General features: G+C 39.2%; 118 protein-coding genes, 1 other RNA gene, 1 pseudogene and 3 other annotated features (2 of these 123 running past the window's edge). Of the genes and pseudogenes, 103 read left to right on the top strand and 17 right to left on the bottom strand.

Features of this window, described 5'->3' with window-relative positions; translation table 11 throughout:
- On the top strand, positions 1 to 1,148 hold the final stretch of the coding sequence (gene lon / locus J2S10_RS01195) for an endopeptidase La (protein ID WP_370876137.1). It extends 1,198 nt beyond the left edge of the window; only the last 1,148 of its 2,346 coding nucleotides appear in the window; the start codon falls outside the window, past its left edge; its stop codon occupies positions 1,146 to 1,148.
- On the top strand, positions 1,145 to 1,726 hold the full coding sequence (yihA, locus tag J2S10_RS01200; RefSeq protein WP_307403827.1) for a ribosome biogenesis GTP-binding protein YihA/YsxC: 582 nt from the start codon (positions 1,145 to 1,147) through the stop codon (positions 1,724 to 1,726). Before lon ends, yihA begins: the two co-directional genes overlap by 4 nt.
- A gap of 32 nt (positions 1,727 to 1,758) precedes the next feature.
- Here the strand turns inward: yihA and J2S10_RS01205 are convergent, their stop codons facing one another.
- Positions 1,759 to 2,247, bottom strand: a complete 489-nt coding sequence (locus tag J2S10_RS01205) for a LiaI-LiaF-like domain-containing protein (RefSeq protein WP_307403828.1) — start codon at positions 2,245 to 2,247, stop codon at positions 1,759 to 1,761.
- A gap of 224 nt (positions 2,248 to 2,471) precedes the next feature.
- Between J2S10_RS01205 and hemA the strand changes: the two genes are divergently transcribed.
- The 9 genes from hemA (at position 2,472) to ysxE (ending at position 12,549) form a co-directional block, all read left to right on the top strand.
- Positions 2,472 to 3,815 (top strand): glutamyl-tRNA reductase, encoded by a 1,344-nt coding sequence (gene hemA / locus J2S10_RS01210; protein WP_307403829.1) that lies wholly within the window; start codon positions 2,472 to 2,474, stop codon positions 3,813 to 3,815.
- A gap of 12 nt (positions 3,816 to 3,827) precedes the next feature.
- Entirely contained in the window at positions 3,828 to 4,661 is an 834-nt protein-coding gene (locus J2S10_RS01215; protein ID WP_307403831.1) for a cytochrome c biogenesis protein, read from the top strand.
- Positions 4,662 to 4,676: 15 nt separating this feature from the next.
- Positions 4,677 to 5,612, top strand: a complete 936-nt coding sequence (gene hemC, locus J2S10_RS01220; RefSeq protein WP_307403832.1) for a hydroxymethylbilane synthase — start codon at positions 4,677 to 4,679, stop codon at positions 5,610 to 5,612.
- Positions 5,609 to 6,391, top strand: coding sequence for a uroporphyrinogen-III synthase (locus tag J2S10_RS01225; RefSeq protein ID WP_307403834.1), 783 nt, complete (start codon positions 5,609 to 5,611; stop codon positions 6,389 to 6,391). Before hemC ends, J2S10_RS01225 begins: the two co-directional genes overlap by 4 nt.
- Complete coding sequence (hemB, locus tag J2S10_RS01230) at positions 6,392 to 7,372, top strand: porphobilinogen synthase (protein ID WP_307403836.1); 981 nt, start codon at positions 6,392 to 6,394, stop codon at positions 7,370 to 7,372.
- Between the two features lie 24 nt (positions 7,373 to 7,396).
- Complete coding sequence (hemL, locus tag J2S10_RS01235; protein WP_307403839.1) at positions 7,397 to 8,683, top strand: glutamate-1-semialdehyde 2,1-aminomutase; 1,287 nt, start codon at positions 7,397 to 7,399, stop codon at positions 8,681 to 8,683.
- Positions 8,684 to 8,870: 187 nt separating this feature from the next.
- On the top strand, positions 8,871 to 10,043 hold the full coding sequence (locus J2S10_RS01240; protein WP_307403841.1) for a serine hydrolase domain-containing protein: 1,173 nt from the start codon (positions 8,871 to 8,873) through the stop codon (positions 10,041 to 10,043).
- Positions 10,044 to 10,192: 149 nt separating this feature from the next.
- Entirely contained in the window at positions 10,193 to 11,263 is a 1,071-nt protein-coding gene (gene spoVID, locus J2S10_RS01245; RefSeq protein ID WP_307403843.1) for a stage VI sporulation protein D, read from the top strand.
- Between the two features lie 242 nt (positions 11,264 to 11,505).
- Positions 11,506 to 12,549, top strand: a complete 1,044-nt coding sequence (ysxE, locus tag J2S10_RS01250) for a spore coat protein YsxE (RefSeq protein WP_307403845.1) — start codon at positions 11,506 to 11,508, stop codon at positions 12,547 to 12,549.
- Between the two features lie 9 nt (positions 12,550 to 12,558).
- Here the strand turns inward: ysxE and J2S10_RS01255 are convergent, their stop codons facing one another.
- Entirely contained in the window at positions 12,559 to 12,750 is a 192-nt protein-coding gene (locus J2S10_RS01255; RefSeq protein WP_307403847.1) for a hypothetical protein, read from the bottom strand.
- 172 nt (positions 12,751 to 12,922) lie between these two features.
- Positions 12,923 to 13,159: a binding site (T-box leader), on the top strand.
- 63 nt (positions 13,160 to 13,222) lie between these two features.
- On the opposite strand from J2S10_RS01255, the gene J2S10_RS01260 reads away from it, so the two are divergent.
- From J2S10_RS01260 to pheA, 22 genes are all read left to right on the top strand, one after another.
- The gene (locus J2S10_RS01260) at positions 13,223 to 15,868 is read left to right on the top strand and encodes a valine--tRNA ligase (RefSeq protein ID WP_307403849.1); all 2,646 of its coding nucleotides are present in this window, start codon (positions 13,223 to 13,225) and stop codon (positions 15,866 to 15,868) included.
- Between the two features lie 67 nt (positions 15,869 to 15,935).
- Positions 15,936 to 17,276 carry a bifunctional folylpolyglutamate synthase/dihydrofolate synthase gene (locus J2S10_RS01265; RefSeq protein WP_307403852.1) on the top strand — a complete coding sequence of 447 codons (1,341 nt, stop codon included), beginning with the start codon at positions 15,936 to 15,938 and terminating at the stop codon, positions 17,274 to 17,276.
- Positions 17,277 to 17,324: 48 nt separating this feature from the next.
- Entirely contained in the window at positions 17,325 to 17,609 is a 285-nt protein-coding gene (locus tag J2S10_RS01270; RefSeq protein WP_307403855.1) for a hypothetical protein, read from the top strand.
- 879 nt (positions 17,610 to 18,488) lie between these two features.
- The gene (locus tag J2S10_RS01275; protein ID WP_307403857.1) at positions 18,489 to 19,244 is read left to right on the top strand and encodes a prepilin peptidase; all 756 of its coding nucleotides are present in this window, start codon (positions 18,489 to 18,491) and stop codon (positions 19,242 to 19,244) included.
- A 574-nt stretch (positions 19,245 to 19,818) separates the two neighbouring features.
- A complete protein-coding gene (locus J2S10_RS01280; protein WP_307403859.1) occupies positions 19,819 to 20,910 on the top strand; it encodes a hypothetical protein in 1,092 nt (363 codons plus the stop codon).
- A 247-nt stretch (positions 20,911 to 21,157) separates the two neighbouring features.
- Complete coding sequence (locus tag J2S10_RS01285) at positions 21,158 to 21,730, top strand: Maf family protein (protein WP_307403862.1); 573 nt, start codon at positions 21,158 to 21,160, stop codon at positions 21,728 to 21,730.
- A gap of 45 nt (positions 21,731 to 21,775) precedes the next feature.
- A complete protein-coding gene (gene radC / locus J2S10_RS01290) occupies positions 21,776 to 22,465 on the top strand; it encodes a RadC family protein (RefSeq protein WP_307403864.1) in 690 nt (229 codons plus the stop codon).
- 159 nt (positions 22,466 to 22,624) lie between these two features.
- Positions 22,625 to 23,650, top strand: coding sequence for a rod shape-determining protein (locus J2S10_RS01295; RefSeq protein ID WP_307403866.1), 1,026 nt, complete (start codon positions 22,625 to 22,627; stop codon positions 23,648 to 23,650).
- Positions 23,651 to 23,737: 87 nt separating this feature from the next.
- Positions 23,738 to 24,619, top strand: coding sequence for a rod shape-determining protein MreC (gene mreC / locus J2S10_RS01300; protein WP_307403868.1), 882 nt, complete (start codon positions 23,738 to 23,740; stop codon positions 24,617 to 24,619).
- On the top strand, positions 24,616 to 25,128 hold the full coding sequence (mreD, locus tag J2S10_RS01305) for a rod shape-determining protein MreD (RefSeq protein WP_307403870.1): 513 nt from the start codon (positions 24,616 to 24,618) through the stop codon (positions 25,126 to 25,128). Before mreC ends, mreD begins: the two co-directional genes overlap by 4 nt.
- Positions 25,129 to 25,332: 204 nt before the next feature.
- Positions 25,333 to 26,013, top strand: coding sequence for a septum site-determining protein MinC (gene minC / locus J2S10_RS01310; protein WP_307403872.1), 681 nt, complete (start codon positions 25,333 to 25,335; stop codon positions 26,011 to 26,013).
- 1 nt (position 26,014) lies between these two features.
- Complete coding sequence (gene minD / locus J2S10_RS01315) at positions 26,015 to 26,818, top strand: septum site-determining protein MinD (RefSeq protein ID WP_307403874.1); 804 nt, start codon at positions 26,015 to 26,017, stop codon at positions 26,816 to 26,818.
- A gap of 145 nt (positions 26,819 to 26,963) precedes the next feature.
- Entirely contained in the window at positions 26,964 to 27,746 is a 783-nt protein-coding gene (locus J2S10_RS01320; RefSeq protein ID WP_370876138.1) for a peptidoglycan DD-metalloendopeptidase family protein, read from the top strand.
- A complete protein-coding gene (locus J2S10_RS01325) occupies positions 27,739 to 28,605 on the top strand; it encodes a M50 family metallopeptidase (RefSeq protein ID WP_307403876.1) in 867 nt (288 codons plus the stop codon). The genes J2S10_RS01320 and J2S10_RS01325 overlap by 8 nt, the downstream gene beginning before the upstream one ends.
- A gap of 44 nt (positions 28,606 to 28,649) precedes the next feature.
- The gene (locus J2S10_RS01330) at positions 28,650 to 30,137 is read left to right on the top strand and encodes an Rne/Rng family ribonuclease (RefSeq protein WP_307403878.1); all 1,488 of its coding nucleotides are present in this window, start codon (positions 28,650 to 28,652) and stop codon (positions 30,135 to 30,137) included.
- A 47-nt stretch (positions 30,138 to 30,184) separates the two neighbouring features.
- Positions 30,185 to 30,266 (top strand) — a sequence feature (ribosomal protein L21 leader region).
- Positions 30,267 to 30,279: 13 nt separating this feature from the next.
- On the top strand, positions 30,280 to 30,588 hold the full coding sequence (gene rplU / locus J2S10_RS01335; protein ID WP_307403881.1) for a 50S ribosomal protein L21: 309 nt from the start codon (positions 30,280 to 30,282) through the stop codon (positions 30,586 to 30,588).
- Positions 30,589 to 30,603: 15 nt separating this feature from the next.
- Complete coding sequence (locus J2S10_RS01340) at positions 30,604 to 30,948, top strand: ribosomal-processing cysteine protease Prp (RefSeq protein WP_307403883.1); 345 nt, start codon at positions 30,604 to 30,606, stop codon at positions 30,946 to 30,948.
- Positions 30,949 to 31,242, top strand: coding sequence for a 50S ribosomal protein L27 (rpmA, locus tag J2S10_RS01345; protein WP_307403885.1), 294 nt, complete (start codon positions 30,949 to 30,951; stop codon positions 31,240 to 31,242).
- 281 nt (positions 31,243 to 31,523) lie between these two features.
- Positions 31,524 to 32,063, top strand: coding sequence for a sporulation initiation phosphotransferase B (locus J2S10_RS01350; RefSeq protein WP_307403887.1), 540 nt, complete (start codon positions 31,524 to 31,526; stop codon positions 32,061 to 32,063).
- 65 nt (positions 32,064 to 32,128) lie between these two features.
- Positions 32,129 to 33,418 (top strand): GTPase ObgE, encoded by a 1,290-nt coding sequence (obgE, locus tag J2S10_RS01355; RefSeq protein ID WP_307403889.1) that lies wholly within the window; start codon positions 32,129 to 32,131, stop codon positions 33,416 to 33,418.
- A gap of 31 nt (positions 33,419 to 33,449) precedes the next feature.
- Positions 33,450 to 33,905 carry an ACT domain-containing protein gene (locus J2S10_RS01360; protein ID WP_307403891.1) on the top strand — a complete coding sequence of 152 codons (456 nt, stop codon included), beginning with the start codon at positions 33,450 to 33,452 and terminating at the stop codon, positions 33,903 to 33,905.
- Positions 33,906 to 33,986: 81 nt separating this feature from the next.
- A complete protein-coding gene (pheA, locus tag J2S10_RS01365) occupies positions 33,987 to 34,838 on the top strand; it encodes a prephenate dehydratase (protein WP_307405111.1) in 852 nt (283 codons plus the stop codon).
- A 31-nt stretch (positions 34,839 to 34,869) separates the two neighbouring features.
- Here the strand turns inward: pheA and J2S10_RS01370 are convergent, their stop codons facing one another.
- Positions 34,870 to 35,409 carry a transcription repressor NadR gene (locus tag J2S10_RS01370; RefSeq protein WP_307403893.1) on the bottom strand — a complete coding sequence of 180 codons (540 nt, stop codon included), beginning with the start codon at positions 35,407 to 35,409 and terminating at the stop codon, positions 34,870 to 34,872.
- 55 nt (positions 35,410 to 35,464) lie between these two features.
- Positions 35,465 to 36,613 carry an IscS subfamily cysteine desulfurase gene (locus J2S10_RS01375; protein WP_307403895.1) on the bottom strand — a complete coding sequence of 383 codons (1,149 nt, stop codon included), beginning with the start codon at positions 36,611 to 36,613 and terminating at the stop codon, positions 35,465 to 35,467.
- Positions 36,614 to 36,725: 112 nt separating this feature from the next.
- Here J2S10_RS01375 and nadB point away from each other — a divergent pair, with 112 nt between their 5' ends.
- The 13 genes from nadB to yajC all read left to right on the top strand — a co-directional run bounded on the left by nadB (position 36,726) and on the right by yajC (position 49,172).
- On the top strand, positions 36,726 to 38,306 hold the full coding sequence (nadB, locus tag J2S10_RS01380) for an L-aspartate oxidase (protein WP_307403897.1): 1,581 nt from the start codon (positions 36,726 to 36,728) through the stop codon (positions 38,304 to 38,306).
- Positions 38,275 to 39,123: a carboxylating nicotinate-nucleotide diphosphorylase gene (gene nadC / locus J2S10_RS01385; protein ID WP_307403900.1), complete on the top strand. Its 849-nt coding sequence runs from the start codon at positions 38,275 to 38,277 to the stop codon at positions 39,121 to 39,123. The genes nadB and nadC overlap by 32 nt, the downstream gene beginning before the upstream one ends.
- Position 39,124: 1 nt before the next feature.
- Complete coding sequence (gene nadA / locus J2S10_RS01390; protein WP_307403901.1) at positions 39,125 to 40,228, top strand: quinolinate synthase NadA; 1,104 nt, start codon at positions 39,125 to 39,127, stop codon at positions 40,226 to 40,228.
- A 195-nt stretch (positions 40,229 to 40,423) separates the two neighbouring features.
- Entirely contained in the window at positions 40,424 to 42,049 is a 1,626-nt protein-coding gene (safA, locus tag J2S10_RS01395) for a SafA/ExsA family spore coat assembly protein (RefSeq protein ID WP_307403903.1), read from the top strand.
- Between the two features lie 103 nt (positions 42,050 to 42,152).
- On the top strand, positions 42,153 to 43,013 hold the full coding sequence (locus J2S10_RS01400; protein WP_307403905.1) for a phosphotransferase: 861 nt from the start codon (positions 42,153 to 42,155) through the stop codon (positions 43,011 to 43,013).
- A 102-nt stretch (positions 43,014 to 43,115) separates the two neighbouring features.
- Complete coding sequence (locus J2S10_RS01405) at positions 43,116 to 43,799, top strand: YhcN/YlaJ family sporulation lipoprotein (protein WP_307403907.1); 684 nt, start codon at positions 43,116 to 43,118, stop codon at positions 43,797 to 43,799.
- A 330-nt stretch (positions 43,800 to 44,129) separates the two neighbouring features.
- A complete protein-coding gene (locus J2S10_RS01410; protein WP_307403909.1) occupies positions 44,130 to 44,606 on the top strand; it encodes an intercompartmental signaling factor BofC in 477 nt (158 codons plus the stop codon).
- A 195-nt stretch (positions 44,607 to 44,801) separates the two neighbouring features.
- Entirely contained in the window at positions 44,802 to 45,416 is a 615-nt protein-coding gene (ruvA, locus tag J2S10_RS01415) for a Holliday junction branch migration protein RuvA (RefSeq protein ID WP_307403911.1), read from the top strand.
- Positions 45,417 to 45,427: 11 nt separating this feature from the next.
- Positions 45,428 to 46,429 carry a Holliday junction branch migration DNA helicase RuvB gene (ruvB, locus tag J2S10_RS01420; protein ID WP_307403913.1) on the top strand — a complete coding sequence of 334 codons (1,002 nt, stop codon included), beginning with the start codon at positions 45,428 to 45,430 and terminating at the stop codon, positions 46,427 to 46,429.
- Entirely contained in the window at positions 46,426 to 46,632 is a 207-nt protein-coding gene (locus J2S10_RS01425) for a DUF2905 domain-containing protein (RefSeq protein WP_307403915.1), read from the top strand. Before ruvB ends, J2S10_RS01425 begins: the two co-directional genes overlap by 4 nt.
- A gap of 18 nt (positions 46,633 to 46,650) precedes the next feature.
- Positions 46,651 to 47,679 carry a tRNA preQ1(34) S-adenosylmethionine ribosyltransferase-isomerase QueA gene (gene queA, locus J2S10_RS01430; RefSeq protein ID WP_307403917.1) on the top strand — a complete coding sequence of 343 codons (1,029 nt, stop codon included), beginning with the start codon at positions 46,651 to 46,653 and terminating at the stop codon, positions 47,677 to 47,679.
- Positions 47,680 to 47,706: 27 nt separating this feature from the next.
- The gene (gene tgt / locus J2S10_RS01435) at positions 47,707 to 48,846 is read left to right on the top strand and encodes a tRNA guanosine(34) transglycosylase Tgt (RefSeq protein WP_307403918.1); all 1,140 of its coding nucleotides are present in this window, start codon (positions 47,707 to 47,709) and stop codon (positions 48,844 to 48,846) included.
- A 29-nt stretch (positions 48,847 to 48,875) separates the two neighbouring features.
- Positions 48,876 to 49,172, top strand: a complete 297-nt coding sequence (gene yajC, locus J2S10_RS01440; protein ID WP_307403919.1) for a preprotein translocase subunit YajC — start codon at positions 48,876 to 48,878, stop codon at positions 49,170 to 49,172.
- Between the two features lie 48 nt (positions 49,173 to 49,220).
- On the opposite strand, the gene J2S10_RS01445 is transcribed toward yajC, so the two are convergent.
- Positions 49,221 to 49,580, bottom strand: coding sequence for a TIGR04086 family membrane protein (locus J2S10_RS01445; protein ID WP_307403921.1), 360 nt, complete (start codon positions 49,578 to 49,580; stop codon positions 49,221 to 49,223).
- Positions 49,581 to 49,832: 252 nt separating this feature from the next.
- On the opposite strand from J2S10_RS01445, the gene J2S10_RS01450 reads away from it, so the two are divergent.
- Positions 49,833 to 50,492, top strand: a complete 660-nt coding sequence (locus tag J2S10_RS01450; RefSeq protein ID WP_307403923.1) for a DUF421 domain-containing protein — start codon at positions 49,833 to 49,835, stop codon at positions 50,490 to 50,492.
- Between the two features lie 34 nt (positions 50,493 to 50,526).
- On the opposite strand, the gene spoVB is transcribed toward J2S10_RS01450, so the two are convergent.
- The gene (gene spoVB / locus J2S10_RS01455) at positions 50,527 to 52,080 is read right to left on the bottom strand and encodes a stage V sporulation protein B (RefSeq protein WP_307403925.1); all 1,554 of its coding nucleotides are present in this window, start codon (positions 52,078 to 52,080) and stop codon (positions 50,527 to 50,529) included.
- Positions 52,081 to 52,221: 141 nt separating this feature from the next.
- Here spoVB and J2S10_RS01460 point away from each other — a divergent pair, with 141 nt between their 5' ends.
- From J2S10_RS01460 to dtd, 6 genes are all read left to right on the top strand, one after another.
- On the top strand, positions 52,222 to 52,518 hold the full coding sequence (locus J2S10_RS01460; protein WP_307403927.1) for a post-transcriptional regulator: 297 nt from the start codon (positions 52,222 to 52,224) through the stop codon (positions 52,516 to 52,518).
- Positions 52,519 to 52,669: 151 nt separating this feature from the next.
- A complete protein-coding gene (gene secDF / locus J2S10_RS01465) occupies positions 52,670 to 54,934 on the top strand; it encodes a protein translocase subunit SecDF (RefSeq protein ID WP_307403929.1) in 2,265 nt (754 codons plus the stop codon).
- Between the two features lie 95 nt (positions 54,935 to 55,029).
- Positions 55,030 to 57,393, top strand: coding sequence for a single-stranded-DNA-specific exonuclease RecJ (gene recJ, locus J2S10_RS01470; RefSeq protein WP_307403931.1), 2,364 nt, complete (start codon positions 55,030 to 55,032; stop codon positions 57,391 to 57,393).
- Positions 57,384 to 57,896, top strand: a complete 513-nt coding sequence (locus J2S10_RS01475; protein ID WP_307403933.1) for an adenine phosphoribosyltransferase — start codon at positions 57,384 to 57,386, stop codon at positions 57,894 to 57,896. The genes recJ and J2S10_RS01475 overlap by 10 nt, the downstream gene beginning before the upstream one ends.
- Before the next feature lie 242 nt (positions 57,897 to 58,138).
- On the top strand, positions 58,139 to 60,334 hold the full coding sequence (locus tag J2S10_RS01480) for a RelA/SpoT family protein (protein WP_307403935.1): 2,196 nt from the start codon (positions 58,139 to 58,141) through the stop codon (positions 60,332 to 60,334).
- 10 nt (positions 60,335 to 60,344) lie between these two features.
- The gene (gene dtd / locus J2S10_RS01485) at positions 60,345 to 60,788 is read left to right on the top strand and encodes a D-aminoacyl-tRNA deacylase (protein WP_307403937.1); all 444 of its coding nucleotides are present in this window, start codon (positions 60,345 to 60,347) and stop codon (positions 60,786 to 60,788) included.
- A gap of 39 nt (positions 60,789 to 60,827) precedes the next feature.
- Here dtd and J2S10_RS01490 read toward each other — a convergent pair whose 3' ends face one another.
- Positions 60,828 to 62,333: an SH3 domain-containing protein gene (locus tag J2S10_RS01490; protein ID WP_307403939.1), complete on the bottom strand. Its 1,506-nt coding sequence runs from the start codon at positions 62,331 to 62,333 to the stop codon at positions 60,828 to 60,830.
- A gap of 167 nt (positions 62,334 to 62,500) precedes the next feature.
- Between J2S10_RS01490 and J2S10_RS01495 the strand changes: the two genes are divergently transcribed.
- The 7 genes from J2S10_RS01495 (at position 62,501) to J2S10_RS01525 (ending at position 69,403) form a co-directional block, all read left to right on the top strand.
- Positions 62,501 to 62,677 (top strand): hypothetical protein, encoded by a 177-nt coding sequence (locus J2S10_RS01495; RefSeq protein ID WP_307403941.1) that lies wholly within the window; start codon positions 62,501 to 62,503, stop codon positions 62,675 to 62,677.
- 65 nt (positions 62,678 to 62,742) lie between these two features.
- Positions 62,743 to 62,984: a binding site (T-box leader), on the top strand.
- Between the two features lie 77 nt (positions 62,985 to 63,061).
- Complete coding sequence (gene hisS / locus J2S10_RS01500) at positions 63,062 to 64,327, top strand: histidine--tRNA ligase (RefSeq protein ID WP_307403943.1); 1,266 nt, start codon at positions 63,062 to 63,064, stop codon at positions 64,325 to 64,327.
- Positions 64,328 to 64,345: 18 nt separating this feature from the next.
- The gene (gene aspS / locus J2S10_RS01505; RefSeq protein WP_307403945.1) at positions 64,346 to 66,133 is read left to right on the top strand and encodes an aspartate--tRNA ligase; all 1,788 of its coding nucleotides are present in this window, start codon (positions 64,346 to 64,348) and stop codon (positions 66,131 to 66,133) included.
- A gap of 48 nt (positions 66,134 to 66,181) precedes the next feature.
- A non-coding RNA gene (gene ssrS, locus J2S10_RS01510) (6S RNA) lies at positions 66,182 to 66,379 on the top strand.
- Between the two features lie 157 nt (positions 66,380 to 66,536).
- Positions 66,537 to 67,304: a tRNA threonylcarbamoyladenosine dehydratase gene (locus tag J2S10_RS01515; RefSeq protein ID WP_307403947.1), complete on the top strand. Its 768-nt coding sequence runs from the start codon at positions 66,537 to 66,539 to the stop codon at positions 67,302 to 67,304.
- A gap of 229 nt (positions 67,305 to 67,533) precedes the next feature.
- Positions 67,534 to 68,460 carry an ABC transporter ATP-binding protein gene (locus J2S10_RS01520; RefSeq protein WP_307403949.1) on the top strand — a complete coding sequence of 309 codons (927 nt, stop codon included), beginning with the start codon at positions 67,534 to 67,536 and terminating at the stop codon, positions 68,458 to 68,460.
- Positions 68,453 to 69,403 carry an ABC transporter permease gene (locus J2S10_RS01525; protein ID WP_307403950.1) on the top strand — a complete coding sequence of 317 codons (951 nt, stop codon included), beginning with the start codon at positions 68,453 to 68,455 and terminating at the stop codon, positions 69,401 to 69,403. Before J2S10_RS01520 ends, J2S10_RS01525 begins: the two co-directional genes overlap by 8 nt.
- A gap of 33 nt (positions 69,404 to 69,436) precedes the next feature.
- On the opposite strand, the gene J2S10_RS01530 is transcribed toward J2S10_RS01525, so the two are convergent.
- The 3 genes from J2S10_RS01530 to J2S10_RS01540 form a co-directional block, all read right to left on the bottom strand.
- Positions 69,437 to 69,910, bottom strand: a complete 474-nt coding sequence (locus J2S10_RS01530) for a divergent PAP2 family protein (protein WP_307403952.1) — start codon at positions 69,908 to 69,910, stop codon at positions 69,437 to 69,439.
- Positions 69,911 to 69,978: 68 nt separating this feature from the next.
- Positions 69,979 to 71,436, bottom strand: coding sequence for an ArnT family glycosyltransferase (locus J2S10_RS01535; protein ID WP_307403954.1), 1,458 nt, complete (start codon positions 71,434 to 71,436; stop codon positions 69,979 to 69,981).
- A gap of 151 nt (positions 71,437 to 71,587) precedes the next feature.
- Entirely contained in the window at positions 71,588 to 72,865 is a 1,278-nt protein-coding gene (locus J2S10_RS01540; RefSeq protein ID WP_307403956.1) for a replication-associated recombination protein A, read from the bottom strand.
- Positions 72,866 to 73,033: 168 nt separating this feature from the next.
- On the opposite strand from J2S10_RS01540, the gene cymR reads away from it, so the two are divergent.
- The 21 genes from cymR (at position 73,034) to J2S10_RS01645 (ending at position 93,768) form a co-directional block, all read left to right on the top strand.
- Positions 73,034 to 73,453, top strand: coding sequence for a cysteine metabolism transcriptional regulator CymR (gene cymR / locus J2S10_RS01545; protein ID WP_307403958.1), 420 nt, complete (start codon positions 73,034 to 73,036; stop codon positions 73,451 to 73,453).
- A 140-nt stretch (positions 73,454 to 73,593) separates the two neighbouring features.
- Positions 73,594 to 74,736, top strand: coding sequence for a cysteine desulfurase family protein (locus J2S10_RS01550; RefSeq protein ID WP_307403959.1), 1,143 nt, complete (start codon positions 73,594 to 73,596; stop codon positions 74,734 to 74,736).
- Between the two features lie 39 nt (positions 74,737 to 74,775).
- Positions 74,776 to 75,894, top strand: a complete 1,119-nt coding sequence (gene mnmA / locus J2S10_RS01555; RefSeq protein WP_307403960.1) for a tRNA 2-thiouridine(34) synthase MnmA — start codon at positions 74,776 to 74,778, stop codon at positions 75,892 to 75,894.
- 289 nt (positions 75,895 to 76,183) lie between these two features.
- Positions 76,184 to 76,837 carry a tetratricopeptide repeat protein gene (locus tag J2S10_RS01560; RefSeq protein ID WP_307403961.1) on the top strand — a complete coding sequence of 218 codons (654 nt, stop codon included), beginning with the start codon at positions 76,184 to 76,186 and terminating at the stop codon, positions 76,835 to 76,837.
- Between the two features lie 33 nt (positions 76,838 to 76,870).
- Positions 76,871 to 79,282, top strand: coding sequence for an SF1B family DNA helicase RecD2 (gene recD2, locus J2S10_RS01565; protein ID WP_307403962.1), 2,412 nt, complete (start codon positions 76,871 to 76,873; stop codon positions 79,280 to 79,282).
- Between the two features lie 33 nt (positions 79,283 to 79,315).
- A complete protein-coding gene (locus J2S10_RS01570; protein ID WP_307403963.1) occupies positions 79,316 to 79,825 on the top strand; it encodes a PRC-barrel domain-containing protein in 510 nt (169 codons plus the stop codon).
- A 76-nt stretch (positions 79,826 to 79,901) separates the two neighbouring features.
- The gene (locus tag J2S10_RS01575; RefSeq protein ID WP_307403964.1) at positions 79,902 to 80,093 is read left to right on the top strand and encodes a hypothetical protein; all 192 of its coding nucleotides are present in this window, start codon (positions 79,902 to 79,904) and stop codon (positions 80,091 to 80,093) included.
- A 22-nt stretch (positions 80,094 to 80,115) separates the two neighbouring features.
- Positions 80,116 to 80,250, top strand: a complete 135-nt coding sequence (locus J2S10_RS01580) for a YrzQ family protein (protein WP_307403965.1) — start codon at positions 80,116 to 80,118, stop codon at positions 80,248 to 80,250.
- Positions 80,251 to 80,346: 96 nt separating this feature from the next.
- On the top strand, positions 80,347 to 81,426 hold the full coding sequence (locus J2S10_RS01585; protein ID WP_307403966.1) for an AI-2E family transporter: 1,080 nt from the start codon (positions 80,347 to 80,349) through the stop codon (positions 81,424 to 81,426).
- Between the two features lie 337 nt (positions 81,427 to 81,763).
- Complete coding sequence (alaS, locus tag J2S10_RS01590; protein WP_307403967.1) at positions 81,764 to 84,397, top strand: alanine--tRNA ligase; 2,634 nt, start codon at positions 81,764 to 81,766, stop codon at positions 84,395 to 84,397.
- Positions 84,398 to 84,471: 74 nt separating this feature from the next.
- Positions 84,472 to 84,738, top strand: coding sequence for an IreB family regulatory phosphoprotein (locus J2S10_RS01595; protein WP_307403968.1), 267 nt, complete (start codon positions 84,472 to 84,474; stop codon positions 84,736 to 84,738).
- Positions 84,739 to 84,741: 3 nt separating this feature from the next.
- On the top strand, positions 84,742 to 85,158 hold the full coding sequence (gene ruvX / locus J2S10_RS01600) for a Holliday junction resolvase RuvX (RefSeq protein WP_307403969.1): 417 nt from the start codon (positions 84,742 to 84,744) through the stop codon (positions 85,156 to 85,158).
- Positions 85,159 to 85,170: 12 nt separating this feature from the next.
- Complete coding sequence (locus tag J2S10_RS01605) at positions 85,171 to 85,461, top strand: DUF1292 domain-containing protein (RefSeq protein ID WP_307403970.1); 291 nt, start codon at positions 85,171 to 85,173, stop codon at positions 85,459 to 85,461.
- A 218-nt stretch (positions 85,462 to 85,679) separates the two neighbouring features.
- On the top strand, positions 85,680 to 86,816 hold the full coding sequence (gene mltG / locus J2S10_RS01610; RefSeq protein ID WP_307403971.1) for an endolytic transglycosylase MltG: 1,137 nt from the start codon (positions 85,680 to 85,682) through the stop codon (positions 86,814 to 86,816).
- A 223-nt stretch (positions 86,817 to 87,039) separates the two neighbouring features.
- Entirely contained in the window at positions 87,040 to 87,690 is a 651-nt protein-coding gene (locus J2S10_RS01615; RefSeq protein ID WP_307403972.1) for an O-methyltransferase, read from the top strand.
- Positions 87,687 to 88,616, top strand: coding sequence for a peptidase U32 family protein (locus J2S10_RS01620; protein ID WP_307403973.1), 930 nt, complete (start codon positions 87,687 to 87,689; stop codon positions 88,614 to 88,616). Before J2S10_RS01615 ends, J2S10_RS01620 begins: the two co-directional genes overlap by 4 nt.
- 30 nt (positions 88,617 to 88,646) lie before the next feature.
- A complete protein-coding gene (locus tag J2S10_RS01625) occupies positions 88,647 to 89,918 on the top strand; it encodes a peptidase U32 family protein (RefSeq protein WP_307403974.1) in 1,272 nt (423 codons plus the stop codon).
- A gap of 1 nt (position 89,919) precedes the next feature.
- Complete coding sequence (gene udk, locus J2S10_RS01630; RefSeq protein ID WP_307403975.1) at positions 89,920 to 90,555, top strand: uridine kinase; 636 nt, start codon at positions 89,920 to 89,922, stop codon at positions 90,553 to 90,555.
- A gap of 169 nt (positions 90,556 to 90,724) precedes the next feature.
- Positions 90,725 to 91,201, top strand: coding sequence for a transcription elongation factor GreA (greA, locus tag J2S10_RS01635; RefSeq protein WP_307403976.1), 477 nt, complete (start codon positions 90,725 to 90,727; stop codon positions 91,199 to 91,201).
- Between the two features lie 63 nt (positions 91,202 to 91,264).
- Positions 91,265 to 93,019 (top strand): peptidoglycan D,D-transpeptidase FtsI family protein, encoded by a 1,755-nt coding sequence (locus J2S10_RS01640; protein WP_307403977.1) that lies wholly within the window; start codon positions 91,265 to 91,267, stop codon positions 93,017 to 93,019.
- Between the two features lie 80 nt (positions 93,020 to 93,099).
- Positions 93,100 to 93,768, top strand: coding sequence for a DUF1510 family protein (locus tag J2S10_RS01645; RefSeq protein WP_307403978.1), 669 nt, complete (start codon positions 93,100 to 93,102; stop codon positions 93,766 to 93,768).
- Between the two features lie 30 nt (positions 93,769 to 93,798).
- Here J2S10_RS01645 and J2S10_RS01650 read toward each other — a convergent pair whose 3' ends face one another.
- On the bottom strand, positions 93,799 to 94,002 hold the full coding sequence (locus tag J2S10_RS01650) for a DUF2536 family protein (protein WP_307403979.1): 204 nt from the start codon (positions 94,000 to 94,002) through the stop codon (positions 93,799 to 93,801).
- Positions 94,003 to 94,182: 180 nt separating this feature from the next.
- Between J2S10_RS01650 and J2S10_RS01655 the strand changes: the two genes are divergently transcribed.
- The 8 genes from J2S10_RS01655 to sigK all read left to right on the top strand — a co-directional run bounded on the left by J2S10_RS01655 (position 94,183) and on the right by sigK (position 99,581).
- Positions 94,183 to 94,398 (top strand): hypothetical protein, encoded by a 216-nt coding sequence (locus J2S10_RS01655; protein ID WP_307403980.1) that lies wholly within the window; start codon positions 94,183 to 94,185, stop codon positions 94,396 to 94,398.
- A gap of 15 nt (positions 94,399 to 94,413) precedes the next feature.
- A complete protein-coding gene (mtnN, locus tag J2S10_RS01660; RefSeq protein ID WP_307403981.1) occupies positions 94,414 to 95,109 on the top strand; it encodes a 5'-methylthioadenosine/S-adenosylhomocysteine nucleosidase in 696 nt (231 codons plus the stop codon).
- A gap of 20 nt (positions 95,110 to 95,129) precedes the next feature.
- Positions 95,130 to 96,053 carry a PLP-dependent cysteine synthase family protein gene (locus J2S10_RS01665; protein ID WP_307403982.1) on the top strand — a complete coding sequence of 308 codons (924 nt, stop codon included), beginning with the start codon at positions 95,130 to 95,132 and terminating at the stop codon, positions 96,051 to 96,053.
- A 1-nt stretch (position 96,054) separates the two neighbouring features.
- Complete coding sequence (locus J2S10_RS01670) at positions 96,055 to 97,191, top strand: bifunctional cystathionine gamma-lyase/homocysteine desulfhydrase (RefSeq protein ID WP_307403983.1); 1,137 nt, start codon at positions 96,055 to 96,057, stop codon at positions 97,189 to 97,191.
- A gap of 122 nt (positions 97,192 to 97,313) precedes the next feature.
- The gene (locus J2S10_RS01675; protein ID WP_307403984.1) at positions 97,314 to 97,580 is read left to right on the top strand and encodes a YrhC family protein; all 267 of its coding nucleotides are present in this window, start codon (positions 97,314 to 97,316) and stop codon (positions 97,578 to 97,580) included.
- Between the two features lie 402 nt (positions 97,581 to 97,982).
- Complete coding sequence (locus tag J2S10_RS01680) at positions 97,983 to 98,123, top strand: YrzI family small protein (protein ID WP_307403985.1); 141 nt, start codon at positions 97,983 to 97,985, stop codon at positions 98,121 to 98,123.
- 37 nt (positions 98,124 to 98,160) lie between these two features.
- The gene (locus J2S10_RS01685; protein ID WP_307403986.1) at positions 98,161 to 98,301 is read left to right on the top strand and encodes a YrzI family small protein; all 141 of its coding nucleotides are present in this window, start codon (positions 98,161 to 98,163) and stop codon (positions 98,299 to 98,301) included.
- Positions 98,302 to 98,864: 563 nt separating this feature from the next.
- The gene (gene sigK / locus J2S10_RS01690) at positions 98,865 to 99,581 is read left to right on the top strand and encodes an RNA polymerase sporulation sigma factor SigK (RefSeq protein ID WP_307403987.1); all 717 of its coding nucleotides are present in this window, start codon (positions 98,865 to 98,867) and stop codon (positions 99,579 to 99,581) included.
- 31 nt (positions 99,582 to 99,612) lie between these two features.
- On the opposite strand, the gene J2S10_RS01695 is transcribed toward sigK, so the two are convergent.
- Complete coding sequence (locus tag J2S10_RS01695; protein ID WP_307403988.1) at positions 99,613 to 100,584, bottom strand: F510_1955 family glycosylhydrolase; 972 nt, start codon at positions 100,582 to 100,584, stop codon at positions 99,613 to 99,615.
- A 46-nt stretch (positions 100,585 to 100,630) separates the two neighbouring features.
- The gene (locus tag J2S10_RS01700; protein WP_307403989.1) at positions 100,631 to 101,311 is read right to left on the bottom strand and encodes a response regulator transcription factor; all 681 of its coding nucleotides are present in this window, start codon (positions 101,309 to 101,311) and stop codon (positions 100,631 to 100,633) included.
- 179 nt (positions 101,312 to 101,490) lie between these two features.
- Between J2S10_RS01700 and J2S10_RS01705 the strand changes: the two genes are divergently transcribed.
- On the top strand, positions 101,491 to 101,652 hold the full coding sequence (locus J2S10_RS01705) for a hypothetical protein (protein ID WP_307403990.1): 162 nt from the start codon (positions 101,491 to 101,493) through the stop codon (positions 101,650 to 101,652).
- 347 nt (positions 101,653 to 101,999) lie between these two features.
- On the opposite strand, the gene pssA is transcribed toward J2S10_RS01705, so the two are convergent.
- Positions 102,000 to 102,539, bottom strand: coding sequence for a CDP-diacylglycerol--serine O-phosphatidyltransferase (gene pssA, locus J2S10_RS01710; RefSeq protein ID WP_307403991.1), 540 nt, complete (start codon positions 102,537 to 102,539; stop codon positions 102,000 to 102,002).
- A gap of 130 nt (positions 102,540 to 102,669) precedes the next feature.
- On the opposite strand from pssA, the gene J2S10_RS01715 reads away from it, so the two are divergent.
- The gene (locus tag J2S10_RS01715) at positions 102,670 to 103,452 is read left to right on the top strand and encodes a phosphatidylserine decarboxylase (protein WP_307403992.1); all 783 of its coding nucleotides are present in this window, start codon (positions 102,670 to 102,672) and stop codon (positions 103,450 to 103,452) included.
- Between the two features lie 126 nt (positions 103,453 to 103,578).
- Here J2S10_RS01715 and J2S10_RS01720 read toward each other — a convergent pair whose 3' ends face one another.
- Positions 103,579 to 103,719, bottom strand: a complete 141-nt coding sequence (locus J2S10_RS01720) for a sporulation histidine kinase inhibitor Sda (RefSeq protein ID WP_307403993.1) — start codon at positions 103,717 to 103,719, stop codon at positions 103,579 to 103,581.
- A 526-nt stretch (positions 103,720 to 104,245) separates the two neighbouring features.
- On the opposite strand from J2S10_RS01720, the gene J2S10_RS01725 reads away from it, so the two are divergent.
- From J2S10_RS01725 to J2S10_RS01760, 8 genes are read left to right on the top strand one after another with little or no spacing between them, the layout of a single operon-like run.
- A complete protein-coding gene (locus tag J2S10_RS01725) occupies positions 104,246 to 104,761 on the top strand; it encodes a YqeG family HAD IIIA-type phosphatase (RefSeq protein WP_307403994.1) in 516 nt (171 codons plus the stop codon).
- A gap of 27 nt (positions 104,762 to 104,788) precedes the next feature.
- Positions 104,789 to 105,871 carry a ribosome biogenesis GTPase YqeH gene (gene yqeH / locus J2S10_RS01730; RefSeq protein ID WP_370876150.1) on the top strand — a complete coding sequence of 361 codons (1,083 nt, stop codon included), beginning with the start codon at positions 104,789 to 104,791 and terminating at the stop codon, positions 105,869 to 105,871.
- A gap of 51 nt (positions 105,872 to 105,922) precedes the next feature.
- Complete coding sequence (aroE, locus tag J2S10_RS01735) at positions 105,923 to 106,762, top strand: shikimate dehydrogenase (protein WP_307403996.1); 840 nt, start codon at positions 105,923 to 105,925, stop codon at positions 106,760 to 106,762.
- Entirely contained in the window at positions 106,756 to 107,046 is a 291-nt protein-coding gene (gene yhbY, locus J2S10_RS01740) for a ribosome assembly RNA-binding protein YhbY (RefSeq protein WP_307403997.1), read from the top strand. Before aroE ends, yhbY begins: the two co-directional genes overlap by 7 nt.
- A 27-nt stretch (positions 107,047 to 107,073) precedes the next feature.
- The gene (locus J2S10_RS01745) at positions 107,074 to 107,643 is read left to right on the top strand and encodes a nicotinate-nucleotide adenylyltransferase (RefSeq protein WP_307403998.1); all 570 of its coding nucleotides are present in this window, start codon (positions 107,074 to 107,076) and stop codon (positions 107,641 to 107,643) included.
- Positions 107,633 to 108,199, top strand: coding sequence for a bis(5'-nucleosyl)-tetraphosphatase (symmetrical) YqeK (gene yqeK, locus J2S10_RS01750; RefSeq protein WP_307403999.1), 567 nt, complete (start codon positions 107,633 to 107,635; stop codon positions 108,197 to 108,199). The genes J2S10_RS01745 and yqeK overlap by 11 nt, the downstream gene beginning before the upstream one ends.
- 3 nt (positions 108,200 to 108,202) lie before the next feature.
- On the top strand, positions 108,203 to 108,559 hold the full coding sequence (gene rsfS / locus J2S10_RS01755) for a ribosome silencing factor (protein ID WP_307404000.1): 357 nt from the start codon (positions 108,203 to 108,205) through the stop codon (positions 108,557 to 108,559).
- A complete protein-coding gene (locus J2S10_RS01760) occupies positions 108,556 to 109,305 on the top strand; it encodes a class I SAM-dependent DNA methyltransferase (RefSeq protein WP_307404001.1) in 750 nt (249 codons plus the stop codon). Before rsfS ends, J2S10_RS01760 begins: the two co-directional genes overlap by 4 nt.
- 74 nt (positions 109,306 to 109,379) lie before the next feature.
- Here J2S10_RS01760 and comER read toward each other — a convergent pair whose 3' ends face one another.
- Positions 109,380 to 110,204 (bottom strand): late competence protein ComER, encoded by an 825-nt coding sequence (comER, locus tag J2S10_RS01765; protein ID WP_307404002.1) that lies wholly within the window; start codon positions 110,202 to 110,204, stop codon positions 109,380 to 109,382.
- A gap of 86 nt (positions 110,205 to 110,290) precedes the next feature.
- Between comER and J2S10_RS01770 the strand changes: the two genes are divergently transcribed.
- The 3 genes and pseudogenes from J2S10_RS01770 to J2S10_RS01780 all read left to right on the top strand — a co-directional run bounded on the left by J2S10_RS01770 (position 110,291) and on the right by J2S10_RS01780 (position 113,919).
- Positions 110,291 to 110,959: a helix-hairpin-helix domain-containing protein gene (locus J2S10_RS01770; protein WP_307404003.1), complete on the top strand. Its 669-nt coding sequence runs from the start codon at positions 110,291 to 110,293 to the stop codon at positions 110,957 to 110,959.
- 82 nt (positions 110,960 to 111,041) lie between these two features.
- Positions 111,042 to 111,488: pseudogene (locus J2S10_RS01775) on the top strand (ComE operon protein 2); the annotation flags it as partial.
- A gap of 103 nt (positions 111,489 to 111,591) precedes the next feature.
- Positions 111,592 to 113,919: a DNA internalization-related competence protein ComEC/Rec2 gene (locus J2S10_RS01780; RefSeq protein WP_307404005.1), complete on the top strand. Its 2,328-nt coding sequence runs from the start codon at positions 111,592 to 111,594 to the stop codon at positions 113,917 to 113,919.
- A 59-nt stretch (positions 113,920 to 113,978) separates the two neighbouring features.
- On the opposite strand, the gene J2S10_RS01785 is transcribed toward J2S10_RS01780, so the two are convergent.
- Positions 113,979 to 114,113, bottom strand: a complete 135-nt coding sequence (locus tag J2S10_RS01785; RefSeq protein ID WP_307404006.1) for a YqzM family protein — start codon at positions 114,111 to 114,113, stop codon at positions 113,979 to 113,981.
- A 310-nt stretch (positions 114,114 to 114,423) separates the two neighbouring features.
- On the opposite strand from J2S10_RS01785, the gene holA reads away from it, so the two are divergent.
- Positions 114,424 to 115,343: the 5' portion of a DNA polymerase III subunit delta gene (holA, locus tag J2S10_RS01790; RefSeq protein ID WP_307404007.1), read on the top strand. 97 nt of this gene lie beyond the right edge of the window; only the first 920 of its 1,017 coding nucleotides appear in the window; it begins with the start codon at positions 114,424 to 114,426; its stop codon lies off the right edge, out of view.

Below are 115,343 nucleotides of genomic sequence, written 5' to 3' on the forward strand. Positions count from 1 at the left end.
GAACGTATGTTGGAGCGATGCCCGGGCGGATCATTCAGGGAATGAAAAAAGCGGGAACGGTAAATCCTGTATTTTTATTAGATGAAATTGATAAAATGTCAAGCGATTTCAGAGGAGATCCTTCCGCGGCAATGCTGGAAGTATTAGACCCCGAACAAAATCATAATTTTAGTGACCATTATATTGAAGAGCCGTACAATTTATCAAAAGTTATGTTCATTGCAACGGCTAATAACCTGTCAACCATTCCGGGACCTCTGTTAGATAGAATGGAAATTATAACCATCGCAGGTTATACAGAGTTGGAAAAAGTTCATATTACCAGAGACCATTTGCTTCCAAAACAAATTAAAGAAAATGGGCTGACAAAAGGAATTCTCCAGGTTCGAGAAGATGCGATTCTGAAAGTTGTCCGCTATTACACCCGTGAAGCAGGGGTCCGAAGTTTAGAGCGGCAGATGGCGACGCTTTGCCGTAAAACGGCTAAGATTGTTGTTTCCGGAGAAAAGAAGCGGGTTGTCATCACAGAAAAGAACGTTGAGGAATTTTTAGGAAAGCCAAAATTCCGCTATGGTCAGGCTGAAACCGAGAACCAAATTGGAGTAGCGACAGGTTTAGCATATACCACTGTCGGAGGGGACACGTTGCAAATCGAAGTCTCGTTATCAGCCGGCAAAGGTAAGCTTGTGTTAACAGGGAAGCTTGGAGATGTAATGAAGGAATCAGCTCAAGCCGCATTCAGTTATGTCCGTTCCAAAGCAGCGGAGCTCGGCATTGATGAGAACTTCCATGAAAAATATGATATTCATATTCATGTTCCAGAAGGTGCAGTGCCAAAGGATGGGCCTTCAGCCGGTATTACGATTGCGACTGCGCTTGTATCGGCACTATCCGGAAAACCTATTCGCCGTGAAGTTGGAATGACAGGTGAAATCACGTTACGTGGCCGTGTTCTTCCTATTGGCGGATTAAAGGAAAAAACACTCAGTGCTCACCGAGCAGGATTAACAAAAGTGATTCTTCCAAAGGATAATGAAATGGATATTGATGATATACCCGATAGCGTAAGAAATGAAATGGAGTTTGTACTTGTATCCCATGTGGATGAAGTATTAAAACATGCCCTTTTAGAAGGTGGCGTGAAATGAAGGTAACAAGTTCAGAAATTGTCATAAGTGCAGTAAAGCCGGAACAGTACCCGGAAACGGATCTTCCAGAATTTGCATTAGCCGGCCGCTCGAATGTGGGCAAATCCTCTTTTATCAATAAAATGCTCAATCGAAAGGGGTTAGCCCGTATATCATCAAAACCCGGGAAAACACAAACGCTTAATTTTTATGTTATTAATGAAGTACTTCATTTTGTTGATGTACCCGGGTATGGATATGCGAAGGTGTCAAAAAGTGAGCGCGCAGCTTGGGGGAAAATGATTGAGACGTATTTAACAACGCGTGAGCAATTAAGGGCCGTTGTGCAAATTGTTGATTTACGTCATCCGCCATCAGAGGACGATGTCATGATGTATGATTTTCTTAAGCATTACGAAATCCCGTGTATCATTGTCGCGACTAAAGCAGATAAAATCCCTAAAGGGAAATGGCAGAAGCATTTGAAGATTACCCGTGAAAAACTTAATTTCGATCAAAATGATCATATGATCTTGTTCTCATCAGAGACCGGTTTAGGAAAGGATCAAGCATGGTCCATTCTTGAAAGCTATATGTAAAAAAATAAACGCCGCGGCTTAGCCTCGAGCGTTTATTTTTTCTTTTTTAACAAAAAATAAATACCAATAATAATAATGAGAGCGGGCCAAAATTTCAATACCTGTGACATACCGTTTTGAACAATGCCAAGATATCCTGCAATTTTATCATAAAATAACAGCAATAAAGCCCAGACTAAAAAGAGGAACGCTTGAAATAAGCCTGTTCCGGTTTTTTGGAAACGCAGGAAAAAACCAAGAGATAGGATTAATATAAAGGGTCCAATACTATTATCAGGCCAAAATGTTAAACGGCCGGCAATATGGAAATGAAGACCAAACCCAAGTAAAATGACACCGGGCAGGATGGATTCGTAATCCTTTGCCGCATAGCCTTGAGCTAAGAAAGCAATTCCCACAATAATGATTAAGGTCGGCCAAGTATAAAAATTCTGAAATAAGGTTATGCCTGATTGCTGCAAAAAAAAGTAAGCCCCAAAGCCAATTAGAATTATACCGGGAAACATCCGCTGATTTTTCATCTATTTCACCACTTCCAGTAAGGTTCACTTGAATCTATTCTCTTTTTTTGATACTGTACATAAGGAAGCATTTGTCGATAATTATAACAAATATCATTTTATTTTCTAATATTACCATATTAGTTTCATTTTCTGTTCACAATTCTTAAGCAAAAATTAAAAATACCCGTGATATAATCAGACTAGTTATTTCTGCAATTTTTTATTTGGGGGTGTCCTTTTCAATGCATATATTAGTGATCGGTCTAAACTATAAAACTGCCCCTGTTGAAATCCGTGAGCGGTTAACTTTTAATGAATCCGATCTTGTGGATGCTATAAAAAAATTAAACGTGAAAAAAAGCATCCTGGAGAATATTATCTTATCTACATGTAATCGTACGGAAATTTATGCGGTCGTAGACCAGTTACATACGGGCCGCTACTATATTAAAGAATTTCTGTCAGAATGGTTTGGACTTGAACAACCTGAGTTTTCTCCTTATTTATTTGTTTATGAAGAAGATGGTGCCGTCGAACACCTTTTCAACGTGACCTGCGGACTCCATTCAATGGTATTAGGCGAAACACAAATTTTAGGTCAGGTCCGTTCGAGCTTTATGTTAGCTCAAGAACAAAATACCACCGGAACCGTGTTTAACCACTTGTTTAAGCAGGCCGTTACCGTTGCAAAACGAGGCCATTCCGAAACAGATATTGGTGCAAATGCTGTTTCTGTCAGTTATGCAGCAGTAGAGTTAGCGAAGAAAATTTTCGGCTCACTTGCTGGTAAACATGTGTTAATCTTTGGAGCGGGAAAAATGGGCGAGCTAGCGGCCCAAAACCTGCATGGCAACGGTGTAAAAAAAGTTACCGTTATTAACCGTACCTATGATAAAGCAAAAGAACTTGCGAACCGTTTCGGCGGTGAAGCAAAAACAACAGATGAGCTGCAAAAATCTTTAGTGGATGCCGATATCCTCATAAGCTCGACGGGTGCGAAGGATTTTGTTATTTCAAAAGAGATGATGGTTAAAGTAGAAAAAATGCGAAAGGGCAAACCATTATTTATGGTTGATATTGCCGTACCACGCGACTTGGATCCGAAAATTGCAGAGCTTGAAAACGTATTTTTATACGATATCGATGATTTAGAGGGGATTGTTGAGGCTAATCTTCAAGAACGTAAGAAGGCTGCTGAAAAGATCAGTATCATGATTGAAAAAGAAATTGTCGAATTCAAGCAGTGGCTTGGAATGCTCGGAGTTGTCCCTGTGATTTCGTCTCTTAGGGAAAAAGCCCTGGCAATCCAGTCAGAAACCATGGTCAGCCTTGAGCGCAAGCTCTCCCATTTATCCGACCGGGATCTAAAAGTATTAAACAAGCACACAAAGAGCATTATAAATCAACTTTTAAAGGACCCTATTTTACAGGCAAAAGAATTGGCTGCAAGACCTGATGCCGATCAGGCTTTGAACTTATTTATGAAGATATTTAATATTGAAGAACTTGTCCAAAATCAAGATTCGAAAGCAGCCGAAACCGATAAAATTATGGTTCATGCACCGCAGGCTTCCTTTCAGCCGTAAGGGGTTGTGTCTATGTTTAGTATTCACATGACACGGCTGCATGAACTAACAGTTGTTCTATATGCCTTTAGCGTGTTGTTATATTTTTTTGATTTTCTCAATCATAACCGGAAGGCAAACCGAATTGCCTTCTGGTTACTTGCGTTTGTATGGGTTTTACAAACTGTGTTTTTATTTTTATATATGGTGAAAACAGGGAGGTTCCCTGTTTTGACGATTTTTGAGGGTCTTTATTTTTACGCATGGGTATTGATCACTTTATCTCTAGGGATTAATCGGTTGCTAAGAATTGACTTTATTGTCTTTTTTACCAATATACTCGGATTTATTGTCATGGTCATTCATACTTTTGTTCCCGAACAATATGGTTCCCATGTTGTCGGCAAGCAGCTTGTGTCTGAACTGTTGTTAATCCATATCACAATGGCGATTGTTTCATATGGAGCATTTTCTCTCTCCTTTGTCTTTTCTCTTTTATATCTTCTCCAATACGACTTATTGAAAAGGAAGAAATGGGGAAAAAGACTATTAAGGCTTGCCGATTTACATAAGCTCGAGCGATCATCCTACATATTGGCTGTAATTGGTGTTCCAATGCTGATGCTAAGTCTGATTTTAGGCTTACAGTGGGCTTTTCTCAAAGTCCCCGGGATGCCCTGGTACGATATGAAAATCATTGGTTCTTTCCTGTTATTAACGGCCTATAGCATTTACTTGTATTTGCATATTGTCAAAGGGCTTGCAGGAAAATCATTAGCTTTATGGAATGTAGCTTCATTTTTAATCGTGTTAATTAACTTCTTCTTATTTGGTAAATTATCGTCTTTTCATTTCTGGTACGGGTAAACTTAGGAGGCTGTCATGAGGAAAATTATTGTAGGTTCAAGACGAAGCAAGCTTGCTTTAACACAAACAAATTGGGTTATCGAACAGCTTAAAAAGCTAGGGTCACATTTTGAGTTTGAAGTAAAAGAAATTGTGACAAAAGGGGACAAAATCCAAGATGTAACCCTTTCAAAAGTAGGCGGTAAAGGCTTATTTGTTAAAGAAATCGAACAGGCTATGCTAAATAAAGAGATTGATATGGCCGTTCATAGTATGAAAGACATGCCGGCAGAGTTGCCGGAGGGGTTAACAATCGGTTGTATTCCTTTCCGTGAGGACCACAGGGATGCTTTAATATCACGAGGACATATGAAGTTAAAGGATTTAAAAAAGGGTGCAATTATCGGCACGAGCAGTCTTCGCCGCAGCGCCCAGCTTTTAGTACAGCGTCCGGATTTAGAGATTAAATGGATTCGCGGTAATGTTGATACACGATTAGCTAAATTAGAAGAAGAAGAATACGATGCCATCATTTTAGCTGCAGCTGGACTTTCCCGCCTTGGTTGGGCACGTGAAGTAGTGACTGAATTTTTAGATACGGATATTTGCATACCTGCTGTTGGTCAGGGAGCATTATCACTCGAATGCCGTGAGGACGACCGCGAGCTTTTAGAACTTTTTGAAAAATTCACCTGCAAGAAAACGGAAAGAGCCGTCAAAGCAGAGCGTGCTTTCCTGCAAAAAATGGAAGGCGGCTGCCAAGTGCCAATTGCCGGTTTCGCCCGTGTTGATGCTAATGATGAAATTGTTTTAAATGTTTTAGTCGCTTCCCCGGAAGGACAGGAGATTTACAAAGAAGAACTTAGAGGACAAAACCCGGAGGAGCTGGGTGTCCGGGCTGCTGATCTTTTAATTCAAAAAGGAGCCAAAGACCTGATTGAAAAGGTGAAACGGGAGCTTGAAGGGCTATGATAAATTCATTTCCCTTGCTTGAAAAAAAAGTTCTTGTTCCAAGGGGAGAAAATCAAGCGAAATCTTTTTCACAGCTCATTGAAAAATATGGAGGGATTCCGATTGAAATCCCTCTTATTGCCTTTCGACCGGTTGAGATTAATCAACGTCTTCAAACCATTTTGAAAGCCCTAAATACATATGACTGGATTATTTTTACGAGCAATGTAACAGTGGAAACCTTCTTTTCTTTTTGTTTGAATTCAGATTTGGAGATTTTTCCAAAAATCGCTGTGATTGGAAAAAAAACAGAAGAGGGACTGTTGCAAAGAGGATTAAGGCCTGAGTTTATACCGTCTGCATATGTTGCCGAATCATTTGTTGCCGAGTTTTTGCCGTATATCCATAAAGGTTCGAAAATATTACTTCCAAAAGGGAATTTGGCGAGAGAATATATCGCTGATTCTTTAACAGAAAGCGGAGCACTTGTTAATGAAGTGGTCATATATGAAACGGTTATGCCAGACGAAAGCCGCGAGAAATTGGCAAAAGTGATGGTCGAAAAACAGCTTGATATTTTACTGTTTACGAGCCCGTCAACGGTAGATCATTTTATGGAAACGGTGACTCGGTATAAGCTTGAGCACCATTTAAAAAAATATATTTTCGGCTGTATTGGACCATCTACAGAGAAAAAATTACGTGCATATGGATTACCCGTTCATGTTGCACCTAAAGAATATACGGTAAAAGAAATGGTTAATAGTACAATTGCTTACTTAGAAATGGAGGAATCATAAATGGAATTGCAATTTAAGCGTCATCGTCGTTTACGTTCAAGTGCAAGCATGCGCGCACTTGTCAGAGAAAATAACCTGAAAGCGGAAGACTTCATTTATCCGCTGTTTATTTATGAAGGTGAAAACATTCGCAAGGAAGTATCATCTATGCCCGGTGTATTCCAAGTATCCATGGACCATCTCCAAAAAGAAATGGAAGATATTGTAGCACATGGAATAAAGTCTGTGTTATTATTTGGGATTCCGGCGGCCAAAGATGAGTGCGGTCAGCAAGCATACCACGATCATGGCATTGTCCAAGTTGCGACCCGTTTTATAAAAGAGAACTTCCCGGAAATAATTGTTGTTGCTGATACATGCCTTTGTGAATATACAAGCCATGGACACTGCGGAGTGGTCGAAGGCGAGAAAATCCTAAATGATCAGTCGCTTGACTTGCTCGTGAAAACTGCGGTTGCCCAAGCTAAAGCAGGCGCAGATATTATTGCTCCTTCTAACATGATGGATGGCTTTGTTGCAGCAATTCGTGCTGGTTTAGATGAAGCCGGTTTTACTGAAGTGCCGATTATGTCATATGCAGTTAAATATGCCTCTGCTTTTTACGGTCCATTCCGTGAGGCAGCGGAGGGCGCGCCGCAATTTGGCGATCGGAAGACCTATCAAATGGACCCGGCTAACCGGATGGAAGCATTTAGAGAAGCCGAATCCGATGTTGCGGAAGGCGCTGACTTTTTAATCGTGAAACCTGGTATGCCTTACCTGGATATTGTTCGTGATGTAAAAAATACTTTTAATCTGCCTGTTGTCGTTTATAACGTGAGCGGTGAATATTCAATGATTAAAGCTGCTGCTCAGAACGGCTGGATTGACGAAAAAAACACTGTGCTGGAAATGTTAATCGGCATGAAGCGTGCCGGTGCTGATCTCATTATTACTTATGCTGCAAAAGACGCCATTCGCTGGTTAAAAGAAGAAGAATAACAATAATGGAAAAGAGGGAAAAGGATGCGTTCGTATACGAAATCGATTGAAGCATTTAAAGAAGCCCAAACCCTTATGCCGGGTGGAGTTAATAGCCCGGTTCGTGCCTTTAAATCAGTGAATATGGATCCGATTTTTATGGAAAGAGGGAAAGGTTCTAAAATTTATGATATTGATGGAAATGAATATATTGATTATGTATTGTCATGGGGACCGCTAATCCTCGGCCATACAAATGACCGCGTTGTTGAGGCAATTAAAAAAGTTGCAGAACTTGGTACCAGCTACGGTGCACCGACATTGATGGAAAATGAACTGGCAAAACTAGTCATTGAACGCGTTCCGTCGATTGAAATTGTCAGGATGGTATCTTCAGGAACGGAAGCAACGATGAGTACTCTGCGTTTAGCAAGAGGATATACGGGACGCAACTTAATTTTGAAATTTGAAGGCTGCTACCATGGTCATGGTGATTCATTGTTAATCAAAGCAGGCTCCGGCGTAGCCACACTTGGATTGCCTGACAGCCCGGGTGTACCTGAAGGAATAGCAAAAAATACCATCACCGTGCAGTATAATGACTTTGAAGGTGTGAAATATGCCTTCGAGCAATTCGGGGAGGATATTGCGGCTATTATTGTTGAACCGGTTGCAGGTAACATGGGTGTTGTTCCGCCGCTGCCGGGATTTTTAGAAGGTCTTCGTGAAATTACCACAAAATACGGTGCCTTGCTTATTTTTGATGAAGTCATGACAGGCTTCCGAGTGGGTTATAATTGCGCACAAGGCTATTTTAATGTGACTCCTGACCTAACTTGTCTTGGTAAAGTAATTGGCGGGGGACTTCCTGTCGGTGCCTACGGCGGAAAAGCAGAAATCATGGAAAGAATTGCACCTAGCGGTCCGATTTATCAAGCGGGTACACTTTCAGGGAACCCACTTGCGATGACCGCTGGATATGAGACATTAAACCAATTAACTCCTGATCATTACAGCGATTTTATCCGTAAAGGGGATTTGCTGGAAAAAGGATTAAAATCTGCCGCTGAAAAAAATGACATTCCAATTACTGTTAACCGTGCGGGATCGATGATTGGCTTCTTCTTTACAAATGAAAATGTCATTAATTATGAAACAGCAAAAACTTCAAATCTTGAATATTTTGCCGGTTATTATCGGGAAATGGCTGAACAGGGAATATTTTTACCTCCTTCACAATTTGAAGGTCTTTTCCTTTCTACTGTTCATTCCGATGAAGATATTGAAAAAACCATTTCTTCTGCGGAGCTTGCCTTTTCTAAATTAAAATAATTGAAGATTGCACATTCATCATATCAAACGGTGAGTGTGCTTTTTTATGTTCATTATAAAAAACGAAGGGAAATTTTGTATTTAATCTATTCTAAATTGTACTTATTTTTGTCACATCTGTATGCTATAATAATTCGGACAAATCAAGTAGTTCTTGAGGACGATGAGCAAAGGTTGTGTGGCGGAGATGAAATACAATAAATTGGGATTATTCTTATTAGTAGCTGCCCTTGGTACCAATTTACTCGGTTGTGAAAATCAGTTTTTCCATAGTGGTCAGAGTACAAATAAAGAAACCGCAAAAGTTAAAGAAATCATAGCTAACAAAGAAAATTTGCAACGAATAGATAAGCAAAAGAAACTAGAAAGGCTTCGGAAAAATGAAGCTTTACTGCAAAAAAAAATTGAAGATTATTTAGTCTCGAATAACAATAGCGGCAGTGTTTTTGTGGAACAAAACAACCAAATTCTTTTTAATGAAGGCGTTGGCTATGCCAATGTAGAGAAAAAGATATTAAACGAACCCGCCACTACCTATCCAATCGCTTCGATTACGAAAATATTTGTGGCCACAAGTATTATGAAACTGCAGGAACAACAGAAATTAACGATTCAGGATCCAATTTCAAAGTATATTCCTAATTTTCCAAATGGGGATAAAATTAAGTTATATAACTTCTTAACCCACACATCCGGGATTCAAAGGCCGCACTGGCATAAAGGGGATACAACACCAATAAGTCTAGTACGGGAAATTGAAAAGATGCCATTAAAATTCCAACCTGGAGAAAAATGGGACTATTTAGATGCGAACTATATGGTTCTTGGTTATGTCATAGAAAAAATTACGGGTGGGTCGCTCCATGATTTTATCAAAAAAAATATCATTGATAAGGTTCCGCTAAATGAAACAGGATTTATTACGTCTGAACATCCCGTTCCATATACATCGGTTGGCTATTTAACAAAGAATAATAAAATCGAACCTACCAAGTACCTTAATACCTATGCTCTTTTTGGCTGTGGGGATATTTACGCAACCGCATCTGATTTATCACAATTTGATCAAGCGTTAATGAATGGAAAATTGGTTTCGAAAGAAAGTCTAAATCAAATGCTTACGCCATCTACTAAGTCAACATATGGTTTGGGTCTTTATAACAGAGGGAATTTTGTTTTCAGTGTAGGTGTTTTAGGCGGGTGGTATACAATGCATGCCTATTATAATGATAAAACTTCGATTGTTATTTTGTTGAATGACCGAAGCAAAGGCACACACAATATTGAAAATATTACGGCTGACATTTATCACATGGTTAAGGATACCATGAATCCTGTTGAACCATCCCCAAATTCCTAAATGATACAAATGATTACACACGCATCCATAGGGTGCGTGTGTTTTTCTTGTGCCTCAAAAAGCTTTTTTATCATAAAAATTTCAGCTTCCTCATAGAGTGTAAGTGACATAGTGATTTTACGTGAAAGGAAACGAAAGGAGGAGTCGCTTTGTCTCAGGAAAATCAATCGTGCCTACGATTTTCCTTGGAGGAATCCTTATGGTTTAGAAAAGGACAGGAAGTCGAAGAGCTTGTCTCCATTTCTCTAGACCCGGATATTACCATCCAGGAAAACGATCAGTACGTAACCATACGAGGTTCGCTGGAATTAACAGGCGAATATAAAAGTTACGAAGCTAGCGATGAAGGTGAAGAAGATAACGGTTCTGCTCAGAAGTTTGTAGAAAGGGTAGAGGAGCAAGAAACTGGAAGTTGTGAATTTTCCCATTGTTTTCCAGTCGATATTACGATTCCTAATAATCGGATTCAAAGTATTTATGATATTGATGTTCTTGTAGAATCATTTGATTACTCCTTACTGGAGCGAAGTTGTTTGAAATTATCAGCAGAGCTGACTATTAGCGGCTTATATGGCGGCCCGCAGCAGGATGAACCGTCAGAGCCTGAATTTGAGCTGGAGGTATTGCATCGTTCTGAGTCCGAAGATATATTGACTGACTTTGAACAAAACCAATTCGACGATTCATTTTTGTTCGAGGCTGAGGCAAGAAAACAGCAGGAAGAGGAAAAGGTAGAAGTATTTCCGAAGTTCCCAACATTTAACTATCAAGCCCAAGATGACCATGAGGATGAACAAGAGCCTTCTTGGCTTTTTCAGGAGGCAAGAAGTGAAGGAAACAAGCCGGTCGGAATTGTCAGCGAGCAGGAAGAATCTGCCCAGGAAGTGCCGGGCGATCACGTCCATTTTGAGGAGGATGTAACCGCAGTCGAAGAAAGCTCCTCCTCATCGGAAGCAGCAGTACCGAAGCCGGAAAAGAAGAAGAAACCGGCAAAAAAGAAGAGCATGACACTAACAGAGTTTTTTGCCCGTAAGGAGGAAAATGCAGAACAGGCTAAATTAAAGGTATGTATCGTACAAAAAGGAGATACCATTGACAGTCTTGCAGAACGGTACGATGTAACCATCCAAAATCTCCTTCGTGTAAACCATCTGGAAATTAATCAAGATGTTTATGAAGGCCAAGTATTATATATTCCGGTGATATTCGCAAAAAAGTAACAGATCAAAATAGAAGATGAGCGGGTTTTCATACCTGCTCACCTTTCTTACATTCCTGAACTTAGAGTAATGTCTAGCTCCAGCGCCTAGTGTACTTCCCTCTTTTCCCTACGATAAGTTAACACGAAAAAGCAAAAGCGCAATTCGAGTTGACTTTATCTCAGTCGAAGCGCTCCAGTCCTGTCGTGCGCTAAACGGGAGCAAACGCTTTTCCTTTCTTTGAAAGAGAGTTGAGTTTTATTATGAGTAACTCGAATCGCTTGGAAGAGGTAACACCGATTTTACAAAATTATCAAGTTGAACCCCATTTTGTTGAAAATTATGGCAGCATACAAAAAATCTACTCCAACAAGGGTACCTTTGCATTGAAAAAAATCGTTCCTACGTCTGGTACGGATTTTATTCGCCATGTTCATCACCTATACCAAAAGGGATTTAATCGCATCGTACCTATTTATCCAACGATGGATGGCAGGTATGCGGTCCTTAATAATAAAGATCTATATTATTTAATGCCGTGGATGCCAAATGAAGTTAAAGAAGACCGCCAGCATAAAAATCAGCAGTTAATCCGGGAATTAGCGAGACTTCATACCCTTTCCGCCAAAGAAATCCCGATAAATAAAGAAGAACGTACCGAGCATTATGAAAAAACTATTCAACAATTGGAAAAACATCAGGAATTTCTCGATGGCTTCGTCGATGAATGTGAAAAAAAGACCTATATGTCGCCTTTTGAATTACTATATTGCATTTATTATAATGAAATAAGCCAGGCACTGCGCTTTTCAAAAACAAAATTAGAAGAATGGTATGAAAACACGAAAGAGAATGAAAAGGCACGAATGGTCATCACGCACGGGAAATTATCATCTGAACATTTTCTTTATGACGAAAGAGGGTACGGTTATTTTATCAATTTTGAAAATGCCCGATATGGGTCACCTATTCATGACCTTTTGCCATTTTTATCGCGTGCGTTAAATACGAATCCGAAGAGAAATGATGAAGCTGTTGATTGGATTTATCATTATCATAAATACTTCCCATTCAAGCAGGATGAAAAGTTGTTGTTTTATAGCTATTTAGCTTATCCAATTCCCATCATCCAAGTAGCAGAAAATTATTATCGCAAACAACAGCCCAAAAATGAATTAAAATTTGTACGTCAGCTGCAGCGGAAATACTGGCATTTAAAAAACAATGAATATGTAGTTATGAGAATGGTTGAAATGGACGCCCAGCAACAGCAAGCAAAAGAAGGAGCCCAGCAGCAATCCAGCTGAATGGGCTCTTTAAATTATTTCAAAGAAAAGAGAAATGGCGATGATAAAGAAAAATGTTAATAAAAGTACATCAAAGAAGGTTGGTAAAAGAATGGTTCGAATCAATTGAAAAATTAAAAACGGAATGATGAATTGCCCGCATACCCTCCTGCAGGTTCTATACCAGGGATGGTAGGCGTATTTTTTAAACTTCCCCTTCATCTAAACCTCTCCCTTTCCAAAATAACATTTCTTTAATATATATTCGCTACTTCCTTAGTATTCCCCTAAAATATGAACCATTTTTTCAGGAAGCGTATAAAATATAAAAAAATTGGTTATCATTATTGACGACAATCCCCTTTATTGGGTAGTATAACTATATAATTTAATGAATAAAGCAAAGACAGGGAAGAGTACGTTGTCAAGGCTGCTTCAAGAGAGGGAAATCGCTGGCTGGAAGATTTCCTAAGCAGAACAACGGAAGGTCACCCTTGAGCTTCTTCTGCGAAAGGATCTAAGATCCTATTAGTTGAAGACGGGCCCGAATCCGTTATCCGATAGAGAGCCAATCATGTACTATGGTTGGAAAAAAGGTGGTACCGCGAAGCAAACTCCATTCGTCCTTTTATGGCGAACGGGGTTTTTTTATTTGTACTTTGAATTAAAAGAGAGATAAAGGAGGAACACTTAGATGGACACGAAAGAACTAACAATGCCTACTAAATACGACCCGCAAGCGATTGAACAAGGCCGTTATGATTGGTGGTTGAAAGGAAAGTTTTTTGAAGCAAAAGATGATGAGGCGAAGCAGCCCTACACAATCGTTATTCCACCGCCAAACGTAACAGGTAAACTGCATTTAGGGCATGCATGGGATACTACCCTGCAGGATATCCTTACCAGGATGAAACGGATGCAGGGCTTTGATGTACTCTGGCTACCCGGCATGGACCATGCCGGAATCGCAACGCAGGCAAAAGTAGAAGAAAAACTTCGCAGCGTAGGAAAAAGCCGTTACGATTTAGGCAGAGAAAAATTCGTTGAGGAAACATGGAAATGGAAGGAAGAGTATGCTTCCCATATTCGTCAGCAATGGGCAAAACTGGGGCTAGGGCTTGATTATAGCCGTGAGCGCTTCACCCTTGATGAAGGTTTATCCGACGCTGTACGTGAAGTATTTATTACACTTTATAAAAAAGGTCTCATTTACCGCGGTGAGTATATTATCAACTGGGATCCGTCCACTAAAACTGCATTATCCGATATTGAAGTTATTTATAAGGATGTTCAAGGTGCATTTTATCATATGAATTATCCGCTAGCCGATGGTTCCGGTCAAATTGAGGTAGCGACCACCCGCCCGGAAACGATGCTTGGTGATACAGCTGTTGCTGTACATCCGGAGGATGAGCGTTATAAGCATTTAATAGGCAAAACGGTCATTCTGCCAATCGTTGGCCGCGAGATTCCGATTGTGGGTGATGATTATGTTGATATGGAATTTGGTTCAGGTGTCGTAAAAATTACACCGGCGCATGACCCGAATGATTTTGAAGTGGGTAACCGCCACAATCTTGAGCGGATTCTGGTTATGAATGAAGACGGGTCAATGAATGATAAGGCTGGAAAATATAAAGGCCTCGACCGCTTCGAATGCCGCAAGCAAATTGTTAAAGACCTGCAGGAGCAAGGGATTCTATTCAAAATTGAAGAGCATCTGCATTCAGTGGGCCATTCAGAAAGAAGCGGTGCTGTTGTCGAACCATATCTCTCAACTCAATGGTTTGTTAAAATGCAGCCGCTCGCCGATGAAGCCATTGCACTGCAAAACAATGAGGACAAGGTGAATTTCGTTCCTGACCGCTTTGAAAAAACATACTTGCATTGGATGGAAAACATCCGCGACTGGTGTATCTCAAGACAGCTATGGTGGGGTCACCGCATTCCGGCTTGGTACCACAAGGAAACAGGTGAAGTTTATGTCGATCATGCGCCGCCATCAGACCTTGAGAATTGGGAACAGGATACGGATGTTTTAGATACTTGGTTTAGCTCTGCGCTTTGGCCGTTCTCGACGATGGGCTGGCCAAATAAAGAAGCAGTTGATTTCAAACGTTACTTCCCGACTGATGCACTTGTAACCGGCTATGATATTATCTTCTTCTGGGTATCTAGAATGATCTTCCAAAGCCTTGAATTTACCGGAAAACGTCCGTTTAAAGATGTTCTCATCCATGGCCTCGTTCGTGATGCACAGGGGCGTAAGATGAGTAAATCATTAGGTAACGGTGTCGATCCAATGGATGTCATCGATCAGTACGGGGCAGATTCACTGCGCTATTTCCTATCCACCGGAAGCTCACCGGGGCAGGATTTACGTTACAGTACCGAAAAAGTGGAAGCAACCTGGAATTTTGCGAATAAAATTTGGAATGCTTCCCGTTTCGCATTAATGAATATGGACGGAATGACATATGAAGAAATTGATTTCAGCGGTGAAAAATCGGTTGCTGATAAATGGATTCTAACAAGATTAAATGAAACGATTGAAAACGTAACAAGACTTTCAGACCGTTATGAGTTTGGCGAGGTTGGCCGTACGCTGTACAACTTTATCTGGGATGATTTCTGTGATTGGTATATTGAAATGGCGAAGCTTCCTTTATACGGGGATGATGAGGCTGCAAAGAAAACGACTCGCTCCATTTTAGCCTATGTGTTAGATCAAACCATGCGCTTATTACATCCATTTATGCCGTTTATTACAGAAGAAATATGGCAAAACCTTCCACATAAAGGTGAATCGATTACGACATCGAACTGGCCTGAAGTAAAACCGGAGCTTTCAGATGAGAAAGCGGCACAGGAAATGAAATTGCTTATGGAAATGATTCGCTCTGTACGGAATATTCGTGCAGAAGTAAACACGCCAATGAGCAAAAAAATCAAAATGATCGTTAAAGCCAAGGATGAAACAGTTCTAAAAGCAGTTGAAAAGAACCGTGCATTTATCGAAAAATTCTGTAATCCGGAAGAATTACAGATAGGAACGGATATTGATGCTCCGGAAAAAGCAATGACAGCTGTCATTACGGGTTTAGAAATCATTCTTCCACTCGAAGGCTTGATTAATATCGAAGAAGAGATTGCCCGCCTTGAAAAAGAATTCGATAAATTAAATAAAGAAGTAGAAAGAGTTCAGAAGAAATTGAGCAATGAAGGCTTCATGAAAAAAGCACCTGAAAGTGTTGTTGCTGAAGAACGCGCTAAAGAAAATGATTACCGTGAAAAGCGAGCAGTTGTGGAAGCAAGAATTAAAGAATTAAAAGGGATATAATATTGTGAGGAGGCAGGTTGTCTGCCTCTTCCGTGTGTTTTGTAGACAAAAAAGTGGGGTGGTTTGAATGTTTACAACTTATAAAGAAGCTCTTGAATGGATCCATGCCAGGTTAAGGCTTGGTATCAAACCTGGTTTAAAGCGGATGGAATGGATGATGGAGAGGCTCTGCAACCCGGAAATGAAAATAAAAGCTGTCCATATTGGCGGAACCAACGGCAAAGGCTCAACTGTAGCATTTCTTCGTTCCATTTTGCAAGAAGGTGGGTACAAAGTAGGGACTTTTACTTCTCCCTATATCGAACAATTTAACGAGCGGATTAGTGTTAATGGGAAATCAATAACTGATGAAGAAGTACTCCGGCTTTCCAATATCATTCGCCCGCTTGCCGATGAATTAGAGGAAACCGAGCTTGGAGGGCCAACCGAATTTGAAGTGATCACTGCGATGAGTTTCTATTATTTTGCCGAGGTCAACAAGGTTGATATCGTTCTATTTGAAGTTGGGCTGGGTGGAAGATTTGATTCAACCAATATTATTCAACCAATAGCTTCTATTATTACAAATATCGGGCTTGACCACACGAATATTTTAGGTAATTCCTATGAAGAAATTGCCTTCGAAAAGGCAGGAATTATAAAAGGCGTGACACCAATTTTCACAGCTGTCAAACACCAGGGAGCACTAAAAGTCATTGAGGAACAGGCAGAAAAAAGACAAGCACCCCTTTCAAAGCTGAATCAGGAATTTTCGATTACCTCCCACAGGTCGCTTGAAAAAGGTGAAATGTTTACACTAAAAACGAAGCCTCAAACAATGGATCAATTAGAAATTAGCATGATTGGTCAGCACCAAACAGAAAATGCCTCTCTTGCTGTAATTGCTGCACAATATTTAAATCAGCAAGGTTTTGTTGTTACCGAACAAGCAATACGGTCAGGTTTAAAAAATGCCTATTGGCCTGGCAGGTTTGAAATCCTATCGGAAAATCCACTCATTGTGATTGACGGGGCCCACAATGATGAAGGAATTGCAGCACTTGTACATGAATTATCAACCCGTTATGCCGAGTGCTACATTCATATTGTATTTGCAGCTTTAAAAGATAAAAAACTTGATCAGATGATTTCTAAGCTGGACGAAGTGGCAAATCAAATCTCATTTGTTTCGTTTGATTTTCCGCGTGCGGCTGATGCGTTGGATTTGTTTTCGTTGAGTTGTTCGCAAAATAAAATCGCAGTAGAAGACGGTTGGAAAGATTACTTGATTGAAGCAATTAAAACCTTGGAACCGAACGGTATTCTTGTCATTACCGGTTCGCTTTATTTTATTTCCGAAGTAAAACCGTATTTTTCGAATTTTCGAAAAATACCACATATAGCTTGTGACAAGCCCATTTATATTTGATAAAATTGTTTTATTATAATAATAGCTAATGACGTGGAGGGGAGTTCGATGAGTGTTAAACCGCAGGTGAAAATAGCTATTTTTCTTGTCTGGATTATTATGGTGCCTGCAGGAATGTGGTTAACCTATAACGCTTTTCCTCCTCAAAACTCAAGTCATTGGATGGACATGCTGGCATTTTTGGTGTTAACCTCCTTGGTTGCCTCTATGCCAATGGTCATCAATAATATGCCTATTTTTCTCATACAATGGGTTTCGCTTGCTACATTTTTAAGCTTTGGTTTATTTGTAGAGATGGCTTTTGCCCAGATAGCCGTTGTTGTTTTCTGTTAAAGTTACGCGTTCAAAAAGAACAATATTTCCGCTTTCCGCTAAATTTTACTATGTTTTTCGTTGTCTCTATTGTGAGCGGTGTCATTTACTATTCACTTGGCGGCCATACCGGCAACAAGGGGCAAAACGTGCCGGACGGAATCGGGTAGCGGAGTATTCATCGTGTTAAAAAAATAAAAAAGCTGACTAAAAGCACATTAAAAAACGGACCTTTAAAGTCAGCTTTTTTTATAATTTTAATTAATTATCATATTTCACTACTGGAGCATGTTTTTCATCCCAATCCAAAAATTGATCAGACACATCGATTGTTTTATCCCCATCTATTATCCCTTATTCATTACTTGATCAAAAGTAACTCCATTATCAAATTCTAAATTAGAATTTGAAATTGACGATGGTCTTGTAACAGAAACTCTCACACTGAATTGACAATTTTTTGTGAATTCTATTTGACCATTATTATTTTTTATTTGCATCCCTAATGCCGAACTTGAGCAAATTGGAAGACCTGTTGGTTTTGTGATTATTGTCGAATAGTCATAATTTGTGTTGAGATGGATTTTACTACGTTTGATAATGCTGTACCCCTATCTCAGCTACATCTTTCTTCGGACGATAGTGACTTCAATTATGGTTCCAATGATCGATATGTTTAACCAATTTCAGCAACATAATAAATAATTGACAAATAATTCAAAAAGATGAAGAAAAATGGCAAAAAATACAAAAATTTTCTTTTCTTCCACTTGGCATTTACCATATAATACAGAGGTATATATACATAGGTTAATAGAACTATTAATAATAGTGGAAATATGCTCGAAAAAGTTTTCCATAATATAATAGTAGTATAATGCACACGAGGAGGGGAATCCAATGATAATAATGTTACTATTTTTATATGGTCTTCTCCTTGGTTCTTTCTTTAACGTAGTTGGCTTTCGTGTTCCGTTGAAACAGTCAATTATTTTCCCACGGTCAGCTTGTCCAACCTGCGGGCATCAGTTAAAAGCGCATGAACTCATCCCGGTGGTTTCATACCTAATCCAGGGTGGAAAATGCCGCGGTTGTAAGTCGCGGATTTCTCCTATTTATCCGATAATGGAATTGATTACTGGTATCCTTTTCATGACAACTCCATTGGTAGTTGGATGGTCTGGAGAACTAGTGGTTGCCTTGTCCCTCATTTCAATGTTTATGATTATTGTTGTTTCAGATATCCACTATATGATAATCCCTGATAAAATATTAATCTGGTTTGCTGGGATTTTTTTATTGGAACGAAACATATGGCCGTTAACACCTTGGTGGGGTAGCATTTTAGGAGCGGCAGTCGGATTTTTTCTCCTCTTTGTCATTGCTTTTGTTAGCAAAGGCGGGATGGGTGGCGGTGATGTAAAGCTGTACGCGCTGCTGGGACTAGTGTTAGGTTTTAAATTGGTCTTACTTTCATTCTTTCTGTCGATATTATACGGTGCTGTTATTGGTGGATTAGCTCTTCTGTTTAAACTAGTTAAAAGACGCCAGCCCATACCGTTTGGGCCGTTTATTGCTGCAGGAACACTTACAGCATATTACTGGGGATCTGAAATAATTGATTTATATTTACGTTTTCTTAATCACAGCTTTTAGTTAAGGGGTTTTTATATAGATTTTTCCCTATTACACCCAAGGATCGAAGGATAAATCTGGTGCTTAATGACCAATCGATTCGTTTTGTCGAATTGAAGCAAGCGAATCCCCCAACGGCATTCAGATGGAACAAGCGCTTTCTTCCACCTGGAATTATAAAAGCTGGTTCAACTGCTCAACCTTGAAAAAGTATCTCAATCTCCAAATTGGCTGTCAAGGAAAGCACTTGACAGCCAATTTGGAGATTGAGGAGCAGTGAGTAAGCTGAGAAGGAGATCCCCTAGCCTTGAAAAAGGCTGAACCCAAACTAATAAGCAAAGAAGCCGAAAAACGCTTCTCTTCTTAGAGGTGCCCAAAAACCGAAACCAAGATCAATTTGTGTAGGGAGCATTGACAGTTTCGTTCATATCAGTACATTTGACGACACTACAAAACAAAACTAGGAATCTGCCGAAGGAACAATTAATTTGGCGAAATCATTCGATAACAAGACGACAAAAGTCTTGTTATTTTTTTTTTTCGTTATGTTAGGATAAAACCAATTAGCCGTCGGAAGAGAAAGGAGTACGTAAATTTGGACAAGCCTAAAAACGGCAATACGATCACAATTAAATTAAATGGTGAAAAACAGTCTGTCTTAGAAGAGTCTAAGGAAAAGGACCCGGGAACGGCCGGCATTCCATATCCAACTGTGATAATAGATTCCGACTCTTTAGAACAGGAAGGATTTTTAGAATCAGCAGCTGCAAAGGAATCTGTTGATGAAAGCTTTGACTGGATCATACCCGAATCATCCGAAAATGATATAGAGGAATTTAAAATTGTTAGCAGCGAAAGCCAGAAATCTTCTAAGAAGAGTAAAGTTAACATAACTTCTTTTTCTACGAAATCATTAAAGAACAATGGTAGTGCATTTAAATCAAGTGTTTTTTCGGTGATTTTTGCTATTATACTCGGAATTGGGTTTGGCTTTCTGATGCTAAAGCTTGTCATTAATGGTCACAGCACAAAAACAGCTACAACCACCGTTCCTAATGTGGCAGTACAAGCGAATACAGAAAATAATAATACAGTTAATACGGAGACCAACTCCGGCGCTAAAACCATAAAACCGATGACCTTCTTTGTCGTGCAGGGAGGAGTTTTTTCTTCAAAGGATGCCGCAAAAGGAACCTCAGATCAAATGACCGGACAAGGTATCCCTGCTGAAACCATAGGCATGGCCGGCAAGCAATACTTGTTTTTAGGTGTTGCTGAGACCATTGATGCTGCTAAACAACTGGTTAGTTATTATAAAGATAAAGGATTGGTCGATGACCCATTTGCAAAAACATTAACATCGAAAGAGAAAACAGTATCCAATCTTACTGATGCGGAGAAAAGCTTTTTAGAAGCATCCCTTGATGTTTATCAAGATCTTTCAAAAGTAACAGCCGGTGCAATCCTATCGAAAAAGATAGCCGGAGATTCTCTCAAAAGTGCCGAGGATCAGCTTGGTAAAATCGATAGCAAGAAAATTAAGAATACCAATGTAAAAAGCATTAAAAACGATTTGACATCTGCCTTGGATAAGGTAAAAGAATATCAAAAATCGAAGAGTACTAAAAACCTGGAAGAAGCACAGCAGAAACTATTAAACTTCCTTTCCTCCTATTATTCATTATAAAAGTTTGCGACAAAAAGAAACATCATTCGATATTTTCTGGGAAATACAAAACTAATCAGGCCTGCCCGAAAAATTGGGAGGCTTTTTATTTATGATCGTAAATTAATTTCTTGTAATAAAACAGAACTTTAGAATAATTTGTCCTATTTAATCAAACTTTAATTATATAAAAATTGTTTGAATCGACAATTTCTGATACGATTATCATGTATCTCCCTAATGAATAGCAAAAAGGTAAGGTGATTAAATGCAGAACCTCATTTTAGCCTCTTCTTCTCCGCGGCGAAAAGAACTTCTAGAAAACCTCCGTCTAACATTCGAGATTTCAAGCAGTGAAGTAGATGAAAGCTTTGACCTGGGTCTTTCACCTGAGGAAGTTGTTATGGAGCTTGCAAATCGCAAAGCTCAGGTTGTATTTCAGAAAAATCCGCAAGCATTTGTGATTGGAGCTGACACCATTGTTGTTGCGAATGGTCAAATCTTAGGAAAGCCAACGAATGAGGCAGACGCCATTGGCATGCTAAAAATGCTGTCAGGAACAAAGCATGATGTTTATACCGGTGTTTCTATTTTGTCGGAAACGGGTTCTACCTGTTTTTACGAAAAGACTGAAGTTTGGTTTTGGGAGTTAACGGACCAAGACATAAGAGCCTATGTGAAAAGCGGTGAATCTCTTGATAAGGCAGGTTCATATGGAATTCAACAGCTCGGAAGCATGCTTGTCAAGAAAATAAATGGAGATTATTTTGCAGTTGTCGGTCTGCCCGTTGCAAGGACGGTGCGGGAATTAAAAAAGGCAGGTTACCAATTGCCGTATTAGGCTCTTTCGCTGTTCATTAACTCCCGATTTAAGGGAGGAAAGAGAATGTCCGCAAATACATTAATGATCCGTGATTTTCCTCAAGACGAACGCCCTAGAGAGCGATTTATTCAACATGGTCCCCAGAGCTTATCGAATCATGAACTTATTGCAATCCTGCTTCGTACAGGGACAAAAGAAGAATCTGTGCTTCAATTATCTAATCGCTTACTGACTCATTTTGAAGGACTACGTCTTTTAAAAGCGGCTACTTTAGAAGAAATTACTACCATTAAAGGGATAGGTTCAGCTAAAGCAATCCAAATCCTGGCAGCTGTTGAAATAGGGAGAAGGATTGCCAATTTAAATTATAATGATCGGTATGTGATCCGTTCCCCGGAAGACGGAGCCAAATATGTAATGAACGATATGAGATTTTTGTCTCAAGAGCATTTTGTTTGCTTGTATTTAAACACCAAAAATCAAGTGATCCACAAACAAACTGTTTTTATTGGCAGTTTAAATGCTTCCATCGTACATCCGCGTGAGGTCTATCGCGAAGCATTAAAAAGATCTGCTGCATCTATCATCGCTATCCATAACCACCCCAGCGGCGATCCGGCGCCATCCCGCGAGGATATCGAAGTAACTAAGAGGCTGGTGGAATGCGGGAAAATAATTGGGATTGATCTACTCGATCATTTGATTATTGGTGAAAATAAATTTGTTAGTTTGAAGGAAAAAGGATATTTATAGCACTATGTTTTTATTTGACGTTAGGATATAATATTGGTTATGATTTTTTAGGATTGCTATCGAATTTACTAGTTAAAATAGCATAAAAATTTCACATTAAAAGGTAATGACCTTACCTTAAGGAAGAATGCAATTCGTATCAGAAAGGGAGATACACGTATGTTTGGAATTGGTGCTAGAGACCTTGGGATTGACTTAGGAACAGCGAATACGCTTGTTTTTGTGAAAGGAAAAGGAATTGTTTTAAGAGAGCCATCGGTTGTAGCAATGCAAACTGATACAAAAAGTATTGTAGCGGTTGGGAATGATGCAAAAAATATGATTGGTCGTACACCGGGGAACGTTGTTGCCCTTAGGCCAATGAAGGATGGCGTTATAGCAGATTTTGAAACGACTGCTGCGATGATGAAATATCATATCCGCCAGGCAACGAAAAACAACAAAGGTCTTTTCTCTGGAAAACCGTATGTAATGGTGTGTGTTCCTTCCGGAATAACGGCAGTAGAGGAAAGAGCCGTAATCGATGCTACTCGCCAGGCCGGGGCAAAAGACGCGTATACAATCGAAGAACCTTTTGCAGCAGCAATCGGTGCAAACCTACCTGTTTGGGAGCCAACCGGAAGTATGGTTGTTGATATTGGCGGTGGAACTACTGAAGTGGCGATTATTTCTTTAGGCGGGATTGTTACGAGCCAATCAATTCGCGTTGCCGGAGATGAAATGGATGAATCCATTATCTCGTATATCCGAAAAACTTATAATTTAATGATTGGTGAGCGCACATCAGAAACGATAAAAGTAGAAATCGGTTCAGCTGGCGATTCTGAAGGTATCGAAAATATGGAAATTCGCGGCCGTGACTTATTGACCGGTTTGCCAAAAACAATTGAAATCACCGCAAAAGAAATTGCCTCGGCATTACATGACACTGTTTATGCCATTGTTGAAGCTGTGAAAAATACACTTGAAAAAACACCGCCTGAATTAGCGGCTGATATTATGGACCGCGGGATCGTTTTAACAGGCGGGGGCGCGCTCTTGCGAAATTTGGACAAGGTTATTAGTGAAGAAACCAAAATGCCGGTCCTTATAGCAGAAAACCCGCTTGACTGTGTAGCAATCGGTACCGGTAAAGCATTAGAACATATTCATTTATTTAAAAATAAAGCGAAAGATTCCCGATAAATTTTATTGTGGAATTGCCTTAACTGGACAGTAATCGAAGTTCAACCATTATCATTCTTATCAAAGAAAAAATAGAGGTGTATAATCATGCCACAGTTCTTATTGAATAAACGACTGATTATCTTGCTTGTCAGCATTATTGTTCTCGTGGCATTGATTGGGTTTTCTTTAAGGGAGAGAAGTAAACTATCCTGGCCGGAGCAGTTTGTAAAAGACACAACCGGCTGGGTTCAATCCCTGGTATCAAAGCCTGCCCATTTAGTTGCAGGTTTTTTTGGAAGTCTCCAGGATATACAAAATACATATCAAGAGAATAAAGAATTAAAATCACGTATCGAAAATCTTGTCAGCCTTGAGGCTCAGGTTCAATCGCTAAAAAAAGATAATAAAGATCTTCGTGATATTCTTGGTGAAAAAAAGACACTGGCAGACTCTAAACCATTACCGGCTACTGTTATTGGCAGAAACCCTGATCGTTGGCATGAAATGATTATTATCGACAAAGGTAAAATAAATGGCATTAAACAAAATATGGCTGTTGTAACGGCAAATGGCCTTATTGGTAAAGTAAAAAGTGTGAATCAATTCAGTTCGACAGTTCAATTATTGAGTTCAATGGATCCGAAAAATCGAATTTCTGCAGTTATTCAAGGCGATACCAATGTATACGGCCTAATAGAGGGCTATAATAGTGATAAAAATGAGCTACAAATAAAGGCTATACCATCCAGTGCTAAAATTCAAAAAGGACAAACGGTAATTACCTCGGGATTAGGAGGTTTCTTCCCCAGCGGTCTCTTGATTGGAAAAGTAGTCGATGTGAAGCCCGACCAATACGGTTTAAATCAGACAGCACTCGTTAAACCGGGAGCAGACTTTTATGATATTCAAAATGTTATGGTGATCCAAAGAAATATGATGCAGCCGAATACGAGTGCTCTTAGTGATAGTCAGGGGGCAGGAATGTGAAAAAGTTCCTTCTTCCTCTTTTATTTTTGATACTTTTTCTTATGGAAAGTCTCTTTGCTCAGTATTTACCCGGTGAAATATTTGGAAGAACGTGTGTCCCGCATTTTCTTTTTATTGGCCTCCTCTTTTTAACAATATACGTTGGGAAGAAACAAGGAATTATCTATGGGTTTATCTTTGGAATTTTATTTGACATAGTTAATACAGAAATTCTCGGTATCTACATGTTTTTGTTCCCTTTCGTTGCCTATCTTGTTTCAAAATTCATGAATGTAATGCATGCAAATATCATCACTGTCTTTCTTTCTTCGCTAATTGGCATTGCATTGTTAGAAGTCGGCGTTTATGAAATGAATGTTTTAATCCATGTGACTGACATGGATTATATGACCTTTTTCAAAATGCGTTTCTATCCTACTCTGATATTTAATGCGGTATTTATCATCCTCGCAGGTTACCCTTTAAAAAGACAATTTGAAAAAATTGCTGCAGCATTAAGAGATGATTAATCTAGTTGTTTTTCTTTTAAAAAGAGGAGAATGAACGGAACGTGTCGAATTCTTTTAAGAAGGTGTCTAATTTTTTTCGGGATAAGTATGAGGACATAGGGTTTATTTACTATCGTTGTGAAATTTGATGTGCAATTTTACCCATGGAATCATACTTGCGCCGAAAGTGATTCCGCTTTTCTTATTTTAGAGGTGAATATCTCCATGAAAAAACGGCAAAATGTTACAATAAAGGGAACAAAGGATGGAATTGTCCTTCAACTTGATGATAGCTGTTCCTTTCAGGAATTAAAAAAAGAACTAGATGAAAAACTATCCGCAAACTCAAGTACACAGGACGAGCGACATTTAACCCCTGTTAAAGTTGAAATAGGTAATCGGTTTTTGAATGAGGAACAGAAAGAAGAATTAAAAGAACTGATTCGGCAAAAAAAGAATTTATTAGTTGATGATATTGAATCAAATGTGATGACGATAAAAGAGGCAGAACGGCTAAAAGCAGAAGCTGAAGTTGTGACTGTCACCAGAATCATTCGTTCCGGACAAGTATTGGAAGTGCCCGGCGATTTGTTATTAATAGGAGATGTAAATCCTGGTGGAACTGTAATGGCCGGTGGGAATATTTTTATTATGGGTACACTAAAAGGATTGGCTCATGCAGGATGCTACGGAAATGATGAAGCGGTTATCGCTGCATCAAGCATGAAACCGTCACAGCTAAGAATCAGTGACTGTTTAAATCGGGCACCTGACACTGTTCCAAATAATGAAAAACGCGAAATGGAATGCGCATACATAGACGAAAATCGTCAAATTATTGTCGATAGATTGCAAGTTTTAATTCATTTAAGGCCTAATTTAACGAGATTAGAAGGGGGACATTAATGTGGGAGAAGCAATTGTAATAACATCCGGTAAGGGCGGCGTCGGCAAAACCACGACTTCCGCTAATATTGGTACAGCGTTGGCCCTTCAAGGAAAAAAAGTCTGCTTAGTGGATACAGATATTGGCCTTAGAAACCTGGATGTTGTCATGGGGCTTGAAAATAGAATTATCTATGATCTTGTTGATGTAGTTGAAAAAAGGTGTAAAGTCCATCAGGCATTGGTAAAGGATAAGCGGTTCGAGGATTTGTTGTACTTGCTCCCGGCTGCACAGACTGTGGATAAGTCTGCCGTTAAACCTGAGCAAATGAAGGAACTAATTGAAGATTTAAAACAAGACTATGATTATATTATAATAGATTGTCCTGCAGGAATTGAGCAGGGCTATAAAAACGCAGTGGCAGGAGCTGATAAAGCCATTGTCGTCACCACTCCTGAAGTTTCCGCCGTTCGTGATGCAGATCGTATTATAGGTTTACTTGAAAAAGAAAAAAATATGGAACCGCCGAGATTAATCATTAACCGAATCCGAAACCACATGATGAAAAACGGCGATATGCTGGAAATTGAAGAAATTACTCACCATTTATCCATCGAGTTGGTTGGAATTGTTGCTGACGACGAAGAAGTAATTCGGGCCTCTAATCACGGTGAACCTATTGCTTTGAATCCAAATAGCAAAGCGTCAATTGCTTATCGGAATATTGCAAGAAGAATTCTCGGTGAATCAATTCCGCTTCAACCGCTTGAAGAAGCAAACCAAGGTGTTTTTACAAAAATTAAAAAGTTTTTTGGCGTTAAGTAATATCGGGTCTGTCCTCTATACCAGGGGATAGGCCTTTTATTTTTCCAAAGATCACGGGGAGAAGAACCAACTTTTAAATGTAAAGTCATACTCTATAAGTTTTGCTCATAAACTTGTACAAAAAGCGGGAAAAGGGTTGATGGGTATGGCGCGGTCTACACCGGAAGAAATACGGCGACGAATCGCCAAAAGAAAAGGAACGCCGGAGAAAAGTCCAAGTAATAAAATGATATTGCCCGGTGATGAGGAAAAATACGGTTATAATCCAATATCATCTTTTGATAGCGGACATAGCGATGATGGACACCCTTTATTTAAAAAAGAAGTAGTTTTATTTAAAATCTTGGCTTCTGTCTGCCTTTTCTTAATGATTGCTATTTTATTTCGTAATCATTCTTCAGTATTTGACCCTGCAAGAACATGGGTTTTGAAATCAATGGATACAGATTTTAAATTTGCGACTGTTTCAAAGTGGTACGAAGATAAATTCGGAAAACCCTTGGCCCTCCTTCCTTTTACAGAAAAAGATAAAACAGGAACGGGGACAGTAACTAAAACACAGCAAGGCTTTGCTGTGCCGGCTTCAGGAAAAATTCTCGAAAACTTTGAAAAAACCGGACAGGGGATCATGATTGAAACAGGAAAAGGAGCATCTGTTGAAGCGATGAATGGTGGAATTGTTCAGTTTGCAGGCGTTAAAGATGGATTGGGGAAAACGGTCATTATTCAGCATGCCGATCAAACAGAATCCTGGTATGGAAATCTTGAGGAAATTAAGGTTAACCTATATGAATATGTCGATAAAAGTAAAGTGGTCGGTACTGTTTCGACCTCCACGGGTGAGGATAAAACAAAGGGAAAATATTATTTTGCCATAAAAAAAGGCGATTCTTTCATCGACCCGAACCAGGTGATACGCTTTGACTAGAGCGAAATATTTACTACAACATATTCATATCCATCCGCTGTTATGGATTGTTATCGCACTATCGATTGCTACAGCACATTTCCTTGAAGTCTGTTTCCTTTTAACCATTATTTTTATACATGAGATGGGGCATGCAGCAGCAGCTTCATTTTTTTCATGGAGGATTAAAAAAATCACCCTCCTACCCTTTGGCGGTGTTGCCGAAATGGATGAGCACGGCAATCGCCCGTTAAAGGAAGAAGCCATTGTTGTTATTGCGGGACCGCTACAGCATATTTGGATGATGGGTATGGCGTACGGATTATATTCCTTGAACTTGATACCGGAGACTCTATTTACTTTATTTATTAATTACAACCTCATGATCTTAGTATTTAATCTCTTTCCTGTTTGGCCACTTGATGGAGGTAAATTGATTTTTTTGCTGCTTTCATTGCAAAAATCATTTCCGGAAGCACATCGGCTTACCTTAATCATTTCATTTTTTAGTCTAAGTGTCTTTTCCCTTTTGATTTTACTAACAGCACCTGCACACTTAAACGTCTGGGTTGTTATAGCATTTTTGTATTTTTCACTTTATCACGAATGGAAGCAACGCCGCTTTATTTTTATGCGGTTTTTATTAGAACGATATTATGGAAAAAAGGCCGACCTGGGTCAGCTAAAACCGATTCAGGCGAATGAACAGGATCTTCTCATCCATGTTTTAGAAAAATTCCAAAGAGGCTGTAAACATCCTATTATTATTGAAAGTAATGGCAAAGAAAAAGGAATGTTAGATGAAAATGAATTACTGCACGCCTATTTTTCCGAAAAACGCTTAACCGATAAAATCAGTGACCTTCTCTTTTCATATTGAAAGGGTATAATATAATCAAATCAATTAAAGTGAGGACGCTGGTTTTGGAATCATTGATAATTAATTATACTTCAAGAGAAAAGAGATTTGCCTATCTCAGAGACCACAAGGTAGAAAAAATCCATTTTGACCGACCGGAGCATCATTCTCTGGTCGGTAATATTTATTATGGCACCGTAACGAAGATTTTACCAGGGATGAATGCCGTGTTCATCGACATCGGCGAAGAGAAGAATGCCTACTTGCATCGGGATGTGCTCTCCACTTTTGTTTTATCAACTGAAAAAATACAGGAAAAAGAGAAAAAGAATATCACAAACTTTGTTCATCAGGGGGAAAAATTGCTTGTACAGGTGGACAAGGATGCTACAGGTACAAAAGGTCCGCGCCTAACAGGGATTATTGAGGTCCAAGGAACTCACCTCATTTACATGCCGAATGGGCGCTATGTAGCAGTTTCGAAAAAAATAGCCGATGAAAACCAAAAAGCAGCCCTCCGCAGCCTTGGAAATCGCTTGAGGGAAGAGGAGGAAGGAATCATTTTTCGAACCTCCAGCCTTTCATGCACTGATACGGAAATTCATGAGGAACTTATAGAACTGCGCAAGCATTGTGAAGCAATTCGCCGAAAGGCTGCTTCACTTAAAAAGCCCGGTTTACTTATTCAAAAAGATACCTTTCTTGATACAATTCTCGAAATAATTGCCAGCATGCCTACAGGAGAAGTAATCGTTGATGATAGAGCTTTAAAAAAATGGATCGAACAAAGTAAAGTCATGAATGAAGAAGTCAGCCTAACCTTTTATGGCGGTAAGGAGAATATCTTTTCTGCCAACAGAGTGGAGCATGAGATTGAAAAAGCGCTGAAAAGAATAGTATGGCTTGATAATGGGGCTTATCTTATTTTTGATGAGACGGAAGCGTTAACGATCATTGATGTGAATACCGGTAAGTTCTCCGGAAAAAATGACTATCAGGATACGGTCTTAAAGACAAATAAGCTTGCTGCCAAGGAAATTGTCCGTCAACTTCGGCTCCGGGATATTGGCGGTATCGTTTTGATCGATTTTATCGATATGAAACGGGAGAAAGACAGGCTATTTATTTTGGACACAATGGAAACGGACTTAAAGATGGATGATAAAAGAACGAAAATCATTGGCTTTACACGACTTGGTATTCTCCAGTTAACGAGGAAAAAAACGAAGGTTACTTTGTCAGAGGTTTTACAGGAGAAATGTCCTGTTTGCCATGGGACGGGGAAAATAATGAGTGCTGAAACGATTGGCTTTAGGCTCGAACGTGAGTTATTAGAGCATCGGCATTCTGAATATGAGGCAGTCCTAATCGAAACAACAGAAGAAGTAATAGAGACATTTGCAGGTCCAAATCAAAGCCATAAGGAAACATTCGAAGAATTGCTTCATTTAAAAATATATTTTTCAGTCAGCCCTTCAGCCGAGCCTTATTATATTTTGAAACAATTCGGAAATGAAAGGGAGATATCCCAAAAAGCCGGCGAATCCTATTGACACTATGAGTGATATTATGGTAGGATTTTAATGTTATGTTTGTAGCACCCGTGCTACAACCGCACAGACCAGGTAGTAAGTTTTGTGCAATAGCATAAACGCCTGTCACTGGCGAGTCTGAGTTTATAAGGAGGTGCAGTTCATGTACGCAATTATCGAAACTGGCGGTAAACAACTTAAAGTCGAAGAAGGCCAAGCTATCTACATTGAAAAGTTAAATGCAGAAGCAGGTGAAACAGTTACTTTTGACAAAGTTCTTTTCGTTGGCGGTGAAAATGTAAAAGTAGGAAGCCCTGTTGTTTCAGGCGCTACTGTTACAGCTAAAGTTGAAAAGCAAGGCCGTCAAAAGAAAATCATCGTTTTCAAGTATAAAGCGAAGAAAAACAACCGTAAGAAGCAAGGTCATCGTCAACCTTACACTAAAGTAATCATCGAAAAAATCAACGCTTAAGGTGTTGGATTATAGATGATTGACATTACGATTACCCGTACTGACTCCGATTCTATTCATTCATTTGAAATTAGCGGTCATGCTTTTTTTGCCAATCGGGGACAGGATATTGTCTGTGCAGGCGTATCCGCAGTATCCGTTGGCACGATCAATGCAGTGCATGCCCTAACAGGTGTCACTCCTCTGATTAAGCATCGTGACGATGGTTTTCTCCGCTGCGGGCTTCCGAATGATCTTTCGGAAGACGTTTATGAGAAAATCCAGCTTCTTCTCGAAGGTATGGTCGTTTCATTGCGAACGATTGAAGAAGAATACGGAAAGCACATAAAAATTACCTTCAAAAAGCAGGAGGTGGAATAAATGTTATTAAAATTAGATCTTCAGTTGTTTGCATCTAAAAAGGGAGTAGGTTCTACAAAGAACGGACGTGACTCTATCGCAAAGCGCCTTGGTGCTAAGCGTGCAGACGGACAATTTGTAACCGGTGGTTCAATCCTTTACCGTCAACGCGGTACAAAGATTTACCCGGGTGAAAACGTTGGCCGCGGCGGTGACGACACTCTTTTTGCTAAAATCGACGGCGTTGTGAAATTCGAACGTTTTGGTCGTGATCGTAAAAAAGTGAGCGTTTATCCAGCAGCTCAAGAAGCTTAATAGGCAATCGGAAACTCTAACCTGACCGGTTAGAGTTTCTTTTTGCTAAAGAAAAGGAAATTTTTCCAAATAGGTCGGGGACCCTGAGGTTTTTTGTTTATTTGTTGAATTTACGCATAAAACAAGGAGTTATGCGCTTTGCTCCTGAGGTTATTCTCTCCAAAAAGCCTCATAATTTACCTCTTTAATAACAACATTCTCATAAAAAAGCTTACTCATGACGGCTTTTTTGATATACTATCAGCAAACAGTTTTTAAGGCACTTGGGTAGGAGTGTAGGTATGGTGAAAGAATGGGATATCGTGGAAGTGCTCAGGCACTCACGGCATGATTGGTTAAATAGATTACAATTAATAAAAGGAAACTTGGATTTAAATAGATTTGACCGGGCAAAAGCAGTGATTGATGAAATTGTGATTGAGGCTCAGCATGAGTCGAAGCTTTCCAATTTAAACTGTCCATTGTTCGCCTCAATACTTTTAAAAGCAAATTGGGAGGGTCATTCCTTTCTGCTTGAATATGAGGTCCTTCAAGAGTCAGAAATCTTAACAATTAACGATGTCGTCCTAACAAGTTGGACAAACTCATTTTTTGTATGTTTGAATTCGGCGATAGAGGCATTTCAAGAGAACCATTTGTCGATCACAATTGATTTGCAAAAAGATGGAATTCGTTTCTTTTTTGATTTTAACGGGATAATAATAAAAAATGAACTGATTGAACAATTCCTTAACGACCCAAATTCAAATGAGATGAATATTACGGTCAAGGAATTCTTTGAAAACGAACTCGCATTAGAAGTTTTTATGCCTTTTATATAGAGAAAAGGGTAAAGCTGCGATTCTCGTCATGAAATCGGTTCAAAAATGCAGCTGGGAGGAATTAAATGTTTGTCGATCAAGTTAAGATATATGTAAAAGGTGGAGACGGCGGCAATGGAATGGTCGCGTTTCGCCGTGAAAAATATGTTCCGAATGGTGGGCCCGCAGGCGGCGACGGCGGGAAGGGTGCCAATGTGGTTTTCGAAGTAAACGAGGGTTTACGTACTTTGATGGATTTCCGTTATCAACGGCATTTTAAAGCACCTCGTGGTGAACATGGAATGTCCAAAGGCATGCATGGAAAAAATTCAAAGGATATGATTGTCAAAGTGCCGCCTGGAACGGTTGTCATTGATGCAAATACACAGGAAGTCATTGCCGACTTAGTTGAAAATGGCCAGCGTGCAGTCATTGCAAAAGGCGGCCGTGGTGGGAGAGGAAATACTCGATTTGCCACTCCGTCTAATCCTGCTCCAGAGATTGCGGAGAATGGGGAGCCTGGGCAAGAACGTGATGTCGTTCTTGAATTAAAGCTTCTAGCAGACGTTGGTCTTGTTGGATTTCCGAGCGTTGGCAAATCCACCTTATTATCCGTCGTTTCATCAGCAAAGCCGAAAATTGCTGAATACCATTTTACTACGATTGTTCCGAACCTCGGGATGGTTGAAACCGAGGATGGCAGGAGCTTCGTTATGGCGGATCTTCCCGGGCTGATTGAAGGGGCTCACGAGGGCGTCGGTCTTGGACATCAATTTTTACGGCATATCGAGCGGACAAGAGTCATTGTCCATGTAATTGATATGGCGGCAACGGAAGGCAGAGACCCATTTGAGGATTACTTGACAATTAATAAAGAATTAAAAGAGTATAACCTGCGTTTGACAGATCGTCCGCAGATTATTGTCGCAAATAAAATGGACATGCCAGATGCAGAAGAAAATTTGCTGAAATTTAAAGAGCAGCTTCAAGAGGATTATCCGATTTTTCCAATCTCGGCAGTTACACGAAAAGGACTGCGTGAGCTATTGTTTGCAGTAGCGGATAAATTGGAGGAAACTCCTGAATTCCCGCTTGAACATGAGGAAGAGGAAACAGGCGTACATCGGGTTCTTTATAAGCATGAGGCTGATCCTGAAGCATTTACGATTACCAGAGACCCGGACGGTTCATATGTAATCACAGGTGAAAAACTTGAGAAATTATTTAAGATGACAGACTTCTCAAGAGAAGAATCGGTAAGACGGTTTTCACGGCAGCTCCGCGGGCTTGGTGTTGACGACGCTTTAAGGCAAAGAGGTGCAAAAGACGGGGATATCGTTAAATTATTAGACTTTGAATTTGAATTTATTGAGTAGCCTTCACTGGATCCGGAGGTAGTGTATAGAGATGAAAATGGATAGAACAGATAGAAAATTTTACTTGGTCCGTGAGGATGTATTACCGGAAGCGATGAAAAAAACGCTTGAAGTAAAAGAAATGCTTGAAAGAGGTAAGGTCGAATCCGTTTGGGAAGCCGTACGGCAGGCTGATTTAAGCAGAAGTGCCTTTTATAAATACCGGGATACAGTTTTTCCGTTCTCGACGATTCAAAAGGAACGATTGGTCTCTCTTTTCTTTCATCTGGAAGACCGCTCAGGGACACTGTCAAAATTGCTGGGTGTTGTTGCTTCGTCTGGATGTAATGTACTGACCATTCACCAAACGATTCCTTTACAAGGAAGAGCGAACGTCACACTTTCGTTAAATACATCCGATATCCATATGGAAATTGATGATTTACTTATCGAATTAAGAAAACTGGAATTTGTCGAAAAAGTGGAGGTGCTGGGAACAGGTGCATAAAGAACAGAAATGTTCAAAATGCTGGGCTGGTCTCAGCTTTTCTTTTTAAGTAATTATAGAGGATAGAGAGTGGGGAGAGCAATGAAAGTCGGTTATTTAGGGCCAAAGGCTACATTCACAGAATTAGCGGTGAAAAGGGTTTTTCCGGAATTAGAGTTCGAACCGTATCGAACGATACCGGAATGCATAGATGCTGTCGTGGAAAAACAGGTAGAATTGGCGGTTGTTCCCGTAGAAAATGCTCTAGAGGGTTCCGTCAATATAACGCTTGATTATTTAACACATGAGGTTGAAATTCCAATTATTGGTGAGATAACAATCCCGATACGACAGCATTTAATGGTTCATCCATCGAATAAGGAAGATTGGCAAAATGTTAGCAAGGTATATAGTCATTCACATGCGATTGCCCAGTGCCATAAATTTTTACATACTCAGTTCAAAGGAATTCCCTTTGAAAGCGTGAGTTCGACTGCTGCTGCTGCTCAGATGGTGATGGATCAACCTGAAATGAAAACGGCTGCGATTGCTAATGAACTGGCAGCAAATGAATACGGTCTTACTATCGTCCAAAGAGATATACACGATTTTGATTATAACCATACTCGGTTTTTAATCCTATCGGGACAAAAAGTAGATTTTCTGTCAGTAAGCTCCAGAGGTTATAAAACAACCTTAATGATTACACTTCCGTCAAATCATCCGGGTGCACTTCATCAAGTTTTATCAGCCTTTGCCTGGAGAAAATTAAACATGTCGAAAATCGAATCAAGGCCGATGAAAACAGGAATCGGCAATTATTTCTTCATCATTGATTTGGAAATGGAGCTTGATGATGTTTTAATCCCAGGCACGATTGCCGAGCTGGAAGCATTGGGGTGCGGCGTGAAATTATTAGGAAGCTATCCTTCATTTATTGTGGATTTGAATTAATAAAAAAGGACCCGGTCCAAATCGGGTCCTTTTATGCTTCCATCAAAAATCCTTCTGCTTTGAGGGCTGCCAGTGCTTTATCGAGGGTTTTTTCGCTCGCTGCCGAAATAGTATGAAGATGAATGCCGTCTGTTAATTCTGATAAAAATGAGGCTTTTGTTTTGTGAATGTTTTCCATAAATTGTTTTACTTCCTGCCGATTCGAAACCATTATCGAGGCAATTAAATCTCCATATACCGCATGTTCAATTCTAACATCCTTCACCGTTACCCCGTGATCGACTAATAAATAAAGCTCCTTTTCGGTTTCTTCAGGTCTATGGCAGCAGGCAATCGTCCTTTGGAAAAGTGGAACACCGGTATTCTGTATCAAATACATATAGCCTTGGCTCGTAGCAATAATCGGTTCATTTTTTGCCTTAAGAAGCGTAATATCGCCAACAATCACTTGTCTGCTTACATTCGTTCTCGTTGCCAATTCGCTTCCGGTAATTGGAACAGGACTTTCTTTTAGTTGTTGTAAAATTAAATTCCTCCTTTGCTCTCCCAGTATTTTTTTCTGCTCCGTCATAGGAATCCCCCTAGATCATCATTCTTGTTTTCTTATTCTAGCATAATAAAGATTTTTAAATTACAGAAGTGGTCTTAAATTCTTTAACAACACTCACTATATTTTGTCCGAGCTTCAGGACATCATCCATTGTGGTTGATCTGCCAAATGAAATGCGGATAAATTCCTTTGCTGCATAGATATCTAATCCCATTGCTTGCATTGCTTTTGAAGGGGTTTGCATACCTACTTGGCAGGCGCTACCTGTTGAAATCGCGAAGCCTAACCGATTGCATTCCAACATCATCCATTGCCCCTCGATACCTTCAATCCGCATCCCGATAATATGAGGAAGCTGAGAGCTTTCTCCGGCTTGAAAGATATGGACCCATTCTTTTATTGGGGCGATCGCTTCAATGAAAGCTTTTCGAAGTAAGAGATATTTGTTTTTTTCCTCGTTAATTTGTTTACATATTTTTTGTGCTGCCACCGTCATTGCTGCAATGGCAGGGACGTTGATTGTGCCGGGCCTGAGACCTTTTTCATGTGTCCCGCCCGGGAAAAAAGGGCTCCATGAAATGTCCGGGTCGATAAAAAGACCCCCGATTCCTTTTGGACCATATATTTTATGGCCGGAAAATGAAAAACTGCTAGCTAGATGCGCAATGTTTGTTAAATCGATTTTTCCAAAAGACTGAACAAAATCGCTATGAAAATGAATATGATTGGCTTTGCATATACCGGCAATTTTTTCGATTGGTTGGATGGTCCCGATTTCAGAATTAACATGTTGAATCGAAACGAGAATCGTCTCGGGTGTTATTAAATTAACCAGGTTTTCGTAATCAATCACACCTGAAGAATTAAACGGCACTCGAGTAACACAATAGCCGGCATTTTCTAATCTATTAATGGATCCATGAACGGATGAATGTTCCGCCATTCCCATTAAAATATGGTTACCTTTTCTTTTAGGCGCAGATAGCAGTGCTTCAATTGCCAAAAAGTTTCCCTCAGAACCTCCGCTTGTAAAGAATAGTCCTTTTTTATCAATACCCAAAAGGCCGGCTAATTCTGCCCGGCAATTTTCAAGCAGGGCTAAGGATTGGCCTCCGATGTCATGAAGACTGCTTGAATTTCCAAAATATTCAGTTGCTGCTTTAACATATACATTAGCTGCATCGGAATCTAACGGAGTTGTTGCCGCAAAATCAAAATATATCATTCTACATTTCTCCAATTCCCATATTTTTAATGCGAAAAAAATACTTGTATTTAGTTTAATTCTATGTAAATATAGATGTCAAGACACCTGTTAAACCAGGAGGGGCTGGAATATGACAAATAGTGATGTGTTAATAATTGGAAGTGGAGTAGCTGCATTACAACTGGCTGTCCGCTTAAATAAGGATTTAAATGTGAGGATTCTCACAAAGTCAAGTTTAAGGACAGCGAATTCCTATTTGGCTCAAGGTGGAATTGCAGCTGCCATCGGCTCTCATGACCACCCTTCAAAACATGTTATTGATACTCTCGAAGCGGGAAGATTCCAAAATGACAGGGCAGTAGTTGAGCAAATCATTAATGAAGCCCCATCGCTTATAAAGGATATTTCAAGCCTTGGTAATATTTTTGATAAAAATCAAAATGGCGATTTGCTCCTTGGGATGGAAGGTGCCCATAGCGAAAAGAGAATTGTTCACGGCGGCGGGGACGCAACAGGAAAGAATTTAATGGAATTCCTGATAAGCAGGCTTAGCAAAAATGTCATTATTGAAGAAAATACTTTTGCCTTTGAATTGATCGTCAATAAAGAAAAAAATCGCTGTTCGGGTGTAAAGGTTAAAAAACCTGATGGGACAATTCAAATCCATTACGGGACCCATATTATTATTGCAACTGGCGGTTGCGGTCAACTATACAGCTATACTTCAAATGCAAAAACGGTAAGCGGTGATGGGATTGTAATGGCTTATTTAGCCGGCGCTGAAATCATGGACATGGAATTTATACAATTTCATCCGACGCTTTTGTATATTAACGGTGAAACGAAGGGATTAATTTCTGAAGCTGTTCGCGGAGAGGGTGCCATTCTGGTAACGTCAGATGGAACTCCAATTATGGAAGGAATTCATCCCTATAAAGACCTTGCTCCCAGGCATGTGGTTTCGCAAACAATCTATGAATATTTAAAAAATGGAAAAAAAGTCTTTTTAGATATAAGTAAAATTGAAAATTTTCAAAAACGTTTCCCATCTATTACATCTCTTTGTGAAGAAAATGGAATTCATTTAGCGGATGGCAGGCTTCCGGTTGCGCCGGGATGTCATTTTTTAATGGGGGGAATCAAAACAGACTTAATCGGGAGAACTTCCTTTGACGGACTTTATGCAATCGGTGAAGCAGCCTGCACTGGTTTGCATGGTGCAAACCGGTTAGCGAGCAATTCCTTATTAGAAGGATTATATCAAGGGGAAAAGCTTTCGGAATGGATAAATTCAGCCCGGTTTAAATCTTTAGATCTTGAACATTTGCCGGTTCCTATTTCTGTTAATAAAAATAACGTAATTTTGCCGGATATAGCGCAATTAAAGGCTTTGATGATGGAAAGAGTGGGAATTGTCCGTAGCGAAATGGCTCTCCTAAAACAGAAAGCCTGGCTTGGGCAATTTAAGGTTCACGAAATAAACGAATGGGATTCTTTTTCTGTTTCAGAGTTAACAAAACTATTCATGCTGATTATCGCTCAACTTATCACAGAATCTGCACTGCAGCGGACAGAAAGCCGCGGAGGACACTTTAGGAGTGATTATCCGTTTGAAGATGATCGTAATTGGTTAAGGAAATCAATCATCCATAAACATAACAGGGAAATGGAGAAGACGAATGAACACATTGAAACTGCGCTCGCAAATTGAGAATTTTTTTATCGAAGATATTGGAGAACAGGATATCACCACAGATTTGATTTTTTCTGAAGATACCAATGGGGAAATTGTTTTTTTAGCAAAAGAGGACGGAGTTTTTTGTGGAGAAGAAATCATAAAAACCGGTTTTCAAGTGTTAAATAATCAAATTAGCACCAAGGTTTTTGTAAAAGATGGTGAGCGATTTGAAAGCGGACAAAAGCTGGCTATCGTTTCCGGAAAAATCACCGACTTGTTAAAGGGCGAGAGAGTTGTCCTTAATCTTGTTCAAAGAATGAGCGGTATTGCGACACTCACTCAAAAAGCGGTAACCACCTTGAACAGCGACTATACGAAAATTTGCGACACCCGGAAAACGACACCGGGACTCCGGATGTTGGAAAAATATGCGGTTCGCTCCGGGGGCGGCTTTAATCACCGATTTGGCTTGTATGATGGAGTAATGATTAAAGATAATCATATTTCGTTTGCAGGTTCAATAGCGAGTGCCGTTGCCTCCGTTCGCCAAAATGCAGGACATATGGTGAAGATTGAAGTAGAAGTTGAGACAGAAGAACAGGTGATTGAGGCAGTAAACGCAGGGGCGGATGTGATTATGTTTGATAATCGTACACCCGATGAAATCAAGGAATTTATTAAATTGGTGCCAACACATATTATTACTGAAGCTTCGGGCGGAATTCAATTAAGTAATCTGGCTGACTATCAAGATACGGGAGTTAACTATATTTCCCTTGGCTTTTTAACTCACTCATATAAAGCACTGGATATTAGCGTGAAAGTTTTATGGAACAAAGGAGAGGAATAAAATGAACATTTTGGCTTCCTTGCAATCAAATTTGATGATTCCCGAAAGATACCGGCAGATGTCAAGAGAAGAGCTTGAGGCTCGGGTAATCGAAGTAAAGGAAAGATTAGGCAAGCGACTCTTTATCCCTGGGCATCATTATCAAAAAGATGAAGTCATTCAATTTGCTGATGCAACAGGAGATTCCTTAAAATTAGCGCAATTATCGGCTGAAAATACCGAAGCTGAATTTATTGTTTTCTGCGGCGTTCATTTTATGGCAGAAACGGCTGATATCCTTACGAGTGAAAAGCAAAAGGTATTTTTACCGGATATGCGTGCGGGCTGTTCGATGGCTGATATGGCGGATATTCAGCAAACAGAAAAAGCATGGGAAAAGCTGCAGGAGATTTTTGGCGATACCATTTTACCGTTAACCTATGTCAATTCTACTGCTGCCATTAAGGCTTTTGTAGGTGCAAAGGACGGAGCGACGGTAACCTCATCCAATGCCGAAACGATGGTTAAATGGGCATTTGGAAAAAAAGAACGCATTCTATTCTTGCCAGATCAGCATCTCGGAAGAAATACCGCGGCTGATTTAGGTGTTGCTTTAGAAGAAATGGCCATCTGGAATCCAATTAGCAACATGTTGGAATATGAAGGTGATTTTTCAGAAATAAAGGTTATTTTGTGGAAGGGACATTGCTCGGTCCACGAAAACTTTACTGTTCAAAATGTAATTGAAACCCGCGAAAAATATCCTGACATGAAAATCATTGTCCATCCGGAATGCCGTCGTGAGGTTGTGGAATTAGCGGATGAAGCGGGTTCAACCAGCTATATTATCAAAGCGATTGAAACGGCTGAACCCGGGTCCTCTTGGGCAGTCGGTACCGAAATGAACCTTGTTAAGCGGCTGATAAAAAATCATCCTGAGCAGCATATCATTTCTTTAAATCCGCATATGTGTCCATGTCTAACCATGAACCGGATTGATTTGCCCCATTTAGTTTGGAGTTTGGATACGCTAGAGGACAACAGTGGTCACAATCTTATTAAAGTAAGTGAAGACATAGCACAAAATGCAAAATTAGCATTGGAATATATGTTGGAAAATTCATGAATATTAATGAGTAGATGCAGCTTTTTACAGTTGCATCTTTTTTTATTTTCAACGTGCGGACTTCGCTAAAAAATTAATCATCACAAGCAGATTCATATTTTTTCGAAAAATAGCATAAGTTTTTGTGAAGTATGTTAGCACTTTGCCCATTCTCACATACACTATATGGACTTATGCCATAGGAGGGAAATCAGAGTGAAGATCCATATCGTACAGAAAGGGGATACTCTTTGGAAGATCGCCAAGAAGTACGGCGTGAATTTTGAAGAGCTGAAAAAGATGAATTCACAGCTCAGCAACCCTGATATGATTATGCCCGGTATGAAAGTAAAAGTCCCAACAACTGGTGGATCAATAAAGAAAGAAACACCAATGGGAACTAAACCGGAAGCTGCAATCAATTTAGGAGTTAAGAAAGAAATGCCGATTGTTGAGCACCCGTTTGCCAAAGAGAAGCCAAAAGAAATGCCAATTGTCGAAGCACCAAAAAAAGAAATGCCAATAAAGGAAGTACCAATAGTAAAAGAAGCACCAAAAGTACCTTATACTCCTAAAATGCCTCTACAAATTGTCCCTGAAATTGATATTAACAATTATTATACGATGAACATGCAAAATATGACTGTTCAACAGCCGCAGCTGCCGCCAAAACCGGCAAATATACTTCCTGAAGTAAAAGAAGTTCCGAAGAAAGAAGTTCCGATGAAAGAAGTACCGGTGGTTGAAGCGCCCATAGTGACACCGCCACCGCCGCCGGTTGAACAGCCGCAATATTGTGTGCCTGTTACACCGGTAATGCCGGGACCTGGATTTTGCCCGCCATTTGAACCATTCATGCCAGTTCCACAAGGTCCAGGTGCCGCTTATCCTGCGGGCCCGGGATACATGCCGACTGCACCCGGGTATGTACCTGCAGGACCGGGTTATATGCCAACAGCTCCCGGAGTCGCTCCTGCTGTTGCCGGTGCATCATACATTCCGCCGCATTTCGGTGATGAGTCATCATCGTTTATGCCGCAAATGCCAATGATGAACCCTGGTTATAATCCTGGAGCTGTTATGGGAAGCCCGGTTGTACAACAACCATTACAAACACCATATGTGGACCCTGCAGCCCAATATCCGATGGGTGGATACCAGCCGGGAGTAGCACAAACAAGTTATCCTTACCCTGAAGGCTATCCCGGAGCAGCGCCGACCGGCTATCCCGGAGGATACCCAGGGGTAGCGCCAACCGGCTATCCCGGAGGATATCCAGGGGCAGCGCCAACAGGCTATCCCGGAGCAATGCCGGCCGGTTATCCTGCAGGTTACCCGGGAGCGGAACCTGGGGGCTATCCATCATATCCGGCTGAATATGCCCCTACTGCCCATGTGACCGGGTACAATCCGGGGATGGCTGCGCCATACGGGCAATATCCATATGGCTACCCGCATATGGGCGGACATGTAATGGGAGCAGAATTTGAATCACCGGAATTTTCCGGGCCCGCGGTTGGAGCACCAATGCCGTATATGCAGCAGATGTACCCGCAAGGATTTCCGGTAGGAACAGGTGCATTAGGTGATTGTGGTTGCGGACCTGTACCAACTCAAATGCCAATCACAACTCAAATGCCAATCACAAATCAAGTTCCAATGACAAATCAAGTGCCGCCTCCTGCCAATGTACCAACGACTCCGCCGGTATATAGTGCACCATATTCGGCACCGGGAACTTTGGCCCAGCCTCCTTTTATGAATCCATATGGGATGGGGCCGGGAGAATCACCGTACAGTATGCCGCGTTACCAAGATGAAAGCAATGAATACGGCAATTAACCATAAAGGAGACGATGATTATTTTGATCGTCTCCTCTCTTATTTTAGGTCACAATTTTTCGAAAAAATAATTGGGTTTTTTCCAATTCGGAAGTCGGTTTTTTTGCTAAAAACAGAAAAAAATACTTATATCCTAAAAGGTTATCACATATATAGCAGGCTCAGACTTCAAGAGGCTTTTACGGCCACGCTTAGAAAAGAAGGATTTTATAAGACCTACTTGTTTGTTACTCCTCCTGTAAAAGAACAGCTCTTTTTTGAAGGATTGCATTGGGGCTGCATGGAATACATTGAACCGAATAAACACCCTTTTTCCTTTCATTCTCAAAAAAATCGCCAGGATGGAATGGAATTATTAGAGCAATTTCATCAGGTTACATCCTTCTTTGAGGCACGATATCGAACACTGCTGCCAAATGGCTATCTCCCGGAAAAATGGAATGAAAGATTCGCTATTTTTTTGAAAAATTTACCCTTTCTACGGTATTTTATAAACGAAACCGTTCTTTCAGAAATGGTATCTTGGGCAAATTGGTCTTTGAAGGGGATGGAGAAGAACCGGTTCTTTTTTTTAAAGGAACCATTTGTCATCCTTCATGGTGATGTGGCACATCATAATTTTTTGCGTGACAAGGCCGGAAATTTACAAATAATCGATTTTGACTTAATTAGTATTGGCCCTAATTCTTTAGATTATTTACAATATGTAAATCGAATCCTTCCATATATGGAATGGTCTTTGAAAAAGCTATCACGCATGAAGCAAATCCAAACCTTTTTAAATGAAAAAGCATTTCTTTATGCTTTAGCGTTTCCTGCTGATATTTTTCGGGAGTGGAACCGAATCATAAGGGAAAAAACCTATACAGACCATACGAAATTAAAGCAGATTATGGATATGACCATTAATCAATTTTATTTGAGAAAACAATTCATTGATCAAGTGAAAAGTCTAACCCTTTGATGATGCCTTGGTCGTTTCTGGCAGTATGAAATCCCCTTTTAAGTAACAAGCTATTAAAGAGCATTTTACTGTGCTCAGGATGTTACCAAGGGGGTTTTTCGCTTGAACAAGAAGCAGTGGATGATTCCTCTTTCAGCTGTGATTGTAATCGGGCTGGCGGGTTGTGGTTCTTACAATCGGGCCGATGTCAATACAAATAATAAAAATCCTGCACGTCCAATGGGATACTACTCAAATGAAAAACATCCGACTGGAACCTATACGGGCTTCAATGACAATGATGGCCCATTAACAGAAATGATGGACCATAATCTTGGGGCAGAGGGCAAATACCAAAGGGATCAAAATCGAAGGCTTTTGCAGACAAGAGACAAAAATGGAAATCCTCCAAACCCAACGAAACCGCTCGCAAGCTATGACCGGAATTTTTTTCAACGTGATAATCGCTTTAGCACCAGTGACGTGAATTATCATGATCATTTAAATCAAAATATAGCCAATACCGGCTATGTTAATGATTACGGGTCTAACAAAAAAGTATCAGATAAAATCAGAAAAAAAGCGGAATCGGTTAAAAACGTTCAGGATGTCCATTCCGTTATCTATGGGAATTCAGTGTTAATATCGATTGACTTGGTCGATAATAAACGGGAAAAAGAAACGAAAAAAGCCGTCCAAGCAGCGGTTAAGCCCTACGTTAATGGGAAAGCTGTATCTGTAATTATAGACGAGGGTACGTTTAGCCGAGACCGTAACATCAACTTTGATCTTCAAGGAGCAAAGTAAAATCTTCCAATTTATTAGGGGCAGGGCTTTCGGGCTGTGCCCTTTTTAATTTGCCGGTAAAAAAAGAAATGGGTTGCGGAATACCTGAAAAAATTAACTGAATTCCAACCAATTTACGCGGTGTTCCCGGTTAAAACTTAATAGGATTCTTTCAATCTAATCCAGTTAGGATAAAAAGGCAAAAAAAGGCTAAACTATGAATGTAAGATTTGATCGATTTTTAACCATAAGAGGTGATTATGCATGAGGTTCAATTGGATAGCATTGTCTCGGTATTGTTTAACAGTACTTACATGTTTACTCTTTATGTTAATAGGAAGAGCCCCGGGAATGCTTTTGAATGGCTCCGCCGCCCAACAGGATAACCATCACAACCTGCAAAAGACGGAACCTCTGCACATTACTGTTTTATTAGAGAGAATGTATTTAGATGGAGAAATCAGTCAAGAGGTTGTTCAAGAGACTTGCTGGTCACTGGAAAATTTTTGGGCCAAGTATGATCAGTGGCAGCTGACGGATATTAATGAATCAAAAATGGTTTTTAGAAAGAAAATCGATGATATTTCGCCGTTGCTTAAGTCTAATGGGTATTTTGGAATTACGGATGAAGGTGTGTTAACGATATTTAATGGAAGACCAGATCGTTCAAGAATAATTCAATCCTTTTTTCAACTAGATATTAAGAAACTGGAAAGCAAAAAACAAGAAGAATTGCTCGAAGGAATTCCGATTAAAACAAAGGATCGTTATGTTGAAGTTTTAGAAACATTTAAGCACTATTCCAAAAAGGAAATGCAAGAAAATTAAAGTAACCAAACAAAAAATCAGGCTGATTTTACATCAGCCTGGTTTTTTGTTTTTCTTCATACACCCTAAAATTTTATGATAGAATGGAGTACAGTGCATAGAAAAAGCATCCATGAATTTGCATCAGCGTAAACATTGAGCTGCTGCTTGCATAAGCTTTCTGAGATAGGGATGACGTTAGAGGAGAGAATGGTATTGTACGAATTTATCAAAGGGACCGTTGAGTTTGTCGGGCCTGAATATATAGTGATTGAGAATAATGGGATTGGCTATCAAATTGCAACACCAAATCCATTTATATATTCCAGTAAAATGGATAGTCAGATTACTGTATTTACCTATCATTACGTTCGCGAGGACTTAATGGCCTTGTACGGATTCGAATCAAGAGAAGAAAAAAAACTTTTTACTAAATTATTAAATGTTTCCGGTATCGGGCCTAAAGGAGCACTGGCGATTTTGGCATCCGGTGAAGTGCAGCAGGTGGTCTCAGCAATTGAAAATGAAGATGAAGGCTTCCTTATAAAATTCCCGGGAGTCGGGAAAAAAACAGCAAGGCAAATGATCCTTGATTTAAAAGGAAAATTACAGGATATTGTACCCGACTATTTTCCTAATTTATTTAATGCTGATTCCTTTGCTGTTCAAACAAAATCTTCATCCAACACGGCCTTTGAAGAAGCAATTCTCGCTTTGAAAGCCCTCGGTTATTCAGAAAAAGAAATTAAAAAGATTTCACCTGAATTACGTAAAGAAAAGTTATCCACAGACCAATACATTAAAAAAGCCCTGCAGCGGCTTTTAAAATAAGGTGATGATTCATGGAAGACAGGATTATTTCTAGTGAAGCGAACCAGAGTGAGGTAACGATCGAACAAAGTCTCAGGCCCCAAACCTTAAAACAATATATCGGACAAGATACAGTAAAGAAGAACCTTGAAATTTTTATTGAAGCGGCGAGACTTCGCAGGGAAACGTTAGACCATGTCCTCCTTTACGGACCACCGGGATTAGGGAAAACGACACTTGCGGTCATCATCGCAAATGAGATGGGTGTCAATATCCGAACAACCTCAGGGCCTGCGATTGAGCGCCCCGGCGATTTAGCGGCGATTTTGACAGCACTTGAGCCGGGGGATGTCTTATTTATTGATGAAATTCATCGGTTACCAAGAACAATTGAAGAGGTGCTGTACCCGGCAATGGAGGATTTTTGTCTCGATATCGTCATTGGTAAAGGTCCCAGTGCCCGTTCCGTGCGCCTGGACCTTCCGCCCTTCACATTGGTTGGGGCAACGACAAGGGCCGGCTCTTTGTCAGCACCGCTAAGGGACAGATTTGGAGTTTTGAGCCGTCTCGAGTATTATAAGGAAGACCAGCTAAAAAGTATTGTTAAGAGAACCGCTGAGTTATTTGAGACCCAAATTGATGATCCTTCGGCAGCTGAAATTGCCAGAAGAGCAAGGGGAACCCCGAGGATTGCGAACCGCCTTCTGCGTAGGGTCCGGGATTTCGCCCAAGTTAAAGGCAACGGTGAAATTAATCTTGTTCTGGCCAAGGAAGCTTTAGAGCTTCTGCAAGTCGACCGGTTGGGACTCGATCATATTGACCATAAATTACTTAAAGGAATTATTGAAAAATTCCGCGGCGGTCCGGTGGGTCTTGATACAATTGCTGCGTCTATCGGTGAAGAAGCTGAAACGATTGAAGATGTTTATGAACCGTATTTGCTGCAAATTGGCTTTTTACAAAGAACTCCCCGGGGAAGAGTGATAACAGGTGCCGTTTATCACCATTTTGGAATGGAGGTGCCGGGCCCGTGACGCCATTTTCAAAAACGCTCATGATTATTGGTGCGCTTATTTTTATCATCGGGTTTTTGATGTCGTTTTTGCATTTTGGAAAACTGCCGGGGGATATTGTGATTAAAAAGGGAAATACCGTTTTTTATTTTCCGATAATCACATCAATTGCAGTAAGTATCATTTTATCTGTTATTTTTTATTTAATAGGACGATTTCGATAAAGTAAGGATGTTATTTTTATGAAAGTAGATTTGTTTGATTTCCATTTGCCTGAAGAACTAATTGCTCAAGTCCCTTTGAAAAATCGGACAGATAGCCGCTTGATGGTTTTGAATAAAGAAACAGGCGAAATAAAGCATGAAATTTTTAAAAATATTACTGAGTATTTGCGTGAAGGGGACTGCCTTGTGTTAAATGATACCAAGGTTCTTCCTGCACGCCTTTTTGGCGTCAAAAAAGATACAGGGGCAAAAATTGAAGTGTTACTTTTGAAACAGCTGGAAGGTGATCAGTGGGAAACGCTTGTAAAGCCTGCCAAGCGAGTGAAGGAAGGAACGGTAATTGATTTCGGTGAAGGTCTTCTTACCGCGGAATGTACAGGAACCTCTGAACATGGCGGCAGAATATTCGATTTCAAATATGAGGGGATTTTTTACGAGGTACTGGATCAATTGGGAGAAATGCCGCTTCCGCCTTATATTAAAGAGCAGTTAGACGATCGTGACCGCTATCAGACGGTTTATGCCCGCGAGCCGGGTTCAGCAGCTGCCCCAACGGCTGGTCTTCACTTTACTGAAAGCTTATTGAATGAGGTAAAGGAAAAAGGTGTTCATGTTGCATTTATCACACTGCATGTAGGTCTTGGAACGTTTAGACCTGTGAGCGTTGATGATGTTTTAGAACATGATATGCACTCAGAGTTTTACATCGTATCCGAAGGAACGGCCCGACTTTTGAATGAAGTAAGAAACAAGGGAGGCAGAATCATTACTGTTGGTACAACCTCCACCAGGACGTTAGAGACAATTGCCTCTGCTAATGATGGACAGTTTATTGAAGGCAACGGCTGGACGAATATTTTTATTTATCCTGGGTATACCTTTAAGGCAATCGATGGCATGATAACAAATTTCCATTTGCCAAAATCGACCTTGATTATGCTCGTTAGTGCCTTGGCCGGAAGAGAAAATATTTTGCATGCCTATAATACCGCAGTTGAAGAGCGATACCGCTTTTTCAGTTTTGGCGATGCAATGTTGATCATCTAGGTTATGCATAAGGAAGGAGAAAGTAAATTGAGCGCAATTCGTTATGAATTAATTAAAACTTGTAAACAAACGGGTGCCCGTCTTGGCAGAGTACATACACCGCATGGTTCATTTGAAACACCTGCATTTATGCCAGTTGGAACTCTTGCAACGGTAAAAACGATGGCTCCGGAAGATTTAAAAGAAATGGGCGCCGGTATAATTTTAAGTAACACCTATCATCTATGGCTCCGCCCAGGCCATGACATTATTAAGGAGGCCGGCGGTCTTCATAAGTTTATGAATTGGGACCGGGCGATTTTAACGGATTCAGGCGGGTTCCAGGTTTTCAGTTTAAGCGAGTTTCGCAAGATTGAAGAAGAAGGCGTTCATTTCCGCAATCATATGAGTGGTGAAAAGTTATTTTTATCACCTGAAAAAGCGATGGAAATTCAAAATGCGCTTGGCTCTGATATCATGATGGCCTTTGATGAATGTCCGCCATATCCTGCAACTTTTGAATATATGCAAAAATCAGTGGAACGGACCTCAAGATGGGCGGAACGGTGTTTAAAAGCACATCAGCGTCCCGAAGACCAAGGGCTATTTGGGATCGTCCAAGGAGGAGAATATGAGGAACTCCGTAAGCTAAGTGCCAAAGACCTCACTTCTCTTGATTTTCCCGGATATGCTGTCGGGGGATTATCTGTTGGGGAACCAAAGGATGTCATGAATCGGGTGCTTGAGTTCACTACACCACTCTTGCCATCCAATAAACCGCGTTATTTAATGGGAGTCGGATCTCCGGATTCGTTAATTGATGGATCCATTCGCGGGATTGATATGTTTGACTGTGTACTGCCAACAAGGATTGCCCGAAATGGCACATTGATGACAAGTACCGGCCGGCTGGTTGTCAAAAATGCAAAATTTGCCCGGGATTTTGGCCCGCTTGATGAAAATTGCGACTGCTATACATGCCGAAACTATAGCAGAGCATACATTCGCCATCTCATTCGCTGTGATGAAACTTTTGGAATTCGATTAACGTCTTACCATAATCTCTATTTTCTGTTAAGATTAATGGAGCAAGTCAGACAAGCCATTATGGAAGACAGACTTGGTGATTTCCGAGAAGAGTTTTTTGAACGTTATGGCTTTAATAAGCCAAACGCGAAAAATTTCTAATAGACATTTTTGAAAGGAGGGAAACAAGAATGGGACAAATTGGTACAATCATTCCATTAATATTAATGTTTGTGTTGTTTTATTTTCTATTAATTCGACCACAGCAAAAACGCCAAAAATCGGTTTCACAAATGCAAAGCTCTTTAAAAAAGGGTGATAAGATTGTTACGATTGGTGGTCTACATGGTTTTGTAGATTCAATTGACGACAGTAAGGTTGTAATTAAATGTGGAGACGGAAGCCGTCTAACATATGACCGCTCAGCTATTCGTGAAGTAACTGAACCTAGTAAGGAAGTTACGAAAGAAGTAAATCTTGAAAAATAAAACCATACAAAAAAGGAAGCCAAATGTAAATGGCTTCCTTTTTAATTATTAAATAGATCGGGTATTATTCGACGAAACATTCACTCCTAATATTCCACCCATCATCGCAATCAATGTGTAACAAGTATGATAGATTACTTGCTGAGCAGAAAATAAGCGGTCATAGCCTAAGTATTGGAACAAAAAGATAACCAGCGTGTAAATTAATCCTGTTACTCCCCCGATTAACCAACCTTTTTCTTTACGTTTCCCTCCGGATAAAAATCCGCCGCCGAACAGAGCAATAAATGAAACTGCCGTGATAATGTATTGTACTGATGTTTCTCGTGCGGACGTAAATCTAAGAATGAAAGCAAAAATAAAGCTGCAGACGCCTGCAAATAAAAAGATAAAGATTAATCCGTACAAAATTGATGTACCAAAGCTTTTTGATTCGATGGTTCTCTCCCCCTTTAATTGCCTTTTAGGCAGACTTATTTTTCTTTAAGTATCAAAACTAAGGAAAACAGTATCTTTCCTAGTACAAGCATATTCTTTAAGGGATAAATGTAGAATTAAATTTTCAACTGTTGCTGGCTTTCATTTGGAATATTATTCCTATTATGTTTTGTGTTAGTTTGCCCACAATATATTTGAATGGGAAAAAAGGGGCGACAATAAGTGGGAACATATTTGAGTATTGGGTTTCGAACTTTATTTTTATATTTACTTATGTTAGTAATTTTCCGTTTAATGGGCAAGAGGGAAATCGGGGAGTTAAGCATCCTTGATCTTGTGGTCTTTATTATGATTGGTGAGATGGCAGTCATTGCAATTGAAAATACGAAAGACCCTCTGCTTCATACAATGGTTCCAATGGTTTTACTAATGTTTATTCAAATCACACTTGCAATCGTTTCTTTAAAAAGTAAAAAATTTCGTAATCTCGTCGATGGTCAGCCAAGTATCATTATTAATAGAGGGAAAATTGATGAGGAGGCAATGAGAAAGCAGCGCTACAATTTTGATGATTTAATGTCACAATTAAGAGAAAAGGACATTCGCAGTATTGCCGACGTTGAATTTGCTATATTAGAGTCTTCGGGCCGTTTATCTGTTATTGAAAAATTACAGGACCCTAAAAAACCGAAAAAGAATGGTGATATTACCATCCCATTGATTATGGACGGTGCCATTGAAGAGGAAAATTTGAAACGGATAAACAAAACGAACCTATGGCTGCGTCAAGAATTAAAGAAAAAGGGCTACCGCGATATTAAGAAAATATCGTTTTGCAGCTATGAAAACGGAAAGTTTTTTATCGATATCGAAGATGAGTAATAAAGAAGACACACATGGTGTGTCTTCTTTTAAGCTAACGAAACGCCCAAAATCTACGGATCCAAGGGATCCTTTTTAACTCGTCCTTCTTAATAAGACCAAACAACAGCAATAAAACCACATAGGAGACCGACATTCCCACTGTAGAGGTTAATACTCGAAATGCTAAATGTTCATTCAAGAGAATATTTTCAAAAAGCCAATAGCCTAGCCAGCCTGATGCACCCATCACAAGAAATGCTTTTAAATAGTCACGTATATAGAAGGAAAAAGCAATTTTCTTTAATACGGTGGCAAAGTGAAGGACCGTTACTAGAACGAATCCAACGATAATCCCTAATGCAGCGCCAGTAATTCCGAATGTTGGCTGGGAAGCCAATAAAAAAATTACAGCGGTTTTAACGATCGCGCCGATTAAACTATTAATCATTGCAGCCCTTGCAAGATTTAATGCCTGTAATACAGCTTGTAAGGGACCCTGATAGTAATAAAATAAAAAGAACGGTGCCATTAAACGAATAAAATAGGATCCCTTCGCTGATCCATACATTAACTGCATGAGCGGGTCAGCCAATACGTAGAGGACAATCACTGCTAGTCCACCGGTTAAAAAGGCGAACCGTAGTGCCTGTTGTAGTCGGTATTCGATCAATTTACGGTTATTTTGCGTATTGGCTTCGCTAATGGCTGGGACAAGAGAGGTAGCTAACGAAAAAGTAACAAATGATGGAAGCATTAAAAGCGGCAGAGCATAGCCGGTTAAGGCTCCGTACTGTTTAGTGGCCTCGATCGCAGCAACACCCGCAAGGGCTAGACTGTGGGCAACGACAATCGGTTCAAAAAACCAAGCTACCGAACCAATCATTCTGCTCCCCATTGTAGGTAAGGAAATATCCATTAAATCTTTAAATGTCTGCTTCCCTTTTTGGACAAATTGGAAAAAATCTTTTCTAAGTCTAAACCGTTTTTTTAATTTAAAAGCTGTCATTAAATACAAGAGTGAAACTAATTCTCCGATAACGGATGCAACCATTGCAGCTGCAGCAGCATATTCAATCCCATAAGGAAGGAACGCTTTTGTCATTACAGCGATTAACGTGATTCTCACAAGCTGTTCCAATATTTGTGAATTGGCAGCTGGCCGCATGTTCTGCCTTCCTTGGAAGTATCCTCTTAACACCGAAGAAACAGCGATTACGGGAACAACCGGTGCAATGGCTACTAAAGGGTAGTATGTTCTTGGATCAGTAAACAGCGTTGTTGACAAGATTGGTGCAAGTAGAATTAAGGCCGGAGTAAAAATAATAGAGAGTGTTAAGGTTGTTGCGAGTGATACGACCAGAATTTTTTTTATTTCAGCATGGTCCCCTCTTGCCTCAGCTTCTGCTATATTTTTGGAAATAGCAACGGGCAGCCCGAGCTGGGTAATCGTTACAACTAGGATAAATGTGGGGAAGGCCATCATATACAAGCCAACGCCTTCTTCACCGATGCTTCGAGCTATGACAATACGATTAATAAAACCGAGAATTCTTGTAAAAAATCCTGCAATTAACAGGATGAAAGTCCCTTTTAAAAACTTTGACATTCTACTTCCCACCTTCTCAAAAAAGAAGAATTCATATACAATTAACTATATGCACAAGGGTGGACAAAGCATGACAACGGAGGCTCCTTTTTTAAAAGAACAATTAAAATGGTACAAACACATGTCGGGGAGGCAGTTACAATGGAGAAAAGCCACAAATACAATCATTTTCGCACCCAGGTACAACCCGCATTAGCTAGTAAACTATCGGAGTTTCGATTGCTCGGTTACGATTCAGTTTCGGAAGATGGGCTTTGGGAATTTTTGATTATGAAGAAATGGAAGAAGGTAAATGAAGAAATCAGATTATATGAAATTATCCAAGATATTCTGAATGTTAAAGTAAGTGATTATATGAGCTTTACAACCATTCAAACATATAAAACAACCGAGTTCTCCATGGATGATGAAAACGAATGGAAAGAGCTATTGAAATAGGAATACGTATTGCGCCATTTTCATTTTTTTTTGTAAATTGACAGCTTTTCTATCTTATTTCATAATGGAGGCAATGACATTTTTTATTATTTTTGTATAAGGCCTAACGTCAATTTGCTTTTTCTCAAACCCTAAGGAGGAACAATACATAATGGTTAAACGCAGTAGAATCGTTGCTTTCCTGCTTGTTATTTTACTTGTAGGAAGTACCATGGGAGTTACAACAAAAAACATTATCAACAAAATGAAGCTTGGGCTCGACCTTCAGGGCGGATTTGAAGTATTGTATGAAGTTCAACCGGCCAAGAAAGGACAAAAAATTGATAAAGATGTGCTGGCGAGTACGGCGCAAGCACTAGATAAGCGGATCAATGTCCTTGGGGTAAGTGAACCGAGTATACAAATTGAAGGCAATAATCGAATTCGCGTTCAGCTTGCCGGCGTCAGCGACCAAAATAAAGCACGTGAAATCTTGTCCACCCAAGCCAACCTAACATTCCGTGATTATAATGATAAATTAATGATGGATGGGACGGATTTAAAACAAGGCGGGGCGAAGCAAACCTTTGATGAAAATGGGAAACCCAGTGTTTCTCTAACATTAAAAAGTGCTGATAAATTCCGAAAAGTAACCCAAGAAATTGTTAAAGATACTCCAAATAATGTACTTGTTATTTGGCTTGACTTTGTCCAAGGAAAAGACTCTTTTAAAAATGAAGTAACAAAGAAAAAACCAAAATATTTGTCTGCTCCATCTGTTTCGCAAGTATTTAACCAAAATACTGTTAGTATTGTCGGTAATTTCACTGCAACTGAAGCGCAAACTTTAGCTTCTCTTTTAAATGCGGGAGCGCTTCCGGTAAAACTGAAAGAGGTTTATTCAACTTCCATTGGAGCTAAATTTGGGGCGCAGGCCTTACATGATACAGTATTGGCTGGTATGATCGGTATTGCGATCATCTATCTATTTATGCTAGTGTATTACCGTTTCCCTGGTTTCATTGCTGTTGTATCATTAAGCATCTATATTTATTTAATTTTGTTAATTTTCGACTGGATGAATGGGGTCCTGACATTGCCGGGTATTGCCGCATTAATTCTCGGTGTCGGTATGGCCGTCGATGCGAATATTATTACGTATGAACGAATAAAAGAAGAGATTAAGGTTGGGAAGTCCATTAAATCAGCGTTTCAGGCCGGAGAAAAAAACGCATTTACAGCGATTCTGGATTCCAACTTAAATACCATTTTGACAGCGTCGGTTTTATTCTTTTATGGGACAAGCTCTGTTAAAGGGTTTGCAACAATGCTAATTTTGAGTGTTGTCATGAGCTTCTTAACTGCCGTTTACGGTTCACGATTATTACTCGGACTATGGGTACACAGCCGGTTCTTAAATAAAAAACCAAGCTGGTTCGGTGTGAAACAAGCTGAAATTAAAGATATTTCGGAAAACTATGACACACTGGATCTTCCGACGAAATTTGATAAAATTGATTTTGTTAAGAATAGAAAGAAATTTTTCTGGATTTCAGGAACTCTTCTTACTGTTGGACTAATTTTGCTCATTGTCTTGCGTTTGAATCTTGCTATTGATTTTACGAGCGGTACCCGAGTGGAAGTCCTTTCAAAATCGCCGGTTACGACAGAGCAAATAAAAAGTTCATTTGAAAAATTGAATCTAAAAACAGATGATATTGTCCTTTCAGGTAAGAACAATGAAATAGGGGCAGCCCGTTTAATTGGCGTCTTATCAAAAAATGAAATAGCTAAATTAAAGACAGCCTTTAAAAAAGAATATGGATCAGAGCCAAACGTAAGTACTGTTTCACCAACAGTAGGAAAAGAGTTGGCGAAAAATGCCATTATTGCTGTTTTAATTGCTTCAATTGGGATCATTATTTATTTAACAATCCGTTTCGAGATCTATATGGCGATCGCTGCAATTGCCGCCATGCTGCATGATGCTTTCTTTATGATCGCCTTTTTCAGTATTACAAGATTGGAAGTAGACTTGAATTTTATTGCTGCAGTTTTAACGATTGTTGGGTATTCTATCCATGATACGATTGTTACCTTTGACCGGATGCGTGAAAATATGCATAAGAAAAAGCGGCTTAAAACCTTTAAGGATATTGCGGATGTTGTAAATACCAGTATCCACCAAACATTAACCCGTTCCTTAAATACTGTTTTAATGGTATTAATTACGGTTATTTCACTGTTAGTATTTGGTAGTCCTGCAATTCGAAACTTCTCGTTTGCGTTGCTAGTTGGCCTTTTAGTAGGTGTATATTCATCGATTTGGGTTGCATCTTCCTTATGGGTTGTCTTGAAAGCTAGAGAGTTAAAGAAAAAAGGCGTTATTAAAACAGTCAAAGAAAAGAAAAGATACTCTGATCAGCCTCAAGTGTAACCATTAAAAAAACCGCAGCTATGCGGTTTTTTCTTTTGATTGAAAGCATTGGCTCCTCTCCTGTATAATAGTAAAGGTCTAAAGAGGTGAAAGGCATGTTAAAGTCGAAAACGAAATGGATTGTTAACAAAACTGATGAGCAATTAGTCAAAGTCCTGGAAAATGAATTGAAAATTACGCCTCTTGTTGCATCGCTGCTTGTCAACCGCGGAGTAAATACCGTTGATTCTGCACGGTATTTTTTATTTGGGAAGGAACAATTTCATGATCCTTACCTTTTTAAAGGAATGGATATTGCGGTAAAAAGAATACATGAAGCCATAAACAATCAAGAGCCAATCCTTATTTATGGAGATTATGATGCGGATGGAGTAAGCAGTACTTCGGTATTAATGATTGCACTTCGTGAATTGGGAGCTAACGTAAATTTTTATATTCCTAATCGCTTTACAGAAGGATATGGACCAAATGAGGCGGCATTCCGCAAGGCGGCTGAAAATGGAATAAAATTGATTATTACTGTAGATACCGGAATTGCTGCTGTGCACGAAGCAGCAACAGCAAAAGAACTGGGACTGGAATTAATCATTACCGATCACCATGAACCGGGACCTGTTTTGCCTGAAGCCCTTGCTATTATTCACCCGAAGCTCCCTGATAGTATTTATCCCTTTCGTGAGCTTGCAGGTGTAGGCGTGGCTTTCAAACTGGCCCATGCACTTTATGGGGAATTTCCTGAGCATTTGCTAGAAATTGCGGTAATTGGAACGATTGCAGATTTAGTTTCACTAAAAGATGAGAACCGTCTGATTGCCAAAAAAGGTCTTGAAAAATTAAAAGTTACGAAAAACATTGGGCTTAAAGCTATTTTTAAATTGGCTGGAGTCGATTCAAAATCTATAAATGAAGAAACAATTGGTTTTACCCTTGCGCCGAGAATTAATGCTGTCGGACGTTTGGAAAATGCAGATTTAGCCGTTCAGCTCATACTAACAGATGACCCACTGGAAGCGGCAAGTTTGGCGGAAGAAATGGATGCTCTAAACAAAACCAGACAATCAATAGTCAATACCATTACTGCAGAAGCAATAGAAGAGGTCGAGAGGAACTTTCCTATTGAATCAAACAGCGTACTTGTTATTGGCAAGGAAGGCTGGAATGCAGGTGTAATTGGAATCGTTGCTTCCAGGCTTGTTGAAAAATACTACAGGCCAACGATTGTCCTAAGTTTTGATCAAAATAAAGGGCTAGCGAAGGGATCAGCCCGAAGCATTTCGGGATATGACCTTTTTCAAAATTTATCAACGTGCCGGGATATTCTGCCGCACTTTGGCGGACACCCGATGGCTGCCGGTATGACACTTAAGCTTGAAGATGTCCCGGAACTTCGCGCGAGATTAAATAAACTTGCAATTGAGCAGCTTACGGAGGATGATTTCATTCCTGTTACCTTGATTGACGAAGAAATCCGCCTCGAGGATATAAACTTGAGAGCTTTAGAAGAAATGAATCTCCTTTCCCCATTTGGAATGGACAATCCTAAGCCGAAAGTATTAATCAAAAATGTCGAAATTGCAACCATGAGAAAAATTGGCAGCGAACAAAACCATTTAAAGGTTCTGATGAATGATGAGGGCTCAAACCTTGATGGCGTTGGATTTGGATTAGGACCGTTAGTTGACCATATTTCTCCATCATCCAAAATTTCATTAATTGGAGAATTATCTGTTAATGAATGGAACAATATCCGTAAACCGCAAATTTTTATACAGGATATAGCCGTGAGTTCATGGCAATTATTTGATTATCGAGGTGTAAAGCGGATTCACAATATTGCCGAAACGATCCCACATGAAAATAGAAAATTAGTTGTTTTTAACGAAGAGCAATCTAAAAAAATCATTCCTGGTCAGAAGGACGAACTAATTTTTATTCGTAATCCTGAAGAAGCAAAAACAGTCAATATTACAGATGCTAATGTCGTTTTAGTGGATTTTCCCCCTTCCAAGGAAATACTGTGCCATTTAATAAAAGGGAAACAGCCAGCGAGGATTTATACCTATTTTTATAAAGAATCCAGTGATTTTTTCAGCACTGTTCCAACAAGGGAGCATTTTAAATGGTTTTATGCTTTACTCTTAAAAAAGGGACCTATTGACCTTGCGCGTTATGCAGATGAAATTGCAAAGCATCGCGGCTGGTCACAGGAAACGATAATATTCATGTCAAAGGTGTTTTCTGAACTGGATTTTGTTACAATAAACAATGGATTTATAACTTTAAACCAATCATCGCAAAAGCGTGATTTAACAGACTCTAGAACTTATCAAACAAAACAGGCACAATATGCTCTTGAAAGAGATTTGTTGTTTTCATCCTTTCAGGAATTAAAAGGCTGGTTCGATCAAGTGATTCAAGAGTCGATTGAAATTGAGGAGGCAATAAAAGAATGGACTTAAAACAATTTATTACAATTGTACCGGATTATCCAAAACCCGGAATAAAATTTAAAGACATTACCCCATTAATGGATAATGGTGATGCATATAAGTATGCAACAGACCAAATTGTTTCCTATGCGAAAGAAAGAGAAATTGATCTCATTGTGGGACCTGAAGCTCGGGGTTTTATTATTGGCTGCCCGGTTGCTTATTCATTAGGAGTTGGTTTCGCACCGGTCCGAAAAGAAGGAAAACTGCCAAGAGAAACAGTTAAAGTAAGCTATGGACTGGAGTATGGTAAAGATGTCCTAACGATTCATAAAGACGCCATTAAACCGGGACAACGCGTTCTAATTACGGATGATTTATTAGCCACTGGAGGAACGATTGATGCAACGATTCAACTGGTCGAGCAGCTTGGCGGAGTTGTGGCAGGAATCGCTTTCCTAATCGAATTGTCTTACTTAGAAGGCAGAAAAAAACTTGATGGTTATGATGTATTAACATTAATGCAGTATTAACATAAAGGAGAGCACTCTGGTGAATGAGTGCTCTCTTCTTATAACAAAAGTAACCAATCGGATTTGTTACTTGAAAAAATTTTTCGACATTTTTTTTGTAAATTAAGAAAAATATCTCCCTTTCTCTTTACATCTTAGCTTTTTTTTTCGATAATAGTAACAATCATTCTAATTTAGAAACTTTATTTTAAAGAATGACATTTTATAAATAATAAAAATGAGACGAAAATAAAGGTGATTTCATGGCGAACGATCAAGTGTTAACCGCCGAGCAAGTCATAGACAAGGTTGCAGCCTATTTAAACGAAGAGAATGTAAAATTAGTAAAAAGAGCTTATGAATTTGCTAAACACTCTCATCGTGAACAATATAGAAAATCAGGTGAGCCCTACATCATTCATCCCATTCAGGTAGCGGGTATATTGGCTGACTTGGAAATGGATCCCGCAACAGTGGCTGCCGGTTTTCTTCACGACGTCGTTGAAGATACGAATGTCTCGTTAAAGGACATCTCAAACGAATTTAATGACGAAGTGGCAATGCTTGTCGACGGTGTAACAAAATTAGGAAAAATTAAATACAAATCACATGAAGAACAGCAGGCGGAAAACCACAGAAAAATGTTTGTGGCAATGGCTCAAGACATCCGGGTTATTCTAATCAAGCTTGCAGACCGTTTGCATAATATGCGGACGTTAAAACATCTTCCCTATGAAAAACAGCGCCGGATTTCAAATGAAACACTTGAAATTTTTGCACCTTTAGCTCATCGTCTTGGTATTTCTAAGATTAAATGGGAGTTGGAAGATACTGCATTAAGGTATTTAAATCCTCAGCAATATTATCGGATTGTAAACTTAATGAAAAAGAAGCGTGCTGAACGGGAGCAGTATTTAGAAGATGTGATTGCCGAAGTTAAGGGCCGGCTTGGTGAAGTTTCTATAAAGGCCGAGCTTTCCGGTCGACCTAAGCATATTTACAGCATATATCGGAAAATGGCTTTACAAAATAAGCAATTCAGTGAAATTTATGATTTGCTGGCAGTAAGGATTGTTGTGAACAGCATCAAGGATTGTTATGCAGTTTTAGGGATTATTCATACATGCTGGAAACCGATGCCTGGGCGTTTTAAAGATTATATCGCGATGCCTAAGCCAAATATGTACCAATCTCTGCACACAACGGTGATTGGCCCTAAAGGTGACCCGCTGGAGGTACAAATTAGAACGTTTGAAATGCATCGGATCGCTGAATTCGGTATTGCTGCTCACTGGGCTTATAAAGAAGGTAAAGCGCTCAACGATAGTACTACTTTTGAACAAAAGCTGACCTGGTTTAGAGAAATACTTGAGTTTCAAAATGAGACTCAAAATGCGGAAGAATTCATGGAATCGCTTAAAATCGATCTGTTTTCCGATATGGTTTTTATTTTTACCCCAAAAGGGGACGTAATTGAGTTGCCGTCCGGTTCAGTTCCTATTGATTTTGCCTATCGAATCCATTCTGAAATTGGCAATAAAACGATAGGGGCAAAAGTGAACGGCAAGATGGTGACGCTCGATTATACACTTAAGACCGGCGATATCATCGAAATTTTAACATCCAAACATTCCTATGGACCAAGTCAGGATTGGTTAAAGCTGGCTCAAACATCACAGGCTAAAAATAAAATCCGTCAGTTTTTTAAGAAACAACGCCGTGATGAGAATGTTGATAAAGGAAAAGAGCTTGTTGAAAAAGAAATCCGCAACATGGAGTTTGATGTTAAAGAAATTTTAACCCTGGACAATCTGAAAAAGGTTGCCGAAAAGTTTAATTTTTCCAACGAAGATGATATGTATGCAGCCGTTGGCTATAATGGCGTAACCGCCCTTCAAGTCGCTAATCGTTTAACGGAAAAATGGCGCAAGAAGCGGGATCAGGAACAATCAGCAAGCATTACGGATGCCATTACTGATTTAAAGTCCTTCTCATCGACCAAAAAACGGGAATCCGGTGTTCGTGTATCAGGAATTGATAATTTGTTAATCCGTTTATCAAGATGCTGCAATCCCGTTCCGGGAGATGAAATCGTGGGCTTTATTACAAAAGGCCGTGGAGTTTCTGTTCACCGCTCTGATTGTCCTAACATTGACTCAAATGATGCCCAATCAAGATTGATTCCTGTAGAATGGGAATCTTCCTTAAATGACCGGAAAGAATATAATGTAGATATTGAAATTAGCGGTTATGATCGCAGAGGACTTCTAAATGAGGTTTTACAAGCAGTTAATGAAACGAAAACAAATTTTTCCGCTGTTACGGGAAGATCTGACCGAAATAAAATGGCGACGATTATTATGTCGATTGCAATTCACAATGTGAGTCATTTGCATAAAATAGTTGATCGAATCAAACAGATTCCGGATATATATTCTGTCCGCCGGATCATGAATTAAGGAGTATGAAATGCGAGTAGTGGTACAACGCAGTAGAAGTGCCCGAGTGACTGTGGACGGGGAAATTACCGGTCAAATCACGAAAGGGCTTGTCATCTTGGTTGGAGTAACGCATGAGGACAGGGAAGAAGATGCTGCATATTTAGCGGATAAAATTATCAACCTTCGAATTTTTGAAGATTCAACAGAAAAAATGAATTTGTCATTAGTGGACGTTGGCGGTGAAATTCTTTCCGTTTCCCAATTTACATTGTACGGGGATTGCCGAAAAGGGAGAAGGCCAAATTTCATGGAAGCGGCAAGACCTGATCATGCACTTCAAATGTATGAAGCTTTTAACAGCATCTTGCGGGAAAAAGGCATTCATGTTGAGACAGGCCGATTCGGTGCAATGATGGATGTGGAATTAACCAATGACGGTCCGGTGACATTAATTTTAGAAAGTAAATCCTAAAAAAGCTTGGCACCATAGTTCGGTCGGTGCCAAGCTTTTTTAATTCTCTTTAAAAAAACGTGCCAGGCCATTGTATAGGCCCGTTGCCGCATTTTCCTGAAATTGTTCGGAATTCACGGTCATTTCTTCCTCCGGATTGCTTAAATATCCTAACTCTATCAAGGTTGCTATTTGGCTATTTTCTCTAATTACGTGAAAATCCCCAAAACTGACGCCCCTGTTTTTTAATCTAGTTTGATTAACTGTTGATGTGTATAGATAATTAGCTAACTGCTTTTGAAAAGAATGATAATAATAGCCTGTCATTCCTCGGGTGCTTCGGTCTGTACTGCTATCATAATGCAGGCTAATAAAGGCATCGGCATGTAAAGACCGGGCAATACTTACTCGTGAAGGCAGGGGAATATATGTATCATCATTTCTTGTTAGGTATACATTTGCACCCGCTGCTTTTAACTTATTATATAATAGCGTAGCAGTCCGGATGGTTAGATTCTTTTCATGTGTTCCGCTGGCACCGGTTGTACCGTTATCCTCTCCGCCATGACCGGGATCTAGCACAATCGTTTTGTTTTTTAGATAGGGTTCTACTCCATTTTTCTCAATTCGGGGAGCAGTGCCATTAATGGAAACCATCCATCCGGCTACATAAGCACTCGAGCCGTTTTTCAGTGTTATTTCATACCAATCATTCGCTACTCCTTTTATAGCAAATGTATCCCCTTCATTGGCACGCTGAACGACATCTGATTGGACGTTCGGAGTTTTTCTGATATTGGTACCATCCTGTAAAATTGTAATATTACTTTCTTTAATAGCTTGCTCTGTAGAGGAATTAGGTGTGCTTTTATCAAGATACCATCCTGCTACCCAGCCATAACTTCCTTTTTTATATTCAATTTCGACCCAATTGTTATTCTCTTCTAAAATGGTAAAGCTTTGTCCAAGTTTAACGGTTCCAAGAACGCTTGCATTCAATGAAGAACTACTGCGGATACTGAGGCTGCTGGCTGTAACCTTGCCAACAATTCCCTTGGTTGCATTCCCATGGCTATCTTTTGCTGAACTTGTTTGAAGGTCAATAAATTGAGAGTTAACCCATCCCATTTGACCGGAGAATTGAATCTGCGCCCAATTGTTTTGCGTGGAATAAACAGTTACGCTTGTACCTTTAGAAAGTTTTCTAATAATCGGACTTACGGAGGAAGAGTCCTTTCGGACATTTACATTATCTCCGTTTACAATACCGTTGTTTGTTGTTGTATTGGCCGATTCTTTTGAAACCAGCCAGTTGGCGATCCACCCTGTTTTTCCGTTGGAAAGATCAATCTCAATCCAATCGCCCTGTTCTTTTAAAACAGTATACTTTTCGCCTTTTTTTGCTTGTTTTACTAGATTGTAGCTAAGGCTTGGACCACCTCGAACATTGACTGAGTCGGTGAAAATGGTGATAGAACTACTTGCGGCAATCCCTCTTCCCTGTGGTAGGAAGGCAGTAAGAATCATAATAATACAAAATAAATAGAAACTAAGTTTTCTAAGCATCTAAACCTCCGATATATTCTATTTCTATCATTTTAACGTAAAAATTGCTGAAAATCATTCCTAAATTGCTAAAATTGTCCAACAAATTAATCGTTTATCATCTGCAAGTTTTTCGTTAATAGTGGAAATAATAGAGATAATTGTAAATAGGACAGAGGTGAATTGCTTTGAGATCCAGTGAAAAGGGAATGAATATTCAGTCAATTGATGGAAGGATTTTTGGTGTTGATTTTCATGATTTTATCCAAAAAGAACAGAATTCCAATACATTTGAACTTGCATCTGAATTTGGATTAACAATTAATGATGTCAGAAAGTTAAAAAAACATTTAGAGAGATCGTAAAACGCACTTGACAATGGAATGGATGCTCCGTATTATTATATAAATAAAATGATAAAATTAATTGAGAATAACCATTGATGGAGCATAGTAATTAAGCTAAACACATGAAAAGAGAGGAAATGCCCCGGGCTGAAAGCATTTCTACATGATACTTAATGAATGAACACTCCGTAGGCTTCTCTCTGAAAAGCTCAGTACTTAGTAGGAGATGAACGTTAGCAGGCGTTAACTGTAAAAGAGGAAGGCGTATGTTTCATGCCTTCAACTAGGGTGGCACCACGGGAATTTAATAACTCTCGTCCCTTGTATTTATACAAGGGATGGGAGTTTTTTTATGTTCTTTAAAACCCTGTTACATAAATATAAACAAGGAGGATTTCCCCTATGTCTATAAGCATTCCAAGAGGAACGCAGGATATACTGCCCGGAGAAGTAGAAAAATGGCAGCTGATTGAAAACAAGGCTAGAGAGCTTTGTGAGAAATATCAATACCGCGAAATTCGCACACCAATTTTTGAACATACAGATCTCTTTTTAAGAGGTGTCGGTGACACAACGGATATTGTTCAGAAAGAAATGTACACCTTTGAAGACAGGGGCGGCCGGTCTATTACACTAAGACCAGAGGGAACTGCTTCTACAGTAAGGGCCTTTGTTGAGAAAAAGATGTTTGGCTATGCCAATCAGCCTGTAAAGCTGTACTATATGGGTCCGATGTTTCGCTATGAACGACCGCAGGCAGGCCGTTTCCGTCAGTTTGTCCAATTTGGTATTGAGGCCCTGGGGAGCAACGATCCGGCAATAGATGCCGAAGTTATTTCTCTGGCCATGAACCTCTATAAAGAAATGGGCTTAAAAAAGCTAAAATTGATCGTCAACAGCCTTGGAGATAAGGAGAGCCGAACTGCTCACCGGGATGCGTTAGTCAACCACTTTAAACCTCGGATTGGCGAGTTTTGCAAAGATTGCCAAAACCGTCTTGAAAAAAATCCATTGCGAATATTGGATTGTAAACACGACCATGAACACGAACTAATGAAATCAGCACCTTCTATCATTGAATATTTAAATGATTTTTCAAAAAATTATTTTGAAAAATTACAACAGTATTTAACGCAATTAGATATCCCATTTGAAGTAGACCCAAATCTCGTTCGAGGTTTAGATTATTACAATCATACTGCATTTGAAATTATGAGCAATGCTGAAGGCTTCGGGGCGATTACCACTTTGTGCGGCGGAGGCCGTTATAACGGTTTAGCCGAAGAAATCGGGGGCCCAGAAACGCCCGGAATTGGCTTTGCCTTAAGTATTGAACGTTTTATTGCCGCTCTTAATGCCGAAGGAGTAGGACTTGAAATCACAGAAGGCATCGATTGCTATCTAGCCGCTCTTGGTGACGAAGCGAAGGATTATACAGTAGGCCTTTTGCAGCAGCTTAGATTGGCTGGTTTTTCAGCAGAAAGAGATTATTTGGACAGAAAAATTAAAGCTCAGTTTAAAGCTGCTGACCGCTTAAAAGCCAAGTACGTGGCCGTTCTTGGCGATGAGGAATTAAAAAACAATAAAATAAACGTTAAAAATATGGCTACTGGAGAACAGGTAGAAATAGACCTTGATTCGTTTATTAAATATTTTCAAGAGTTGTAATCATAAAGGGGGATTCATATGTTTGGCAGATCATATTTTTGTGGAGAAGTTCCAGAAACAGCAATTGGGGAGAAAGTAACGTTAAAAGGATGGGTTCAGAAAAGGCGTGACCTTGGCGGCTTAATTTTTATCGATCTCCGAGACCGTTCAGGGATTGTTCAAATTGTCTTTAATCCTGATGTTTCAGGTGGTGCACTGCAGACAGCCGAAAAAATTCGTAATGAGTTTGTTCTTGATGTTATAGGAACAGTAGTGGCAAGGGAAGCAGGAACGGTAAATGATAATTTAAAAACCGGTAAAATTGAAGTGCAAGTTGAAAAAGTAACCATTATCAATGAAGCCAAAACACCTCCATTTATGATTTCCGATAAAACAGATGTTGCTGAGGATGTACGTCTGAAATATCGCTATTTGGATTTCCGCCGCCCGGTTATTTTTGAAACATTAAAAATGCGCCATCAGGTTACAAAGCAAATTAGAGATTTCCTAGATACGGAAGGCTTTCTTGATATTGAAACACCTATTTTAACAAAAAGTACACCCGAAGGTGCCCGTGACTATCTTGTCCCAAGCCGTGTGCATCCAGGAGAATTCTACGCACTTCCACAGTCACCGCAGCTTTTTAAACAGTTGTTAATGGTGGGCGGGATTGAGCGTTATTATCAAATCGCGCGCTGTTTCCGCGATGAGGACTTACGTGCTGACCGTCAGCCGGAATTTACCCAAATCGATATCGAAACTAGCTTCTTAAGCCAGGAAGACATCATGAGCTTAATGGAAAAGATGATGGCAAAGGTGATGACAGAAGTTAAAGGTGTTGAAATCCCTGCAGCGTTCCCGCGTTTGACATACGATGAAGCAATGAGCCGTTATGGTTCAGATAAGCCTGATACCCGCTTTGAAATGGAGCTTGTCGATCTTTCTGAAATTGTGAAGGATTCCGGTTTTAAAGTCTTTGCCTCTGCTGTTGCAAACGGCGGCCAAGTAAAAGCTATCAATGTAAAAGGCGGAGCAGAAAAATATTCTCGAAAAGACATCGATGCCCTAACTGAATTTGTTGGCGTATATGGCGCTAAAGGTCTTGCCTGGCTTAAGGTGGAAGCTGACGGCTTGAAAGGTCCGATTGCCAAATTCTTTTCGGAAGAAGATGCAAGTGCACTTAAAGCCAGCCTTGAAGCAGCTGAAGGAGATTTATTGCTGTTTGTTGCCGACAAGAAAAGTGTCGTTGCCGATGCACTTGGTGCATTGAGGCTGAAGCTTGGTAAGGAATTAAATATGATTGATGCAAGCTTGTTCAATTTCTTATGGATTACTGATTGGCCATTACTCGAATTTGATGAAGAAGAAGGCCGCTATTATGCAGCACATCATCCGTTTACAATGCCATTCAGGGAGGATCTTGAATACTTGGATTCAGATCCTTCGAAGGTCCGTGCCCAAGCGTACGACCTTGTCCTAAATGGATATGAGCTTGGCGGCGGTTCACTCCGGATCTTTGAGCGCCATATTCAAGAAAAAATGTTCAGCATCCTTGGTTTTACACCTGAAGAAGCAAAAGCTCAATTCGGTTTCCTTTTGAATGCCTTTGAATACGGCACACCTCCTCATGGGGGTATCGCGCTTGGTTTAGACCGTTTGGTCATGCTTCTTGCGGGAAGCTCCAACTTACGGGATACGATTGCGTTTCCAAAAACAGCCAGTGCAAGCTGTATGTTAACAGAGGCGCCGGGTGAAGTATCTGAAGCGCAATTAAAGGATCTTCATTTGTTATTAAATGTTAATAAAGATGAGAAATCGCTTTCATAACATCTTGAATGAGAAATTGTTTTATGCTATCATAAAAATAATCAAATAAGAGTCCTGAAGTGTACGTTGTATCACCTGAAATTTTGACCGAACATTATTTCTTCGGGAGTCCGGTGTTTTCTGATTGCGTAAATGCCCCATCCTTTTCGGAGTAGGGGACTTACAAAATTGGAAACAGGACACCCCCCTGCTGCGTGCGGGATCAAAATGAAGGAACCCAAAGCGACGGCACAAATTGGGACTCTTAGAAAAATAGTCTCCTGCAAACGCAGGAGGCTATTTTTTGTCTTAATTCATTAGAATTCCTATCGTGATACTTGTTTTTATATCTAAGTATGATATATTTTTTAGGGTAAAAGCTAATAAAAAACAAATCGAATATTATTTTTTTGGAGTGAATAGAATGTTGCATCAATTTTCCCGAAATGAACTCGCAATAGGAAAAGAGGGCCTAGATATCATGAAAAACAGCACAGTTGCTGTTCTCGGTATTGGGGGAGTTGGATCCTTTGCAGCTGAAGCTCTGGCACGTTCCGGTGTTGGCCGCTTAGTTTTAGTAGATAAAGACGATGTTGATATTACAAACGTGAATCGTCAATTAGTTGCGCTTCTATCCACCGTTGGCAAACCAAAAGTGGATATTATGACAGAGCGGATTAAGGATATTAACCCTGATTGTGAAGTTGTCCCATTAAAAATGTTTTATACTGAAGAAACTTATGAAGAGTTTTTCAGCCATAACTTGAATTTTGTCGTAGATGCTTCTGATACCATTGTTTATAAAATTCATCTGATGAAAGAATGTTTAAAACGCAATATACCGATAATTTCAAGCATGGGTGCCGCCAATAAAATGGATCCGACGCGTTTCAAAATTGCCGATATTTCGAAAACACATACCGATCCAATTGCTAAGGTTATCCGCACCAAGCTCCGTAAGGAAAGAATCCACAAAGGTATCCCCGTTGTCTTTTCTGATGAAAGCCCAATTGTCATCCGTGAAGACGTTCGGAAGGAAGTAGGAAATGACCAAGCTGCCATTCGGAAAGCGAAAATGCCGCCGTCTTCCAATGCCTTCGTTCCATCTGCATGCGGCTTAATTATGGCAAGTTATGTTGTCAGAGAATTGTTGAGTGATATCAAAATCAAACGAGTTGCGGATGAAAACTAGCCTTGTAAAAACCTTGAACTTTACTGTTCGGGTTTTTTTATTTTCAGCCTCCAGCCCTAGAAAAGGTTAATTCTTAAGTCGTTTTTAGTAAAGGAATAATATGTCTATACTTTTATTGTGAGAGGTATTCAATGAATTTGTTAGAAAATAAGGGAAAATTTTCTAAAATAATGTAAACTTGAGTGGGTCATTGAAATGCCGATCTAATTAAAGAGGGGAGAGAAATAAATTGGAATCGATCGTAGAATTGAAGGATGTTTCCAAAGTAATTAAAGGAAGAACGATTATAGACAAGATCAGCTTCCAAGTGAATAAAGGAGAGGTCTTTGGTTTCTTGGGTCCAAACGGAGCAGGGAAAACAACCACCATTCGGATGATTGTCGGTTTAATGGGTATTACTGATGGAGATATCACCATTGGCGGTTTTAGTATAAAAAATAAGTTTGAAGAAGCTGTAGGTCATGTCGGTGCCATTGTAGAAAATCCTGAAATGTATAAATTTTTGAGCGGATACCAAAACCTTGTTCATTATGCGAGGATGTCAAAGGGAATTACCAAGAGAAAAATCGAAGAAACGGTTGAACTCGTTGGATTAACGGACCGCATCTATGACAAAGTAAAAACCTATTCACTCGGAATGCGGCAAAGATTAGGTTTAGCCCAATGCCTTTTACATGATCCTGAGGTGTTGATATTAGACGAACCGACGAATGGTCTTGACCCTGCAGGAATAAGAGAAATCCGCGATTATTTACGACTGCTTGCAAGAGAAAAAAATATGGCTGTTATTGTATCCAGCCATTTGCTTTCGGAAATGGAAATGATGTGTGATCGGATTGGAATCATCCAAAATGGAAGATTGATCGATGTGCAGCTTGTTCAAGAATTTGTCCATGGGACCGGGGTCACATACGAACTGGAGGTTATCCCAAGTGAGCAAGCACTAGCGCTATTACAGCATAATTTTCCGGGTGTTCATGCAACCCGTTCACGAAATGGAATTTCTGCTGAGCTTCCAAAAGAAGAAATTCCGAATCTGGTTAAATTGCTCGTTGAAGCGGAAATTCAAGTATTTGGGATAAAAGAAACGGCCAAAACATTAGAAGATCGCTTCCTTGAAGTTACATCAGAAAAGGAGGTTGTACGTCATGCTTAATTTAATCAAAAATGAATGTATGAAAATTTTTAAAAGACCGGGAACCTATGTGATGATTGCCATCCTTATTGTAATGACCTCCGTTGTGGGTGCATTTCTTAAGTATCAGGAGGGCGGTAAAAATTCGGCTGTAGATCCAAAGTGGGAACAAACACTCCAGCAGGAAAATGATGCATTAAAGAAACAGGTGGAAGCAAGCGGTGCAAAAATGGAGAAGCAATATCTTCAAAAATCGATTGCAATTAATGATTATCGTATAAAGCATCATATTCCGCCTGAACAAAATTATAATGTCTGGAAGTTTGTTACCGATGCATCGCAACTCATCCAATTAGCCGGGTTGTTTACGATCATTATATCAGCAGGAATCGTTGCAAGTGAGTTTAATTGGGGGACGATTAAGCTACTATTAATTCGGCCGATTAACCGAAGTAAGATCTTAATTTCCAAGTATCTAACCGTCTTATTATTCGCTTTATTTTTGCTCGCCATTTTATTTGTTTATTCAACAGCAATTGGTGCGATTCTTTTTGGAATGCCCGAAAAAGCTGCTTCTTATCTGAATTATTATAACGGTCAGGTCACCGAGCAAAATATGATTGTCCATTTAATGATTTATTATGGCTTGAACTCAATTAATATGATCATGCTTGCTACTATGGCTTTTATGATTTCGTCTGTTTTCCGCAATAGCTCTCTTGCCATTGGCTTATCGCTATTTTTAATGTTTACTGGCGGACAAATCACTAACCTGATATCTCTCAAGTTCTCTTGGGCAAAGTACATCTTGTTTGCAAATACAGACCTAATGCAATATTTCGAAGGCACCCCAATGGTTGATGGGATGACCCTGTCCTTCTCGGTGTTTATGCTATTTATTTACTTTTTGATTTTCCAATTCTTTGCCTTCATTGTTTTCAAAAAAAGGGATGTAGCAGCCTAGAAATACCCCCGGGATTTTCTCCGGGGGGTATTTTTAGTAAAACGGATAGAAGTAATAAGTTAAAACACCTATTATGATGCCTGTTATGGCTCCAAAGAACACTTCCGCTGGCTGGTGCCCTAATAATTCTTTTAATTTTTCTCTGGACTCCGTTTTTTTTAAGTTTGGGTCTTTCAAGGTTTCAATTAATCGATTGAAATCAACTAGCAAATTATTTAAAACTTCTGCATGATATCCTGCATGTCTTCGAACACCTGTAGCATCATGCATAACAATCGCTGCAACCACAACACAAATGGCAAACTCATTTGAATAAAATCCTGAAGTCAATCCGATTGCTGTAGTCAATGAAATAATCGTTGATGTATGAGAACTCGGCATTCCGCCTGTGCTAAACATCAACTTCCAATTTATTTCACCAGAGGTTAAAAAGTGAATAGGGATTTTTACGAATTGTGCAATCAGCATTCCTAAAAGTGCTGCCAAAATTGGATAGGATAAAAACATATTGTCCTCCTAAAATAGGATTGTATGCATACTATGAAACCATTAGCTTGAATTATATCTTCTCCTTTTTAACTGTTTTTATAAACTAAATACCCCCATTGATTTGAGGTAATGACCTTTAACTGATTTGAGCTTATTAATTGAACATTACACAATTTTTTCGGGATCATTAGCAGTGCATTTTTAGCCTTTAAGAATTCATTTAACCCTCCATTTTCAACATGTAAATCGTCAGCTAACTCTGCAGTTAGAACTTCACTTTGAAGCCAATTTGCAGTGCTTGATGGATGGTAAATATATAAACTGTCGCCTTTTGTTTCTGTCTTTTTCGTTATTTTTTCAATTAAGCTCTGCTTTAAATCCGGTAATGGATGACTTAAATATTTGTCAATGTCCCATTCATAATTTACTGAAACAAAAAGTATCGATAGGATAAGAATGACTCTCGGAATCCACTTTCCCTTCATTAAAAATTTACTTGCAAGAGCTCCGACGATGATTGATAAAGCAGGATATACCGGCAAAATATACCATCTTATTTTGGTTTTCGCAACGGTAAAAAGGAGGAAAGGTACCAACACCCATAAACAAACACCAATCATGTCGTTCTTCTTCTTAGAAGATATTAATTTTTTAATTGAAAAATTTCTTTTAAGAAAAAAAAGTAAAACTAATGGGCATAAGATCATAATCCAAAAGCTGAAAAACCTGAGTAAAATGGATACATAATAAAGTACTCCCCCAACGTGACCCTCAATCGTCGTGGATGACCTTTGTAATAAATCATACAGTATCATTTCTTTAAAAAATTTAAGACCATCATACTGGTATCGAAAGACTCCCCAAATAAGAATAGGCAAAAACATGCACATACCTAAAAAAAACCAGTTTTTAAAAGAGAGCTGTTTATATTTACCGGTGAAAAAGAGATATAAAACCATAATGATTGCAATATTTCCTGAATGCCAGCTTTTTGTTAAAAATGCAAAAGCAAACGCCAGTCCAGAAACATATAACCATTTAATATTTTTATTCCATAATAATAAAGATAGATTGGCTATTGTAAAGAGGAATACAAAAAGTGAATCTGCATCCCCGGTTCTTGCACTATGATTAATTAAAAATTGTGTACAAGTCGACAATACTACCATGGATATGATGGAAGCAACTTTTCCATATTTTTTGCAGACGAAAACAGTCACCATAATAATCGTTAACATAGCAAAAATTGCTGAGAATAGTCTCAATCCAAGTGCATTAAAACCAGCTATTTTGTAACCTGCGATAATTGCCCAAAAACTAAGCAATGGTTTTAGATTCCAATAATCGATTTTATCTCGGTATGTATTAACAATATAGTTATTGTTTTTTATCATTTCATAGGCACTTACACCGTGCCTCGCCTCATCCCAGCTGTAAATAGGAAAATATCCTAATCGATCAAAAAGATTAAATGCAGCCATTACCAACAAAATCAGTATGGTAAAAAAATATAAAATATCAGATTTATTATTTGGACGATCCACCGTAAGAGGCTCCCTTTCACTACAGTTTTTTTTATATTAAGTTGAACATGAAAAATTAAAAATCCCCTTATAAATATCTTAAATAATTATTAAAAGTTGCTGGGTGGCGCTGTAAAAAAAGGATGACTTTTAAGGGTAGCGCCCTTATGAGTCATCCTTTAATTTTTTTCGAAAGCCTTTCATAAACTGTCGCAAGTGCTTGTTCAAATTTACCAGTCTTTTTGGGTTGATAATATTGTTTGTTTTTAATTCTATTCGGTAAATATTGCTGCGACACCCAGCCTGTTTCATAATTGTGCGGATATAAATAGCCAATTCCTCTTCCCAACTCTTTTGCCCCTTTATAATGGGCGTCGCGTAAATGGTCGGGAACTTCACCGGTGACTCCTTTTTGAATATCTGAAAGCGCTGCTTCAATCGCTAAAATGGCGGAGTTCGATTTTGGCGATAAGCATAACTCAATTACGGCATTCGCTAATGGAATTCTTGCCTCCGGAAAGCCAAATCTTTCTGCTGCTTCAATTGCGGCTAATGTACGTGCACCTGCCTGAGGATTGGCTAAGCCCACATCTTCATAGGCGATTACAAGTAACCTTCTGCTTATGCTGATAAGGTCACCGGCCTCTATCAATCTTCCGAGATAATGGAGTGCTGCATTCACATCACTTCCGCGAATCGATTTTTGGAAGGCTGAAAGAACATCATAATGTGCATCCCCATCCTTGTCAGCCACGATGCTTTTCTTTTGTAAGCATTCTTCGGCAGTTGATAAATCAATATGAATGACATTATCATCATCTTTATCTGTTGAAAGTACCGCTAATTCCAGAGCATTAAGCGAACTTCTTACATCTCCATTTGATGCATTGGCAAAATGTTGCATTGCCTCCTCTGAAACCTTAACATGTAACATTCCTAAGCCGCGTTCTTCATCTTCAAGGGCTTTGGTTAATGCGATTTTCATTTCATCAGGAGTTAATGGCTTCAGCTCGAAAATTTGACAGCGGCTGCGTATGGCGGGATTAATGGCATGATAAGGATTGGCGGTGGTTGCTCCAATTAACGTGATCATTCCGTTTTCCAAGTAGGGCAGAAGGAAATCTTGTTTTCCTTTATCCAGACGATGTACCTCATCCAGGAGCAGAACCACCTTCCCGGACATTTTCGCCTCAGCTGCAACAATTTCCATATCTTTTTTATTATTTGTTACGGCGTTCAGTGTGCGAAAAGCATATTTCGTACTTCCTGCAATCGCGCTGGCAATCGACGTTTTGCCAATGCCGGGCGGACCGTACAATATCATTGAAGTCAGTTGCTTGGCTTTTACCATTCTGGCAATAATTTTATCATCAGCAACAAGATGCTGCTGTCCAACGACCTCTTCAATTGTTCTCGGACGCATTCGAAATGCTAGAGGCTTTTGTGGCATTATTCATCTCTCCAATTAAACTAAAAAATAAATAGTATTACCTACACCTTAACATTTTCCCTCTAAAAAGCATATTAAAGAACAATGTGTTATAATATTTAATGCCTATCAAATTACTGTGGATTTTGTATTAATATAAATAATGAATAAATAATGAGGTGTACGGAAATGAAAATTTCGACAAAGGGGCGTTATGGTCTTACTATTATGATCGAGCTTGCAAAAAAGCATGGTGAAGGTCCTATTTCATTAAAAGCAATAGCCCAGGCAAATGAATTATCTGAGCATTACCTGGAACAATTAATTGCCCCATTAAGAAATGCGGGATTAGTAAAAAGCATCAGGGGAGCTTATGGCGGCTATGTTCTCACAGATATTCCTTCAAAAATTACAGCCGGGGATGTAATTCGTGTCTTAGAAGGACCGATTACCCCTGTCGAGGGTATTGAGGACGAAGAACCGGCTAAACGGGAGCTTTGGATTCGAATTCGCGATGCAATAAAGAATGTTCTTGATAATACAACACTCGAAGATTTAGCCAGTCATAGTGAAGACGGTGAATCAGACGCTTATATGTTTTATATTTAATGTCAAAATTAATAAAGAATACTTGCCGATTAGCTAGCCGTTAGGCGGTTCATGAGGCGTAGTTGCACTTATGCGTTCAGAATTTATGGATATAAATTCTGATTAGCCAATAGAGAACTATTTTGATTGAAGGTGATACTATGGAACGAATCTATCTTGACCATGCAGCGACAACACCGATGCATCCAAAAGTTATTGAAAAAATGATGGAAGTAATGAATTCTACTTTCGGAAATCCTTCAAGCATCCATGCTTTTGGCAGGGATTCAAGACATCAAATCGATCTTGCGCGGGAAACTTTAGCTCACAGTATTGGAGCTAAGGAAAGCGAGATTATTATAACAAGCGGTGGAACCGAAGCAGATAATATGGCTCTTTTTGGTGCAGCGGAAAGTTATCAGCATAATGGAAAGCATATTATTTCAACACAAGTAGAACATCATGCAGTACTACACGCATGTCAGCGATTAGAAAAAATAGGCTATGAGGTTACCTATTTGCCGGTTGATGAAACCGGCCGTATCTCGATAATGGACTTTCGTGATGCTCTAAGGGATGATACCATTTTGGTATCGATCATGTATGGCAACAACGAAGTAGGCACGATACAGCCGATTTCGGAAATAGGAATGCTTTTAAAAGACCATCAAGCTCTCTTCCATACAGATGCTGTACAGGCATATGGGGTGGAAAAAATTGATGTCAATGAAAGCTGCATCGATTTATTGTCGGTCACTGCTCATAAACTTAATGGTCCGAAAGGCACAGGCTTTCTTTATAATCGTGAAGGCGTAAAAATCATCCCCCGATCATTCGGCGGGGACCAAGAAAGAAAAAGACGGGCTGGGACAGAAAATGTTGCTTCGATTGCGGGGTTCCGCGAAGCGGTAATAATCGCAGGTGAGGAGCGGACTGCAAAAAGAGAGCGATTTGGAGAATTCAAAGACTTATTTATGAAAAAGTTAACTGAATACCATGTTGAATTCCAGCTAAACGGATCGCTTGAATTTTCGATGCCGCATGTATTAAACTTAAGCTTTCCCGGGACAAATGTGGAATCAATGCTTGTCAACCTTGATTTGGCAGGAATTGCGGTATCAAGCGGGTCTGCATGTACAGCAGGCTCAATCGAACCTTCCCATGTCCTAGTTGCAATGTTTGGAAAAGAATCAGAACGGTTAATCAATTCGATTCGTTTCAGCTTCGGCTACAACACGACAAAGGAACAAATTGTAAAAGCTGCTGAAGAGACGGCTAAGATTGTTTTGCGTCTGAAAAAATAAATGCACTGCCATAGTTATGGTAAAGAGAGGTGAAAATCGTTGGAAAGAAAAGATCCGAAAAATACAAGAGTTGTCGTCGGGATGTCCGGTGGAGTCGATTCCTCTGTTGCTGCTCTATTATTAAAGCAGCAAGGGTATGATGTTATCGGCATCTTTATGAAAAACTGGGACGATACGAATGATTTTGGTGTTTGTACCGCTACGGAAGATTATAACGATGTCATTCGTGTTTGTAATCAAATCGGCATTCCTTATTACGCCGTTAATTTCGAAAAACAATATTGGGATAAGGTCTTTACTTATTTTTTAGAAGAATATAAGGCGGGACGTACACCTAATCCAGATGTTATGTGTAATAAAGAAATTAAATTTAAGGCCTTTTTAGAACATGCGATGAATTTAGGTGCCGACTATCTTGCAACAGGACACTATGCACAAGTTGAGTTTAGGGACGGAGAATACAAAATGCTCCGCGGTCTTGATGAAAATAAAGACCAAACGTATTTCTTGAACCAATTAACACAAGAGCAGCTCGAAAAAGTAAAGTTTCCTATTGGAAATCTTGAAAAATCAAGGGTCCGTGAGATTGCCAAGGAAGCGAATCTTGCAACAGCAACGAAAAAAGATAGTACGGGTATTTGTTTTATCGGGGAACGGAATTTTAAAGAGTTCTTAGGTCAATACCTCCCGGCGCAGCCAGGAAACATGGAAACACTGGAGGGTGAAATTAAAGGCAAACACGAAGGCTTGATGTATCATACGATTGGTCAACGCCATGGACTAGGTATCGGCGGTTCCGGAGATCCTTGGTTTGCAATTGGTAAGGATTTGGATAAAAATGTTCTTTATGTTGGACAAGGGTTCCATAATGAAAAACTTTACTCTGATTCCATAATTGCTGATAGCATCAGCTGGGTATCGAATCGTGAAAAGCCGGCTGAATTTGAATGTACGGCAAAATTCCGTTACCGTCAGGAAGACCATAAAGTGACCGTTAGTCTTTTAGAAGGCAATAAAGCGAAGGTAACATTTCACGAACCAATTCGGGCCGTTACACCGGGACAAGCCGTTGTTTTTTATAATGGGGATGAATGTCTCGGCGGCGGAACAATTGACGAAGTGTATAAAAATAACCAACGTTTAACGTATGTTGGTTAAAATAATCCCTGACTCCTATTCCCGGAGTCGGGGATTTTTATCTTAAAGAATAAGAAAGTATAAATTTTTGACTTTGAGAATTGTCTAGCTCCTGCGCCCAGCGGCTAGTGTACTTCCCTCACCTCCTTACGATAAGTCAACATCGAAAAGGCTTACGCTCTTCGTGTTTCCTTTATCTCATACGGTGTGCTCCAGTCCATACGCCGCTAAACGGGGCACTTGCTCTTTTCTTATCTTAAAGTGAAAAACGAAATATGATATACTTCCATTTAGGATGGAGTTGACAATAATGGATAAAAACCAATTAGGTGTAAAATACATGCAAGAAGGCAACTGGGAAGAAGCGGCGAAGGCCTTTAATGAGGCGATTGAAGAAAACCCGAAAGACCCTGTTGCCTATATTAATTTCGGCAATGTTCTCTCAGCAGTTGGCGATGATGAAAAAGCATTGAAATTTTACCAAAAAGCAATCGAAATTGATGAAAACGCGGCAGCAGCTTATTACAGTGCCGGAAATCTCTATTTCAGCAGCGACCGTTTTGATGAAGCGAAAAATATGTTTGAAACAGCAATGAAAAAAGGTCTGCAAACAAGTGACAATTACTTTATGTTGGGACTGACACTTGTTCAGCTTGATCAGGTAAAATTCGCACTTCCCTATTTACAAAGAAGTGTTGAGATAAATGAAAAGGACCCGGAGGCACGGTTTCAATATGGATTGTGTCTTGCACAATTAGACTTAATCGATGAATCGATTGTTCAATTTGAAAAATGTATCGAGCTCGATTCCAAGCATTCAGATGCCTATTATAATTTAGGCGTTGCCTATGGATTTAAAGAAAATCCCTCTAAGGCATTAGCCATGTTTGAAAAAGCGCTTGAAATTCAACCGGATCATGTTCTGGCAGGATACGGAAAAAAATTAATCGAGAACGCTAACTAATCATCTTATAAAATCCGGGGGGAGGGGCAGGAAATGGACAAGCAAGACTCACTTGATTTATTTGCCGAGCAGGGGAAATTTGTAAAGGGCAGACCGATTGTAACGATCTTTCATAATGAGCAAAACCTTTACACGGTTTTAAGAATACGGGTAGACGAAACAAATGATCCATATGAGGACAAGGAAGCGGTGATTACCGGTTATTTTCCGAAAATTCATGAGCAGGAAACCTATATCTTTTTCGGGGAATTTAAGGACCATCCTAAATTCGGAATGCAATTTCAAACAAAGCATTTTCGCAAGGATATACCACAAACAAAACAAGGCGTTGCGGCTTATTTATCAAGTGAAATTTTTAAAGGAATAGGCAAGAAGACTGCCGAAAATATCGTGGAAACAATAGGTGAAAACGCGATATCAAAAATTCTTAATCAACCGTCATTACTTGATTCTATTCCCAAGCTTCCTCCTGAAAAGGCTAAATTACTTTATGATACTCTCATGGAGCATCAAGGTTTAGAACAGGTCATGGTGGCCTTAAATCAGTACGGCTTTGGTCCGCAAATCTCGATGCGGATTTATCAGGCTTATAAAGAGCAAACCCTGGATATTATTCAAAAAAATCCGTATCAGCTTGTTGAAGATATTGAAGGAATCGGTTTTGGCAGGGCAGATGAGCTGGGGTATCAGCTGGGGATCTCTGGAAATCACCCTGACCGAATCAAAGCCGCGTGTCTTTATACACTTGAAAATGAAAGCATGCAAACCGGGCATGTCTTCATACAGGCTAAAGACCTACTGGAGCAGGTGAAAAACCTATTAGAAGAGAACAAGCGCGACCTCATTGAATTTTTAGATATATCCAATGAGGTCATTAAGCTTGAAGAAGAGGGTAAATTGATTGGCGAAGAGAAACGCGTTTACCTGCCTTCCTTGTACTATGCGGAAAAAGGGCTTGTTTCGAGTATTAATCGAGTTCTTGAGCAAACCGAGTACACGGACCAATTTCCTGAATCTGAGTTCTTGCTTGTTTTAGGTGACTTAGAGGAAAGGCTTAAGGTCCAATATGCGCCAACGCAAAAAGAAGCAATTCAAACGGCCCTTATGTCGCCAATGCTGATTTTAACAGGGGGACCCGGAACGGGGAAAACCACGGTTATAAAAGGGATAGTCGAGCTCTATGCTGAATTGCATGGCTGTTCATTAGAGCCGAAGGATTATCAAAAAAAGGAAGAGCCCTTTCCATTTTTGCTGGCGGCTCCAACAGGAAGAGCTGCTAAAAGGATGAGCGAATCAACAGGATTACCTGCAGTGACGATCCACCGTTTACTTGGTTTCAACGGAACCGAAGGCTTTGACCATGACGAGACGAGTCCGCTCGAAGGAAAAATTCTCATCGTAGATGAAACATCGATGCTTGATATATGGCTGGCCAATCAGCTTTTCAAAGCGCTTCCCGAAAATATTCAAGTAATTCTCGTTGGTGATGAAGACCAATTGCCATCTGTCGGTCCCGGTCAGGTTTTAAAAGACTTATTGAATTCCGAACGGATACCGACTGTAAGATTATCTGATATTTATCGTCAGGCTGAAGGTTCTTCCATTATCGAGCTTGCCCATGATATTAAAAAAGGTTACTTACCGGCAAATGTATCCCAACAGAAACCTGACCGGTCGTTTATCAAATGTTCATCCGCACAAATTTCTCAAGTAGTTGAAAAAGTCGCCCTTAATGCGAAAAATAAAGGTTATTCTGCAAAAGATATCCAAGTGCTGGCCCCGATGTATAAAGGCCCTGCAGGAATCGACCGCTTAAATGTATTATTGCAAGAAATATTTAACCCTAATCCTGATGGGACAAGAAAAGAGATTACATTTGGTGATGTGAAATATCGAATTGGTGACAAGGTGCTTCAACTTGTGAATCAGCCGGAAAGCAACGTATTTAATGGTGATATCGGTGAAATTATTTCAATTTTTTATGCGAAGGAAAATACGGAAAAACAAGATATGATCCTGATTTCCTTCGAAGGGAATGAAGTGACCTACACTAGACAGGACTTAAATCAAATTACTCATGCCTATTGTTGCTCCGTACATAAATCGCAAGGAAGTGAATTTCCAATCGTTATTTTGCCAATAACAAGAAGCTATTATCGAATGTTAAGAAGAAATTTGATTTATACAGCGATCACGAGAAGCAAGCAGTTTTTGATTTTATGCGGTGAAGAAGATGCATTTAGAATGGGCATCGAACGTGCAGATGAGCAAAATAGACAAACGACTCTTTGCCAAAAGCTTAAAGAGACAATATCAATTTCGATACCCAACCATGAAACCGAAAAATCTACCCAAGATTTATTATTAGAGGAAGAATTAATGCAGGTAGACCCATTGGTAGGAATGGAAAAGGTTACACCTTATGATTTTATGTTAATTGACTGAAACTATAAATGTTCACGGGAGGTGGGATACTCTTTGCGGACATTTTCTTTATTAAAAGGGCAGCCGGTTTTTGAAACAAAGACCGGTACAAAAATTGGTGAAATAACGGATCTATGCATTACGGGCAATGGTACGGTAAAAGGTCTATTGGTAAAAAAAGGCGTTTTCTTCAAACAAACCTTTTTTCTCGACATTCAAAAAGTGGCTTCTTTCGGTTGGGATGGGGTTATGATTGAGGATATCATGCATTTGGAAAAGCTGAAAACAATTCCGGAATATACATTGACACATCAACATTCCTTAGATGGGATTATGATGTTATCGAAGAGTGGAGATTCACTTGGCTTGTTAAAAGATGTATATTTTCAGGAAGAATTGGGCACAATCGTAGGGTACGAAATTACGGATGGTTTCTTTTCGGATATTAAAGAAGGGAAACAAGTTATTGAATCCGAGAAGCCCCCAGCGATCGGAAAGGATGCCATCATCGTAGACGTAAATGAAAACTCGCTGACTAACGAGCCCTTAAAGGGCGGCTCATAAAGCGTTGTTGAATTTATGCTTTCAGAATTTATTGGTATAAATTCTGATTAGTAAACAAAACGTGAGGTGTCTTTTTGTGTTAAAGTGTCCCAATTGTCAGAGCAAGGATATCGGCAAAATTGGTATAAACCAATATTATTGCTGGAATTGTTTTATTGAGCTAACGATTTCCAAAGGCATCATCAATACCCATCAAGTGGAAGAAGACGGGTCACTAAGCTCCTTAGATGACTTGTTTGAAGAAGAAGAGCGTCGTTACACCCTTTAAATAATTCGAAGAGGTGAAACGTATGAATAAAATGATGACCACTGTTATTGCTTTTGGTGCAGGAATGGCAGCATATAATGTTGCACAAAGAAATAATTTGATGTCGGCCCGCAATATGAAACGAGTTCAACGGACAATAAAACGAGCGATATTTTAAATGGTAAGAGGCTGACAAAAGTCAGCCTCTTTTTGTACGGAATGTATAATTCCACCACATGTCTCTAAAAATAACACATAAAAGGAGGCATTGACGTTGGATATTCGTTTAAAATGGTATTATCGCATCGGTTTCTTGCTCCTTTTATTAATCGCCGTTTATGTCTTTTTTAAAATTCGATATGTATGGATGCCGATTTTAGAGGTGTTAGCAGCCATTCTTCTTCCTTTTTTCATTTCAGGCTTCATCACTTATTTGCTTCATCCCATTGTTGAAAAGCTGCATGAAAAAGGAATGCATCGGGGGCTAGCAATATTTTTGATTTATCTTCTTTTTTTTGGCGGCAGCGGATATGCTTTATATAAAGGAATCCCGATATTTATTGATCAATTGAAGGATCTTTCTGAAAGTGCACCCATCTTTGCCGACCAATACCGGAGCTGGATTGACACGATTCAATCCCATACGAGGACATGGCCGGATGGCCTTCAAGGAAAAATGAATGATGGCATCGATGCCTTTGAAAAAAAGCTGGACTCCCTATTAACGATAATGGTAGCAGTATTATTAAAATTTTTAAATTCAGCATTAATTATCATGATTATTCCGTTTATTGCCTTTTATATGTTAAAGGATTTTCATGTGATAAAAAGAGGAGTATGGTATTTAACACCTAAACAGTGGAGACAGCAGGGATCTCGGTTTTTAAGGGATGTGGACGTGTCGTTAGGGAGTTACATAAGGGGACAGCTCCTTGTTTGTGTGCTTATCGGAATAATTTCGGCTCTTTTCTTTTGGATTTTTCATTTAAGGTACCCATTAATTTTAGGCTTTATTGTGGGGGTTACTGATGTCATTCCATATTTCGGGCCGATTATCGGAGCTGTTCCGGCAGTCATTATCGCTGCCACAGTTTCAGTAAAATTAGTGGTAATTACTGTGGTAATTATTATCGTTATCCAATTTCTCGAAGGCAATATTTTATCGCCTTATATTGTTGGAAAGAGTCTGCATATGCATCCGCTGCTTATTATGTTTGCTATCACAGCCGGGGGTGAAATCGGAGGGATTTTAGGACTCATTTTTGCAGTGCCGGCCCTGGTTGTTGTTAAAGTGGGGATCATTCACGCCAAAAATCATTTTATTCAAAACAGGTCGAAGGACCCGTCATCATGATTGATTGACAAACAATTCATCGATGGCTATAATTCGTCTTATAGAATATGTATCTGAAAATGTTGAAGGACCTAAGTATGTTATAGACCATCTGTAGCGCATTTGCGCAGAAGAGAGGAGCTTCCCAGGGTGAAAGAAGCTTTAGATGAAGGATAACAGAAAGCTAATCCCGAGTGCAGCTAATCACTGCCGTATTTGCCGCGTTAAGGCATTTTTGAGAGATGAATACAGTTTTTGTATTCATAATCAGGGTGGTACCGCGAGTTAGCTCTCGTCCCTGCAATAGGGATGAGGGCTTTTTTGTGTTCTTTTTTAAATATAAAGGAGGTTTATCCAAATGAAAAATTTAACCGGATCTCAAATTCGAAGAATGTTTTTAGATTTTTTTAAAGAAAAAGGCCATGCAGTTGAACCAAGTGCATCACTCGTTCCTCATGATGACCCGTCCTTGCTGTGGATTAATAGCGGTGTTGCAACATTAAAGAAGTATTTCGATGGCCGCGTGATACCAGATAATCCAAGAATAACGAATGCACAGAAATCGATCCGGACAAACGACATCGAAAATGTAGGAAAAACAGCCCGCCATCATACATTCTTTGAGATGCTTGGGAACTTTTCCATCGGTGATTATTTCAAAGAAGAGGCAATTGAATGGGCATGGGAGTTTTTAACGGACGATAAATGGATTGGTTTTGAAAAAGAATTATTATCTGTTACAATTCATCCGGAAGACCATGAAGCATTTGAAATTTGGAATAAAACGATTGGAATTCCTGAGGAACGTATAATTCGTCTTGAAGGGAATTTTTGGGATATCGGAGAAGGACCAAGCGGCCCAAACACAGAAATTTTCTATGACCGCGGACAAGAATATGGAGATGATCCAAAAGATCCGGAACTATATCCCGGCGGTGAAAATGATCGTTACCTTGAGGTATGGAACCTAGTATTTTCACAATTTAATCATAATCCTGATGGCACTTATACTCCGCTGCCAAAGAAAAACATTGATACTGGTATGGGATTAGAGCGAATGGCATCTGTTGTTCAAAATGTCCCTACCAACTTTGATACTGATTTATTTATGCCGACCATTCGGGCAACGGAAGAAATTTCAGGAGTAAAATACGGTGTAGACAAAGAACAGGATATTGCGTTTAAAGTTATTGCTGACCATATTCGTACGGTTGCTTTTGCTGTAGGCGACGGGGCGCTTCCTTCAAACGAAGGCCGCGGATATGTTTTACGCCGTTTGCTTCGACGAGCTGTACGGTATGCAAAGCAGATCAACATTAATCGTCCGTTTATGTATGAGCTAGTCCCGGTAGTAGGGGAAATCATGCATGACTTTTATCCTGAGGTAAAAGAAAAATCTGATTTTGTTCAAAAAGTAATTAAGAATGAGGAAGAGCGTTTCCACGAAACTCTTCATGAAGGTTTAGCAATTTTGGCCAGTGTTATTAAAAAGGAAAAGGAAAAAGGCAGCGATATCATCACCGGAGCTGATGTATTCCGCCTTTATGACACTTACGGATTCCCTGTTGAATTAACGGAAGAATACGCAGGCGAAGAGGGCATGAAAATTGATCATTCCGGTTTTGAAACAGAAATGGAGCAGCAGCGTGAGCGTGCCCGTGCAGCACGTCAAGATGTTGATTCCATGCAGGTGCAAGGCGGAGTGCTCGGCGATCTGAAAGTTGAAAGCGTATTTGTTGGTTATGACCTGCTTGAGACAAGTTCAACTGTGTTAGCCATTATTAAAAATGGTGAACTTACAGATGAAGCAGTAAATGGTGAGGAAGTACAGCTTATACTTGATGTGACACCATTTTATGCAGAAAGCGGCGGCCAAATCGCTGACCGTGGTAATTTAGAGGGGGATGGCGTAACTGTTTCCGTTAAGGATGTACAAAAAGCTCCAAATGGACAAAATCTTCACAAAGCAATTGTTAAAACCGGAACTCTTAAAACCAACCAAAAAGTGAATGCAACAATTGACGGAGAAAATCGGGTGAAAATTATCAAAAATCATACCGCTACCCATCTTCTCCATCAAGCATTAAAAGATGTCCTTGGGAATCACGTCAATCAAGCCGGTTCCCTAGTTGACCCGGATCGATTACGGTTTGATTTCTCTCATTTTGGCCAAGTGAAGCCTGAAGAACTGGATCAAATTGAAAAAATCGTTAACGAAAAAATTTGGAAAAACATTGAAGTCGATATCAATTTGAAACCAATTGCCGAAGCAAAAGCAATGGGAGCAATGGCTCTCTTTGGTGAAAAATATGGCGATATTGTCCGCGTGGTTAGGGTTGGGGATTATAGCCTTGAGCTTTGCGGCGGCTGTCATGTTCCGAATACATCTGTGATTGGTCTATTTAAGATTGTGTCTGAAGGTGGAATTGGAGCAGGAACGCGAAGGATCGAAGCGGTAACAGGTGAATCGGCATACCGGTTATTAAATGAACAAGTTGCCCTTTTAAAAGATGCAGCCGAAAGACTGAAAACCAATCCTAAAGATATCCTTAGCCGAATCGACGGGTTAACCGGCGAAATTAAGCAGCTTCAGCGTGAAAACGAATCCCTAGCTACCAAACTCGGAAATATCGAAGCAGGCAACCTCGTTTCTAAAGCCAAGGAAATTGATGGCGTAACTGTTTTAGCTGCTAAGGTTCAAGCTGCCGATATGAATAACCTGCGGAACATGGCTGACGATCTAAAGCAAAAGCTTGGTTCAGCCGTCATTTTACTGGGCAGTGCGAATGAAGGAAAAGTAAACTTAATCGCTGCTGTTACAAAGGATTTAAATGACAAAGGCTTCCATGCAGGGAAACTTGTTAAAGAAGCAGCTGCTATTTGCGGAGGCGGCGGAGGCGGTCGTCCGGATATGGCACAAGCCGGCGGTAAAGATCCTGAAAAACTTGATTCAGCCATTCAATTCGTCGATGAGTGGGTAAAATCCATTTGATAATAGTACAAAGTAGTGTAAAATGTAGGTAACTAATACAATTCTCTCCTCTAAAAAAATGCGAGGTGCATGAAATGAGCTCATTCGATAAAACGATGCGATTTAATTTTCCTGAAGAGCCTTTTGAACATGATGTAAATGATGTTCTTTTTCAAGTTTATGAAGCCTTGCTGGAAAAAGGATATAATCCTATCAATCAAATTGTAGGTTACCTATTGTCCGGAGACCCAGCATATATCCCAAGACATCGGGATGCACGCAATATTATCCGGAAGCTTGAACGGGATGAAATTATTGAAGAGTTGGTTAAATCCTATCTAAAAAAACAACGAGAGGGTTAAGGAATGCGCATATTGGGATTGGATGTAGGCTCTAAGACAGTTGGTGTTGCTCTAAGCGATGAACTGGGATGGACTGCCCAGGGCCTTAAAACTCTCAAAATCAATGAAGAAAAGCAGGAGTTTGGTTTTGATGAAATTGGTCAATTAATAAAAGAGTATCAAGTTAGCCAAGTTGTCATCGGGTTGCCCAAAAATATGAACGGTACAATTGGACCGCGTGGTGAAGCAAGTCAGAAATTTGCCAGTGAAATCGAAAGACAATACGAAGTTCCGACCGTTTTATGGGATGAGCGCTTAACAACAATGGCAGCGGAGCGTGTTTTGCTGGAAGCAGATGTGAGCAGAAAAAAACGGAAAAAAGTCATTGATAAAATGGCTGCAGTGATGATACTGCAAGGCTATCTTGATAGCAAAAATTAATGAGGTGAAAAAATGGATCACGGAGAAAATAATATTACAGTCGTAGATGAAGATGGCAATGAACAATTATGTGAAGTGCTCTTCACATTTGATTCAGAGGAATTTAAAAAGTCATATGTTTTGTATTATCCGGTAGGTGCAGAAGAGGACGATTCAGATGATATTGAAATTCATGCCTCTTCCTTTATTCCAACTGAAGACGGTGAAGATGGCGAATTAATGCCGATCGAAACAGACGAGGAATGGGATATGATTGAAGAGATGCTCAATACCTTCCTGGAAGAACAAGACGCCGAAGAATAGAACAGAAATATAGAAGAACCGGTCTTTAAATGGCCGGTTCTTTTTTTGTTTATGCTATTATTCACCGCAAAAAACGTCAAATTACTGGATAAATTGACATTTTTCACGCCTTATGCTGAAATAATTATGATGCGTATATTATAATTATTTACAAATAATAATGAATATTCGTGAAAGATGTATTTTAGTTTTCACTGGTCAAAATGAGGGGGAGTTCAATGGCAACAGACGGAAAAGAAAATAATAAAGATATTATTCGGCAAAAATTACTGGAACATCAAGGTGAAGCGAAGATTGTTAGGAAAATAGTCATGATAATCTCACTGGTCATTATTTTATTGATCGCCCTAATTGGCGGCGCGGGATATCTATACATTCACTCTTCACTGAAACCGGTTGATCCAAAAAGTAAAGTAGTCAAAAAGGTAGATATTCCAATCGGATTCTCGGTAGCAGGAATTGGCGAAAAATTAGAAGCAGAGGGAATTATTAAAAACGCAAAAGTTTTTAAATACTATGTAAAATTAAAAAATGAAGGCGGTTTTATGGCAGGTGAATACGAATTAAGTCCTTCAATGGATATCCCTGAAATCCTTAATCGCTTGAAAACCGGTAAAGTCCTGCAAAAAGCGGCATTTAAAATAATCATACCTGAAGGACAGCAATTACAGGAAATTGCTCATATTATGGCAAAGGCTACAAAGAAAACAGATGATGAAATATTTAAAGGACTAAATGACAAGGCATTAATTAATAAGCTAATGGTTAAATATCCCGATTTATTAACAAGTGAGATTATGAATAGCAAAGTAAAGTACCCATTAGAAGGGTATTTATTCCCTGCCACCTATTCTTTTTATAAACCGAATCCAACTGTGGAAGAAATGGTTACGGCGATGCTTGATAAAACACAAACAGTTTTAGCTGATTATTCACAAGAAAGTAAGGACAAACATCTCTCAGTTCATCAATTATTAACCATGGCTTCATTAATCGAGGAAGAGGCAACTGCAAAAGCTGACAGGAAAAAGATTTCAAGTGTTTTCTTTAATCGCCTGAAAAAGGGAATGCCATTGCAAACGGACCCTACTGTTCTTTATGCGGAAGGGAAGCATAAAGAGAGAGTTTTATACCAGGATTTAGAAGTGAACTCACCCTATAATACTTACAAAAATACTGGGCTCCCTCCTGGCCCGATTTCAAATGCAGGGAAGGTTTCAATTGAAGCTGCGTTAAATCCAGATAACACGGATTATCTTTATTTTCTTGCGGCACCTGATGGAAGCATCATTTTTACCAAAACACTTGAAGAACATAACCAGGAAAAAGCAAAGTTTATTTCCAATAAAAAATAAAAGAGTCTAAAGGAGGATTGTTAGCATTCCTCCTTTTTTTGTGATAAAATAATTCAAGTGTTTAATAAATAATCTATAGCGTTACTCACAGTTAGTTACTTGGAGGCATTTCCTGCCTAAACGAATTCACTTGGAATCCGATTTCGGGTGAGCCGTAAGTTTTCTGTGAACGCTATTTTTTCATGTCTAAAGATCATTTATATAGATTAGAGGTGAGCGCAGCTTGTTAAATGAGAAGCTGCATTCTTATATTGAAGGTCTTATTTCCGAACGCAATCCATTGCTTATGGAAATGGAGGAATACGCAAAAAATCATAATGTTCCAATTATGGAGTTGGCGGGAATTGAAACGATGCTTCAATTACTGCGGATCCATCATTCGAAAAATATTCTTGAGGTGGGAACTGCGATTGGGTATTCAGCATTAAGAATGGCCTATGCTTTACCCGATGCGAGGATTGTAACGATTGAAAGGGACGAGGACCGTTTGCGGCAAGCGGAGGATTTTATCAACCGATCCGGAATCAGTGATCAAATTACCCTGATCAAGGGTGATGCACTCGAAGTAGAAGAGTCCGTAGGTGTACACGCACTCTATGACGTTATTTTTGTTGACGCAGCTAAAGGTCAATATAAAAAATTCTTCGAGATTTATTCAAAGTATCTTCATGAGGATGGAATCATTATTACGGACAATGTTTTATTTAAGGGTTTAGTGGCCGAAACTGAGGTTGAATCCAAGAGAATCCGCAATCTTGTGAAAAAAATAGATGAATTTAACCATTGGTTAATGTCACATCCTGATTATTATTCAGTAATCCTGCCTGTAGGGGATGGGGTTGCGATTAGCAAAAAAAGAGGTGAAGTCAAATGAAAAAACCTGAACTATTAGTAACACCACTTACTATTGATGATATATTGCCGCTCTCTGAAGCAGGTGCAGACGCGTTTGTTGTAGGTGAACAGCGTTATGGTTTACGGCTCGCGGGTGAATTTAACCGAAAAGAAGTGCAAAAAGCTGTAGAACTAGCTCACTCAAAAGGGAAAAAAGTTTATCTAGCCATGAATGCTATATTTCATAATGAGAAAATTGAAGAATTAAGTGAATATATTCGTTTTGCAGTAGAGACATCTGCAGATGCAATTATTTTTGGTGACCCTGCTGTTTTAATGGTTGCAAGGGAAACGGCACCTTCGATGAAACTTCATTGGAGTACAGAAACAACAGGAACCAACTGGTACACTTGTAACTATTGGGGAAGAAAAGGAGCAAAAAGAGCTGTACTTGCCCGTGAAATTAATATGGATTCAATCGTTGAAATGAAAGAGAATGCTGAAGTTGAAATTGAAGTACTGGTACACGGAATGAGCTGCATGTTTCAATCCAAACGATCTCTTCTCGGCAATTATTACGAGTATCAAGGAAAAGTAATGGAAATTGAGAATCGTAAAATGCAGGAAAATATGTTTTTACATGATAAGGAACGTGGTAATAAATATCCGATTTTTGAAGATGAAAACGGAACGCACATCATGAGCCCGAATGATATTTGTATAATCGATGAACTGCAGGAGATGTTAGAAGCCGGTGTCGACTCTTTTAAAATTGATGGGATATTGAAAAGTCCTGAATACATTCTTGCCGTAACAAAAGCATACAAAGAGGCTATCGACTTGTATTTCGAAGATCCGGACCTCTATGAGGACAAAAAAGATGCGTTATTATCATCAATCGAGGAAATTCAGCCGAAAAGCCGTCAACTGGATACAGGTTTCTTTTTCAAGGAAACGGTCTATTAATATCAATTTTAGAAAAGGAGGTAGCTAATCGTGAGTGCAGTTAAAGATAAAATTTCTAAAATTATCGATGGAAAGCGTGTAATTGTGAAGAAGCCGGAACTTCTTGCTCCGGCCGGTAATCTTGAAAAATTGAAAATTGCTGTTCAATATGGGGCAGATGCCGTATTTCTCGGCGGTCAAGAATATGGCCTTCGCTCAAACGCCGATAATTTTACGTTTGAAGAAATGAAAGAAGGCGTAGAGTTTGCCAAGAAATATGGTGCTAATATTTACGTTACAACGAATATTTATGCCCACAATGAAAATATTGAGGGCTTAGAGGAATATCTTCTTGGATTAAAAGAGGCCGGTGTAGCAGGAATTATTGTCGCTGACCCGTTAATTATTGAAACTTGCCGTAAGGTGGCTCCGGAAATAGAAATCCATTTAAGTACGCAGCAATCCCTTTCTAACTGGAAAGCTGTCCAATTTTGGAAAGAGGAAGGGTTGGAGCGTGTGGTTCTAGCCCGTGAAACAAGTGCGGAAGAGATTAAGGAAATGAAGGAAAAGGTGGATATTGAGATTGAAACCTTTATCCATGGTGCCATGTGTATCGCGTATTCCGGACGCTGTACATTAAGTAATCATATGACAGCAAGGGATTCTAACCGCGGCGGCTGCTGCCAATCATGCCGCTGGGATTATGACCTTTATAAATTGGAAGGCAATGAAACAGAGCTGCCTTTGTTCGAAGAAAATGATGCTCCTTTCGCCATGAGCCCGAAGGATCTTAATTTAATTCAAGCGATTCCGCAAATGATTGAGCTAGGAATTGATAGCTTAAAAATTGAAGGCAGAATGAAGTCTATACATTATATCGCTACCGTGGTTAGTGTTTATCGTAAGGTTATTGATGCCTATTGTGCCGACCCCGATAACTTCGTTATTAAGCGTGAATGGTTGGAAGAACTGGACAAGTGTGCGAACCGTGAAACAGCACCGGCATTTTTTGAAGGTGTGCCCGGGTATAAAGAGCAAATGTTTGGTAATCATAGCAAGAAGACAAAGTTTGAATTTGTTGGTCTTGTGTTAGATTATAATGCTGAGACACAGATGGTTACCCTGCAGCAGCGAAACCATTTTAAACCGGGAGAAGAAGTAGAATTCTTCGGACCGGAAATTCAAAACTTTACTCATGTGATTGAAAAGATATGGGATGAAAAAGGTAATGAACTGGACGCAGCAAGACATCCACTTCAAATTGTACAATTTAAATTGGACAAACCGGTTTACCCTAACAACATGATGCGAAAGGAGAACTAGGTTGATGCGCAAACCGGTTGTTATTGGTGTAACCGGCGGCTCCGGCTCCGGAAAGACCAGTGTTACAAAAGCAATTTATGATAGCTTTAAGGGACATTCCATTTTAATGATTGAACAGGATTATTATTATAAAGATCAAAGCGATTTGCCATTTGAGGAGCGTCTCAAAACGAATTATGATCATCCGCTTGCCTTTGATAATGATTTACTTATTGAACATATTGAAAAACTATTACGGTTTGAATCGATTGCGAAACCGGTTTATGATTATTCACTGCACACTAGGTCAGAAAAAATCATTCCAGTCGAACCGAAAGATGTTATTATTTTAGAAGGAATACTTGTTCTTGAAGATGAGCGCCTTAGAAATTTAATGGACATTAAATTATACGTAGACACGGATGCAGACCTAAGAATCATCCGTCGATTATTGCGTGATATTAAAGACCGTGGCCGGACAATGGATTCAGTGATTGAACAATATGTGAATGTTGTCCGTCCAATGCATAACCAATTTATCGAACCAACCAAGCGCTATGCAGATATCATAATCCCTGAAGGCGGGCATAACCATGTTGCGATCGATTTAATGGTCACAAAAATTCAAACAATTCTTGAACAAAAGTCAATTTTATGAAACAATAGCAAAAGATAACCTAATTTAGTCCATAATGGATAAATATTTTTACCCGCGCGCCCTTATATACTAGGACGCGCTCCTATGCATTTGTGAGAGTGGCATAGTACCTACATACCTACATACACGATTCTTTGGGGGATTGTGAAGACTAGAAGGAGTGAGAGTTTTGGCTGCAGAAAAAGTATTTCCAATGACACAGGCAGGTAAAGACAAACTTGTACAGGAGCTTGAATACTTAAAATCCGTTAAACGGAAAGAAGTTGTTGAAAGAATTAAAATTGCCAGAAGCTTCGGTGATTTATCGGAAAACTCAGAGTACGATTCTGCAAAAGAAGAACAAGCTTTTGTTGAGGGACGTATTACTACACTGGAAAATATGATTCGTAATGCTAAGATTATTGAAGAAAGTGAAATGACAAGTGATTCAGTAGCATTAGGAAGATCGGTTACTTTTGTTGAACTACCTGATGGTGAAGAAGAAACGTATACCATTGTCGGAAGTGCCGAGGCAGATCCGTTTGAAGGGAAAATTTCGAACGATTCTCCAATTGCAAAAAGCTTATTAGGTAAAAAAGTTGGCGACCAAGTATCCGTTCAAACACCCGGCGGTGAAATGAGCGTCAGAATCGTTACTATAAAGTAATTGAAGCGTTATCAAGGTTAAAAAAGCAAAACCTCGTCAAAACTTTTGACGAGGTGTTTTTTTATGTTGAAAAGGCGCGCAATAGGATGGCTAATTATCTGTATAACCTGCTATATCTTGCTTTTAGTAAGACTAATGCAAATTCAGTTATTTGAAACAAAGACCTTTTCTAAGCACAATATTAATTTATTGGAGGAAAGTGTTCATCAAAGAACACAGGAAGTGGTCATTGATAATGGCAGAGGGAATTTTCTTGATCGAAATGGCAATATGCTCACACATAAAAAGGTACCTGTACTGGTTCTTTTTCCCTTTTTAAAAAAAATGGAATGGAGCATTAACAAAGTTTCCTCAATAGCCGGGATTCCCGGTAAATTTCTAAAGCAAGCCGTTGAAAACGCCAAAAAGCCTTTTGCTTATGGTGATCCGAATCCTCTAGAGCTGACAGCTTCTCAGATGGAAAGAATAAATGCGTTAAAGATACCCGGTGTCTTTGCTATTGAAAAGAAATATGAACGTTCAACGGTTCCTGCTGAGCAGGTAATTGGTTTAACTGGTGAAAATCCGCAAGAATTAAAAAGACGCTATTCAAATAAAGACCTTTCGGAACAAACATTAATCGGCGTATCAGGACTTGAGGAAAGCTTTGATGAATTTCTGCTTCCCGAGGGTAAATCAAAGCTTGTTTATCATGTTGACGGGGATGGAGCGCCATTGTTTGGTATTAATGTCAGGTATGTTGACCCGGCAAATCCGTTTTATCCGGTCAATGTACGAACAACGATAGATAAAGACCTGCAGCAAAAAGCAGAGGATTTAGTTGATCAATATCATGTAAGTAAAGGCGGACTGGTCCTCCTTAATATTGAGGACAATAGTGTCTTAGCGTCTGCATCACGTCCAAAGATTAATAAGAATAACCCCTATAACGGTGGAATTACAAATGAGATGGTAAAACAGCAAATCATGGGTTCCGTTTTTAAAACCGTGGTAGCTGCCGCGGCAATTGATTATAGTCTTGATAGTTCATCACGTCTTTTTGATTGCAGCAAAAAAATAAATGGAGATCCTGAATTGAAATATAATTATGGCATGCTGAATTTTACTGATAGCTTTGCAAGAAGCTGCAATCGTACTTTCGGTGAGCTTGCAAAAGATCTCCAAAAAATGGACCCTCATCTTTTAGAAAAATATGCTGCAAAGTTGTCATTAACCGGGCCGGTAGGCTGGCAAGGGAATGTTTATCATACCAGCGACTTCAAACAAATTGCTGATGAAGAGATAGGTAGAATATTTTTAACCGATGATGCAAGAAAGGATCCTAATTATGCAGGGATGTCCGGAATTGGACAGCATGAGGTCCGTGCTACCCCTTTAGCAGTAGCCAATATGATGGCCGCGATTGCAAGAGGCGGAAAAAAAGAAATGGTTAGAGTAGCCTCGAAAATTGAGTATAAAAACGGTACAACTATGGTGAATTTCCCTGAGGAGGAAATAAAGGGTGATTCAATTTCACCATATACGGCAATGAAGCTGCAAAAACTACTAAGGGAAGTGGTCCTAAATCCGAATGGGACAGGAAAATGGTTTCAGAACCTTCCTTATGATGTTGCAGGAAAATCAGGTACAGCAGAAACAGGAAAGTATATGAATGGAAAGCAGTTCTATAATAAATGGTTCGCCGGTTATTTTCCATACAAAAATCCAAAATATGCGCTTGTAGCAGTTAATTTGGATGTATCGGATAATGAGGGCGGTGTGAATTCATTATTTGCAGATATGGTGAGGATGTTGTATGACAAAGATAAAGGACAGTAGAAGTGGGAAGGTTTTCCTTCCAAGTTCTTAGGAAAACATGTTAGAATATTCACAGCCTTATTTTTTAGGAGGGATTTAAGTTGAGTAAGGATTTGCAATCCGGTTCACGTTCGGGGAGTCGGGCTAAAAGAAAGAAAACAAATATCATACTGAATGGCTTAATTGTTATCGTGCTTGCCTTAATTATCTTTGTTGCATACAATATTTTTTCATCAGGTAATGACAAAGCATCGACAAACAAGGTAAGTTCTGCTGGTGCACAAAAGCAGACTTTACATAAAGAAAGCAAAAAAAGTAGTACTGCTGCAAAGGATAATAACAGCTCCGACAATACATCCTCAGGTAATGCTAATGCTGAACAAAGCACTGAGGCTTCCACTCCGGGAACTGTGGACAATTCACAGGCTGTGGTTACAGAAGGCGGCAGCACTCCAAATGTCACTAAATCAGTAGAAAATCCGGATTGGAAACCTGTGGGCACTTCACAGACAGGTCAGCATACCCCTGTTTATGATTCCAGTTCAACTGATTGGCAGGAAATGTTAAGTGCGATATCCTATGCGACGGGATTAGATCAGAGCAATATGACGGTTTGGTTTTTGGGCAGGGATAAATCTACAGGCAGCGGTTCTGTCGGCACCGTCTCCTCCAAAGATAAACAACAAAAATATAAAGTGTACATTCAATGGGTTGATGGACAGGGATGGAAACCAACCAAAGTGGAAGTCCTTTCAGATATCCGAAGGTAACTAATAGGATGGATCCTAAACTGATCCATCCTATTTCTTTTTAAAATGAACGACTGCTGTAAAATATGTTTGACCGTTTTCGTTAACATGCATTTGATGTGATACAGAATGTACACCAAGTAAGATTGCTCTGTTTTCTTCAATTTGTCCTTCAATTTTCTTTTGCAATGTTTTAAGGTTATTGGCTTCAAAAAATTCAACCTTATCGTCTATAAAATCTATTTGAAAATTCATAAGCTCCCCCTTTCTTCTGGTTATATTTTAGAGATTTCTCCCGATACAATCAACGTATTTGTTGAATTAATGTAGCGGATATGTTAAGTTGGAACAGGTTTTTAATTAATTCATAGTATACATATAGATATTCAAGTAATTGCCCGCTATGGCAACATCCTTTCAAAAGGTGGTAAAATAGTGTTTGCGGATATGATGTATGAATCCGAGGAAGATTATAAACGTTCAATCGTAAAAGCAAAAAGTGAAGGCTTTCATAACCTGGCAAATGATTTGGAAACTGAATATTATACGACAATTCCAGTACTTAAGAATAGATTAGAAAATAACAGTTTAAGCGTTACGGTTAAGCGCTGCAACGATTTTGTCCGGTTAATGGAAGGCGTAAAACAATAAGAAAGAGGTTTAGCAATGAAAATCGCCATCATTGGAGCAATGGAAGAAGAAGTAACTTTACTGCGGGATAACATAGAAGAAAGGACAACGGAGACGGTAGCAGAGTGTGAATTTACCTTTGGCAAGATGCACGGTGCAGATGTAATTTTACTTCGCTCCGGGATTGGTAAGGTTAATGCGGCCATGTCCACCACAATCCTCCTTGAAAAATATAAGCCTAACTGCATTATCAATACAGGATCAGCCGGCGGCTATAATCCATCACTAAATGTCGGTGATGCCGTTATTTCAACGGAGGTTCGTCATCACGACGTGGATGTTACGGCCTTTGGATATGAATACGGTCAAGTTCCGCAATTACCTGCTGCATTTTTGGCGGATGAAAAATTGGTGTCAATTGCTGAGGCAGCTTCGAAGGAAATTGAAGATATTCAAATTGTAAAAGGTTTAATTGCAACAGGGGATTCGTTCATGAGTGACCCGGTAAGAGTGGATTTTGTTCGAACTAAGTTTGAGAATCTACAGGCTGTTGAAATGGAAGCTGCAGCCATTGCTCAAGTGGCACATCAGTTTAATGTCCCTTTTGTTATTATTCGTTCCCTATCTGATATAGCAGGTAAAGAATCGGATGTATCGTTTGATCAATTTCTTGATAAGGCTGCACTTCATTCTGCTACCCTCGTCATGAAAATGGTAGCATCCTTAAGTTAATTAGCAGAAGGAGTTAGAATATGAAGGTTTATAAAAATGTCCATGAATTAATCGGCCACACACCAATCGTAGAAATTACCCAATTTTCATTGCCTGAAGATGTTCGGATGTTTGCAAAACTGGAATTCATGAACCCCGGAGGCAGTGTAAAAGACCGGCTGGGAGTGGAGCTGTTAAGAGATGCTTTTGCAAGTGGAAAGTTACGTGCCGGTGGTACGGTTATTGAACCAACGGCGGGAAATACAGGAATTGGCTTAGCCCTGGCAGCGATAAATAAAGGGGTTAAGGTTATTTTATGCGTTCCTGAAAAGTTCAGTATCGAAAAGCAGGACTTAATGAAAGCATTAGGAGCAAGAATAGTTCATACACCTACCGAAAAAGGGATGAAAGGAGCCATCGCTAGAGCAGAGGAGCTGCTTGAAGAAATCCCTAATTCGTATTGTCCGCAGCAATTTGCCAATCCGGCCAATCCTGAGACCTATTATAAGACGCTTGGACCCGAACTTTGGGAACAAATGAATGGGAAGATTGATATCTTTGTTGCCGGTGCGGGTACGGGCGGTACATTTATGGGCACGGCTCGATATTTAAAGAATAAGAACCAGGATATTAAGACAGTAATTGTTGAACCGGAAGGCTCCATCTTAAATGGCGGGGAATCCGGTCCACATAAAACAGAGGGCATTGGAATGGAATTCCTTCCCGGATATATGGACCCGGCGTACTTTGATTCTATTCATACGATTTCCGATGAAGTTGCATTCAAACGCGTGAAAGAATTAGCAGAGAAAGAAGGACTTCTTGCAGGCAGTTCATCTGGCGCAGCCTTCGAAGCAGCGTTATTAGAGGCAAAAGCAGCAAAGCCGGGGACCAATATCATAGTTTTATTCCCAGATGGCAGTGAGCGATACTTAAGTAAAAAGATTTTTGAAGGAGGTATTTAGTTTGAAAAGAAAAACTCAATTAATTCACGGCGGCATTAGTAATGACCCTGCCACTGGCGCGGTGACTTTTCCCATTTATCAAGTAAGCACCTATAAACAAGAAGGTGTAGGCGGTCATAAAGGCTTCGAATATTCAAGAACGGGCAACCCGACCAGAAATGCACTTGAAGAGTTAATTAAAGATATTGAAGGCGGAAAAGCCGGTTTTGCATTTGGTTCAGGAATGGCGGCAATTACAGCCGTTATTATGCTTTTCAATAGCGGTGATCATGTCATTTTAACTGATGATGTATATGGTGGAACGTTTCGGGTTATGACGAAGGTATTGAACCGCTTTGGTATTGATTCCACTTTTGTTGATACAAGCAATTTGGAGAATATCACAAGCGAAATTAGACCAAATACAAGAGCCATTTATTTAGAAACACCGACTAACCCGCTATTAAAGGTTACAGATATTGAAGCAGCAGCAAAGCTTGCAAAAGAACATAATCTGTTGACTATCGTTGATAATACTTTCTCAACTCCATACTGGCAAAATCCAATCGAGCTTGGTGCCGATATTGTTTTGCATAGTGCCACTAAATACCTTGGCGGTCATAGCGATGTCGTCGCGGGCTTAGTTGTTGTTAATAGTGACGAGCTTGCAAATGATCTTCACTTTGTGCAAAATTCAACAGGCGGTATTTTAGGTCCACAGGATTCTTTTTTGTTAATCCGGGGAATTAGAACATTAGGTATTCGCTTAGAAGAAATGGAAGCCAATACTGCAGCAATTGTTGAATTTTTAAATGGACATCCAGGCGTTAAAAAAGTATATTATCCAGGCCTTGAAACCCATCCAAACCATGAAATAGCCAAAAAACAAGCACGTGGTTTTGGCGGAATGGTTTCATTTGATGTTGGAAGTGCGGAAAATGCCGACAAACTGCTAAGTAAGGTCCACTATTTTACGTTAGCGGAAAGTCTTGGTGCAGTTGAAAGCTTAATTTCTGTTCCGGCAAGAATGACACATGCTTCGATACCGGCAGAACGCAGAGCAGAATTAGGAATCACCGATGGCCTAGTGCGCATCTCGGTTGGCCTTGAGGATGCTGAAGATTTAATTGAGGATTTAAAACAAGCATTAGAATCATAATTTTCTTGCCCGGCTCAAATGAAGCCGGGCTTTCTGACTTTCCTGCTTTTCTATTATTTACATTCTCTTTAACGCTGGATTCTATGTTAAAGTAGTTAAGTAGATTTTTAGAAAAGCAGGTGATGAACGTGAAAGCTCAAGCAAAAAATCTAATTGAAAAAATGGTGGACTATAAACGATTCGCAACGGTGTTATTAGCTGTCGGTGCTTTTTTCTATTTAGGAGTCATTATTCCAAATGAAACAAGGAGTACGGCAGATTTAAATATAATGATTCTTTCATCCATGTCCTTTTTGGCAGTATCGATATTATTTTTCATCCAATCAAAGCAATGCCAAATAAAGTTGTCAGAAATGGTAGATGACCAAGATATGCAAATGAAAAAATAAGTGTTCCCTTTTTGGGCACTTATTTTTTTTTGCCTATTTTTAAAAAATTCACAAAACTGGTTTACAAATCGGTCGCGTATGGATATAATTACCATAGTTAGTTAAAAATTCCGAAGGAGGTCGAAGAACATGATGGTAACATATACATGGGCAAAAACTTTATATCTGAATATGATGCATTCGACCAGACAGGAATGGATTGCTTAACAGTTTAGTTACAATACATATCCATGCCGCAGGAAGAATGACGCTTTGCGGTATTTTTGTGTCTAAAAACAAGCCGCGGGGAGGAGTACTTCTTGCGGCCTTTTTGCGCCCTTTTTCCTCGCAATTTGGATGTTGATTGCATAAATTGGAAATGTTGTTGGAGGGTTTTGCAAACATTAAAGGAGGTGAATATAAATGACCCTGAATATATTATTCTTTTCGATTACGATTAAAAAACGATTGCTAAGTTTTGAAGAAGCTGAACATCAGGAAATGGTAGAAAAGCTTTATGAGCAAAACAAAGATCGTCAAATTTTCATTCAGCATTTCTTGTAATGATCATGAGAACTTTTCTTAAAAGGAGGTGTAAAAAATGACCATGAATATATTATTCTTTTCGATTACGATAAAAAAACGGCAATTGAGCCTTGAAGATGCTGCGCATCAAGAGATGGTTGAAAAACTTTATGAACAGAACAAGGACCGTCAAATCTTCATGCGCAACTTTATGTGAGTAGAAAAAAATCGATAAAAGGAAGGGTGGTTATAAAAATGATAATGTTTCTAATGCAAGGACGAGGGGCTAGCCTGTGGGATATGAAAGATACCACCTAACGAAATGATGAAATAGGAGGAGCCGAAATGCCGGTGCATATTTTATTTTTATCACTTTTCTTTCGACTAAAGAAAAAAGATTTACAATGATAACATAAGTATAAGTTTTTGCTAAGGGCTTGAAATATTTGTTGACAAAATGTTCACAATCCTTAAAGCTAGATACTGTGAAAATATGATAAATTCAAATTAGCATGATCAATTTTAAGGGGTGGAGAATATGTTATTTATGGTTGTGATGTCTTTCGTCATTACCGGGGTGATTGGCTGCGTGATTTCAGCAGAAGTAAGTGCAAAATAGCAATGTAAAAGCATTGGCCTTGTATTAAGGTTAATGCTTTTTTTTATGAAAAATTTATTATTCTTTTTTAAATAATATACAATGGACAGACACAATCTCACCTCTCCCTTCATAGGAATTAGTTATAGGCGATAGTCTAAGGAAAGTTGGGGTGGAAGTAAATGGCTGGAATTTTTACAGCTCTCGGGTATTTAGTAAAAGAGTTTTTATTTCTAGTCTCATATGTGAAAAATAATGCTTTTCCTCAACCCCTTTCTGCTGCAGAAGAACGAAAATACCTACGCTTAATGGCAGAGGGAGATTCACATGCCCGCAATATGTTAATCGAACATAATTTACGTCTGGTTGCACACATAGTAAAAAAATTCGAAAATACCGGGGAGGATTCGGAGGATTTAATATCGATCGGAACAATTGGTTTAATTAAAGCGATTGAAAGCTATTCAGAGGGGAAAGGCACAAAGCTTGCCACCTATGCGGCCCGATGTATTGAAAATGAAATCCTCATGCATTTGCGTGCTCTTAAGAAAACGAAAAAAGATGTATCATTGCATGACCCGATCGGCCAAGATAAAGAAGGAAATGAAATATCGCTGATTGATGTTCTCAAGTCTGAATCAGAGGACGTAATTGATACGATTCAATTAAACATGGAGTTGGAAAAAATTAGACAGTATATTGATGTGCTTGATGAACGGGAAAAAGAAGTGATTATCGGCCGATTTGGGCTTGATCTGCAAAAAGAAAAAACCCAGCGGGAAATTGCTAAGGAGCTGGGAATATCGAGAAGCTATGTTTCCAGAATTGAAAAACGCGCGCTTATGAAAATGTTCCATGAATTTTATCGGGCGGAAAAAGAGCGGAAAAAAAATCGCTAATGATGTTCACACAAAAAAATAGAGCAGGAGATTACTCCTGCTCTATTTTTCCGTCTTTTAAAAGTGTGCTCCAGTTTTTACCTCTATCTAAAGATTCATATAAATCATTTTTATAGGTAGTAAAGGCAATTTGATTTTCATTTTTTGGGTTAACAGCTATATAGGTGATGGGATTATCTTGGTCAAGAAAAGGAATTGCTATATTTCCTTGTTCACCAGTTTTGGGATTCGCTGTGTTTAATAATATATTATAATTTTCAACAACACTCGAATACAAAATGCGATCCCCTGAAAAAGTGAGGGCGGTCACCATAAACGGACCTGCTGTGAGCTTCATCGTATTTCCGTTATCTTCAGAGTAGTAAATTCCGGCCCTAGTGGCCATTGCCATAATATCCCCGTTTTTAGGATGCACAGCAATCATACCAAGTGAATCGGATTTGAAATTCTTTAAAGTGCTCTTTTTCCAAGTTTTTCCATCATCCGTTGAATAGTTTACACCGTAATTCAAATCTTTGTCCTGCTGTTCATTCAGGACATATATATCCTTTCCGGAAAAGCTGGCCGAAATGAAATGAAAGTTGTTTTTACCATAAAACGCGATATTTTTTAGTGTTTTTCCTTTATCCGTGCTTTCTACTAAGCCAAGGGGATCCTTCAGATCTGTTCCTTTTCGCGGATGCCCGCTCGCTAAAAACCCTGTTTCAATTGCTTGAAATCCCAAATAGTTATTAAGATCAGCAGTCGTTTCATACCATTTTGAATCCTTAAATATTTTTAAACCTTTATCTGAGGCAACATACAGTGCGTTGTCATTGCCGGGAAATCCAATACCTTGAATGACTTTCAAGTTTATCGTTTTTGCTTGAACAATCTCGAACTTAGGTTGAACCTTACTTATTTGTTGTGTCTTTTTCTGCTCCCAGCTATTGCTGCTGCAGCCTGCTGCTGCCAATAACATTCCGGTTATAAGGGCAAAAATCACTTTCTTTTGAACCGTCACTTTTCTTCCTCCAATTATTAACCTCAATTACGCTATTTACTATTATTTAAGATTCCTTATCCATCCACTTATAACCCAGTCCCCATACGGTTGTCAAATATTCATCCACATGAAAACCTGTTTTCCTTAACTTTTCTCTTAAGTTCCGAACATGGGAATCAATCGTCCGGTCTTCCGTTGCAACAGAGTATCCCCAGATCGTTGTAAGCAGGTGTTCGCGGGTAAAGACTTTGTTTCGGTTCTGTAAAAAAAGCCCCAATAAAGCGAACTCTTTTGGTGTTAATGGTACATGTGTCTCTCGGAATGAAACCTCGAAGGAATCTTCATTTAAGTTAAGTCCATTAAAGGCAACAGTAGCAGTGTGTCCTTTTTTCCTCCGTAAAATCGCTTCCATTCTCGCGATTAGCTCATCTTCATCAAACGGCTTGGAAATATAATCATCGGCCCCAATCTTTAAGCCTTTTACAATATCAATTTTTTCACTCCGAGCCGTAAGCATAATAATTGGAGTATCCCAATGCTTCCGTATTTGTCTGCATGCCTCCCAGCCGTCCATATCAGGCATCATCACGTCTAACAAAATAATATCCGCTTTATTAGCCTCAAGATAATGAATCGCTTCATTTGCGGAAGTCATTTTAATGCAGCTGTATCCTTTCGGAGCTAAATAAAGGGAAAGTAAATCTAGCATTCTCGTTTCATCATCAATTAGCAGGACTTTTTTCAAATGACATCTCTCCCAGTATAAATATGTAGGAATAAATTATACTACAAAAAGGACCATTCACTATGTTTAATACCTTTACATGATGGTAAATAAAATTATTACAGGACATACACTTCCGCCTATACATGCCATTTAAGGGCTCATACCCTAATAATAAAAAGGATAAAGGGGGGAATTTTATGCCATATGGTTATCCATATTCCTACGGCTGCCCAGCCCCTTATCCAGCCTTTCCTGTACCCTATGCAGGCGGTGGCGGATTTTGGTTCGCAGTCATAATCGTTCTATTTATTCTGTTGTTATTATTCGGCGGCTGGTGGTGGTATACACGGTTTTGCTAAAACAATTAAAGGCTTATGCTTGATTGCATAAGTTTTTTCTTATTAATAATGCGGTAACTATAGAATTTTTCAAAAAATAAACATATAATCGAAAGGTACAAAAGCATGCGTGGCAATAAACATGGCAGCAACTACATATTCAAAAGTCTGGAATCTTGACGTAATTAGTGAAAATGGTTAAAAGACCAATATAAAATAATTTGAATATAAAAGGAAAATAGCTTGGAGCTCCAAGCTATTTTTTATCTGAATTAATTTGTGTGAAATTTTTGAATTATAAGTGATTTAATTCAGGCTTAGATGAATAGCCCCAACAAGTGAATGCGTTACAAATTGCCCTAATTTTTTTAAACCTTCTTTAGTTTAAAGGAACCGACCATTAGGAAAGATAGAATGATGATTATGAAAAAATATGTTTGGGCTGGTAAATAGGGGATGGCTAAGAAGCTTAGTGTTGCCAGGCAGCCGGCAGCTGTAATGGGTAAGCCGGTAAAATATCCATTGCTTTCAGTAATGTTAAATCGTGCTAATCGGAAAGCACCGCAGCCAATATAGAATACAGTGAAAAATGAACCGGGTCCGCCAAAATCCTGTAAAACTCCTTGATACAATAATAGTGCAGGTGCCACGCCAAATGATATAATATCACTCATGGAATCCAATTGTTTGCCTAGCTCTGATTCAATATTAAATTTTCTTGCAATCATTCCATCAAAGCGATCTGCTAATGCGGCAATAAAAATTAACAATAAACTCAATCTTAAATTTCCATGAAGTCCGAAAACAATGGCAAAGCCGCCTAAAGATAAATTCGTTAATGTAATTACATTTGCAGTTTGGGCTTTAAGTTTTTTCACTGTTTGATCAAAAACATCCAATAAAAACATTTCTCCTCATCACTCCTTTTTTACAAGCCGAAAGAGAATCAATTTTCTGTCGATTACTTTATAATATTTAATTCTAAGTCTTTTATGCCAGTTCGTAAAGAGTATATTTACACTATTTGGGGGTAGTTCCATGATTCAGCCGTTTTATCGCTTGCTTATAGAATTAACCAATGGAAGGTGGTCTTCTTCTCTTTTAAAGCGCTTTGCCCGTTCAAGAATCAGTCGTTTCATTGTTCCTTCTTTTACAAAAATTTATCACTTAAATCAAGAAGAAATGGAAAAGGAAATCCATGAGTTTCCGACTCTTCATGATTTATTTGTCAGGTCCTTAAGAAAAGAAGCTAGGAAAATCGAGCAAGGCCCCGGCTTTGTCGTAAGTCCGGTTGATGCCGTCATCGAGGATGTCGGGGACATAAAAGAAACAAGTGAAATTGTCGTAAAAGGAAAAGTTTATTCTATTGAAGAAATGTTGGGAGACCATAACCTCCTGACAAAATATTTAAATGGTAAATACATGATTCTTTATTTAAGCCCGAGCCATTATCATCGCATACATAGCCCTGTAGCGGGGACAGTCACAAAGCAATGGACACTTGGAGCAAAGTCCTATCCTGTTAATAAATGGGGATTAAAATACGGGGTTCGAACGCTTGCAAAGAACTACCGGGTTATAACAGAATTGATTACGGAATTTGGACATGTCGCTGTCGTAAAGGTGGGAGCGATGTTTGTTAACTCAATTGAAACGACACATAAAGGAACACATCTTGAAAAAGGAGAGGAAATGGCCTATTTTAGTTTCGGTTCCACTGTTGTATTGTTGTTTGAAAAGGGGATCTTTCAAATTGATGCATTAATTCAAACTCCTCATGATATTAAGGTCGGGGAAAAAATAGGAGTTATGAAGAATTGAGTGGGACGATGTATGAATGGCGGCGCTTAATTGCGCCGTATTTTTCGGCTAATCGGAAGAATATAAATGAATCGGCGGGTTTTCTTTAAGATAATAAAAAAAGCCCCGAATAGGGCATATGAAAAATTATGAAGAAACCTTCATTTTATTAAATAAAGAACGTCGGTGAATTTCAGTTTCAATGAGGTGAATAAAATCCGGACTTAGATTCAATTCTCTTGCTTTGAAATAAGATTCAATCAACAATTCATCTGACAGTTTACGCATGTCAGAATGCACCTCCAAATTAAAAAAATTGTTCTAAAAGATTAATGTCTAACATAAAATGGTAGGTTCCATTGATGTACCCTAAATCTACCAAATTTAATCGTTAAGAACAACCGTTCTAAATATCCACAGGTTTTGGTGGATAACTTGTGGTTAACTTGTTTATAAAACATTAAAAAGTAAATGATTCAATGGGTATAATGTTAATAACTTTATCCACAGGTGTAAGATTTTAGGGGATTTGTCGAAAAATATTTTTAAATTAAGTATTTAAACAGTGTTTTTATTAAAAATTAGCTTTATTTTTTACTGAAGCAGTTTTTTTCTTATCATGTATTGTCGTTATTTGACGAACAATATGGTTATCAATTTTTGATGGTTCGTAATTGATTTGGGAAAGTAATTGAAAATTTTTATTCTTTGAAACAAAAGGCAAAATTCGTTATGATGATACAATAAAAGCGAAAGCTCCTATTGACAAGGCAATTTAACTGGGAATCTAATTCTTTTAAGAGGTGTACGCTTAGTGTTAAAACAATTTTTACCAAATGAACATGTAAAAAGTATTCTGGACATAAATCCTGAAGATTTGAAAGAAAGAGGAATAAAAGGGATAATCACGGATTTGGATAATACCCTTGTGGAATGGGACCGCCCATATGCCACCCCGCAATTAATCAAATGGTTTGATGAAATAAAAAAACATAATATTCTCGTTACCATTGTTTCCAATAACAATGAAGAGCGTGTTAAGGCGTTTTCAGATCCGCTGAAAATCCCGTTTATTTTTAGGGCTAAGAAGCCAATGGGACCTGCTTTTCACAGAGCGATTGCTCAAATGGGAATTAAAAAGGAAGAAACAGTCGTTATCGGTGATCAACTATTAACCGATGTACTCGGGGGAAACCGCACTGGTTTTCATACGATCCTCGTTGTTCCGGTTGCCCAAACAGACGGGTTTTTTACAAAGTTTAATCGTTTTGTTGAACGAAGAATATTAAATTGGTTTCGCAAAAAGGGAATGCTGCAGTGGGAGGATTAATCAGTGAATGAACAACAAAATATTTGCATGGGTTGCGGCGTGAAGGTCCAAACCGAAAACCCTAATGAATTAGGATATGCACCTGCTTCCGCTTTGGAAAAGGAAATGCTTATTTGCCAAAGATGTTTTCGTTTAAAACATTATAATGAGGTTCAGGATGTTAATTTAACCGATGATGACTTTTTAAAAATTTTAAACGGGATTGGGCAGAAAGAAGCCCTTATTGTTTTAATTGTTGATATTTTTGATTTTAACGGCAGCTGGCTTCCTGGGTTACACCGATTTGTCGGCAATAATAAAATATTGTTGGTAGGGAATAAGGTGGACTTATTGCCTAAATCTGTGAAGCACAATAAAATGATTCATTGGATGAAGCAAGAATCGCGGGAACTGGGCTTAAAGCCGGAAGAAGTGTTCCTCGTCAGTGCGTCAAAGGGTTTGTTTATTAAAGAAACTGCAGCTGCCATTGATGAATTGCGGAGAGGCAAAGATGTTTATGTCGTCGGTTGTACCAATGTCGGGAAATCAACTTTTATAAACCGAATCATAAAAGAAGTAACCGGTGAGGAAGATGTGATCACTACCTCACACTTTCCGGGAACAACTTTAGATATTATTAAAATCCCGCTTGAAAATGGAAAATCATTAATTGATTCACCAGGAATTATTAATCACCATCAAATGGCTCATTTTGTTGATAAAAAGGATTTAAAAATTATCACGCCTAAAAAGGAAATCAAGCCAAAAATCTTTCAATTAAATGAAGGACAAACCTTATTCTTTGGCGGATTGGCAAGGTTCGATTATGTGAGCGGCGGCAGAAGGTCATTTGTTTGCTATCTGTCTAATGAACTTACTATTCATAGGACCAAAACAGAAAATGCCTCGGAGCTTTATGAGAAGCATGCCGGAGAAATGTTAACACCGCCGCGGACGGATCAAATGGAATCCTTTCCTGAGCTTGTTAAACAGGAATTCATGATAAAAGAAGCGAAAACGGATATCGTCTTTTCCGGACTGGGCTGGATCACGGTTAATGATCCGGGGGCAAAAGTAGTTGCTTACGTACCAAAGGGAGTTCAAACGTTAATTCGAAAATCTTTAATATAAAAAGCGCGCACTTTTTATGTTACGCGTAATTAAGGGATTGGTGAGAAACAGGTGAAAAAGCTTTTTGCAGTTTTAGGAGATCCAATAGGACATTCGATGTCCCCGGTTATGCATAATGATTTATTTTCTTTCTATACTATCGATGCCCACTATCTGCCTTTTCAAGTAAAGCCTGCAGATGTTGAAGTTGCTGTAAAAGGATTAAAAGCAATCGGGGCTGCGGGATTTAATGTGACAATCCCTCATAAAAGTACAATCATTCCTTTTTTAGATGAAGTGGATGACTTAGCCCTTAGCATTGGTGCAGTGAATACAGTTGTGAATGAAGCAGGTAAACTCAAAGGCTATAATACAGACGGTCTGGGATTTTTAAAAGGCTTGGAAGCCTATTTTCCAACAGTTTCCGGGAAAAAGGTTTTAATTATTGGTGCCGGCGGAGCAGCGAGGGCGATTTACTTTACTTTAGCAAAATATAACCCTGAAGTTGTGAATATTGCTAACAGGACCATTGAGAGAGCAGCCCGGTTGGTTGAGGATTGTCCTTTTCCGATTTCTTCATCAGCAATTTCCTTAAAAGAAGCTGAAGATCATTTAGGGGATTATGATTTACTCATCCAAACCACGATGATTGGAATGTATCCGAAGATTTCAGAACAGCCACTATGCCTTTCTAAACTTAGTACGCAGGCGATGGTATGTGATATAATATACAACCCGTTTGAAACGCAATTTTTACATGAAGCCAAACGGGTAGGAGCAAAAGTCCAAAATGGAGTGGATATGTTTGTTTATCAGGGAGCACTCGCTTTTGAAAAATGGACTGACATTTTCCCTGATGTCCAAAGAATGAGAGAGAATGTGTTAAAACAGCTGGGAGGCACACTATGTTAACAGGTAAACAAAAAAGATTTTTACGTTCGAAGGCCCACCACCTTGACCCTATTTTTCAAGTAGGAAAAGGCGGAGTAAACGAGAATATGATTAAACAAATTACTGAGGCATTAGAAGCAAGAGAGCTTTTTAAGGTAAGTGTTTTACAAAATTGTGAGGAAGATAAAACGGTTGTAGCTGAGCAGATTGCTGAGGGTGCTGACGCAGAAATTGTGCAAATAATCGGTAATACGATCGTCCTTTATAAGGAATCCGTTGAAAAGAAACAAATTACTTTACCATAAACACTGGAAGTATAGGAGGCTTAGAGTATGAAGAAAGTCGGGGTCTTGGGAGGAACATTTGACCCGCCGCATCTTGGGCATCTTTTAATCGCTAATGAGGTATACTCCGCACTTGATCTTGATGAAGTTTGGTTTATGCCTAATCAAGAGCCTCCGCATAAGGAAAAATCAGATTCTGTTAAAAATGAAGAGCGTCTTCAAATGCTGAACCTGGCAATTGAAAATAATGACCATTTTAAAATTGCAGCCATTGAGCTTGAGCGGGAAGGCCGTTCCTATACTGTCGATACGATGAAAATATTAAATGCTCGATTTCCTAATTTTCAATTTTTCTTTATCATTGGCGCAGATATGATTGAATATTTGCCGAAATGGCATAAAATTGATGAACTGATAAAGCTGGTGAAGTTTGTTGGCGTTGAAAGACCTGAATACAGCCATCAAACAGATTATCCTGTCCTTTATGTAGATGTACCTGCTATGGAAGTATCATCCAGTATGATTCGTGAGCGAATAAAAAATGGAAAGACGGTTCGTTATTTATTGCCTGATCCGGTTATCCATTATATAGAGGAGAAACATTTATATGGAACGTGAAGAGGCCCTTAAAATTGTAAAGGAACAATTAACAGAACACCGATATCAACATACGTTAGGCGTCGTGGAAACAGCGATACAATTGGCAGAAAAATATGGTGCTGATGTAGTAAAAGCTGAAATGGCAGCCATTTTTCATGATTATGCAAAATTTCGCTCAAAAGAGGAAATGAAGGAAATCATAAAGGAACAAGGCTTCCCGCATGATTTACTCGAATTTAATGGGGAGCTATGGCATGCACCCGTAGGAGCCTACCTAGTAGAAAAAGAAGCAGGAATAACTGACCGTGAAATTTTAGATGCCATTAGGTTTCATACATCCGGAAGAATCAATATGACTTTGCTTGATAAAGTGGTTTATTTGGCGGATTATATTGAACCGGGGCGGCATTTTCCCGGAGTAGATGAAGTGCGGGAAATCGCAAAAGAAAGTTTAGATAAAGCATTAATAAAGGCGATTCAAAATACGATTTTGTTTTTAATGAAGAAAAATCAAACGGTATATCCGGATACTTTTCATACTTACAACGATCTTGTACAAAAACTGGAGGATTGATTAATGAATAATCAAGAATTACTTAAAATTGCCGTAAAAGCAGCAGATGATAAAAGAGCAGAAGACATTCTTGCCCTTAATATGAAGGGGATTTCTCTAATTGCGGATTACTTTATTATTTGCCACGGAAATTCTGATAAACAGGTTCAAGCCATCGCCAGAGAAATGAAGGAAAAAGCTCAAGAAAATGGCTATGATGTTAAAAGAATTGAGGGCTTTGATGAAGCTAGATGGGTATTAATTGATTTAGGGGATGTCGTGGCCCATGTATTCCACCGCGATGAAAGAAGTTATTATAAGCTCGAGCGTTTATGGGGCGATGCACCATTAGAAGATATTCGCAGTGAGTTAAATTCATGAGCTATGAACATTTTGCCTATTTGTACGATGAACTGATGAAGGATGCTCCGTATGACGAATGGGTAAAGTTCGTAAAAGAAAGACTGCAAAAATATCATGTTGACGGAAATCTTCTTCTTGATCTGGCATGTGGGACAGGTGAGTTATCTATCCGCTTGGCGGAAGAGGGATTTTCTGTCACAGGTGTGGATTTATCGTCGGATATGCTGGCAGTTGCACAGGCAAAATCAGAAGGGGCAGGAACTCCAATACCTTTTTTCGAGCAAAATATGACTGACTTGGAAGGCCATGGACTATTTGATATCATTGGGATCTTTTGTGACTCACTGAATTATTTACAAACAGAAGAAGAAGTAACTCAGACTTTCTCAACCGTTTACCAACATTTGAAAACCGGAGGTATTTTCTTTTTTGATGTTCATTCAATCTATAAAATCTCCCAAGTATTCATCAATCAAACATTTGCATTGAATGAAGATAATTTATCTTATATATGGAATAGTTTTCCAGGTGAATTTCCTAATAGTGTTGAGCACGATCTCAGTTTTTTTGTTCTGGATGAGCAAACTGGAAAATATGACCGTTTTGACGAACTTCATTATCAACGGACATTTCCTGTACAGCAATATACAGACTGGTTAAAGAGTACAGGTTTCGAAGTGTTGGAAGTTAGTGCTGATTTTGAAAATACCGCACCAATATCACATTCAGAAAGAATTTTTTTTGTTGTTCAAAAAAGTAAATAAAATAAAGCCATCTTCATGAAAAAAAGATGGCTTTTTAATAAAAGAGAAGGAGGAATTTCTCTTTTACTAGCGAATTAATCATTAGAGAATTGTTCTTCGACCTTTTCGAGATCTTCTTGGAATTTCGTATGTGTGGCCTTAAAAACATGCTCAAAAATATCTCCAAGCTCATTCTCCATTACTTTTATTCCCTCACCTGTTATACCGCCTTTTACACAAACCTTTTCCTGTAGAGATGGCAATGTATAATGACCTTGCTTTAACAGTTCACCAAGACCGACAATCATTTCACTTGCTAATGTTGTTGCTGTGTTTTCATCTATATCTGTTTCCTTTGCTGCGGCTAAAATGAAGCGTTGGAGCAGGTAACTAAAGAATGCAGGCCCGCAGCTGACGATATCGGAGGCAACCCTCGTAATTTTTTCATCTATCAATACCGGAACACCTATTTTTGAAAACAGATTCTCCACTTGGCTCTTCCAAGCTTCCCGACAATTTTCACCATAGGTAATTAACGCAATCCCGGATAAAGCCCGATTTGTAATGCTCGGAATGACCCTCACTGTTGAACAAGGAACCTTTTTTTCTATTTGGCTTGTACTGATAGGGCTTGTAATGGAAATAATGCATTTATCTGCAGATAAATGTGGTTTAATCTCTCCTAAAATTTTATAAACATCCAATGGTTTTACACAAATAAACAACAAATTGGACCCTGCTGCTACTTCTGCCGCATTGTCCACAACCTTTATTTCCTTATATTTATCTTTAAGCAACATCGCTTTTGATTTTGTTCTGTTAGTAATTATCACTGAAGAAGGGGAAATGGCTTTTGCGTCTATCAAAGCCTCCACTAAAATCCTCCCCATATTACCGGTACCGATGAAACCAATTTTCATTGTTCCGACCCTCCTTCACCTGCAAGTTTCTCTTATACAATATGAAAATCGATAATGAAATATACCTTTAGAAAGGAAGGATCAAATTGAAAGACTGGTTGATTGAACATAAGTACTACGCGTTATTTGCTGTTATGATCGCTTTAGGCGGTATTTATTATTTTTATAACACCGGTAATGAGTCTTCCCGTAATACAACAATCAGTGAGGTTGGTAATAAGCTTCAATCGGATGTGAAGGTAGCAGAAAATAAGAACAAAAAAACTGAGTTAAGTCAATCACAACATGACAAACAAACAAACAAAATCATGGTAGATGTTAAGGGGGAAATTAAACAGCCCGGAGTTTATGAATCAACTAAAGGTGAACGAGTGATCGATGTCATTAACCGGGCAGGAGGTGTAACAGACAAGGCAGATAAAAGCCAAATTAACTTTGCCGAACATGTTCAAGATGAAATGGTTATCTACATCCCGGCGAAGGGTGAGGCGGGAGCTGCGGGTACTTGGGCTGGAAGTGCTTCTTCGGCAACAATAGGCGGAAGCCTCAGCAACAAGCAATCAAAAATCGATTTAAATAAGGCGGATGTGAATGAATTGCAAAACCTGCCTGGAGTTGGTCCCTCAAAAGCAGCATCGATTATTGAATACCGGGAAAAAAGCGGCCCGTTTAAAACAATTGAAGATTTAAAAAATATTAGTGGTATCGGGGATAAAACGTTTGAAAAATTAAAAGATCTGATTGTTGTTCATTAATGGTTCTATTTGACCATTGGTTGTATGCAACATTACACTTAAAATAGTAACAGAAAAGTTTGTTGGAGGAGTGGGAGAGATTATGGAACGCATTTCGTGGGATCAATATTTTATGGCTCAAAGCCATTTACTTGCACTGAGAAGTACATGTACTCGGCTCTCTGTTGGAGCAACCATTGTCAGAGATAAGCGGATTATTGCCGGCGGGTATAACGGTTCGATCGCGGGAGGGGACCACTGTATTGATAAAGGATGCTACGTAATTGACAATCATTGTGTAAGAACGATTCATGCTGAAATGAATGCCCTTTTACAGTGTGCAAAATTTGGGGTACCCACTGCCGATTCGGAAATTTATGTTACCCATTTTCCATGCCTTCAGTGCTGTAAGGCACTCATTCAGGCAGGCATTAAAACTGTTTATTATGCTCAAGATTATAAGAATCACCCATATGCAGTAGAGCTTTTCGAACAAGCTAACGTGAAAGTTGAAAAAGTAGAATTAAAAGAACAACATTTTGATTTTCGGAAGATTAATCAATAAGAAAATCCCCTTAACACGCCGGTTCTAAACCGGCGTTACCCTCGAAAATAAATCCTAAAGTAAATTTTTACGATGGAGAATAAAAAATATGAATGGTAGATACTTTTATTTTGCTTTGACAGCATTATTAGGTGTTCTTTGTTCCCTTATTAATTTTGTTCCCTTTTTTCTGTTAACTTTAATTTATAGTTATCTTTTATATAGATACAAAAGCTATACGAAATCACAGCTTGTCTTAATTAGTTGTTTGTTTTTTGTGTTTTTGGCGGTTAGTCATCATACAGCAGCAAAAAATAAAACGATCATTCCTGAATCAACTGCCACTTTTATTCTTGAGTATAACCAAGATACAAAAATTGATGGAGATTTATTCCAAGTAACGGCGACCGAAATAAATTACAAGGAAAAGCTGCTGGTTCGTTACAAAATCAAATCTGAGCAAGAAAAAGAGGCTTTAAAAAATAAAGATTTTTACGGCTGTCAAAGTAGAGTCACCGGGGAACTGTCAAAACCGGCCATTGCTAAAAATCCCAATGGTTTTAACTACCAATCTTATTTAGCGGCTAAACAGACTTACTGGATTATGGAAATGGAAGAAAGTCCACTTCAAACTTGCTCACAGGTGAAATCTTCGATCTTAGCAAAGGTCAAACAAATTCGTTTTTTAGGAATCCGTTACCTCGAGAATCATTTTCCGCCCGACATTGCCTCTCTTTCAGCGGCATTAATATTTGGAGACAGGAATGTACTTAACCCCGATTTACTGGAGGATTACCAAAAGACAGGTATTGTTCACTTACTCGCTATTTCCGGACTTCACGTTTCATTGTTGGTTGGGATGGTTTATTACCTTGGGATACGAATTGGATTTACCAAGCAGTTTATGATGAATTTTCTCCTTACGATTCTTCCTTTTTATATAATTCTCACAGGAGGTTCACCGTCCGTCATCCGGGCAGTTATGATGATTTATCTCGTCCTTCTCTTGGTTAAATGGAACAATCGCATAAAACTTTTACCTATTGATGCAATTAGTTTGGCGCTTATCATTTATTTATTTTTTTCCCCAATGATCATATTTGATATTGGTTTCCAACTTTCCTTCACTGTAAGCTTCGCAATCATTTTATCGGCACCGAAAATCCTAAAGCGGTATCAAAAGAATATATCCCGTATGCTGGTAACTTCAATAACCTCGCAATTAGCGGCTCTTCCGTTTTTGTTGTATCATTACTTCGAACTTTCCTTTATCAGCCTCTTCGCAAATTTATTGTATATCCCGTTATTTTCTTTTGTTTATCTCCCCGGATTGTATTTATTATTTTTTGTTCAATTAATATTTGGTACGTCTCCCACGATGGTTATTAACCTCTTTATTAAAATTATTACTTTCTCCAATCAGCTAATTGCTAAGCTCGCCGATTATTCTCTTTTTCGATTTACACCCGGCAGACCAAATGGCGTTTTTCTGGTTCTATATTTGCTGATTATTTTGCTGATTTTTTTTATCTGGGAAGCTAGGTATTGTCGGAAACGAAATCTTCATCTTTTCCTCTTGACCTGTCTTTTATTAACTATTCAAAGCGGTTGGAACGTGATTAATCCATATGGCGAGGTGACGATGATTGATGTCGGGCAGGGTGATAGTATTCTGATTCATCTCCCTTTTGGAAAAGGGAATTATCTAATTGATACCGGAGGGACCTTGGCCTTTTCAGGAGAGCAATGGAAAAACCGCGTAAAACCATATGAAGTTGGCAGGGATGTAGTGGTTCCTTTTTTAAAAGGGAAAGGGATTACGAAAATTGATAAACTTATCCTTACACATGGTGATATGGATCATATCGGCGGTGCTTTTTCCATCTTAAAGGAGTTGGAGGTGAAGCAAATCCTTATGTCTTCCGTTGTCGAACCATCGGAAGCTGAATTAAACATTATAAAACTGGCAGAAAAGAAGGGAATCCCAGCATTGAAGGTTTCGGAAGGAAATGAATGGACTAGCGGAGAGAGTTTCTTTTATATCCTTTCACCGGAAAAGAATTTTTCAGGTGAACGAAACAAAGGATCTGTTACCATATTTGTAAAAGTAGGTGGGCTCACTTGGTTTTTTGGAGGTGACCTGGATCAGGAAGGAGAGGAAAAAATCATTAAAAAATATCCGAATTTGAAGATTGATATCCTTAAGGCAGGTCATCATGGAAGTAAAACCTCAAGTGCTCAAACCTTCATAAATCAAATAAAACCAAGAGTTTCTCTCATTTCTGTCGGAGAGAAGAATCGATTTGGCCATCCACATAAAGAAGTATTAGATCGTTTAAAAAAAGCCGGTTCCATCATTTATCGGACCGATAAACAAGGTGCAATCACATACAGATTTTTTCAAGGAAAAGGAACCTTTTTTACCTATCTTCCATAGGATAAAACAAAGCAAAAAGGCTGCATCACTGCAGCCCCAAAACCCTATGTACCCAATTATTAAGATCCGATTAGCTTAATGACTGTTGCGATAATAAACATAATTGCGAAAAAACCAAAGGAAACACCAAATCCTACTCCTGAATCCATTGCATCATTGCGTTTACTTTGTACATCTTTTTCAAATTCATTCACAGTCTACCCCTCCTATTTCACAATTTAGTATAAGCGATTTACTAAAAAAAATCCATACGGCATTCAGAGTTGCTTCCTTAACTGACAAGAGTTAACACATATAGTTTATTCCGAATGGGCTAGACTAAAATTTACAAAGGAACTCCGCCGGGCAATAAAAGATCCTAGGGCTATTATTGCAGGCGTTCACTATAGATCGGGAATTGGCGCAATTAAGAAAAAGACGCTAATTCCCTTTAAGTACTTGTCAAATTGACCAAGCTTCTTTACGATAGTTATGTGTTAAGTGACAAAGGAGCGCTGGTGAAAAATGGTATTGGATATTTGGAAGCAAATTAAAAAAAAGGACTTAGCTCCTATTTATTTATTATACGGAACGGAAGGCTTTTTAATCAATGAAACGAAGCAATTACTTCTTGATCATATTCTGGTTGAAGAAGAGAAGGATTTTAATTTTTCCGCTTATGATCTGGAGGAAACACCGATTGAGGTTGCATTGGAAGATGCGGAAACTTTTCCTTTTCTAGGTGAAAGAAAAGTGCTTTTTTTACATAACCCGTCGTTTTTAACAGCTGAAAAATCAAAAGATAAGGTTGAACATAACTTATCAAGATTAGAATCCTACTTAAAAGAGCCGGCACCCTTTACAGTGATGGTCATTTCCGCTCCATATGAAAAGCTCGATGAACGAAAAAAAATAACTAAAGAATTAAAAAAAAATACAGTGGTAGTCGAGGCAAAAAAACTGAATGAATCTGAACTAAAGAATTGGATTAAGGAAAGAGCGAAAGCAAACGGAATCGAATTCGAGGTTAATGCCCTTGATTTATTGCTTGCCCTAGTGGGAACAAATATGTTTATGCTTTCAAGTGAAGTGGATAAGTTATCGTTATATACATCAGGGGAGAAGAAGATTGACGTAGACCTTGTTGAAAAATTAACGGCAAGATCACTTGAGCAAAATATTTTTACGCTGATTGAAAAAGTGGTCGCGCGTAAGCTAGATGAAGCACTTCGGATTTATTTTGATTTGTTAAAGCAAAATGAGGAGCCGATTAAGATTTTGGCCTTGCTTGCAGGCCAATTCAGGTTAATCTATCAAGTTAAAGAACTGTCCCGAAGAGGATATGGGCAACAGCAAATAGCATCCTACCTGAAAATTCATCCATTCCGCGTAAAACTTGCTGCGGGTCAAGCGGGTAAATTTACAGATGAAGAATTGGCCAACCT

This window comes from Neobacillus ginsengisoli (assembly GCF_030813055.1).

Coding starts and splice junctions, on each gene's coding strand:
- J2S10_RS01530 (WP_307403952.1), bottom strand. CDS start 69,910: ATGTTTTTATCCTATCCAATTTTGGCAGCACTTTTAGGAATGCTGATT.
- J2S10_RS01490 (WP_307403939.1), bottom strand. CDS start 62,333: ATGCTTAGAAAACTTAGTTTCTATTTATTTTGTATTATTATGATTCTT.
- spoVB (WP_307403925.1), bottom strand. CDS start 52,080: ATGTCAAAGTTTTTAAAAGGGACTTTCATCCTGTTAATTGCAGGATTT.
- J2S10_RS01340 (WP_307403883.1), top strand. CDS start 30,604: ATGATTGACATTACGATTACCCGTACTGACTCCGATTCTATTCATTCA.
- J2S10_RS01760 (WP_307404001.1), top strand. CDS start 108,556: ATGAGCTATGAACATTTTGCCTATTTGTACGATGAACTGATGAAGGAT.
- yhbY (WP_307403997.1), top strand. CDS start 106,756: ATGTTAACAGGTAAACAAAAAAGATTTTTACGTTCGAAGGCCCACCAC.
- J2S10_RS01295 (WP_307403866.1), top strand. CDS start 22,625: ATGTTTGGAATTGGTGCTAGAGACCTTGGGATTGACTTAGGAACAGCG.
- J2S10_RS01640 (WP_307403977.1), top strand. CDS start 91,265: ATGTTGAAAAGGCGCGCAATAGGATGGCTAATTATCTGTATAACCTGC.
- J2S10_RS01320 (WP_370876138.1), top strand. CDS start 26,964: ATGGCGCGGTCTACACCGGAAGAAATACGGCGACGAATCGCCAAAAGA.
- J2S10_RS01480 (WP_307403935.1), top strand. CDS start 58,139: ATGGCGAACGATCAAGTGTTAACCGCCGAGCAAGTCATAGACAAGGTT.
- recJ (WP_307403931.1), top strand. CDS start 55,030: ATGTTAAAGTCGAAAACGAAATGGATTGTTAACAAAACTGATGAGCAA.
- J2S10_RS01665 (WP_307403982.1), top strand. CDS start 95,130: ATGAAGGTTTATAAAAATGTCCATGAATTAATCGGCCACACACCAATC.
- recD2 (WP_307403962.1), top strand. CDS start 76,871: ATGGACAAGCAAGACTCACTTGATTTATTTGCCGAGCAGGGGAAATTT.
- nadB (WP_307403897.1), top strand. CDS start 36,726: ATGACAAATAGTGATGTGTTAATAATTGGAAGTGGAGTAGCTGCATTA.
- hisS (WP_307403943.1), top strand. CDS start 63,062: ATGTCTATAAGCATTCCAAGAGGAACGCAGGATATACTGCCCGGAGAA.
- ruvX (WP_307403969.1), top strand. CDS start 84,742: ATGCGCATATTGGGATTGGATGTAGGCTCTAAGACAGTTGGTGTTGCT.
- J2S10_RS01705 (WP_307403990.1), top strand. CDS start 101,491: ATGCCATATGGTTATCCATATTCCTACGGCTGCCCAGCCCCTTATCCA.
- yqeK (WP_307403999.1), top strand. CDS start 107,633: ATGGAACGTGAAGAGGCCCTTAAAATTGTAAAGGAACAATTAACAGAA.
- J2S10_RS01525 (WP_307403950.1), top strand. CDS start 68,453: ATGCTTAATTTAATCAAAAATGAATGTATGAAAATTTTTAAAAGACCG.
- obgE (WP_307403889.1), top strand. CDS start 32,129: ATGTTTGTCGATCAAGTTAAGATATATGTAAAAGGTGGAGACGGCGGC.
- radC (WP_307403864.1), top strand. CDS start 21,776: ATGTCCGCAAATACATTAATGATCCGTGATTTTCCTCAAGACGAACGC.
- J2S10_RS01540 (WP_307403956.1), bottom strand. CDS start 72,865: ATGCCACAAAAGCCTCTAGCATTTCGAATGCGTCCGAGAACAATTGAA.
- rsfS (WP_307404000.1), top strand. CDS start 108,203: ATGAATAATCAAGAATTACTTAAAATTGCCGTAAAAGCAGCAGATGAT.
- J2S10_RS01275 (WP_307403857.1), top strand. CDS start 18,489: ATGATAATAATGTTACTATTTTTATATGGTCTTCTCCTTGGTTCTTTC.
- J2S10_RS01260 (WP_307403849.1), top strand. CDS start 13,223: ATGGACACGAAAGAACTAACAATGCCTACTAAATACGACCCGCAAGCG.
- J2S10_RS01265 (WP_307403852.1), top strand. CDS start 15,936: ATGTTTACAACTTATAAAGAAGCTCTTGAATGGATCCATGCCAGGTTA.
- mreC (WP_307403868.1), top strand. CDS start 23,738: ATGCCACAGTTCTTATTGAATAAACGACTGATTATCTTGCTTGTCAGC.
- J2S10_RS01515 (WP_307403947.1), top strand. CDS start 66,537: ATGTTGCATCAATTTTCCCGAAATGAACTCGCAATAGGAAAAGAGGGC.
- hemA (WP_307403829.1), top strand. CDS start 2,472: ATGCATATATTAGTGATCGGTCTAAACTATAAAACTGCCCCTGTTGAA.
- J2S10_RS01745 (WP_307403998.1), top strand. CDS start 107,074: ATGAAGAAAGTCGGGGTCTTGGGAGGAACATTTGACCCGCCGCATCTT.
- rpmA (WP_307403885.1), top strand. CDS start 30,949: ATGTTATTAAAATTAGATCTTCAGTTGTTTGCATCTAAAAAGGGAGTA.
- J2S10_RS01560 (WP_307403961.1), top strand. CDS start 76,184: ATGGATAAAAACCAATTAGGTGTAAAATACATGCAAGAAGGCAACTGG.
- J2S10_RS01780 (WP_307404005.1), top strand. CDS start 111,592: ATGAATGGTAGATACTTTTATTTTGCTTTGACAGCATTATTAGGTGTT.
- J2S10_RS01715 (WP_307403992.1), top strand. CDS start 102,670: ATGATTCAGCCGTTTTATCGCTTGCTTATAGAATTAACCAATGGAAGG.
- J2S10_RS01580 (WP_307403965.1), top strand. CDS start 80,116: ATGAATAAAATGATGACCACTGTTATTGCTTTTGGTGCAGGAATGGCA.
- J2S10_RS01270 (WP_307403855.1), top strand. CDS start 17,325: ATGAGTGTTAAACCGCAGGTGAAAATAGCTATTTTTCTTGTCTGGATT.
- hemL (WP_307403839.1), top strand. CDS start 7,397: ATGCGTTCGTATACGAAATCGATTGAAGCATTTAAAGAAGCCCAAACC.
- hemC (WP_307403832.1), top strand. CDS start 4,677: ATGAGGAAAATTATTGTAGGTTCAAGACGAAGCAAGCTTGCTTTAACA.
- minC (WP_307403872.1), top strand. CDS start 25,333: ATGAAAAAACGGCAAAATGTTACAATAAAGGGAACAAAGGATGGAATT.
- nadC (WP_307403900.1), top strand. CDS start 38,275: ATGAACACATTGAAACTGCGCTCGCAAATTGAGAATTTTTTTATCGAA.
- J2S10_RS01550 (WP_307403959.1), top strand. CDS start 73,594: ATGGAACGAATCTATCTTGACCATGCAGCGACAACACCGATGCATCCA.
- yqeH (WP_370876150.1), top strand. CDS start 104,789: ATGGGTTGCGGCGTGAAGGTCCAAACCGAAAACCCTAATGAATTAGGA.
- aspS (WP_307403945.1), top strand. CDS start 64,346: ATGTTTGGCAGATCATATTTTTGTGGAGAAGTTCCAGAAACAGCAATT.
- J2S10_RS01205 (WP_307403828.1), bottom strand. CDS start 2,247: ATGAAAAATCAGCGGATGTTTCCCGGTATAATTCTAATTGGCTTTGGG.
- hemB (WP_307403836.1), top strand. CDS start 6,392: ATGGAATTGCAATTTAAGCGTCATCGTCGTTTACGTTCAAGTGCAAGC.
- comER (WP_307404002.1), bottom strand. CDS start 110,204: ATGAAAATTGGTTTCATCGGTACCGGTAATATGGGGAGGATTTTAGTG.
- sigK (WP_307403987.1), top strand. CDS start 98,865: ATGGCTGGAATTTTTACAGCTCTCGGGTATTTAGTAAAAGAGTTTTTA.
- queA (WP_307403917.1), top strand. CDS start 46,651: ATGAAAGTAGATTTGTTTGATTTCCATTTGCCTGAAGAACTAATTGCT.
- J2S10_RS01370 (WP_307403893.1), bottom strand. CDS start 35,409: ATGACGGAGCAGAAAAAAATACTGGGAGAGCAAAGGAGGAATTTAATT.
- dtd (WP_307403937.1), top strand. CDS start 60,345: ATGCGAGTAGTGGTACAACGCAGTAGAAGTGCCCGAGTGACTGTGGAC.
- yajC (WP_307403919.1), top strand. CDS start 48,876: ATGGGACAAATTGGTACAATCATTCCATTAATATTAATGTTTGTGTTG.
- J2S10_RS01225 (WP_307403834.1), top strand. CDS start 5,609: ATGATAAATTCATTTCCCTTGCTTGAAAAAAAAGTTCTTGTTCCAAGG.
- J2S10_RS01410 (WP_307403909.1), top strand. CDS start 44,130: ATGCTTTTGAATGGCTCCGCCGCCCAACAGGATAACCATCACAACCTG.
- cymR (WP_307403958.1), top strand. CDS start 73,034: ATGAAAATTTCGACAAAGGGGCGTTATGGTCTTACTATTATGATCGAG.
- J2S10_RS01360 (WP_307403891.1), top strand. CDS start 33,450: ATGAAAATGGATAGAACAGATAGAAAATTTTACTTGGTCCGTGAGGAT.
- pheA (WP_307405111.1), top strand. CDS start 33,987: ATGAAAGTCGGTTATTTAGGGCCAAAGGCTACATTCACAGAATTAGCG.
- pssA (WP_307403991.1), bottom strand. CDS start 102,539: ATGTTTTTATTGGATGTTTTTGATCAAACAGTGAAAAAACTTAAAGCC.
- J2S10_RS01215 (WP_307403831.1), top strand. CDS start 3,828: ATGTTTAGTATTCACATGACACGGCTGCATGAACTAACAGTTGTTCTA.
- alaS (WP_307403967.1), top strand. CDS start 81,764: ATGAAAAATTTAACCGGATCTCAAATTCGAAGAATGTTTTTAGATTTT.
- J2S10_RS01285 (WP_307403862.1), top strand. CDS start 21,158: ATGCAGAACCTCATTTTAGCCTCTTCTTCTCCGCGGCGAAAAGAACTT.
- J2S10_RS01620 (WP_307403973.1), top strand. CDS start 87,687: ATGAAAAAACCTGAACTATTAGTAACACCACTTACTATTGATGATATA.
- ruvB (WP_307403913.1), top strand. CDS start 45,428: ATGGAAGACAGGATTATTTCTAGTGAAGCGAACCAGAGTGAGGTAACG.
- nadA (WP_307403901.1), top strand. CDS start 39,125: ATGAACATTTTGGCTTCCTTGCAATCAAATTTGATGATTCCCGAAAGA.
- J2S10_RS01240 (WP_307403841.1), top strand. CDS start 8,871: ATGAAATACAATAAATTGGGATTATTCTTATTAGTAGCTGCCCTTGGT.
- J2S10_RS01650 (WP_307403979.1), bottom strand. CDS start 94,002: ATGAATTTTCAAATAGATTTTATAGACGATAAGGTTGAATTTTTTGAA.
- J2S10_RS01255 (WP_307403847.1), bottom strand. CDS start 12,750: ATGAAGGGGAAGTTTAAAAAATACGCCTACCATCCCTGGTATAGAACC.
- J2S10_RS01595 (WP_307403968.1), top strand. CDS start 84,472: ATGAGCTCATTCGATAAAACGATGCGATTTAATTTTCCTGAAGAGCCT.
- J2S10_RS01605 (WP_307403970.1), top strand. CDS start 85,171: ATGGATCACGGAGAAAATAATATTACAGTCGTAGATGAAGATGGCAAT.
- mltG (WP_307403971.1), top strand. CDS start 85,680: ATGGCAACAGACGGAAAAGAAAATAATAAAGATATTATTCGGCAAAAA.
- J2S10_RS01720 (WP_307403993.1), bottom strand. CDS start 103,719: ATGCGTAAACTGTCAGATGAATTGTTGATTGAATCTTATTTCAAAGCA.
- J2S10_RS01475 (WP_307403933.1), top strand. CDS start 57,384: ATGGACTTAAAACAATTTATTACAATTGTACCGGATTATCCAAAACCC.
- J2S10_RS01350 (WP_307403887.1), top strand. CDS start 31,524: ATGGTGAAAGAATGGGATATCGTGGAAGTGCTCAGGCACTCACGGCAT.
- J2S10_RS01685 (WP_307403986.1), top strand. CDS start 98,161: ATGACCATGAATATATTATTCTTTTCGATTACGATAAAAAAACGGCAA.
- J2S10_RS01375 (WP_307403895.1), bottom strand. CDS start 36,613: ATGATATATTTTGATTTTGCGGCAACAACTCCGTTAGATTCCGATGCA.
- J2S10_RS01675 (WP_307403984.1), top strand. CDS start 97,314: ATGAACGTGAAAGCTCAAGCAAAAAATCTAATTGAAAAAATGGTGGAC.
- yihA (WP_307403827.1), top strand. CDS start 1,145: ATGAAGGTAACAAGTTCAGAAATTGTCATAAGTGCAGTAAAGCCGGAA.
- J2S10_RS01680 (WP_307403985.1), top strand. CDS start 97,983: ATGACCCTGAATATATTATTCTTTTCGATTACGATTAAAAAACGATTG.
- rplU (WP_307403881.1), top strand. CDS start 30,280: ATGTACGCAATTATCGAAACTGGCGGTAAACAACTTAAAGTCGAAGAA.
- J2S10_RS01460 (WP_307403927.1), top strand. CDS start 52,222: ATGGAGAAAAGCCACAAATACAATCATTTTCGCACCCAGGTACAACCC.
- ysxE (WP_307403845.1), top strand. CDS start 11,506: ATGAGTAACTCGAATCGCTTGGAAGAGGTAACACCGATTTTACAAAAT.
- secDF (WP_307403929.1), top strand. CDS start 52,670: ATGGTTAAACGCAGTAGAATCGTTGCTTTCCTGCTTGTTATTTTACTT.
- mtnN (WP_307403981.1), top strand. CDS start 94,414: ATGAAAATCGCCATCATTGGAGCAATGGAAGAAGAAGTAACTTTACTG.